The 115,343-nt window shown below is 48.2% G+C and carries 122 protein-coding genes and 1 pseudogene (1 of these 123 running past the window's edge); 23 read left to right on the top strand and 100 right to left on the bottom strand.

Annotated elements, in window-relative coordinates; translation table 11 throughout:
• Positions 1-650: the 3' portion of a nucleotidyltransferase gene (locus tag BBG47_RS02060; RefSeq protein WP_065290310.1), read on the top strand. Its footprint begins 619 nt before the window's first position; 650 of the gene's 1,269 nt are visible here — the last part of the coding sequence; its start codon lies beyond the left edge, outside the window; its stop codon occupies positions 648-650.
• 220 nt (positions 651-870) lie between these two features.
• Here BBG47_RS02060 and BBG47_RS02055 read toward each other — a convergent pair whose 3' ends face one another.
• Positions 871-1,944: a YlbL family protein gene (locus BBG47_RS02055; protein ID WP_065290309.1), complete on the bottom strand. Its 1,074-nt coding sequence runs from the start codon at positions 1,942-1,944 to the stop codon at positions 871-873.
• Between the two features lie 127 nt (positions 1,945-2,071).
• Between BBG47_RS02055 and BBG47_RS02050 the strand changes: the two genes are divergently transcribed.
• Positions 2,072-3,340, top strand: a complete 1,269-nt coding sequence (locus BBG47_RS02050; RefSeq protein ID WP_065290308.1) for a nucleoside recognition domain-containing protein — start codon at positions 2,072-2,074, stop codon at positions 3,338-3,340.
• Between the two features lie 53 nt (positions 3,341-3,393).
• Here BBG47_RS02050 and coaD read toward each other — a convergent pair whose 3' ends face one another.
• From coaD to BBG47_RS29765, 7 genes are all read right to left on the bottom strand, one after another.
• Positions 3,394-3,909, bottom strand: a complete 516-nt coding sequence (gene coaD / locus BBG47_RS02045; RefSeq protein ID WP_065290307.1) for a pantetheine-phosphate adenylyltransferase — start codon at positions 3,907-3,909, stop codon at positions 3,394-3,396.
• A gap of 73 nt (positions 3,910-3,982) precedes the next feature.
• On the bottom strand, positions 3,983-4,573 hold the full coding sequence (gene rsmD, locus BBG47_RS02040) for a 16S rRNA (guanine(966)-N(2))-methyltransferase RsmD (protein ID WP_083189035.1): 591 nt from the start codon (positions 4,571-4,573) through the stop codon (positions 3,983-3,985).
• 238 nt (positions 4,574-4,811) lie between these two features.
• Positions 4,812-5,396, bottom strand: a complete 585-nt coding sequence (locus BBG47_RS02035) for an NAD(P)H-dependent oxidoreductase (protein WP_065290306.1) — start codon at positions 5,394-5,396, stop codon at positions 4,812-4,814.
• A 497-nt stretch (positions 5,397-5,893) separates the two neighbouring features.
• Positions 5,894-6,028, bottom strand: coding sequence for a hypothetical protein (locus BBG47_RS31040; protein WP_260612203.1), 135 nt, complete (start codon positions 6,026-6,028; stop codon positions 5,894-5,896).
• Entirely contained in the window at positions 6,012-6,542 is a 531-nt protein-coding gene (locus BBG47_RS02030) for an accessory gene regulator ArgB-like protein (protein WP_065290305.1), read from the bottom strand. The genes BBG47_RS31040 and BBG47_RS02030 overlap by 17 nt, the downstream gene beginning before the upstream one ends.
• Entirely contained in the window at positions 6,487-7,203 is a 717-nt protein-coding gene (locus BBG47_RS29770) for a hypothetical protein (RefSeq protein WP_065290304.1), read from the bottom strand. The genes BBG47_RS02030 and BBG47_RS29770 overlap by 56 nt, the downstream gene beginning before the upstream one ends.
• A gap of 117 nt (positions 7,204-7,320) precedes the next feature.
• On the bottom strand, positions 7,321-7,488 hold the full coding sequence (locus BBG47_RS29765) for a hypothetical protein (protein ID WP_175400464.1): 168 nt from the start codon (positions 7,486-7,488) through the stop codon (positions 7,321-7,323).
• Positions 7,489-7,685: 197 nt separating this feature from the next.
• Between BBG47_RS29765 and BBG47_RS02020 the strand changes: the two genes are divergently transcribed.
• The gene (locus BBG47_RS02020; protein ID WP_065290303.1) at positions 7,686-8,024 is read left to right on the top strand and encodes a tyrosine-type recombinase/integrase; all 339 of its coding nucleotides are present in this window, start codon (positions 7,686-7,688) and stop codon (positions 8,022-8,024) included.
• Positions 8,025-8,314: 290 nt separating this feature from the next.
• On the opposite strand, the gene BBG47_RS02015 is transcribed toward BBG47_RS02020, so the two are convergent.
• From BBG47_RS02015 to BBG47_RS01950, 14 genes are all read right to left on the bottom strand, one after another.
• A complete protein-coding gene (locus BBG47_RS02015; protein WP_065290302.1) occupies positions 8,315-8,599 on the bottom strand; it encodes a DUF4183 domain-containing protein in 285 nt (94 codons plus the stop codon).
• Positions 8,600-8,767: 168 nt separating this feature from the next.
• Positions 8,768-9,052 carry a DUF4183 domain-containing protein gene (locus BBG47_RS02010; protein ID WP_044357822.1) on the bottom strand — a complete coding sequence of 95 codons (285 nt, stop codon included), beginning with the start codon at positions 9,050-9,052 and terminating at the stop codon, positions 8,768-8,770.
• Positions 9,053-9,411: 359 nt separating this feature from the next.
• A complete protein-coding gene (locus tag BBG47_RS02005) occupies positions 9,412-9,852 on the bottom strand; it encodes a DUF4183 domain-containing protein (RefSeq protein ID WP_065290301.1) in 441 nt (146 codons plus the stop codon).
• Between the two features lie 416 nt (positions 9,853-10,268).
• Positions 10,269-10,739 carry a phage holin family protein gene (locus BBG47_RS02000; protein ID WP_065290300.1) on the bottom strand — a complete coding sequence of 157 codons (471 nt, stop codon included), beginning with the start codon at positions 10,737-10,739 and terminating at the stop codon, positions 10,269-10,271.
• Between the two features lie 291 nt (positions 10,740-11,030).
• Positions 11,031-11,960, bottom strand: a complete 930-nt coding sequence (locus BBG47_RS01995; protein ID WP_065290299.1) for an endonuclease/exonuclease/phosphatase family protein — start codon at positions 11,958-11,960, stop codon at positions 11,031-11,033.
• A 214-nt stretch (positions 11,961-12,174) separates the two neighbouring features.
• Positions 12,175-12,417 (bottom strand): hydrogenase maturation factor, encoded by a 243-nt coding sequence (locus BBG47_RS01990; RefSeq protein ID WP_065290298.1) that lies wholly within the window; start codon positions 12,415-12,417, stop codon positions 12,175-12,177.
• Between the two features lie 94 nt (positions 12,418-12,511).
• The gene (locus BBG47_RS01985) at positions 12,512-13,762 is read right to left on the bottom strand and encodes a cation:proton antiporter (RefSeq protein ID WP_021256619.1); all 1,251 of its coding nucleotides are present in this window, start codon (positions 13,760-13,762) and stop codon (positions 12,512-12,514) included.
• Positions 13,763-13,781: 19 nt separating this feature from the next.
• The gene (locus BBG47_RS01980) at positions 13,782-14,267 is read right to left on the bottom strand and encodes a cation:proton antiporter regulatory subunit (RefSeq protein ID WP_065290344.1); all 486 of its coding nucleotides are present in this window, start codon (positions 14,265-14,267) and stop codon (positions 13,782-13,784) included.
• A gap of 204 nt (positions 14,268-14,471) precedes the next feature.
• Positions 14,472-14,831: a hypothetical protein gene (locus tag BBG47_RS01975; protein WP_065290297.1), complete on the bottom strand. Its 360-nt coding sequence runs from the start codon at positions 14,829-14,831 to the stop codon at positions 14,472-14,474.
• Positions 14,832-14,963: 132 nt separating this feature from the next.
• Positions 14,964-15,212 (bottom strand): DUF3951 domain-containing protein, encoded by a 249-nt coding sequence (locus BBG47_RS01970; protein WP_065290296.1) that lies wholly within the window; start codon positions 15,210-15,212, stop codon positions 14,964-14,966.
• Between the two features lie 90 nt (positions 15,213-15,302).
• Positions 15,303-16,082 (bottom strand): SDR family oxidoreductase, encoded by a 780-nt coding sequence (locus BBG47_RS01965; RefSeq protein ID WP_065290295.1) that lies wholly within the window; start codon positions 16,080-16,082, stop codon positions 15,303-15,305.
• Between the two features lie 418 nt (positions 16,083-16,500).
• Entirely contained in the window at positions 16,501-16,818 is a 318-nt protein-coding gene (locus tag BBG47_RS01960) for a hypothetical protein (RefSeq protein ID WP_065290294.1), read from the bottom strand.
• Between the two features lie 133 nt (positions 16,819-16,951).
• Complete coding sequence (locus tag BBG47_RS01955; protein WP_021256625.1) at positions 16,952-17,743, bottom strand: hypothetical protein; 792 nt, start codon at positions 17,741-17,743, stop codon at positions 16,952-16,954.
• Positions 17,744-17,908: 165 nt separating this feature from the next.
• Positions 17,909-18,550: a YitT family protein gene (locus tag BBG47_RS01950; protein WP_021256626.1), complete on the bottom strand. Its 642-nt coding sequence runs from the start codon at positions 18,548-18,550 to the stop codon at positions 17,909-17,911.
• A gap of 650 nt (positions 18,551-19,200) precedes the next feature.
• Here BBG47_RS01950 and hmpA point away from each other — a divergent pair.
• On the top strand, positions 19,201-20,415 hold the full coding sequence (gene hmpA, locus BBG47_RS01945) for an NO-inducible flavohemoprotein (RefSeq protein ID WP_065290293.1): 1,215 nt from the start codon (positions 19,201-19,203) through the stop codon (positions 20,413-20,415).
• 105 nt (positions 20,416-20,520) lie between these two features.
• Here hmpA and BBG47_RS01940 read toward each other — a convergent pair whose 3' ends face one another.
• The 5 genes from BBG47_RS01940 to BBG47_RS01920 all read right to left on the bottom strand — a co-directional run bounded on the left by BBG47_RS01940 (position 20,521) and on the right by BBG47_RS01920 (position 23,020).
• Positions 20,521-21,090 carry a manganese catalase family protein gene (locus BBG47_RS01940; protein WP_065290292.1) on the bottom strand — a complete coding sequence of 190 codons (570 nt, stop codon included), beginning with the start codon at positions 21,088-21,090 and terminating at the stop codon, positions 20,521-20,523.
• Positions 21,091-21,141: 51 nt separating this feature from the next.
• Complete coding sequence (locus BBG47_RS01935) at positions 21,142-21,411, bottom strand: spore coat protein CotJB (RefSeq protein ID WP_065290343.1); 270 nt, start codon at positions 21,409-21,411, stop codon at positions 21,142-21,144.
• A gap of 2 nt (positions 21,412-21,413) precedes the next feature.
• Entirely contained in the window at positions 21,414-21,731 is a 318-nt protein-coding gene (locus BBG47_RS01930) for a spore coat associated protein CotJA (RefSeq protein WP_083189033.1), read from the bottom strand.
• Positions 21,732-21,928: 197 nt separating this feature from the next.
• A complete protein-coding gene (locus BBG47_RS01925) occupies positions 21,929-22,462 on the bottom strand; it encodes a GNAT family N-acetyltransferase (protein ID WP_368072421.1) in 534 nt (177 codons plus the stop codon).
• A gap of 48 nt (positions 22,463-22,510) precedes the next feature.
• Positions 22,511-23,020 carry a Crp/Fnr family transcriptional regulator gene (locus BBG47_RS01920; RefSeq protein ID WP_065290291.1) on the bottom strand — a complete coding sequence of 170 codons (510 nt, stop codon included), beginning with the start codon at positions 23,018-23,020 and terminating at the stop codon, positions 22,511-22,513.
• A gap of 253 nt (positions 23,021-23,273) precedes the next feature.
• Between BBG47_RS01920 and BBG47_RS01915 the strand changes: the two genes are divergently transcribed.
• On the top strand, positions 23,274-23,711 hold the full coding sequence (locus tag BBG47_RS01915) for a YhjD family protein (protein WP_051613960.1): 438 nt from the start codon (positions 23,274-23,276) through the stop codon (positions 23,709-23,711).
• A gap of 363 nt (positions 23,712-24,074) precedes the next feature.
• Here the strand turns inward: BBG47_RS01915 and BBG47_RS01910 are convergent, their stop codons facing one another.
• The 3 genes from BBG47_RS01910 to BBG47_RS01900 all read right to left on the bottom strand — a co-directional run bounded on the left by BBG47_RS01910 (position 24,075) and on the right by BBG47_RS01900 (position 26,198).
• Entirely contained in the window at positions 24,075-24,578 is a 504-nt protein-coding gene (locus BBG47_RS01910) for a YhjD family protein (RefSeq protein ID WP_065290290.1), read from the bottom strand.
• Complete coding sequence (locus BBG47_RS01905; protein ID WP_021256635.1) at positions 24,575-25,843, bottom strand: DNA polymerase IV; 1,269 nt, start codon at positions 25,841-25,843, stop codon at positions 24,575-24,577. Before BBG47_RS01905 ends, BBG47_RS01910 begins: the two co-directional genes overlap by 4 nt.
• Positions 25,844-26,015: 172 nt before the next feature.
• Positions 26,016-26,198, bottom strand: coding sequence for a Y-family DNA polymerase (locus BBG47_RS01900; protein ID WP_065290289.1), 183 nt, complete (start codon positions 26,196-26,198; stop codon positions 26,016-26,018).
• 312 nt (positions 26,199-26,510) lie between these two features.
• On the opposite strand from BBG47_RS01900, the gene BBG47_RS01895 reads away from it, so the two are divergent.
• Positions 26,511-27,242 carry an SOS response-associated peptidase gene (locus tag BBG47_RS01895; RefSeq protein WP_065290288.1) on the top strand — a complete coding sequence of 244 codons (732 nt, stop codon included), beginning with the start codon at positions 26,511-26,513 and terminating at the stop codon, positions 27,240-27,242.
• An 87-nt stretch (positions 27,243-27,329) separates the two neighbouring features.
• On the opposite strand, the gene BBG47_RS01890 is transcribed toward BBG47_RS01895, so the two are convergent.
• The 8 genes from BBG47_RS01890 to BBG47_RS01855 form a co-directional block, all read right to left on the bottom strand.
• Positions 27,330-27,893 carry a DinB family protein gene (locus tag BBG47_RS01890; RefSeq protein ID WP_083189032.1) on the bottom strand — a complete coding sequence of 188 codons (564 nt, stop codon included), beginning with the start codon at positions 27,891-27,893 and terminating at the stop codon, positions 27,330-27,332.
• 64 nt (positions 27,894-27,957) lie between these two features.
• A complete protein-coding gene (locus tag BBG47_RS01885) occupies positions 27,958-28,896 on the bottom strand; it encodes a helix-turn-helix transcriptional regulator (RefSeq protein WP_065290287.1) in 939 nt (312 codons plus the stop codon).
• Positions 28,897-28,904: 8 nt separating this feature from the next.
• The gene (locus BBG47_RS01880; RefSeq protein ID WP_021256640.1) at positions 28,905-29,297 is read right to left on the bottom strand and encodes a cupredoxin domain-containing protein; all 393 of its coding nucleotides are present in this window, start codon (positions 29,295-29,297) and stop codon (positions 28,905-28,907) included.
• A 329-nt stretch (positions 29,298-29,626) separates the two neighbouring features.
• Positions 29,627-29,914 carry a stage VI sporulation protein F gene (locus BBG47_RS01875; protein ID WP_021256641.1) on the bottom strand — a complete coding sequence of 96 codons (288 nt, stop codon included), beginning with the start codon at positions 29,912-29,914 and terminating at the stop codon, positions 29,627-29,629.
• A 169-nt stretch (positions 29,915-30,083) separates the two neighbouring features.
• The gene (gene recG / locus BBG47_RS01870) at positions 30,084-32,132 is read right to left on the bottom strand and encodes an ATP-dependent DNA helicase RecG (RefSeq protein ID WP_083189031.1); all 2,049 of its coding nucleotides are present in this window, start codon (positions 32,130-32,132) and stop codon (positions 30,084-30,086) included.
• An 18-nt stretch (positions 32,133-32,150) separates the two neighbouring features.
• A complete protein-coding gene (locus BBG47_RS01865; RefSeq protein WP_065290286.1) occupies positions 32,151-33,029 on the bottom strand; it encodes a DegV family protein in 879 nt (292 codons plus the stop codon).
• A 23-nt stretch (positions 33,030-33,052) separates the two neighbouring features.
• On the bottom strand, positions 33,053-34,756 hold the full coding sequence (locus tag BBG47_RS01860) for a DAK2 domain-containing protein (protein ID WP_065290338.1): 1,704 nt from the start codon (positions 34,754-34,756) through the stop codon (positions 33,053-33,055).
• Positions 34,757-34,810: 54 nt separating this feature from the next.
• A complete protein-coding gene (locus BBG47_RS01855; RefSeq protein WP_021256645.1) occupies positions 34,811-35,170 on the bottom strand; it encodes an Asp23/Gls24 family envelope stress response protein in 360 nt (119 codons plus the stop codon).
• Positions 35,171-35,340: 170 nt separating this feature from the next.
• On the opposite strand from BBG47_RS01855, the gene rpmB reads away from it, so the two are divergent.
• Positions 35,341-35,529 (top strand): 50S ribosomal protein L28, encoded by a 189-nt coding sequence (gene rpmB / locus BBG47_RS01850; protein ID WP_005548278.1) that lies wholly within the window; start codon positions 35,341-35,343, stop codon positions 35,527-35,529.
• A gap of 325 nt (positions 35,530-35,854) precedes the next feature.
• Here rpmB and spoVM read toward each other — a convergent pair whose 3' ends face one another.
• From spoVM to BBG47_RS01755, 19 genes and pseudogenes are all read right to left on the bottom strand, one after another.
• Positions 35,855-35,935, bottom strand: a complete 81-nt coding sequence (gene spoVM / locus BBG47_RS01845; protein WP_019424875.1) for a stage V sporulation protein SpoVM — start codon at positions 35,933-35,935, stop codon at positions 35,855-35,857.
• A 167-nt stretch (positions 35,936-36,102) separates the two neighbouring features.
• Entirely contained in the window at positions 36,103-36,498 is a 396-nt protein-coding gene (locus BBG47_RS01840) for a hypothetical protein (RefSeq protein WP_227774553.1), read from the bottom strand.
• Positions 36,452-37,129, bottom strand: a pseudogene (rpe, locus tag BBG47_RS01835) (ribulose-phosphate 3-epimerase). The gene BBG47_RS01840 and the pseudogene rpe overlap by 47 nt, the downstream one beginning before the upstream one ends.
• 1 nt (position 37,130) lies before the next feature.
• The gene (gene rsgA / locus BBG47_RS01830; protein ID WP_065290285.1) at positions 37,131-38,048 is read right to left on the bottom strand and encodes a ribosome small subunit-dependent GTPase A; all 918 of its coding nucleotides are present in this window, start codon (positions 38,046-38,048) and stop codon (positions 37,131-37,133) included.
• A gap of 60 nt (positions 38,049-38,108) precedes the next feature.
• Positions 38,109-40,259, bottom strand: a complete 2,151-nt coding sequence (gene pknB, locus BBG47_RS01825) for a Stk1 family PASTA domain-containing Ser/Thr kinase (protein ID WP_083189030.1) — start codon at positions 40,257-40,259, stop codon at positions 38,109-38,111.
• Positions 40,256-41,029, bottom strand: coding sequence for a Stp1/IreP family PP2C-type Ser/Thr phosphatase (locus tag BBG47_RS01820; RefSeq protein ID WP_065290284.1), 774 nt, complete (start codon positions 41,027-41,029; stop codon positions 40,256-40,258). The genes pknB and BBG47_RS01820 overlap by 4 nt, the downstream gene beginning before the upstream one ends.
• 6 nt (positions 41,030-41,035) lie before the next feature.
• On the bottom strand, positions 41,036-42,088 hold the full coding sequence (gene rlmN, locus BBG47_RS01815) for a dual-specificity RNA methyltransferase RlmN (protein WP_028531234.1): 1,053 nt from the start codon (positions 42,086-42,088) through the stop codon (positions 41,036-41,038).
• Positions 42,089-42,301: 213 nt separating this feature from the next.
• Entirely contained in the window at positions 42,302-43,699 is a 1,398-nt protein-coding gene (rsmB, locus tag BBG47_RS01810; RefSeq protein WP_065290283.1) for a 16S rRNA (cytosine(967)-C(5))-methyltransferase RsmB, read from the bottom strand.
• Entirely contained in the window at positions 43,696-44,646 is a 951-nt protein-coding gene (fmt, locus tag BBG47_RS01805) for a methionyl-tRNA formyltransferase (RefSeq protein WP_065290337.1), read from the bottom strand. Before fmt ends, rsmB begins: the two co-directional genes overlap by 4 nt.
• 3 nt (positions 44,647-44,649) lie before the next feature.
• Entirely contained in the window at positions 44,650-45,126 is a 477-nt protein-coding gene (gene def / locus BBG47_RS01800) for a peptide deformylase (protein ID WP_021256654.1), read from the bottom strand.
• An 88-nt stretch (positions 45,127-45,214) separates the two neighbouring features.
• The gene (gene priA / locus BBG47_RS01795; protein WP_254659726.1) at positions 45,215-47,896 is read right to left on the bottom strand and encodes a primosomal protein N'; all 2,682 of its coding nucleotides are present in this window, start codon (positions 47,894-47,896) and stop codon (positions 45,215-45,217) included.
• On the bottom strand, positions 47,889-49,223 hold the full coding sequence (gene coaBC, locus BBG47_RS01790) for a bifunctional phosphopantothenoylcysteine decarboxylase/phosphopantothenate--cysteine ligase CoaBC (protein WP_065290282.1): 1,335 nt from the start codon (positions 49,221-49,223) through the stop codon (positions 47,889-47,891). Before coaBC ends, priA begins: the two co-directional genes overlap by 8 nt.
• A 290-nt stretch (positions 49,224-49,513) precedes the next feature.
• Complete coding sequence (rpoZ, locus tag BBG47_RS01785) at positions 49,514-49,732, bottom strand: DNA-directed RNA polymerase subunit omega (protein WP_065290281.1); 219 nt, start codon at positions 49,730-49,732, stop codon at positions 49,514-49,516.
• Positions 49,733-49,877: 145 nt separating this feature from the next.
• On the bottom strand, positions 49,878-50,456 hold the full coding sequence (gene gmk / locus BBG47_RS01780) for a guanylate kinase (protein WP_065290335.1): 579 nt from the start codon (positions 50,454-50,456) through the stop codon (positions 49,878-49,880).
• Between the two features lie 13 nt (positions 50,457-50,469).
• Positions 50,470-50,730, bottom strand: a complete 261-nt coding sequence (remA, locus tag BBG47_RS01775) for an extracellular matrix/biofilm regulator RemA (RefSeq protein WP_005548256.1) — start codon at positions 50,728-50,730, stop codon at positions 50,470-50,472.
• A 36-nt stretch (positions 50,731-50,766) separates the two neighbouring features.
• Positions 50,767-51,651, bottom strand: a complete 885-nt coding sequence (locus tag BBG47_RS01770) for a YicC/YloC family endoribonuclease (protein WP_028531238.1) — start codon at positions 51,649-51,651, stop codon at positions 50,767-50,769.
• 32 nt (positions 51,652-51,683) lie between these two features.
• Positions 51,684-53,588, bottom strand: a complete 1,905-nt coding sequence (locus BBG47_RS01765) for a bifunctional homocysteine S-methyltransferase/methylenetetrahydrofolate reductase (protein WP_065290280.1) — start codon at positions 53,586-53,588, stop codon at positions 51,684-51,686.
• A gap of 252 nt (positions 53,589-53,840) precedes the next feature.
• On the bottom strand, positions 53,841-54,671 hold the full coding sequence (dapF, locus tag BBG47_RS01760) for a diaminopimelate epimerase (protein ID WP_065290279.1): 831 nt from the start codon (positions 54,669-54,671) through the stop codon (positions 53,841-53,843).
• Between the two features lie 163 nt (positions 54,672-54,834).
• Positions 54,835-57,669 carry a cation-translocating P-type ATPase gene (locus BBG47_RS01755; protein WP_065290278.1) on the bottom strand — a complete coding sequence of 945 codons (2,835 nt, stop codon included), beginning with the start codon at positions 57,667-57,669 and terminating at the stop codon, positions 54,835-54,837.
• A 330-nt stretch (positions 57,670-57,999) separates the two neighbouring features.
• Here BBG47_RS01755 and BBG47_RS01750 point away from each other — a divergent pair, with 330 nt between their 5' ends.
• Entirely contained in the window at positions 58,000-59,817 is a 1,818-nt protein-coding gene (locus tag BBG47_RS01750; RefSeq protein ID WP_065290277.1) for an Rqc2 family fibronectin-binding protein, read from the top strand.
• A 135-nt stretch (positions 59,818-59,952) separates the two neighbouring features.
• On the opposite strand, the gene BBG47_RS01745 is transcribed toward BBG47_RS01750, so the two are convergent.
• The 9 genes from BBG47_RS01745 to BBG47_RS01705 form a co-directional block, all read right to left on the bottom strand.
• Positions 59,953-60,900 carry a PHP domain-containing protein gene (locus tag BBG47_RS01745; protein ID WP_094183115.1) on the bottom strand — a complete coding sequence of 316 codons (948 nt, stop codon included), beginning with the start codon at positions 60,898-60,900 and terminating at the stop codon, positions 59,953-59,955.
• The gene (locus tag BBG47_RS01740) at positions 60,897-61,811 is read right to left on the bottom strand and encodes a selenium metabolism-associated LysR family transcriptional regulator (RefSeq protein WP_065290275.1); all 915 of its coding nucleotides are present in this window, start codon (positions 61,809-61,811) and stop codon (positions 60,897-60,899) included. The genes BBG47_RS01745 and BBG47_RS01740 overlap by 4 nt, the downstream gene beginning before the upstream one ends.
• A 185-nt stretch (positions 61,812-61,996) precedes the next feature.
• Complete coding sequence (locus BBG47_RS01735; RefSeq protein ID WP_021256666.1) at positions 61,997-62,434, bottom strand: hypothetical protein; 438 nt, start codon at positions 62,432-62,434, stop codon at positions 61,997-61,999.
• 207 nt (positions 62,435-62,641) lie between these two features.
• Positions 62,642-62,905, bottom strand: a complete 264-nt coding sequence (locus BBG47_RS01730) for a YlbG family protein (protein ID WP_021256667.1) — start codon at positions 62,903-62,905, stop codon at positions 62,642-62,644.
• A gap of 30 nt (positions 62,906-62,935) precedes the next feature.
• The gene (locus BBG47_RS01725) at positions 62,936-63,355 is read right to left on the bottom strand and encodes a YlbF/YmcA family competence regulator (protein WP_065290334.1); all 420 of its coding nucleotides are present in this window, start codon (positions 63,353-63,355) and stop codon (positions 62,936-62,938) included.
• 91 nt (positions 63,356-63,446) lie between these two features.
• Positions 63,447-65,426 (bottom strand): helicase-associated domain-containing protein, encoded by a 1,980-nt coding sequence (locus tag BBG47_RS01720; protein ID WP_065290274.1) that lies wholly within the window; start codon positions 65,424-65,426, stop codon positions 63,447-63,449.
• Entirely contained in the window at positions 65,386-67,092 is a 1,707-nt protein-coding gene (locus BBG47_RS01715) for a DNA repair helicase XPB (protein ID WP_065290273.1), read from the bottom strand. Before BBG47_RS01715 ends, BBG47_RS01720 begins: the two co-directional genes overlap by 41 nt.
• A gap of 134 nt (positions 67,093-67,226) precedes the next feature.
• The gene (locus tag BBG47_RS01710; RefSeq protein WP_021256671.1) at positions 67,227-67,652 is read right to left on the bottom strand and encodes a CBS domain-containing protein; all 426 of its coding nucleotides are present in this window, start codon (positions 67,650-67,652) and stop codon (positions 67,227-67,229) included.
• A 217-nt stretch (positions 67,653-67,869) separates the two neighbouring features.
• Positions 67,870-69,060 (bottom strand): M20 metallopeptidase family protein, encoded by a 1,191-nt coding sequence (locus BBG47_RS01705; protein WP_065290272.1) that lies wholly within the window; start codon positions 69,058-69,060, stop codon positions 67,870-67,872.
• A 211-nt stretch (positions 69,061-69,271) separates the two neighbouring features.
• On the opposite strand from BBG47_RS01705, the gene BBG47_RS01700 reads away from it, so the two are divergent.
• Positions 69,272-69,613, top strand: coding sequence for a YugN family protein (locus BBG47_RS01700; RefSeq protein WP_065290271.1), 342 nt, complete (start codon positions 69,272-69,274; stop codon positions 69,611-69,613).
• Positions 69,614-69,647: 34 nt separating this feature from the next.
• Positions 69,648-70,886, top strand: coding sequence for a putative lipid II flippase FtsW (gene ftsW / locus BBG47_RS01695; RefSeq protein WP_065290270.1), 1,239 nt, complete (start codon positions 69,648-69,650; stop codon positions 70,884-70,886).
• A gap of 36 nt (positions 70,887-70,922) precedes the next feature.
• Here ftsW and BBG47_RS01690 read toward each other — a convergent pair whose 3' ends face one another.
• A complete protein-coding gene (locus BBG47_RS01690; protein WP_021256675.1) occupies positions 70,923-71,312 on the bottom strand; it encodes an Asp23/Gls24 family envelope stress response protein in 390 nt (129 codons plus the stop codon).
• A gap of 197 nt (positions 71,313-71,509) precedes the next feature.
• Between BBG47_RS01690 and cax the strand changes: the two genes are divergently transcribed.
• Positions 71,510-72,574: a calcium/proton exchanger gene (gene cax, locus BBG47_RS01685; protein WP_065290269.1), complete on the top strand. Its 1,065-nt coding sequence runs from the start codon at positions 71,510-71,512 to the stop codon at positions 72,572-72,574.
• Positions 72,575-72,717: 143 nt separating this feature from the next.
• On the opposite strand, the gene BBG47_RS01680 is transcribed toward cax, so the two are convergent.
• The 5 genes from BBG47_RS01680 to BBG47_RS01660 form a co-directional block, all read right to left on the bottom strand.
• Positions 72,718-73,008, bottom strand: coding sequence for an Fpa/YlaN family protein (locus BBG47_RS01680; protein ID WP_065290268.1), 291 nt, complete (start codon positions 73,006-73,008; stop codon positions 72,718-72,720).
• A gap of 301 nt (positions 73,009-73,309) precedes the next feature.
• Positions 73,310-73,552 (bottom strand): HPr family phosphocarrier protein, encoded by a 243-nt coding sequence (locus BBG47_RS01675; protein ID WP_021256678.1) that lies wholly within the window; start codon positions 73,550-73,552, stop codon positions 73,310-73,312.
• Between the two features lie 111 nt (positions 73,553-73,663).
• Positions 73,664-74,779 (bottom strand): aminopeptidase, encoded by a 1,116-nt coding sequence (locus BBG47_RS01670; RefSeq protein ID WP_065290267.1) that lies wholly within the window; start codon positions 74,777-74,779, stop codon positions 73,664-73,666.
• A 100-nt stretch (positions 74,780-74,879) separates the two neighbouring features.
• Positions 74,880-75,704, bottom strand: coding sequence for a hypothetical protein (locus BBG47_RS01665; RefSeq protein ID WP_065290266.1), 825 nt, complete (start codon positions 75,702-75,704; stop codon positions 74,880-74,882).
• A 110-nt stretch (positions 75,705-75,814) separates the two neighbouring features.
• Positions 75,815-77,779 carry a GGDEF domain-containing protein gene (locus BBG47_RS01660; protein WP_065290265.1) on the bottom strand — a complete coding sequence of 655 codons (1,965 nt, stop codon included), beginning with the start codon at positions 77,777-77,779 and terminating at the stop codon, positions 75,815-75,817.
• 371 nt (positions 77,780-78,150) lie between these two features.
• On the opposite strand from BBG47_RS01660, the gene rpsD reads away from it, so the two are divergent.
• Together rpsD and BBG47_RS01650 are read left to right on the top strand one after the other, a co-directional pair.
• Complete coding sequence (gene rpsD / locus BBG47_RS01655; protein ID WP_021256682.1) at positions 78,151-78,750, top strand: 30S ribosomal protein S4; 600 nt, start codon at positions 78,151-78,153, stop codon at positions 78,748-78,750.
• 171 nt (positions 78,751-78,921) lie between these two features.
• Entirely contained in the window at positions 78,922-82,068 is a 3,147-nt protein-coding gene (locus BBG47_RS01650) for a penicillin-binding protein 1A (protein WP_065290264.1), read from the top strand.
• 105 nt (positions 82,069-82,173) lie between these two features.
• Here the strand turns inward: BBG47_RS01650 and BBG47_RS01645 are convergent, their stop codons facing one another.
• The 6 genes from BBG47_RS01645 to acsA all read right to left on the bottom strand — a co-directional run bounded on the left by BBG47_RS01645 (position 82,174) and on the right by acsA (position 89,858).
• Positions 82,174-83,013: a PRD domain-containing protein gene (locus BBG47_RS01645; RefSeq protein ID WP_065290263.1), complete on the bottom strand. Its 840-nt coding sequence runs from the start codon at positions 83,011-83,013 to the stop codon at positions 82,174-82,176.
• Positions 83,014-83,072: 59 nt separating this feature from the next.
• A complete protein-coding gene (locus BBG47_RS01640) occupies positions 83,073-84,512 on the bottom strand; it encodes a PTS transporter subunit EIIC (RefSeq protein WP_065290262.1) in 1,440 nt (479 codons plus the stop codon).
• Between the two features lie 42 nt (positions 84,513-84,554).
• Positions 84,555-85,409, bottom strand: a complete 855-nt coding sequence (locus BBG47_RS01635; protein ID WP_065290333.1) for a carbohydrate ABC transporter permease — start codon at positions 85,407-85,409, stop codon at positions 84,555-84,557.
• 40 nt (positions 85,410-85,449) lie between these two features.
• The gene (locus BBG47_RS01630) at positions 85,450-86,397 is read right to left on the bottom strand and encodes a carbohydrate ABC transporter permease (RefSeq protein ID WP_065290332.1); all 948 of its coding nucleotides are present in this window, start codon (positions 86,395-86,397) and stop codon (positions 85,450-85,452) included.
• 110 nt (positions 86,398-86,507) lie between these two features.
• Positions 86,508-87,905, bottom strand: coding sequence for an extracellular solute-binding protein (locus tag BBG47_RS01625; protein ID WP_083189027.1), 1,398 nt, complete (start codon positions 87,903-87,905; stop codon positions 86,508-86,510).
• Positions 87,906-88,133: 228 nt separating this feature from the next.
• Positions 88,134-89,858 carry an acetate--CoA ligase gene (acsA, locus tag BBG47_RS01620; protein ID WP_065290261.1) on the bottom strand — a complete coding sequence of 575 codons (1,725 nt, stop codon included), beginning with the start codon at positions 89,856-89,858 and terminating at the stop codon, positions 88,134-88,136.
• A gap of 252 nt (positions 89,859-90,110) precedes the next feature.
• On the opposite strand from acsA, the gene BBG47_RS01615 reads away from it, so the two are divergent.
• Both BBG47_RS01615 and BBG47_RS01610 read left to right on the top strand, forming a co-directional pair.
• Positions 90,111-90,749, top strand: coding sequence for a GNAT family N-acetyltransferase (locus BBG47_RS01615; protein ID WP_065290260.1), 639 nt, complete (start codon positions 90,111-90,113; stop codon positions 90,747-90,749).
• Positions 90,750-90,773: 24 nt separating this feature from the next.
• Entirely contained in the window at positions 90,774-91,961 is a 1,188-nt protein-coding gene (locus BBG47_RS01610) for an acetoin utilization protein AcuC (protein WP_065290259.1), read from the top strand.
• Positions 91,962-92,043: 82 nt separating this feature from the next.
• Here BBG47_RS01610 and BBG47_RS01605 read toward each other — a convergent pair whose 3' ends face one another.
• The 4 genes from BBG47_RS01605 to BBG47_RS01590 all read right to left on the bottom strand — a co-directional run bounded on the left by BBG47_RS01605 (position 92,044) and on the right by BBG47_RS01590 (position 94,903).
• The gene (locus tag BBG47_RS01605) at positions 92,044-92,763 is read right to left on the bottom strand and encodes a 5'-methylthioadenosine/adenosylhomocysteine nucleosidase (protein ID WP_065290258.1); all 720 of its coding nucleotides are present in this window, start codon (positions 92,761-92,763) and stop codon (positions 92,044-92,046) included.
• 127 nt (positions 92,764-92,890) lie between these two features.
• The gene (gene ccpA / locus BBG47_RS01600) at positions 92,891-93,895 is read right to left on the bottom strand and encodes a catabolite control protein A (protein WP_021256693.1); all 1,005 of its coding nucleotides are present in this window, start codon (positions 93,893-93,895) and stop codon (positions 92,891-92,893) included.
• Positions 93,896-94,018: 123 nt separating this feature from the next.
• Positions 94,019-94,354, bottom strand: a complete 336-nt coding sequence (ytxJ, locus tag BBG47_RS01595) for a bacillithiol system redox-active protein YtxJ (RefSeq protein WP_065290257.1) — start codon at positions 94,352-94,354, stop codon at positions 94,019-94,021.
• A gap of 87 nt (positions 94,355-94,441) precedes the next feature.
• On the bottom strand, positions 94,442-94,903 hold the full coding sequence (locus BBG47_RS01590; RefSeq protein ID WP_065290256.1) for a hypothetical protein: 462 nt from the start codon (positions 94,901-94,903) through the stop codon (positions 94,442-94,444).
• A 446-nt stretch (positions 94,904-95,349) separates the two neighbouring features.
• Between BBG47_RS01590 and BBG47_RS01585 the strand changes: the two genes are divergently transcribed.
• Complete coding sequence (locus BBG47_RS01585) at positions 95,350-95,868, top strand: type 1 glutamine amidotransferase domain-containing protein (RefSeq protein ID WP_065290255.1); 519 nt, start codon at positions 95,350-95,352, stop codon at positions 95,866-95,868.
• 102 nt (positions 95,869-95,970) lie between these two features.
• Here the strand turns inward: BBG47_RS01585 and ptsP are convergent, their stop codons facing one another.
• The 4 genes from ptsP to aroA all read right to left on the bottom strand — a co-directional run bounded on the left by ptsP (position 95,971) and on the right by aroA (position 101,604).
• The gene (gene ptsP / locus BBG47_RS01580; protein WP_065290254.1) at positions 95,971-97,689 is read right to left on the bottom strand and encodes a phosphoenolpyruvate--protein phosphotransferase; all 1,719 of its coding nucleotides are present in this window, start codon (positions 97,687-97,689) and stop codon (positions 95,971-95,973) included.
• Positions 97,686-99,566 carry a glucose PTS transporter subunit IIA gene (locus BBG47_RS01575; protein ID WP_175400463.1) on the bottom strand — a complete coding sequence of 627 codons (1,881 nt, stop codon included), beginning with the start codon at positions 99,564-99,566 and terminating at the stop codon, positions 97,686-97,688. The genes ptsP and BBG47_RS01575 overlap by 4 nt, the downstream gene beginning before the upstream one ends.
• Before the next feature lie 167 nt (positions 99,567-99,733).
• Positions 99,734-100,177 (bottom strand): CoA-binding protein, encoded by a 444-nt coding sequence (locus tag BBG47_RS01570; RefSeq protein WP_065290253.1) that lies wholly within the window; start codon positions 100,175-100,177, stop codon positions 99,734-99,736.
• 116 nt (positions 100,178-100,293) lie between these two features.
• Entirely contained in the window at positions 100,294-101,604 is a 1,311-nt protein-coding gene (aroA, locus tag BBG47_RS01565) for a 3-phosphoshikimate 1-carboxyvinyltransferase (RefSeq protein WP_065290252.1), read from the bottom strand.
• A gap of 81 nt (positions 101,605-101,685) precedes the next feature.
• Here aroA and BBG47_RS01560 point away from each other — a divergent pair, with 81 nt between their 5' ends.
• Positions 101,686-102,003, top strand: coding sequence for a rhodanese-like domain-containing protein (locus BBG47_RS01560; RefSeq protein ID WP_021256701.1), 318 nt, complete (start codon positions 101,686-101,688; stop codon positions 102,001-102,003).
• Between the two features lie 39 nt (positions 102,004-102,042).
• Here the strand turns inward: BBG47_RS01560 and BBG47_RS01555 are convergent, their stop codons facing one another.
• Positions 102,043-102,558 (bottom strand): shikimate kinase, encoded by a 516-nt coding sequence (locus BBG47_RS01555; RefSeq protein ID WP_251482638.1) that lies wholly within the window; start codon positions 102,556-102,558, stop codon positions 102,043-102,045.
• Between the two features lie 227 nt (positions 102,559-102,785).
• Here BBG47_RS01555 and BBG47_RS01550 point away from each other — a divergent pair, with 227 nt between their 5' ends.
• The gene (locus BBG47_RS01550) at positions 102,786-103,103 is read left to right on the top strand and encodes a hypothetical protein (protein WP_021256703.1); all 318 of its coding nucleotides are present in this window, start codon (positions 102,786-102,788) and stop codon (positions 103,101-103,103) included.
• Between the two features lie 72 nt (positions 103,104-103,175).
• On the opposite strand, the gene gndA is transcribed toward BBG47_RS01550, so the two are convergent.
• Together gndA and BBG47_RS01540 are read right to left on the bottom strand one after the other, a co-directional pair.
• Positions 103,176-104,585, bottom strand: a complete 1,410-nt coding sequence (gndA, locus tag BBG47_RS01545) for an NADP-dependent phosphogluconate dehydrogenase (RefSeq protein WP_065290251.1) — start codon at positions 104,583-104,585, stop codon at positions 103,176-103,178.
• A 146-nt stretch (positions 104,586-104,731) separates the two neighbouring features.
• Entirely contained in the window at positions 104,732-105,328 is a 597-nt protein-coding gene (locus BBG47_RS01540) for a hypothetical protein (protein WP_021256705.1), read from the bottom strand.
• 286 nt (positions 105,329-105,614) lie between these two features.
• On the opposite strand from BBG47_RS01540, the gene BBG47_RS01535 reads away from it, so the two are divergent.
• Complete coding sequence (locus BBG47_RS01535) at positions 105,615-106,244, top strand: YktB family protein (RefSeq protein WP_065290250.1); 630 nt, start codon at positions 105,615-105,617, stop codon at positions 106,242-106,244.
• A 111-nt stretch (positions 106,245-106,355) separates the two neighbouring features.
• On the opposite strand, the gene BBG47_RS01530 is transcribed toward BBG47_RS01535, so the two are convergent.
• Positions 106,356-107,534 (bottom strand): MFS transporter, encoded by a 1,179-nt coding sequence (locus BBG47_RS01530; protein ID WP_065290249.1) that lies wholly within the window; start codon positions 107,532-107,534, stop codon positions 106,356-106,358.
• Positions 107,535-107,741: 207 nt separating this feature from the next.
• On the opposite strand from BBG47_RS01530, the gene BBG47_RS01525 reads away from it, so the two are divergent.
• Positions 107,742-109,217 carry an aminotransferase class I/II-fold pyridoxal phosphate-dependent enzyme gene (locus BBG47_RS01525; RefSeq protein ID WP_065290248.1) on the top strand — a complete coding sequence of 492 codons (1,476 nt, stop codon included), beginning with the start codon at positions 107,742-107,744 and terminating at the stop codon, positions 109,215-109,217.
• Between the two features lie 58 nt (positions 109,218-109,275).
• Here BBG47_RS01525 and BBG47_RS01520 read toward each other — a convergent pair whose 3' ends face one another.
• Entirely contained in the window at positions 109,276-109,563 is a 288-nt protein-coding gene (locus tag BBG47_RS01520) for a DUF3055 domain-containing protein (RefSeq protein ID WP_021256709.1), read from the bottom strand.
• Between the two features lie 200 nt (positions 109,564-109,763).
• Here BBG47_RS01520 and BBG47_RS01515 point away from each other — a divergent pair, with 200 nt between their 5' ends.
• Positions 109,764-110,174, top strand: a complete 411-nt coding sequence (locus BBG47_RS01515) for a DUF1885 family protein (protein ID WP_065290247.1) — start codon at positions 109,764-109,766, stop codon at positions 110,172-110,174.
• A 119-nt stretch (positions 110,175-110,293) separates the two neighbouring features.
• On the opposite strand, the gene BBG47_RS01510 is transcribed toward BBG47_RS01515, so the two are convergent.
• The 4 genes from BBG47_RS01510 to BBG47_RS28825 form a co-directional block, all read right to left on the bottom strand.
• Positions 110,294-110,605: a DUF1292 domain-containing protein gene (locus BBG47_RS01510; protein WP_021256711.1), complete on the bottom strand. Its 312-nt coding sequence runs from the start codon at positions 110,603-110,605 to the stop codon at positions 110,294-110,296.
• A 110-nt stretch (positions 110,606-110,715) separates the two neighbouring features.
• Positions 110,716-111,315, bottom strand: coding sequence for a stalk domain-containing protein (locus tag BBG47_RS01505; RefSeq protein ID WP_065290246.1), 600 nt, complete (start codon positions 111,313-111,315; stop codon positions 110,716-110,718).
• Positions 111,316-111,472: 157 nt separating this feature from the next.
• On the bottom strand, positions 111,473-112,018 hold the full coding sequence (locus tag BBG47_RS01500; RefSeq protein WP_065290245.1) for an N-acetylmuramoyl-L-alanine amidase: 546 nt from the start codon (positions 112,016-112,018) through the stop codon (positions 111,473-111,475).
• 147 nt (positions 112,019-112,165) lie between these two features.
• Positions 112,166-112,369 carry a hypothetical protein gene (locus tag BBG47_RS28825; RefSeq protein ID WP_083189036.1) on the bottom strand — a complete coding sequence of 68 codons (204 nt, stop codon included), beginning with the start codon at positions 112,367-112,369 and terminating at the stop codon, positions 112,166-112,168.
• A gap of 161 nt (positions 112,370-112,530) precedes the next feature.
• Here BBG47_RS28825 and BBG47_RS01495 point away from each other — a divergent pair, with 161 nt between their 5' ends.
• Positions 112,531-113,268 (top strand): MBL fold metallo-hydrolase, encoded by a 738-nt coding sequence (locus tag BBG47_RS01495; RefSeq protein ID WP_065290244.1) that lies wholly within the window; start codon positions 112,531-112,533, stop codon positions 113,266-113,268.
• 72 nt (positions 113,269-113,340) lie between these two features.
• Here the strand turns inward: BBG47_RS01495 and BBG47_RS01490 are convergent, their stop codons facing one another.
• Together BBG47_RS01490 and BBG47_RS01485 are read right to left on the bottom strand one after the other, a co-directional pair.
• Positions 113,341-113,574, bottom strand: coding sequence for a DUF3892 domain-containing protein (locus tag BBG47_RS01490; protein ID WP_021256716.1), 234 nt, complete (start codon positions 113,572-113,574; stop codon positions 113,341-113,343).
• 104 nt (positions 113,575-113,678) lie between these two features.
• Positions 113,679-114,122: a GNAT family N-acetyltransferase gene (locus BBG47_RS01485; protein ID WP_065290243.1), complete on the bottom strand. Its 444-nt coding sequence runs from the start codon at positions 114,120-114,122 to the stop codon at positions 113,679-113,681.
• 144 nt (positions 114,123-114,266) lie between these two features.
• On the opposite strand from BBG47_RS01485, the gene BBG47_RS29760 reads away from it, so the two are divergent.
• Positions 114,267-114,431: a hypothetical protein gene (locus tag BBG47_RS29760; protein WP_162833935.1), complete on the top strand. Its 165-nt coding sequence runs from the start codon at positions 114,267-114,269 to the stop codon at positions 114,429-114,431.
• Positions 114,432-114,518: 87 nt separating this feature from the next.
• On the opposite strand, the gene BBG47_RS01480 is transcribed toward BBG47_RS29760, so the two are convergent.
• The 3 genes from BBG47_RS01480 to BBG47_RS30370 form a co-directional block, all read right to left on the bottom strand.
• The gene (locus BBG47_RS01480; protein ID WP_021256718.1) at positions 114,519-114,713 is read right to left on the bottom strand and encodes a hypothetical protein; all 195 of its coding nucleotides are present in this window, start codon (positions 114,711-114,713) and stop codon (positions 114,519-114,521) included.
• Between the two features lie 99 nt (positions 114,714-114,812).
• The gene (locus BBG47_RS29755; protein ID WP_161627341.1) at positions 114,813-114,971 is read right to left on the bottom strand and encodes a hypothetical protein; all 159 of its coding nucleotides are present in this window, start codon (positions 114,969-114,971) and stop codon (positions 114,813-114,815) included.
• A 56-nt stretch (positions 114,972-115,027) separates the two neighbouring features.
• A partial coding sequence (locus tag BBG47_RS30370; RefSeq protein WP_217492493.1) for a hypothetical protein occupies positions 115,028-115,343 on the bottom strand: 316 nt, incomplete at its 5' end.

The following is a 115,343-nucleotide window of genomic DNA, read 5'->3' as shown; positions in this document are numbered from 1 at the left end:
CAGAAGGCTCAATCGCGAGCGCAACCGCCATTAGACGATTATGGACGGAAGAAGGCACTCTCGAGACATGCGCACAATATTTGCCGCCAAGCACACTGCGTATTCTTGAGCAGGAGCATCGCTTCGGCAGAGCACCAATGAGCTGGGATTGTTATACGCGTGAGCTGATATATCGGCTACATCAGTTGTCCCCTGAATCCATTGCGCGTCATCTAGAGGTTACGGAAGGGCTCGAGTACCGGGTGAAACAGGCACTCGGCCAAATGACAGCACAACGCGTGGAATCCCTGCTTGAGCAGCTCAAGACGAAGCGCTATACCCGAACGAAGCTGCAGCGGATGCTCGCGCATATTTTGCTTCACCATGACAAATTCCATTTTGGATCCGATGGCTTGAAGAAAGGGCCCTGGTACATTAGAGTTCTTGGGTTCACGGACACAGGACGCGCCCTGCTGAAGCGAATGAAGCAAAGCGCAGAACTGCCGATTGTGTTAAGCGTGAATCGCGATAACTTCAATCTCGGAGGTTATTGCGGCCTGGAAGCTGATATCCGAGCAACATCGCTGTATGCGAACGCCTTTGGGCGTTGGAATGCTCGTGATGCTTATCGGGACTATTACGAATCACCTCGGCGACATCAATCAAACTGAGGGAAGAATAAGCACAAAAGATCGAGCATGGGAGCATCTCGCCCTCACCTCGATCTTTTGTCCATCTAGCCCTTATTTCATATTAAGAAGATATATCAGCCTGTATTCCCTCATATCTGCATCACGATAGTTGCCCACTCCATGATCAGACAAGCTGTGCTTCATGCTATTAAAGCTCGCCGCTACTTATTCCACGAGCCCTTCGCTTTACTCTATACGTTTACTGAGCAGCCTTCTGCTCGGCGCCAAACTTCTGAATTGCGTTCAGTGCATCGCCCACTGTACGTACCGATACCAGCTTCATTTTCGTATTCATCGTTTCGAGCTTCGCCTTCGCTTCCGCATAATTGCCTTCTGGAGCAAGGAACAGCGCCGCCTTCTCACGATCAGCAGCCACAACCTTAAATTGAATGCCACCAATCACGCCTACATTCCCGCCAGGTTCAATCGTTCCTGTTCCTGCTATCCGATAGCCTTCAGTTAAGTCCCCTGGGGTTAAGCGGTTTATCAGCTCCAAGGTAAACATAAGCCCAGCGGATGGACCGCCAATGTCACTGTCTTTGAAGGTTATGGTTTTTCCTTTATCCTCAGGTATAGCTTCCTTGCGTTGTCCGTACCGAAGACCAAAGCCAACTCGCTTCTCCTCTTTCTTATTCGGATCCGTCAGTTCCACCAATGTCGCCTTTACAAGTTTCTCTTTCTTGTCACGCTCAACCTTGACCTGCACCGTTTCTCCAGCTTTGCGGCCCTTCATAACTGCTTGTAATGCTTCGAAATCATTAACCGGCTTACCATCGACTTCGATGATCCGATCATTGGTCTCGAACTCATTGTGCGCAAGGTTCGGGTAGTTGTAAATAACATACACGCCTTCGGATTTCAATTGGTACGGGATCTTCAACTGGTTATAGGCAGCCAGTACCGCGCCTAGCTGGGAATCACTCATGTTGAACAATTGCTCAGTCACATATTCCTGTTCGCTTCTTCCTTGTAGGGAATCCGCCTTCTTGCCAAACTCGGCATGCGGGTCAAATGATTTCCATAATAGCAATGCAAGGTTCGCATATGTGCGGCGCACCGTGGTAAGCATAAATGTCCCTTCTTCTGTGTCGTCTCCAGCTTGGACACTTACCATTGGCTTCACCTGCTCGGCACTGCCCGGCGTATATATCACATATGGTGTTGGCATATACACCATCACATACAAGAACAAGAGTGCTGCAAAGAACCATTTCCAACTGCCTAATCGCCAACGCTTCGAGCCTTGGCTGTCACGTACTGCTTCTTCTTCCATTATTGCATTCCCTCCTGCTGCTTCCGCTCGCCCCTGCTTCGTTGTACAAACTGGTCTAAAGCCTGTCTTTGGTACGTACATATGTGGAAGTACCCTACTTCCAATACTGTTGCAAGAGGTGAACATCATGTTTTCATTTCGAACGCCGCTATCCCAACACCCGCTAACGACGCTGTTGATGGGAAGTATGGCAGTTCTTCTCGTTATTTGCATTGTATCGTATCCGGATCAAGCATTCCAAGCATCACTTCAAGGCTTGAAAATATGGTGGAACATTATATTCCCGGCATTGCTGCCGTTCTTAGTATTGTCTGAAATGCTCTATGCTTATGGATTCGTCCATGGACTTGGTTCCTTGTTGGACCCCCTTATGCGTTTGTTGTTCCGTCTGCCTGGAGTTGGCGGCTGGGCGTGGGCGGTCGGCTGGACGGCCGGCTATCCAGCAGGAGCCAAGGCTGTTGCCCAACTGCGCAATCAACAGGTTCTATCTCGTCAGGAAGCTGAGCGGCTGCTCTGTCTGTCCCATACGAGCAGTCCCCTTTTTATTATAGCAGTCGTAGGTGTTGGGTTTATGCAGAAGCCTGAGCTTGGGCTAATCATCGCAATTATTCACTGGGCTTCCTCTATCCTAACTACACTTCTAATGCGGTTCATTCACCGCATGCGCCCTGAGTCGCAACCATTACGCACATCTGCTTCACTATCGAAATCTCACCAGAAATTCTACCAACGGATCATTGGGCAGATGGAGGGCGCCCATCGTCAGGATGGCCGTCCCTTCGGCAGAATGCTGGGCGAGTCCGTTACTTCAGCTGTCCAAACCTTAATGATGGTCGGCGGCTATATGATGATATTCTCCGTTATCATTCAAGTGCTGCGCATCGCAATTCCGCAGGAGCTTGGCAAATATATCTTGAACGGATTGCTTGAAGTAAATTTAGCGGCGTATACGCTCGGTTCAGCAGCATTCTCATCTCCTGTATTTCAAGCAGCGCTGCTCAGTTCCGTTATTGCCTGGAGCGGCATCAGTGCTCTTCTTCAAGTTCACAGCATTGTGAAGACGACGGATCTTCGCTTCGGCCATTTTATACTATCCCGTCTGCTTCATGCCTTATGTGCATTTCTGCTCACTTATATGCTATGGTCGCCACTTCATTCCCTGCTCCAATCATCAGATTCAGCAATGTCAGCATTATGTACGCTAGCAACCAACACATCCAATGCCTATGATGCGCCTGTAATCGCGGAATCAAGCAGCCTGCTTCCGTTATTGACTTTCATTAGTCATTTGCCAATATGGGCTCAAGCTTCCATGCTCATTCCCGTAGCCTGTCTATTCCTATTCACTTTATTCGTACTGGCACAAACCGTTGGACGGCTGTTCACCCGAGGCTAAACAAAAAAGTCCATATCGACCGTTGATTCATACTGGCGACATGGACCTGCTGCTTACTTTGAATCTTTGTATTTATCACGCAGTGCCAATTCTACTTCAGGTGCCACCAATTCGCTGACGTCACCATTGAATTTCGCAATTTCCTTGACCATGCTTGAGCTTAGATAGGAATATTTCGGATTCGTCATCATAAAGATCGTCTCTACTCGTGGGTTAAGCTTCTGATTCGTGGAAGCCATCTGCAGCTCATATTCGAAGTCTGTGACAGAGCGAATGCCGCGCACGATCACATGGCCCTGCTTCTGCTCCATATAATTGACCAGCAAATCACGGAAACTGTCAATTTCCACATTCGGGATATGCTGAGTAATCTGCCCAAGAAGCTCCTTCCGTTCCTCAACACTGAACATTGGCTGCTTCGACAAATTGTTCAACACCGCTACGATGAGCTTATCAAATTGCTTAGCCGCTCGTTGTATAATATCAAGATGCCCAAGTGTAACCGGATCGAAGCTTCCCGGATACACCGCAATGCGCGGCTCATGCACTTGCTCTGTATGTTCCGTCATGACAATGGATCCTCCTTATGCCCTACAGCAGATTATTCTTCTGCACGTTTCATTTCCTCATATGGTTATAAGCTTATGCGTTCTGTTCAAGCTCAGCTTCCTTCTCTGTCTGTTCCTTTACCCGATATACCGTAATTCCAATTTCTCCGTACTCTGTTTTCTTCCATACGTAGAGAGGACCGATCTCTTCGGGATATTCATGCTTCGAGTCATGCTCAACGACAATCGTCGCATCCTTCGAGATTAACCCGTCATTCCACATGCCTTCCAGCAGTTCGTCCGCATCCTTCAATCGATATGGCGGATCAAGAAAAATAAGTTCAAAAGAAATATCACGCTTCGCTAATGCCTTAATCGCCCGCTTGGCATCATTGCGGTATACTTCACTCTGCTCCGCGACCCCTGCCGCCTGAACGTTGTGCTTCACAACTTCGACAGCCTTGGGATCCTTGTCCACGAATATCGCTTGTTCCGCACCACGGCTAAGTGCCTCGATGCCAAGTCCGCCTGTTCCTGCGAACAGATCCAGCACACAGCCGCCGTCAAAATACGGCCCGATCATGCTGAACAAGGCTTCCTTGACTTTATCTGTCGTCGGCCGCGTCCCCATGCCGGGTACCGGCTTCAACGAACGACCTCTTGCTGTTCCTGAAATAACTCTCAATTCACTCCACCCATTCTTATGCGCCTCAGCGCAGCTTATCCGTATAATCATGATGGTATGTAACGGTAAACTTCTTGTATTTCGACGTTTATCGTACCACATTTTCTCCTAATTTGAAAAAGGAAAACGTGTCCTCATTCAGACTTAGCTTCTTCATCACACAATCCCTCTATAAAAAGAAAAGCTCCTTATCCGGAAATAGGGTTCCCGATAAGAAGCCTTATCTATCAACATCAACTTATCGATGCAGCTGCTGCAGCAGTTCCTTCACACTAACAAGCATCTGCTTGCGCGCTTCATCGTCAATTGTCGTCACGGATGCAAAGAACCGATGTACAAGCACTTTCATGCCGACAAATTCAAAAATGCCGCTGTCTGTCGTCTTCTGCATGGCCTCATACATGCCGCTCTGCTCATATTGCTCATGTGTGTTGCCATGTGTGGACAAGAGCAGCGCCGACTTCCCTAACAGCAGCTTCTCTATGCCGTCAGCACCATATTTGTAGGCGAAGCCATACGAAAACACACGGTCGATGTACCCCTTCATAATGGCAGGCATACTTGCCCACCAGATTGGATAAATCATGATGATATGATCTGCCCACGTAATATGACCCTGCTCCTCCTCAATATCAGGGGGCAGCTCATGCTGTCCGAATAATTCGAAGTCTTTGGCCGACAGCACCGGATTGAACTCCATTTCATACAAGTTGCGAACCAATGCGGCATGTCCCTGATCCTCCAATTCAGCTTGTACCATTTCCATAATGGCGTGATTGAAGCTGTTCGGATTGGGATGTGCGTATATAATCAGATGCCTCAACTCGATCTCCTCCTACATATATGACCATCACCCCTGCTTATACAGCTGGGCAAGTTCATTTTGGTTATAGGATGTGAGAAAGCGGCATCATTTATCGAGCCCTACAAATTTTTTTCGACATGTATATTTCTGCCCAATCGGGCAATCATTAAAGTATCGACATCATCGAATGTCGTAGACAACCGCGGAGAAGACTTACGTTTCCCCATAAGCTCTTCGTCCGGTTTCTCCTCTCCCATGAGGGTGTCCTAGCAATAGGGCACCCGTTTTAATTTACTCCAAACCCTTATACATAAGATTTCAAACGTTCTTTAGATGTTGTTTTATTCAGCGAGATTATCTTGGTGAGGACTTAATGGGGACTTAGCCAAAAACAGGATACTCTGTCCAAGCAATATCCAACTATGCTCTACACCGTTCACTAATTTCACTGAAGTGATGATACGGTTGCTAAAGCATTATATTGCCGGATATGATGAACTTTTCAAAGTACCATTTTAATTCTCATGCTTTACGTTCTTCAAAGCTGTTGGGAGTTTCTTAGCACCGAAAACGATCTTTGCTTTTTTCGCTTCTTTTTCAGCACTTTTCTCCAATCGTTTCATGAGAAACATTTCAATGTTCTTTTTCATCCTTGACACCTCCTTTCGGTAGTAATGTTAAGGCTTGTACAAAGAGAACAATCGCTATAACACTAGATTGCAGGATTAAGTTACCACTTGCTATCAACATTGCTATGTACTTATACAGTATATCATTTTTCTGGACAGTAAGTTCCTCAAACCAATTTGGGGCTCGAAAATAATAGATACAAACGGATACCAAAGTCAAAACAACAGCAGTCGTTTTCGATAGGAGTATCATAGGCGTTATCACACAAAATAATGAAGATATGATCATACACGCAGTTAGTGAAGAAAAATGTGCCCCTCCAGAAAACCTTCTAATAGCAGCTAATGCCACTAATGCTAGTATAGATTCATATAGATGTCCGAAGATAGTCCCTAAAGTTACTGTAATCAAGATTACTCCATATTTATTTAATTTCATTGCAATTCCATATTCTAAAACCTCTACATCAACATCGCTCTCAGGGTTGTTCTTCTTCAATTTTATTGCAATGTTTCTCGATATCGCTTCTAACACTTTCGTAATCTCCCCGATCCGAGTAATAGTAAGCAATGCCAAAGCTTGCTAATGAAAGTATCATGAGCAATATGTAATTCTGAGACAGGATTATTAATAAAGTCAGGAATATCGTTACTGCCGATATTATTCCCGAAATAACAACAATTCGATGACTATACTCTGAATACTTAATTCTGAATGTATCATGAGGCGGCACGATGATGAATGAAAATCCTCTTCCCGTCATCCATAGGAATAAGGCAATGGCCGCACCAACAACAATAGAACATAATTGAATAGCGTTGACAGGGAACCCCGTATAAACAAATATTACTGATTTATCAGCTATCCCTATGGTGGCCAAACAGTAGTATACAATCATTTGGATCGATATGTATGCCGATAATCCTGATCCGATAATAAATGCTGCATAATGCAGCCTGTATTCCAACACGGAATAGTAAAACATTACAAATATGATATATTGCAAGGGCAAATCCAAAGCAGGTAAATTAATTACAGTCCTCATTAAAAATGAACATATTACTAATGCTACGGATAATACAAGTATTTTATACTTGTACCTTAATAAAGGCTGCTTATATATCTTTAGGATCAAAGCATTAACAACTGCAGCATCGAGGGTACTAAATAATATGTAAGTTAAAGACTGACTCACTTTGCACCACCCTTTATAGTTATATAAGATTATTATAAGACAGTACCTGAGAGTATGGTAATGTTAATTGACATTATGAACTAACAAAAAAAAGCCCTAGATGACCTAGAGCTTAGATCAATCATTTGAAAATGCCAATCCATAAAACTCCCCAAACGCTGTGTAAAACACCGCAATTCCTTTTTCATTCTCCTTTATCATATACACATCTTTTACATCGAGTTCGACATAAGGATCATTCTCGCCGGTCTTTACACCATCTACTGGAATCCCAAGCACCTTCATTTGACCACCCTTCCTTTTTATCCAGTATACCCAATGAAAAACCTACATGAAAGGAATTCGACTAGCTTGGGGATTCACCTAAGTTATTGAACATTTAAAATGTCGTCCACACTCTTGTTGATGTCTTTTTATACTTTCTTTATGTCAGGTAGTATGTGGTAGATAGATTAACATTATGCAAAGCAGAATGGGACAATATGAAAAATGATAATGCTGATATTTGGGAAGGAACTTATGGGGATTTCTTATTTTGCAATAAAATCGGGATCCCGTTCCGTCCCAAATCGCTTACAGAAAAATGGAAGGATTTCAACGGTACAATTCCTAAACTGAAGTTCATACGGTTCCATGACTTCCGTCATACGTCGGTTTCCATATTAATCGGAGAAGGTGCTCATGCTAAAACGATATCTAATCGATTGGGCCATTCTAAAATAGGAACAACCATGGACGTCTATGGGCATATTATCGAATCAGTGGATCGAAAGACAGCTTCCATTTTTGATGATGTATTATTCAGTGGCGATGGGGACTAAACTTGAAATTTGGGGACTAATTGTATTAATCATTACATTTTTTCGTCTTTTTTAATCCATTACCAACAGTGCGTTTCCCTTATTCTATAAGTGTTTATCCTTCATGACCGTTTAATACCGTTTATCCATTTCCACATCTCCCACGAAGGTGTCCTAGCAATAGGCACCCGTATTAATTTGTCAGAAACCCTTATGTATGGAACTTATGATGCGTCTTGAAAAAAAGTTGATCCAAGGCTTGCCTTGGATCAACTTGATATTTAAACACACACACTATTTATATATCGGCATTACGTTACGACAAATTCGACGAGGATTGGGGTAGCAGGGTCAAGCGCATCTCCTCCAGGAATCGTTATCGTTGTTGTCGTTACTGTCGACGTATCTGCTGTCTGGATGGTGCCATTAATATAGAGAATATAATAAGCGAATAAACCTGGGAATGCTGTTGCTGCAGCACCAGCGTCATTCGTGAAAGCTGTTGCGGCAACCGCGAATGTGGCGCCAGTTCCAGTCCCGACTCCAATCGTAGCTGCAAATTTCCGACTTGCTATAAATGGTTGAGTAATAGCCATTATTTTCTCCTCCTTTTCTTAAGGGATGCTATATTAGATGCATGTGGGACAAGTATTGAACCTTGCAGTTGTCTTGAAGAAAAAACACATTTAAAAGCCAACAAAAAACTGCTCTGGAATATAACCAGAACAGTCTATGATCAGCATATGAAAAACAATCGTTCTTGGTTAATTCACAATAAACTCAACGATGAGCGGCGTGGCAGGATCAAGCGCATCTCCTCCAGGGATTGTTATTGATGTTGTCGTAACTATAGACGTATCTCCCATTTGGAGAACCCCATTGATATAAAGGTCATAGTAGGCAAATGAGGCTGGAAATGAAGTTGCTGCAGCACCAGTATCATTTGTAAATGCTGTGGCTGCAATCGTAAACGCAGCACCTGTTCCCGTGCCTGCTCCGATGGTCGAACTGAATTTCCTGCCTGCCAGAAACGGTTTAATAATTGCCATTTATTTCACTCCTCTTTTGGGATACCTTATTTAATGCTGATCCTAGAGGTACTGATTGTGTACATGACATGGTGAACGCTCAGGTTACAACTTAAATCTTTTCCAAAAAAATTAGCATGCTTGCAAAATTTTCGTGTTTGCTTTCCTCCAACAATCTTGGAGAAAGAGAAAGTATACCTTCTTTGGTTAAAGGTCTTTCTCGACTTAAGCTTAAGGTAATATCTATGTATCCTATTTTTTCACCTCCTGTTGTAAGATTGCGGATCGAAATTATATCCCACATACAGGAAACAAGCGACTAATTGGCCCCTCATGATCTGTTCCCCGCTTTCTTAAGTTTGTTCGATCACTAATCCGAATCATCCCATTTCCGCATGAAAAATTCGTATGAACTGAAGCGTTATAGGAACGCCGTCCACTGGCACCTCATCAATGGTTAATGCCCCAGCCGACACCTTGTATACAATAAGCGGCTGAAGAACGCCGTTGATGAACAAGTTCGTGTAGGAAACAGTTGCCGGATCCAGTATGTCCGAGCTTCCGTATTGCGGCAGCGCATTCTCATTCGTGTACGTGGATTTTACCCCGTCGCTTCTTGTAATGAATTGGAACGTTTCTACCTTCAGCACCTTGCCCGTCTCCGGTGGAGCCGGCGGTACCGGTGGAACAGGAAATATTAGCGCGCACCCAGGGGGTGGCCATATGCTTCCAGACGTCAGCCCGCTCGCCTGGGCATATTCGAATTTCAGCTTACTACTCCAAGGTTTCGACGTTATGCGAATCACATTATCACCGTTCATATATCCACCTGTCCCCTTACCCAAATTTATGTCGTGCTTTGATAATGCTTATGATATTCATATCCTTTTAGCCTGCTTAGGGCATATATACATTCCATAATCAAATCCGCAAAAAGAGGCTGCACAAGAGCCAATTAACAATGCTCTGAAACAGCCCTTCGTCATCGTGTTCCGCAATATTCAGCCGAAAAACAAGCAACTTGATAACCATCATCCGGTCTCTGACCGACCTTACCTGAAATTTATGTAGGAGCAACATATTTTCCACAAAGACAGCCTTCCTTCGAGATCATTCACGTTCACGGATAGAATAAGGAGTGCCTCTCATTCCAGCATCAAACATACTAGCTGTCCAAGGCCACTCCTTCCTTCCACCGCCGCATCGCGTTCAAGGCTCGTCCTTTTTGAACAACAGCTTAGATTTGAGGGGAGTTGTCATCTTTCTCCTGCTGGTTGTCTCGCTTATCCCCCTTCTGACTGTCGTCTCCATCGTTACTTTTATCCTTCAATACAAAAATCGCCTTTTTGATTACATTTGGGACCGGTACACCGAGTCGGCCTCCATTCTCAACAATCGACAACACCTCATTAGCCATATAAAAGTATGTTGTCGCATCTCGAATCAGATCTTTGCTATTAAACGTAATATCGATCTGATGAGCGAGCGCAATAATGAAGAAAATGAATACTTTGCGTGCTATCCCGACAAGACCGACCCGACTCAGCAGTTTTCCTTCCACAGCGGAAGCTAACATCCCTGTCACATAATCTAATATTACCATCGTTAACAGAACCTGAACTAACGCAGGCCATCCTCCAAATACAAACGAAAACGTCCCTCCAACAGCTGCAGCACCCGTTTTGAGTAGAAGATTGAATCGGTCCATGCTTGCCCTCCTCTGCAGTCGTATACACTTCGGCCTGTATCTAGCACTTTCAATGCCTCTGCTAGAGTATTGACGAAGCACTCGCAGACCCTGACTATATGATATGCAGCATGCTCGTTGCCCGACAAAGGCAAGCCTCCTAACTCGCTTTCATTGCAACAATGGTCAGGATGATTTTGATTTACTAGATTGAAAGATTTGCACTCAGTCAAACAATGGCCTAACCTTCCCTTCCCCGGCAATTGATCAACAGCAAAATACGGTACCCCACGGAGTACCGTATCCGTATCCCTATTCCTTATTCAATATACCGGCTCGCTCAATTGTCCCTTTACCTTGGACTATCCGTTCATAGCTCACTTGAATGGATGCTCCAATGTCCATCGGAATCCTTGCAGGAATGAGTTCGAAGGTAGAGACAACTGCCCGATGATCAGACGGCCATGGCGTAATCGCAATATCAGTATAGGGACCTCTCTCGCCTACAATACGGCTGTCAATCGTTACTGCAGCTCCTCCTACATACACAAAATCAATGCGATCATGCACCTCATCCAGCGCGATTCGTCCATTTTCCCCAGCTGTCCAGGTTGCAGCAGGCCTCACGAATGGATCAGGGTAAGCATCTCGATAGGAATCTCGCAACTGTAGCTGCTCCAATCGTAAGGACACCGGCCATTCGACAGCTACGCCAAAGTGCATGCTCTTCGCTTCATCTGTCCAATCCAGATGGGAAGGAACATTGAAATCGCCTGTGAGAAACACCGGAACGCCTTGACTTGCCAATTGTCCGAGCAGATGGAACCGACTGTTCATCTCCTGCATATGAATTCGGTTCTCGTTCTCCACCACAACTGCAGCATCCAGCCCATCCCGTATGTCATAGGGCCCATACGGCTCGTGGCACAGGTGAACATTGCTCATGGCAGCCACCTCGTCCGGCGCAACCTCTATCCATATGAACTCCTTATGCGCCGATTGATGAAGTGGATACCGGCTCAAAATACTGTGCCCCTCATCATAGTAATAGTTCAGCTTGTGAGCGAGTGCAGGAAGCTGTCCATCTGCTTCTTGTATGCCGATCACATCCGCTTCTGCGGTTCGAATGGCTTCCGAAACCTGAACAATCGAAGTACTGCCTCTCCAGATATTGAATGTCATTACCTTTAGGTTACGTCCGCTCTCCATTCCTTGAACAAACGAATCCCGCTTGTTCCTCATCACATTACTCCCTCCCCAGCCCAGTAACACAGGTTACGAACTTTCCTAACGTGTAGTTATATGAACCGCTACGGATGAACATGACAAGATGTATCGTTCTATCACTGACATTCTCCATAACGCTCGATTCCCCTTCCTGTCCTCTAAGACAAAAACAAAAGCCGCTGAATGCTCAGCGGCTCAAATTCGTAACCATCATAGATGGAATGTTCCATTACGCATAGGGTTCTGCTAGACAGTACTCGTCCTCCATATGGCGAATCCATTCTTCCAGCTCATCCAGCTGTTCGAAGGTTCGAACCGCAATAGGAGCGCGGTTAGGTATGTCTCGCTGCAAGATGACAGTATCGCCCGCCATCATGCGTTCCCTTGCATGTCTATAGATTGCATCCACCCGTTTCCAATCCTTGTGTTCATAAGCGTTCCCAATCTGCGTGAGATCGATAGTGATATTCATACGCTATCCCTCCCTTGAATGGGTATGCCTTACAATATATAATATAACCTATTTTTCTCAAAACGTACCCAATCTTTAAAGATGAGCCATCCAATTATACACCATCTGAGTTCGTGCTCTGTTCCTTGCCACGAACTCGCTTCTTCCCGAATAGCGATTTACTCCCTTGAATCCCCTTATCGACCAGGTTGTATATGCGCTTGGACTCCTTCGTTAAGAGCGGACCTAAGATCGCCAGCAACAATACATATAGCACGGCAAAAGATTGGACAACCGGTAGCAGCCCTCCAGCCTTGCCGATATTCGCCATAATAATGGAGAACTCTCCTCTTGAGGCCAATGTGAAACCAATGTTAATGGAAGCACGGCTCGATAAGCCTGCTGCGCGACCTGCCAGCATCCCTGCGATGACATTCCCGATTATTGTCAAGATCACGGCGACAATCGCCATACCAACTGCTCCGCCTAATGTCATTGGGTCAATTGTTAAGCCGAAGCTGAAGAAGAACACAGCCCCAAAGAAATCACGGAAGTTAATCACATAATGTTCAATCCGCTTTACATGCTGGGAATCAGCAAGTACAAGTCCTACTAATAGAGCTCCTATCGCCTCTGCCACATGCAGTGTTTCCGAAAATCCAGCTACGAGGAACAGCGTTGCCATCACCAAAATAAGGAACAGTTCTGATGATTTCCCGTTCAAGATTCGATCAATGAACGGCATCGCCTTGCGGCCCAAAATAATGAATAACAAAATGAATACAAGTGCAGATCCCGTTGTCATCAGTACCGTTCCGAGGGATGCGCCCCCGCTAAGTACAAGACCGGATAAAATGGACATATGAATAGCGATGAATAAATCGTCAAACATAATCATGCCCATAATCACTTCAGTTTCCGGATTCGCCGTCCGTTTTAAATCGACCAATACTTTCGCTACTATCGCGGTTGATGAACTTGTCATAATCCCGCAAATGACTAGTGTCTCCGCAAGTGGCATTCCCATCAGCCAACCTATCAACAAGCCGGAGACGAAGTTAATCGCAATATAGGAAATTCCTCCAACCACGATGGATTTCCCTGATTTGAGCAAGCGTCCTACGGAGAATTCCAGCCCCAAGTAGAACAACAGGAACAGTACCCCAATACGCCCCATAAAATCAATAAAGACTGAACTCTCAATGAAACGGAAGTCAAATATCCAAAAGTGCGGCGCGTGCGGCCCTACCGCCATCCCGATCAGAATATAGAAAGGAATGACAGAGAAGCGAAGCTTCGTTGCAATAACGCCCACTAGTCCAATTAAAGCAATAGCTAATCCAACCTCGAAAATAATCGTATCCATAGTTCACCCCGTTTTCTGCTTATTCGCTTCCACTTAACAGCCAAGGCTTAAGCAGCTTAATATGTTGTCTTTCCCCTGCAACGACAAGCGTTGTATGAGCAGATAACACGACATCAGGTCCTGGATTGATTATTTTCTTGTCCTTTTCAAGAATCGCTATAATCGTTGCCCCTGTCGTTTCGCGTACTTTAATTTCTCCGATGCTCTTGCCAACGCAGGCTGCATGAGGCTCCACCTTGTACCATTCAATCATGAGGTCATCCAAGGCAACATTGACCGTCTCGAGTGCCTTCGGCTTATAGATAAGCCCACCAACGATAGCAGCAACTGCGCGCGCCTCATCATCATCCAATGTCACCATCGAAATACTCTCTTCTTGATCCTGCTGATCAAAATGATACATCTCCCGACGTCCATCATCATGTACTATGATGACCAATTGATCTCCATTGCGAGCTTCCAACTGATATTTACGACCGATTCCTGGCAATTCTGTTTCTTTCATATTCAAATGAAATCCCTCCAACCGTCCATAGGTTTATTTTTCCTCACATTGTGAAATAAGGAACTTTATATACATGTCAAACACATCTCTTATGCAGCACAAAATAATCCATGTAGATAGCGATTTTTAATGCCATAGAGAACATCTTGCACTGCTATTCCTTATTCAATTTCAAGTACAGTCTTGTGAATGAATGTAAGAGATTTACACTACGAACGTAGAGGTGAATTTGATAGGCATGAGAAATAAACGCTTCCGTATAACGAAGAAACAGCTGTGGAGAAACCTAATAACAGGGGGCATACTAAAGGTGAATTCCTTGAAGAAGAGAATAAACATCACTACAATCTTCTTCACAAATAGCTGCTTCATGGCAGAGGCATGCCGTGAAACTGGTATAAACTGCTGCTCATGGAAGGACTTCGCCAGCTTGGAGGGATTGTTCCAGTTGACGCGATCTTCTTCGACCATAAACGTGGAAAATACCGAACACAAAAGCAGGAGGGCAACACACACAACACCAAGTATGCTGTTTTTCTCCCACTGCACACTCAATCTTGTCATATCGCACCCCCTGTCGTTAGTTAATCGTACATTTTTTTATTAGAAATAAGGTTATCATGCAGATCAGTAGCAAGCAAGAAAGATCGAACATCCATTCTCTGGATGAACGCGATTCCGCTCAACTGCAATGGTTCACTTCGACTCTCCAGTTGACATTGCGCCAGATGATTGTGGATCCTTATCATCACCATGACCGGCCTGTTCCTCATGATCTTCCTTCTCTTCATGAAATTCCACGCTCGATTGCGCTGTAATATAATCGAAGGGCGTATAATGAACCTCGACCGGCTCCCGCCTCACGAATTGCTTGTAACCAACCCATCCTACGATCATCATCAGAAATAAACTAAACATGCCAATCATGACTGTGAAATAGATCATTGCATCCTCCTCAGTCGCAGAAATGAGCGTTACTAGATACTACGTAGTACAAGTGGAAACGTTTCATTTTTTTCAGAATCATTCATTCGTCTAATTACGGAAGCCCCCATCTGAATGGATAATTTGCCCCGTAATCCATTCTGCTTCGTCACTCACCAGGAATGACACTAAGCGCGCTGCATCCTCTGGCGTACCAATGCGCCCTGTTGGGAACTTCGGTCTTAAGAAGTCCTGCACGAACGCTTCCATCCCGGAATCGGTCGGACCAGGATCGATCGCATTCACCGTAATTCGATGAGAGGCCAGTTCAGCAGCTAACGAAGTAGTGAAGGCAGATATTGCCCCCTTCGAAGCAGCGTAGGCCAAGTTGCCAGGCTGCGGTTCCTTGTCCTGCCCGGACACGAAGTTCACGATTCTGCCGCCTACTTCCGCAGCCTCAAGCCGCTTCGCGAATTCCACTGATAACATCATCGTTCCTCTTACGTTCACGATACAATGATGATCGATAATCTGTGCCGTCACATGGTGACGGTCGACCTCTACACAATGTGTAGCATTGTTAATGAGGATCGTCGGTCTGCCTAGGCGATTCTCGACTTCATCCAGCAGCCGAACAGCAGCATTGGCATCGAAGTAATCGAGCTCCATATGCCCCACCCGAACCCCGTACTCCCTAAGCTCCTGTGCAAATTGCTCTGGCCAGCCGCCGTTCGCGTCCTCATAGCCGGTCGCCTTATCGTAGTGGCACAAGTGTGTAAAGAGCACATCGACGCCTTTCGCTGCAAGCTCTCTGCAAATAGCTGCACCAATTCCTTTGGAGCGGCTTGCTCCAGTTACAATTGCAATATTACGTCTATTCTCGTTGTACATATTTATCGTCTCCTTATGGGTAAGGAACGGCAATCGCAAGCTTATCGGAGATGCCAATGTACCAAAAAAAGCAGACACCCATGGCGTCTGCTTGGTCAGTTCATAACACTTAACCTTGCGTTCCTTGTAATGGGTATAAATAGACACACCTATCCCGTCATCGAATCTCGTTCGGAATGGTACGATCTATTCAGTTACGGCTCCATTACAAAGTCCACATTTTAAATATGAATCCCCTCTCATACATCTCCTATGCTATTGTATCCCTACATTCGTAATATATCAAGGTTTTCTCGCCATCACCCTCCGCGGGCTGCACGTACCATGCTTGGGATCAACACTGTCTAAAAAAGAAGCCCGGCAGTATGCCGAGCTCCCTTCTCGTGCTTTGTGTCATTACATCCTGCGCCATTTTCAACTAGCGAACCAATCGCAGCCATACAATATCTCTTCCTTCATTGACCCCAATGCGCACGTTTACTCCAGGATGAATACTCCGGAACTCCTCACCTTGAAGATCAGTGGATCCAGTCAAGCGGAATACTTCCTCACGATCCCGCGAATGAATCGTAAGCCGCTCTGCCTCTATTGCCTTGACACTGCCTTCATATTCTTGCACGACTACAGCCGCCTTGCCTGGCTCGATCATCGTGGAATTCACGAAGCCAATCGTAAATGCAGCGGTTCCACCAATAAGTACGATTACAGTTAGGACAATCCACATCCATTTTTTCATACGCAATTCCCCTTCTGACTGACTCGATGCACATAACCGCCTTTGCTCCATCAGCGTTTGCCTTCATTATAACATAGGCACCCATGTACCTCACCTTATCAATGACAATGGTGCTTATACTGAGTTCCCAATGTTATCCTTGGGCAGAGTCAATCTGAGCAGGTTCGCCAAGCTCTAATACCGCCTGCTGCTCGGCAAGAATTCCTGTCATAATCGCTGCATACAATTCACCGATGACCGCACTGGATTCATTGAACGGCTCCAAGCCATCCATCGTCAATACACCGTACGTTCCAAGTGAAATGCAAATCAATGAGCGGTAGGGACTCTTCGATTCTTGATTGCGTTCCCAATCCTCGTCTTTCAGTACATCTGCACATTGGACAGTAACCTGCTTACGGAAGGAACGTCCCGCTACAGAGCGATCAATATGAAGATGGCGCTGTCCAACATAATGGTTCGGGAAGCCAACCGAAGCAAGCTGTAGAATTAGTATTGGCTCCTCATACTTCCAAATGCCGCAGCGATGATGACCGCCTGGAGCGCACTTCATATCTACAGCGAGCATATCCAACATCCGCTGCAGCAGGAAGTTCGATTCGTGAAGAACAGCATACGGGTCTGCCATTCCCCGCAACCCATTAAGCGCATCAGCGAACGGCTTCATATTGCGCAGCGCGGACAGCATTTGAGAAGATGCGTGCTCCGTGAGGCCTCCTGTCACTTGCAAATTGTCCACTTTATCCTGCAGCAGCTTCATTCGATCCTCCCGATTGAGCACCTCATGAATAACTTCGGTAAACTTCTTGTTAATATAGAGTGTCTTAATGAAATAAAACACCAATCCTGCCGCAATCACAACAGCAAAGAGCTGATATGACCATGCCGGCAGCTTGTCAAGCATCGCTTTAATGATCGCTTCCATATCGTCCCTCCTTTCTTACCTGTCCTTGGATCAAGAATATGACGGGAAATGAGCGAACATGCATTCTGCCTTTGATTTTTTTCGAATATAACAAGAAAGAACCGTTCAGTCCTCCCTGATCAGGAAGCAACCGAACGGTTCTCTGTATCCCAAACTCGTGCTTGATTATCCGTGTTGATGCCCAACTGCTGGTCGTACCGGGATGGAACGACTGCGTGTCGTGCCAATCTGTACCGTCCACGTAATTACCTTGCCTGCTATGCTGACAGCTAGTATCGTATACAGCGTGTCGACAAGCGGCAGGAAGAATAAGGACAGCAGCAATACCGCTATATCAAAAATAATAAATACTGTACCTATGCTTAAGTTCATCTTACGGCTCATAAATAATGCCAGAATGTCATCACCGCCTGAAGCGCCTCCATGACGCAGCACGAGACCTGCTCCAAGTCCTGTCAACAATCCAGATAGAACAGCTGCAAGCACCATATTACCGCCTAGATTCATATTCCATGGCGAAAAGCGCTCGCACATCTCGTACGTTAACGAGAACACTCCTGTTGCAATTGCCGTATTCATAATGAATGTCCGCCCTTTCAAAAACCAGGCAGCAATAAATACCGGAACATCCATGCATAACACGGTCAGCGCCGGCGACCAATTAAACGTATACTTGCCAAGCAGCGCTAAACCAACAAACCCGCCTTCAGCCAAATGATTCTGAAAATTAATGTGATAATAACTGAAAGCCAACAACATTGATCCTACCATCATCCAAAAAATCTTACGTAATTGTTCGTTCCCCATCTTCGTAACCTCTCGTTTCGTAATGTAGCCCTTCGACTAACCGAGAGGAGACGGATAGGGGTTCCTATCCTTCGAACCATCATAATTCACGCATCCTTCTCGTGTCAGTCTCCGTCATAGCGACAATTGACAAATCAACGAGAAGAAGCTAGATGTAAGAAAGATCATAACGTTTCCAGACTGTCCTTTGGGGTTTCATCCTTCGGGGACGCATTGGTATCCTGATCCTTTCTTGTTTTGTCTTTTGTATTGCTTTACTGATTGTATTATACCATAATGTATATTCCCTCTAAACCAATCCCATTCTGCAAATATCGCTGTCGTTCGGATTTATTTGCAATGAACTGCTCCGAGCTTGGCATAGTCCTAGTTAAGATCGATATCCTCCCTGATTTCCTCCGAATTACTCACAAATTGGACACTTTTACATTTCATTTTTCAATTTTGTCCTATTCGTTGTTGCGTTCCTCTTCTGTTACTCCTCTATTTTTTCATCATGTTCATAAAGCTATCATATTTAGTGTGCGCGAGATCACATTGTGACGAATATCACATCTATAAAATAGCAGCTTAAACACTGTGATGCCGCATGCATTCGTTCATAATCTACTGCGCATCATATGATCGTCATTAATAAGGAGGAAACTCTTATGTTACAACCTCGCACGATTGAAATTGTGAAATCTACAGTTCCTGTATTAGCTGAACACGGTCCTCAAATTACAACACGCTTCTATCAGCTCATGTTCAGCAATCATCCAGAGCTGCTTAATGTATTCAACCATGCCAATCAACGACATGGCAAACAGCAGATGGCGCTTGCCAATGCGGTCTATGCCGCTGCAGCGAATATTGACCGATTGGAGACAATCTTGCCAGTCGTACGCCAAATTGCCCAGAAGCACCGGGCACTTAACATCAAGCCAGAGCACTATCCGATTGTCGGCAAGCATCTTCTGCTTGCTATCAAGGATGTACTAGGCGAAGCTGCTACTGATGACATTATTGAAGCCTGGGCAGAAGCATATGGCGTTATTGCCGACGTATTTATTCAGGTAGAGGCAGAAATGTACCAGGAAGCCGAACAGCAAATAGGCGGCTGGTCAGATGTGCGACGCTTCCTCGTTGTCCGCAAAGTGGAGGAAAGCGACATGATCACCTCCTTCTACTTGAAGCCTGAGGATGGACAGCCAATCTCCTCCTTCCTTCCTGGCCAATATTTAACGGTTCGGGTTCAGCCGGAGGGACATGAAAATACCCATTATCGCCATTACAGCTTGTCCCAAGCCCCTCAATCCGATACTTACCGCATTAGCGTAAAGCGCGAGAGCGGCAGCGAACATGCACCTGCCGGCATCGTCTCCACCTATCTGCATGACGAGGTGCAAGCAGGTGATGTCATCGAAGCGACTGCACCTGCTGGCGACTTCACATTGAAGCCAGGTACGGCCCCAATTGTGCTGATTGGCGGCGGTGTTGGGCAGACACCTCTTCTCAGCATGCTGCACACGCTGGCGGCAGCAGAACCGAAGCGGGATGTCTATTCGATTCATGCTTCGCGCAATCAAGCGGCGCATGCTTTTGGTCAAGAAATGAATGATCTAGCCGCTCAGCACAGCCATATCCACACTTTCTTCTGTTATGAGAAAGGCAGCGAGGCAGAAGCTTCTGTTCACACCGGCTTCGTGGACGCGCAGTGGCTTAGCTCCATCGTTCCCGCTTCCGTATGGGAGGATGCAGACATTTACTTCTGCGGCCCAGAACCATTCATGAAGGCCATCTACCGAGCAGTGAAGCAGCTTGGGGGTTCTCCTGAGCGTATTCACTACGAATACTTTGGCCCAGCAGGTTCCTTAGAAGTTTAGACCGCAATGACGACAGAAGGGACACTTCTTGCGCTCAGCAAGGGTGTCCCTTCTTCATGTTCGTTATCCGAATCTCTCAACATTCTCTATATACAACTGCGGGAATTAGAATACTTTTTTCAGTTCCCGCTCTTCCTTCAAAATCTCGACAGCCTCCCGGAAGCGCAAGGAGTGCACGACTTCCCTCTCACGCAGGAACTTCAATCCATCCTGCAAGTCGACATCATCCGTCATGTCGATTAACCATTGATACGTAGCACGCGCCTTCTCTTCTGCCGCAATATCCTCATACAGATCCGCGATCGGGTCGCCCTTGGCCTGTATGTAGGTCGCCGTCCATGGATCACCAGCCGCATTGCTGTAGAACAGCGCTTTCTCATGCGCTACAAAATGTGGCCCCAGCCCTGCATCCTCCAGTTGCCGCGGTGTTGCATCCTTCGTCATCTTATATACCATCGTGGCGATCATTTCGAGGTGAGCAAATTCCTCGGTCCCAATATCCGTCAACAACCCAATTACTTTATCTGGTATCGTATACCGTTGGTTCAAGTAGCGCAGCGCCGCTGCCAGCTCTCCATCCGCTCCCCCATATTGCTCCATCAACAGCTTCGCCATGCGAGGATCACACTTGCTAACACGCACTGGATACTGCAGCTTCTTCTCATAGAGCCACAATTCCGCGTCCCCTCCTGTCCATCAAGTTATTTGCCGCCTGACGACACACTGCTAAATCTGCCATGGCCAAGGCGTGGTAGCCCATGTAAATGGACAGCCCGAATAAGAATGGCCGAAGTTCATAAGCGGGCCATACTGCTCTTGGAACTGATGGGCAACCTTCATTCGCTCACTGACGTAGTAATTGAACTGCTGAATCGCCTGCAGATCTCCAGGATGAGTGTCCAAGTACAGATTCAGCTCCAATAATACGAAGTCGATTACTTGCAGCTGTTCCAAGCTTCTGCGGTATTCCTCGGTTTGATAAGGATGTACACTCATCGTCAAGCTTCTTCCTCCCCTCGCTGGTTTCTGCGGGAATGGTACGGGCTGTATAGGGCAGGCCATAAGGTTCCACAGCGTAGTGCCTGCGCAGGTGGGAACTGTGGGAGATTAGGCGGCTGGAACGTGATGAATTGGTTGATGGGTACAACAAAGACGGAATAAGGCAGTGGCGGACAGGGGTCACACGGACTTCGGAACGGGAAATATACACGCTCCTGCGGCACAGCCTGTTCCGTCGGACAACAGCCGCTTCTCTCTTGCTGTCCAACCGGAGGCAGATCTTCTGAAGCTAAATTTCGCTGTAATTCGTGTTCCATGACACTCTTTACGCCTCCTTGCATTCATGTTCGCATTTACTCGATCTCTTACTTGTATGTGAGAGTAGGAATGTCCCATGTACATAATTTAAGCCAAGATGTGACAGATCTGATTTTCTGTACACCTTGGCTTTATTGGCGCTATAGGATTGAATGTCAAATAATAAAGAACGAGTATTGAGCTCCGTTTCTGTCGCTTACGATACGATCTCTCTGTTGGTGATGCCGTATATCGCTTGCTGTTCGCCAAATCTTTGCACCGTATCCCGGAAGCTCATGCCGATTCGTTCCAAGAGCCTGCATGAGGCCTTGTTCGCAGCTTGTGTTTCGGCGATCACTTCAGGCAATCCTAGTTCGCGAAATGCGTAATCAATCACTGCTGTAACTGTCTCTGCCGCATATCCAGAGCCCCACCATTCAGGCAGCAGCTCATAAGATACCTCCGTACTGACGCCATCATGGTGCGTATCTAGAGAAATCAACCCGATAAACGCATTCATTTGCTTTTCTCTAATGATCCAGAACGAGGCTCCTTCCTGAGAAGCAAGCATTCTGCGGAAGCTGCCTGTAATCGCCTCTTCCTCTGTCCATGCCCCGCCCAGATATTTGCGTACCTCCTCGTTCACATACAGCCGTCTTACGTTATCATAGTCACTTGCTTGCAGCTTGGTAAGTGTACAACGTTTCGTCTCAAGCAACATATAGCCCTCCGATATGATTACAGGATTCAAAATGATCCTTCTATTAAAGCACACTTGGGTGGCATTTGAAATCCCATCCTATATCTGACCCTGACGAAGAAGCCGATTTACCGTTTCCCGCCGCACACCAATAAATTGGCCGATTTCTTCTTGTGTCAATAATTCGGTAATAGGCATCGTATCCGCATAGCTTCTCAGCCATGCTGACAACAGCTCTAGTCGTTCACTCGGTGTCCCGATAGTCAAATGATCAATGCGCTGCTGCATGAAACGCAGCTTATCTTGAAGCAGCTTCGCAACATCAAACGCCTTGTCCGGCTGCTGCCGCAAGCCTTCATACCACTCCTCAGCCGGAATCCGTTCCACGACCGTCTTAACCATCGCGATCGCTGTTCCGTGACATTCCTTCGGCGTGATTAAGGAATGATGCGGGACGATTTCGCCCGTGTATACGAGGTTGAACAAAATAATATTGCCGTTCTCATGCAAGCGTGTAACCTTGCACAGCCCGCTTATAATGCGGTACAAATACGTTCCTGGATCTCCTTGTCGAAATAAAACTTCTCCCCGATGCAGTGTCATAATCATTTTTGCTGCCCCCCTAATTGCCGTTCCGTCTATGAATGCTGCCGCATTCGCACATATGTTGTACCTATTGTACCGATTTCTCCCCCTTTTGACCACGTTTGGTTGTTGAAATACGAATGTTTGTTCGGTATTATGGATATAATGAGAACAAGAGTTCTCTATCTGCTCTTTTTAAATAGATATCTCATGCCTCACACGACATGAGGCCATGCATATGGCATACACGCGATATATACAAGGAGGAAGAACGCGCATGGGTACACCATTCGCATCGAACGGCTCTCCCCCCCACAACGGAGAAGATGCCTACATTGTCAAGCAATATATTATTCAAACGCTAATCTTGGATGTGCTGGAACGCGACATTGAACGGATTGGAGCCTCTAATTTGAAGATGGCCGACATCTACACACAATGTCTAAGACAAGCACAAGATAATGTTTCTCTCGATTTGTACCGCCTGCGCAAACAGTTTCGCAACCGCGGCATTAAAGTGTATGAGGAGGAACGGCTTGAACATGGGATTCGTGTCCAATACGTATGCCGAGGCTATCAACATTCGTTCTACATGCTGCGCGGCTTGATTCGTGCAGAGGTGAAGAACCGCATGCAGGCTTACTTGAACATTGCCGCCTCCCAAGCTTCGAATCCAGACACAAGTATGGGTAGTCCCCTTACTCGGCACCAATAGGTTTACAGCCCATATTCACCGCTGCTCATCTTATCCACTTCCTCAGAACAATGCCCCTTGGCAAGGACGGAGCAGCCGCTCTTCTGATGCTTACTAAGGGGCATTTCTGATCACGTGCTTTCCCAGCATCGTCAATGAGACAGCCCGCAGAATTCACTGCATCCTCGAACTTTCGATTGTTGGAGTCTATCCCCTATTAACGCTGTGGATGAATACACAATGGAAAAGATAAAAACCTGTTGAGGATTTCTCAACAGGCTAACCAGTCCCGAGTTGGGGAAATTGGCATTCTTCGTTATGGCTTTGTCAGGCTTAGAAGTCAAATTAGGCTCAGGTGCTCTCTTTCTTCTTCTCTTGACTCGATTAATAACGCGGCTCTATTTCAACTAAGTTGCTTAATTTAGTGGTAAGTCTGTCCGTGTATCGAGCTAACCTTCTGCTTATCTCCATCTTCATGTACTCTTTCGTTATATGAAAGCTATCCTCATAGCCATGGTACGCATAGTGTAATATCATTGTACTATCATGCTTCTCTTCATCTACAATACGAATTTCTTTTCTCAACATCTCCTGTCTTCTTTTGGACAGGTCGGTAGAGATATCATTTGCAAGGATTTGAGCAGCCTTGGTATACAGAGATTTCAATGTCTCAGAGGATCCCTTCATTTCGTGAATTTTCTTAGTTACCATCGTACACATCACCGAAAGTAGAACATAATCGCGCATTAATTCAATATCTTCCCTCTTTGGCTGGTTTAACTCCCCGCTTGACGTATCACTATGCCTTCTCAACAGAGCCTCCCGATGTTGCGGTAACATCATCCGGCTGGACTCCCAAAGACCATTCTTCTCGAGCTTTTTACTCATTTATAATGCCCCCCGATTTTCAGGGATCTCTCTACCGCTTGACCTGCATAGGTAAGAGAAGAAGCTCTGATAATTGCCGCATTGCCATATCGATCCTTAATCATATCCGTCACCTTATCCAGCGCTCTAGCTCTGACTTGATCTTCAAAGAGCGTTAGTTGATACTGCTGGTCATCTTCCAATGTGCTTAGCATAACACCTACACGACGTACAGGCATTCGATCCCAATATTGATAAAAAATTCGCTTGACCATATCAAATACTTTATTTGTATGATTCGTCGGATCCGGCATTTTCATTTGGCGTGAGAATCCTGTGGGCGCTTCATACGGGCTGCACATGCAGCTTACGGTTACGACCCAGCCCATATACCCTTTTATCCGACAATCTCGGCAGACTTCCTCCGTCAACTCCAACAGGATGGTATCGATCTCCGTAGAATGCACATAATCTCTGGGCAGGGTCATCATGTGACCAATCGATTTGGGAGGTGTTTGAAATGTACCCGGTGTTACCGGACTATCATCCAAGCCGTTCGCAGTTCGCCACATCACCTCGGCATGAATATCCGACTGTTTGCCGAAACGGGCTCGAAATTTATTTTTGAGCTGAGGCAATGGAGTTCTCGCAATATCCCCAATCGTAACGATCCCTAGTTTCGCAAAATGCTTGCACATTCGAGATCCAACACCGAACATTTTATGAACGGGCTCTTTCCACAGCATGGTGGGAACGTCGGATGGATGCAAAGTAAAAATACCGCTTTTATTTTTTTTGGCCCAAATATCCGTTGCCGTCTTAGCCAATATTTTATTGGTACCGATGCCAATTCGAATCCGCACCCCTGTCTGGAGCATTACTCGTTTCTGGATTTCCTTCGCAATGGTGATTGGATCACCAAAAATGGATTGACTGGCTGTCACATCCAAAAATTGTTCGTCAATACTAAACACTTCAACTAAATCCGTAAACTCTTCATAAATCTGAGTAATCATCAATGAAACATCGATATAATGCTGCATACGAGGACGCATAATGATGAGATCGGGGCATTTCTTGAGTGCTTCACCCAACCGTTCGGCTGATGTCACACCAAAACTTTTAGCGATCGGGCACGCGGCCAGAATAATCCCTGAACGACGTGTAGGGTCACCAGCTACTGCTACTGCTTTATTTTGATATTCTGGATGGTCTGCTTTTTCTACACTTGCATAGAAGCTTTCGCAATCGGCCAAAAATATAACCCTTTCCCTTTTCTGACTCACATTAAGCCCTCCAATATTTATAAATCATATTACATACACAATCGTAAAATGAGAACGTATATTCTCATTATATTCCGAACGTACATTCGTTATGCAAGTAATAGGCTGCCCGTCACATCCAAATGCTGTTCATCCATACGAAGCTGAACAATAATAAGGTCTGGGCATTTCCCTATGGCTTCGCCAAAGCTGCTCTCCTGTTGTGAGGCCATACTTCTTGGCTATTGGATAAGCCTACAGTACGATGCCCGAAACAACGAGCAGGATCGCCCGCTACAATTAACGGACGATCCTTATATTCAGGGTGTGCATCCTTCTCCACACTCGCATAGAACGATTGACAATCTGCCAACATAATAACTCGTTCTCATGATTTATTCGGTTTGCCATCCATACACCCTTCACCCCACTGAGAACGTTTGTTCTTATATACTCAGAATACCGAACGTACATTCTCTTTTCAACAGGGAGATTTTGAAAATTCGGATCGAATGGCGTCGAGCAGGTGAGGATCTACTGCGGATTGCGTATAAATCCAAATTCACGCTGAATGTATGTAAAGTTTAAGTCGTTGCATGTGACTGAGGGATCACCTCACGGGAAGAAAGAGAATGTGGTATGATGGGGTCACCATAGGATAGAACGGACAAGAGAGGAGAAACGTAACGTGTGTGGCCGATATACATTAACCGTGACCATTGAACAGCTAATGGCGCATTATCTGCTTGATTCAGGAGCCCTCGTACCCTTCCATGAGCCGCGCTACAATATTGCGCCGAGCCAGCAAGTACCTGCCCTGATTCACGATGGAACGAAGCTGCGGCTTGGACCGCTTAAGTGGGGCCTCATTCCAGCTTGGGCGAAGGACGAGAAGTTCGCTGCACGAACAATTAATGCACGCGCCGAAACCGTTCGGGACAAGCCCGCCTTCCGCCTCCCATTCCAGCGGAAGCGGTGTGTTATACCAGCAGACAGCTTCTATGAATGGAAACGCAATCCAGATGGAACGAAGCAGCCTATGCGTATTAGACGCGCTGATGGTGGTATTTTCAATATGGCAGGATTATATGACACATGGGTCAAACCCAATGGGGAGAAAATCAGCACCTGTACGATCATCACGACGACTCCGAACGAGCTGATGGAGCCGATTCATGATCGAATGCCGGTTATTTTACCAGAGGATCAGCTGTCATTCTGGCTTGATCGCCGAATGACCGACACCGGGAAGCTTCAATCCGTTCTCCTTCCCTATCCGTCTAAGCTAATGGAGGCCTATCCAGTCAGCGCTAAGGTGGGGAATACACGAGTGGACGATCCCTCCTGTATCGAGCAGATAAGCGAGCAGCACCAAGAGGAGACACCAGACAGCGTCCCCCCTACCTTATTTACGCTATAAACCTATCGCTAGCATATAGCAGTATCACGCCATGCTCCTTCATCTCGCAATCGCGCACCTTAGAGCATCCGATACTCCGATGCTAATTCAATACGAGGCTGATGGAGTTCCCCGGAGAAATTCCGCCAGGCGTCCCCGCTGCAGAGCATGGTGACGGAAGTGCATATCCACAAGCAAGTACCATTCCATCGCACTCAAGTAGCCGAAGCCTGGATGCATCGTTCTATGATGCTCTGGAATCGAGGCAATAACAGGTTCAAGCTCGTTCATGCGTCGCAGTACTGCCTGCATGCCTTCTACAACCTCCTCCTTGCTGGCAGGCTGAGGTGGCGTATATTCTGGAGAGGCTGGCACCTTCACACGAATAGGAGGAATGCTCCCAGCCGCAAAGGCCATACTGCCCTGATGCGTCTTCTCCAACTGGTCATTGCCAGCTGCATCTACAGTCATGTCGCGGCACACTTCCACCTGACGGAGATGCATAAAGAGCGCAGAGCGGATCAAATGCATATAGACCTGCCCGAGAGACCACTCCTCCTCGCTTGGCTTACGTGTAATCTCCTCCATACTATAAAGATCAAGCTCCTGTACAACCTGCTTCACTGATTCCTCCAGGCTTAACAGTGACTGATGTGGGGTCATATTTGTCATTAGTAAAAGCTCCCTTCGAACGAATATACCCCTACTATACGCGAACGCTACTGACAACAGTATGTCAGTAGCGATTTAGCTGCTGCAATATTTTTTCTGCCTCAAAGCGGACAAGGGCTCTAAGCGACTCCGGTTCCAATACAACCGCTGCCGAACCCCACCCTAGAATCCAACCAAGCACATCTTCAGGTTGTCTCACTCGCAATGTCACAAGTGCCCCTTCTGGATGTTCCTCCATGGTATCGATAAAGAAATATCCCTGCTCCTTCACACGCTCAGCGGCAGCGGCGTGCAGAAGTACACGTACAAGGAGCTGGCGATCATCTGTCGGCTGATAAGACTGTAGGGAGAAGTCGGGCGGACGAGTGAATGATTCATCCAGCAGTTCTAAATCCTGTATGCGACTAAGTCGGAAATGTCTAAGTCCCTGTCTAAGATGACAATAAGCCACCATCGACCATGTTCCTTTGATATGCACAATCCCGTAGGGATCTACCTTGCGAACATGTTCTCTACGGCCATCGTCCCCTTGAACAGGCTTCACATAGCGGAAGCGCACACTTCGCTCCTCCATTACAGCACGCCGCAGCAGAGCAAGTCCTTCTGCATGCGCAGAATGGGCAATGAGCTTCAAGGAAGAGCGCATCCGTTCCGTATCCTGCCGTACCGATTGTGGCATGACTGATTCAAGCTTGCGCCGAACGGCCTGTATCGTATCTTCATGAGCTCTTCCGAACTGCTGCTCCATATAATCTACGCCAAGCAAAATCGCCTCTGCTTCCTCCGCTGTAAAATGAACAGGCGGCAGAAAATAGCCATCCATGAGCGAGTATCCTTGGCCGGGAGCTCCGATAATCGCAACCCCTGCTTCACAGAGCGCCTGAATATCGCGATAGATTGTACGGACACTCGTCTCGAATACAGATGCCAGATCCTCTGCACGCAGCGTACCTCTGCGCTGCAGCTCCAGTACAATCGCCATCATGCGATCCGTCTTATTCATCGCTAGCTTTACTCTTCAACAACAAGCTCGCCCTTCATCCCATCATGGCCAGAACCGCACATGATCGAACAATGGAACTCAAATGTACCCGCCTTATCTGCTGTGAACTCGGCAGTTGCTCCATCTTCCTGCAGTTCTACGTTGTAGTCCTCCAGCTTCAAACCGTGCAGACCCTGCTTATTGCTCAGCGTCAGCTTCACCTTATCGCCCTTCTTCACCTTAATGGTTCCAGGTTCGAATTTATAATTTGTTGCCTTAATGGTTACCGCACCTGTCCCTTCAGAGGAAGTAGCCGTCCCCTCCAACTCTTTGGCGGAATCTTTCGCCGAACCGCAGCCAGCAAGAGATACAGCCAGCAGCATGGCAGCTAATGCAGCTGCGCCTATTTTCATCTTCTTCATGTCATTCGCCTCCACATAATTGATTAAGAAATGTCAATCATCTACAAACGTTATACCCCTATATAAGCATATTTTGCATGTACGGATCGCAAAAATATCGAAGTGTGCCGAATTCGTCACCATTGCAAGGCCATTTCGTGAGCAATGTACTCGATGATCATCATTCTCTACTATTTAGAATCCTCTCTAGACCTATATTGTGCTGCAATGAAGCCAAACCATATTAACCAGCATAAATCCGGCATAACGCACAAGAAGCCCAGTCCTCCTAAGAGAACTGAGCTTCTGCGTATAACTATAGAACCAAGGCTTCAAGAAAAGGACGTGTATCAGCGGAACATCCCCCATAGCTTCAATAAATGGAACGTATTGTTCGGATCGATCTTCTGCGCAATGATAAAATCAGCGAACTGATCCTCCTGCTGACTCGTTAGCGGCTCATTAAGCACCTTCGCGATTTGCTTCATCAAGCGCTTAATTGTCGCGCGATTTTGCAAATCTGCCTTACTTAATCCTTCGACAAGCTTTTTCACACGATCTTTCGTCACCGGATTTTTCAATTTCAGCTTTATTCGCTCCACCAGCTGTGGGCTAATGCCGTATTTTACATAACTCATGCGGGCAGCACCTCCAGAACATATCCTGCAAATCCATGCAAGTTCAAAAAGGTTGGTTATCAAAATCATGCGTTTTGAACAACCTCTAAACGGAATACTGTTCCAATATATGCTTGCCCGCTTGTCTACTATCCGCCCGTTTTCATTCTATCCGCACTACTACCATCGACTAATCGAGAAGCTCCCCTTGGAATAGCTGCTCCTGCTGGGCAGCATCGCGGAGCGGAGCGTATTCAAGCGATGTCCAATACGCCTCAGATCGGATAAGCTCTGCTGCATCATCCCGCGCCTGTTCCAGCACAGCGAAGTCGCTCGACATATCCGCGACCTTGAAGTCTGGCATCCCGCTCTGCTTCGTTCCGAAGAAGTCGCCAGGACCGCGCAGCTCCAGATCGCGCTCTGACAATTCGAAGCCATCGTCTGTTTCCGTCATAATGCGCATACGTTCTTGCCCAACCTCCGACTTCGGATCCGCAATGAGTACGCAATAAGACTGATGCTCGCCGCGTCCGACACGTCCACGCAGCTGATGAAGCTGAGACAAGCCGAAGCGCTCTGCATCCATCACGATCATGAGCGTCGAGTTCGGTACATCAACACCAACCTCGATTACAGTCGTCGATACAAGTACATGAGTTTCTCCTGTACTGAATGTGCGCATGACCTCGTCTTTCTCCGATGGCGTCATGCGGCCATGCAGCAAGCCAACATGCAAATCCGGAAAGGCCTGCTGCATTTGCACATGCACATCAATCGCATTTTGCACATCCAGCTTGTCCGACTCTTCAATAAGTGGACAAATAATATAGGCTTGGCGACCAGCGGATACCTCACGACGGATGAAGCCAAGCACTCGATCCATCATGTCATGCTTCACCCAGTATGACTTAATGGCTTTGCGTCCTGCAGGACGTTCACGGATTGAGGATACATCCATATCGCCAAATGCCGTAATCGCCAGCGTGCGCGGAATTGGCGTCGCCGTCATCAGAAGCACATCTGGATTCATTCCCTTGCGCCGTAATATACTCCGCTGATTGACACCGAACCGATGCTGCTCATCTGTTACGACAAGGCCGAGCTTCCGATAATGAACATCATCCTGGATAAGCGCATGCGTCCCAACCAAGATATCGATCATGCCCATCTGCAAGGAAGCAAGCAGATCCTTCCGTTTCCGTCCAGTCAAGCTGCCGGTTAACAGCCCAACCTCAATGCCATGCGGTTCGAACAGTTTCGTTAGCGAACGCATATGCTGCTCCGCTAATATTTCTGTAGGCACCATGAGCGCTCCCTGATAGCCTGCACGTACGGTAGCGTACAGGGCAACAGCGGCAACAACCGTCTTACCAGAACCAACATCACCCTGAAGCAGACGGTTCATGCAGGTGTTGGCCCGCATATCACGTAAAATATCGGTTATAGCCTTCTTCTGACCATCTGTAAGCTCGAAGGGAAGACTGCGGACGAACTCGCGAATTGTCGCATTATCCACCTCATGTGCAACGCCGTCGGCGCGCTCGCGAGTCACTGCACGGAATACATGCAGCTTCAACTGGAATAGCAGCAGCTCCTCGTAGACCATTCGTCTTCGTGCTTGCTTGCCTTCCTCCGCATCTTGCGGCATATGCATCGCTCGTACTGCCAGCTTGCGCGGCATCAGTCGATAGCGCCGCATCAATTCCGGGGGCATTAGCTCAGGAATTGCTTCTCCGAACTGTTGGAGCGCTTGGGTGATCGTCTTGCGCATCCATGTCTGCGTAATCTTGCTACCAACCGAATAGACCGGCTGCAAGGTATTCTTACGCCCTCCCCCACGGTCAGAGAATTCGGATGTCGACACCGTCATTTGCAGCCGGCGTTGATCCCACTTCCCTGTCAATACAATCTCCCGGCCTTGTGTCAGCTGCTCGCGCAAGTAATGGCGGTTGAACCAGGTGGCCGTAATGAGCCAATCTTCTACCATCACCTTGCAGGACAAGCGAGACTTGCCCCCAAATCGCTGAAGGACAGGAGCACTCATCACCCGTCCCTCAACAGTTACTTTCTCTCCATCCTTCAGTTCGCTAAGCGGACGAAGATGAAAATCATCATAACGATATGGAAAATAATCAAGCAAATCAGCAACGGTAGAGATGCCAAAGGCGTGAAGCTCTTGTTGTTTCGAAGCGCTCACGCCTTTGATCATCGTAACCGGACATTGTTTAAGTTCAATCATAATTGCACCACACTTACCCTATTGCATAGATTCGGCAGTATCCGTATCAGCGCGCCACATGAACACAGCGCCTACGCCTGTTCCGACGTGGGTGCCGATAACGGCTCCGATGGCCGTATATGACAAGGAGCGAATATCAAACCGCTCCTTAATCGCTTCCATTAGTTCATCTGTTGCAGATTGGTCACTCGTGTAGCCCATCACGACATGAACCGGATGGCCTCCGTGATCCCGCTCCAGCAGTTCAACGATGCGTGCAACAGCACGCTTATGACCGCGAACCTTGTCCACTGCACATACTTCACCTGCACGATCTACAGACAAGATAGGCTTAATGTTTAGCAGAGCACCGAACATAGCAGCAGCTTTGCCGATACGTCCGCCTTTATGCAAAAATTCCAATGAATCCACTAAAAAGTATAAAGAGCGCTCCGCTTGATAACGATCAATCATGGACAGTATCTCGTCCTTGGATTGACCTGCTTCCGCCATGCGGGCCGCCTCAACGACAATCAATCCAAATCCATAAGAGGCTGACATCGAATCAATAATTGTAATATCCGCCTCATCCTCGATCATACTCTTGGCGAGAACCGCAGATTGATACGTTCCGCTGAGCGCTGCGGACAAATGTATCGAAATAACTTGGGTGTCTGATTCTGTAGTCAAACGCTTATATACATCCAAAAACTCAACTGGCGAAGGCTGAGATGTTGTAGGAAGCTTGTCAGCCTGCACCAGCTTCTCATAGAACTGTTCCGCGGTAATCGTTACAGAATCTTTGAACATATCCTGACCGAAATGCACCTTGAGCGGAACCATCTCGATTCCGTAGCGTTCACGCACATCCTGCGGAATATCCGCTGTACTGTCCGTTACGATACGAATATGACTCATACAGAATCCCCCTCCACATTGTCCTACTCTACGGAGATGATATAGGAATAGATCGGTTGACCGCCTTGATGCACTTCTACTTCAGCGTTCGGATATTGCTCGCTGAGCCATGCAACAATCGCTTCCGTATCCTCGTCCTTCGCTTCTTCTCCTGTAAGAAGCGTCACGACTTCCCCATTGTTCTCCAACATCTTCGTCATCAGCTGCTGCAGCGTATCCGCAACCGATTCCGTCGTCGTTACGATCTTCCCGTTTACAATACCCATATAATGTCCGGCCTTAATTTCCAGACCATCCAACGTCGTATCACGCACCGCGTACGTCACTTGACCAGACGTAATATGAGCGATAGCGTCCTCCATCGCACAGCGGTTCACTTCCAAGCTCTCGTCTTCTTGGAAGGCGAATGCCGCTGCAATCCCTTGTGGAATTGTCTTGCTGACAAGTACTGTTACATCACGTTCCACGATTTCTGCAGCCTGCTTCGCAGCCATCACGATGTTAGAGTTGTTCGGCAAGATGAAGATATGCTGTGCCGAGATCGACTCAATAGCGTCGATGAAATCTTGTGTACTTGGGTTCATCGTTTGTCCACCAGAAAGCACAACGTCTACGCCCAAGCTGCTGAAAATATCCCGGATGCCATCGCCCATTGCTACAGCGATAAAGCCATAAGGTGCAAGTTCTTCAGCTGGCGGCTCTACCAAAGTGGATTCTACAGCTACTTCCTGTACAGGAATTTCTGCGAATAATTCAGGCATAGCAGACACATCGCCGTGTTCGCCATGAATGATCTCACGGTGCTGCTCGCGCATATTCAAGATGTGCATTTGCGTCAGCTCTCCATACTCCATGGCCAGATCGAATACTTCACCTGGCTTGCGGGAATGAACGTGAACCTTAATGATCTCATCATCTGGAATCACAATGATCGAATCCCCATTTTTGGCAAGCGCTTTCCTGAAATTGTCTTCATCGAACGGCTTAGATACTCCGCGCGTACGATCAATGAAAAATTCCATATCATACAAGAACTCAATATCTTCCGTATGCAGCTTCGCTTGAGCAGAAGCATTCACATGCGGAGTCGCTGCTCCGGATGGTGTATGAACGGCTGCAGACGCAGTCGACTCATGGAAAGAACCATCTGCGGATTCCAGAACAGCCAAGAAACCTTCATAAATATATACGAGGCCTTGTCCACCGGAGTCTACAACGCCTACTTGCTTGAGCACGGGCAGCATATCCGGCGTCTTCGCCAATGCTTCCTTGGACTTTGCTAATACCTCACGCATAAACTCCGTCAAATCCGGAGTACGACGAGCAATTTGAACAGCGTACTTGGCTGTTTCCTTCGCAACTGTCAAAATCGTCCCTTCAACCGGCTTGACGACAGCCTTATAAGCGGTATCAACACCACTCTGCATCGCATGGGCGAACTGAACCGAGTTCACCTCATCCAAACCAGCAACACCACGGCTAAAGCCGCGGAACAATTGAGACAAAATAACACCCGAGTTACCCCGGGCTCCCATTAGTAATCCTTTGGACAAAACTTCTGCCGACTTGGCGATGGATGCAGACATCTTCGCTTTCAGTTCAGTAACGCCTGCTGTCATCGTCAAATTCATATTCGTTCCCGTATCCCCATCAGGTACCGGGAAGACATTTAATGAATTGACATGCTCTGCGTGGCGATTCAGACTGTCCGCACCACTTAGCACCATATTGGCAAATTGTGTTCCATTTAAAGAACGTATATTCAACGAATATTCCCCTTCCTAGCTTAATACGCGTACGTCTTGGACAAAGATGTTGACTTGCTCGACTGACAGGCCAGCTACATCATTCAATACATATTTCACTTTCTGTTGAATGTTGTGCGCCACTTCGGATATTTTCGTTCCGTAGCTAACAATAATATATAAATCGATATGTAGCGCATCTTGCTCCCGGCGCACTTCGACACCACGCGTCAGATTTTCGCGACCAAGCAGCTCAGCAATGCCGTCCTTCAACTGCTTGCGCGAGGCCATGCCCACAAGTCCATAACATTCCATTGCCGCTGATCCGGCGATGACTGCTACGACCCCTTCGGAAATATTCACAGCTCCGAGATTGGTATCCAATTGAATGGCCATGGTTGTTCCACCCCTTTTTGTGAGTATTATGGACTAATCAACATTGTACTATAATAGAAAACAGAAATAAACAAAGTTTTTGATTCAGTTGACGAGGCTTTTTCATATATGATATCATATTTGAGTATTTAATTGTATGAGGGTTGTTTTGGGATAAGGAGGTGTAAGGCATGGCTCGCAAATGTTATGTAACGGGGAAGAAACCTGGATCCGGTAATCACGTGTCGCACGCGAATAACAAAAACCGCCGCACTTGGGGCGTTAACGTTCAGAAGGTTCGCATCTTGGTAGATGGCAAACCTAAACGCGTCTACGTGAGCACACGCGCTTTGAAAGCAGGTAAAGTGACTCGCGTCTAATCCCATGTAAGATATACAAAAAGCACCTTGACGCGATCAGGTGCTTTTTTTCATATCGGGATGAACTCCTCATTGACATCGTTCAATGGGGAGTCTTTTTTGATTTGTCCTTATTTTACATGAAATGACATGAATTTTATGCCATCTCGCAGGAAACGGTCGGACCTCCGAACGGGACGGAACAACCGTTTCTGCTGCATGCCGGAACCCACTATCGATCATATATGTGCTGAGCCTGTTGCTCCGTTCCCGCTGCCCTTCATATACGAATACGTTCGGGTGGTGGATGATGGATACGGATTCAGCATCATGGCCGCCAGGAACGTCAGTTTTTTTGAAACGTATTTAAGATGGCCTTGACGAAACCTCCCAAGAACTTAGGCAGCTTAAACGTATAGAACTTCATACTCCACCCTCCTCGTCATCTCATCTACCCTACACTTCTATTCGCCGACATGTCCGAAAGACCCGTCATGATAAGAAAAAAGGTTACATGAGATCTGTGCTCATGTAACCACTATATGCCGACCCCACAAGCTCTATGCATGGAGAGCAAGCCCGATTCTGAAGGATTCAGGCAGCAGGCGTAGGCAATTGCTTCAAATATGTGACAACTGACATCATGAATAAAAAGATGAAGTAAAACAATACGGACAAGGATACAAACCAGATCCGAATGCTCTTGGTCTGATACCGCTTGAAGAACTTGTATCCAAGAAACAAAGCCCCCACCGAGCATACCAAGTTAATCGGAAAGGTCAAAAATGCATACAATCCTATTAGTGATCCGCACACAAAGCTGTACAGCGTCAGCATTAGCGCTGTTACCCACATGCTTTTCTCCCCTTTGCCACTCAGCAGCATCACGCGCGTTCTCCCACACGCATATCCCATGATGCCGCTGCGCAATCTAGTTGCCGTGTCACCCTCTTCTTGCTGCTTCGCGAAGCACACGAATCGCTTCTGCACGATCCGGTGCCCCATACACCGCGCTGCCTGCCACGAGTACATCCGCTCCCGCTTCTGTAACGAGGCCAGATGTTGCTGCCGATATTCCTCCATCCACTTCAATATGGACGTCCTGTCTGCCAAGTTCGTTCAGCATTGTACGCAGACGCTTGATTTTATCCGTCATCGAAGAAATGAATTTCTGTCCGCCGAACCCTGGATTGACCGTCATGATGAGGAACAAATCCACATCACCGAGCAGCTCCTCAACAGCCGACAGCGAGGTGCCAGGATTCAACGCGACGCCTGCCTTGGCACCACATTCCTTAATTTGATGCACCACACGATGCAGGTGCGGGCAAGCTTCCGCATGTACGGTGATGACATCGGCTCCTGCCTTAGCAAAGTCAGGAACGTACTTCTCCGGCTCCACAATCATGAGGTGAGCGTCCAATGTCAGCTCCGTATGCGGACGGATAGCATCTACAATGAGCGGACCAAACGTCAAGTTCGGAACGAAGCGGCCATCCATCGCATCGATGTGGATTCAGTCGGCGCCACCTCGCTCTACGTCACGAATATCCTCCGCAAGCTTCGCAAAGTCAGCGGACAAAATGGAAGGGGCAATTCGGATGTCGTTCTGCTGTGTCATGTTAGTACCTCCGTTTTTTCTCTTTCATTTCCTCAAAAAATAGCACATAGTGCTCATAGCGGGATTTCGCAATATCGCCTTGCTCCAAAGCCATCTTTACCTGACAACCGGGTTCATGAATATGCGTACAGCCACGGAATTTGCAGCCGTCTGCATATGCTCTGAACTCGCGGAAACAGTCTCCAAGCTGATCAACGCCCAGTTCCAAGAAATCCAGCTGGCTGAATCCCGGAGTATCCGCAATATAGCCGCCACGGGGCAATGCAAGCAGCTCCACATGACGTGTCGTATGCTTGCCTCGACCGAGACGATGGCTGATCTGGTTCGTCTCCAGCGATACGCCGGGCAGCATCGCATTAAGTAGCGATGACTTGCCGACACCAGACTGACCCGCAAATACACTGATGTCTTGATTCAACTTGCTCTCCACTTCACTATAGCCATACCCGCCTCGGGCACTGGTAGAAATAACGTCGTAACCGACATTGGAATACAGACGAATTGTCTCTTCCATCTCCTGACGTGCAGCCGACTGCTCTGTCTCTGGCAACCCTTCGATGATGTCGCACTTCGTCAACACGATAACCGCATCAAGTCCCGCGTGCTCGATATGTACAAGGAACTTGTCCAGCAATTGGCGGTTCAATACGGGTTCAGCTACCGAGAAGACAAGCGCTGCCAGCCCCACATTCGCAATTGGCGGACGAATCAGCTCTGTCTTCCGCTTCTCAATCTGATCTACCGTACCTTCTCCATTATCCGTCATAGAGAAGATGACGCGATCCCCGACAAGCGGGGACACGCCTTTCTTCTTGAAAATGCCGCGGGCACGGCACTGAACGACCTCTTCATCTGTAGACTCATCGGGCCGAACATAATAGAAGCCGCTCAGCGCCTTTACAATTAAACCTTCTGGCATATATGCTCCTCCAAGCTCTTCACGTTCCTGCTATTCATTGCACGGCAGCGAGGCCAACTATTAGTTCCCAGTTTCCTCACCGCCTGCCCCTGCCTCTCCGTTCTGTCCATCTGTTCCATCCGCAGGAGGAGTGACCCCTTCGCCATTGCCTTGGCCGCCTCCCTGTTCTGGAGTGCCTCCTGGCGGTGTAGTAGCCGGAATATCAGGAGGTGGTGGGATGTGTACCGTTCCCTGCTTCGCATCGGTATAAGAGACAGGATAAGCATCTACGAATTTGCCGTCACGCTCAAAGGACACAGCTCCATCCTTATTTGGTGCAAGAATAAGCTCCACATTGAACGTTTTGGCCGTCGAAATGGTCTCTGTTCCCCATTCCCTCTTCTCGCCGCGGGCATCCGTATAATAGATCCGAATCTTGCTCGACTTGCCTTCCACTTCCGGATACACCGTTAACGGGAACGTATATCGCAATGCCTCAGGCGGATAGCCTGAGCTAATGTAGATACGAACTTCCGCACCCTTCGTCACCGGATCATTTGCCTCGTACGGCTGCTGCTTAATTACCTTGCCTTGTTCTTCATAACTCGGCTCTTCCACAACCCCGTCCCTAGCCAGCTTCAGTCCACTCGATTCAATCGCGGCAATGGCCGCTTCCTTGGTCATGCCTTTCAAGTTCGGCATGCCGAACGATTCCTTGCCCTTGCTGACCATAAGCTGAATCGTTGTCTTCTTCGGATCGACCTCCGTATTCGGGCTAGGAGACATGCTGACGACCAGACCTTCTTCCAACTCATCATCATAGACGAGCTTCTTCTCAATCTGTGAATTGTCGAAGCCTAGATCTAACAGCTGCTGTACGACATTGTCGACCGACTTCCCCTTGTAATCAGCAAGCTTCACAAGCGGGGTGCCTTTGCTCACATATAAGCGAATGGTCGAGCCTTCCTTCACCATCGATCCAGGGGGCTTGCTCTGGTCGAAGATTTTCCCCGCCTCGAAGCCTTCCTTATATTCCTCAATTACAGGATCCTCAATCTCAATCTTGAGAGCGCCCAGTTCCTTCTGGGCCTCTTGTAACGTCATGTTGATCAGTTTCGGAACTTCAACATCCTTCACAACAAGCACACTCTTCACGTAATACACTACACCGATTAAAATCGCTAGGAATACAACTGTCACACTTGCCCAAATCGCAGGCTTTACCCAAGACTTGCGCTTGCTTGCTCCAGCTGCAGCAGATGATGCCGAGCGCTCAGGAGGCTTTCCCGTCCTTCCCTGAGGGCTAGCTGCATGATCTGACGTCGTGGAGCGAATTGCAGGCATCACCCGCGTTTCTTGATCGTCATCATAGACAGGCCGCGGCTTGAATGTAATTTTGGACTCATGCAGACGTTCAGGCAGCAAGCATGTCTCCAGATCACGCATCATCTCGGCTGCGGATTGATATCGTTCAGCAGGATTTTTGCGCATCGATTTCAGAATGACGTTCTCCACGCTCTGAGGAATATGCGGATTAACCACTCTTGGTTCATCGAACGGCTCCTGCAGATGCTTCAGCGCCACGCTGATCGGGCTCTCCCCGAGGAACGGAAGCTTGCCGGTAAGCATCTGATATAACACAATCCCCAGCGAGTATAAGTCAGACTTCTCTCCTGTCGACACGCCCTTCGCGTGTTCTGGAGAAAAATAATGAACCGAGCCGACCACAGATCCAGTCTGTGTGATCGTCGACGAAGTAACCGCGCGTGCAATCCCGAAGTCTGTCACCTTGACGCGGCCGTTCCGGCCAATTAAGATGTTATGCGGTTTAATGTCGCGGTGAATAATATGATTCTGATGGGCATGATCAAGCGCGTCACAGATTTGCGTAGTGATTCGCACCGACTCGTCAACCTGCAGGGGAGCCCTCTCCAGAATAATCTCGTTCAGATTATGCCCTTCCACATACTCCATAACGATAAAGTGAGTATCTTCTTCCTGTCCAACATCATAAATGCTGACTACATTTGGATGAGACAACGATGCAGCAGACTGCGCCTCCCGGCGGAATCGGCGAATAAACTCTTCATCATGAACGAACTGCTGGCGCAATACTTTGACTGCTACATAGCGGTTCAGCAAATTGTCAAGCGCCTTGTACACAAGCGCCATGCCGCCTCCACCAATCCGCGTAATGATTTCATAGCGACCAGACAGTATGGTGCCAATCATGAGCTACCCCCCTCTTCCACAACGCTGTTCTCCAAACGATCCAGAAGGACAATCGTGATGTTGTCATCCCCCCCGGCATCAAGCGCTTGTCCGAGCAGACGATCCGCCTTGACAGGCAGCGGGAGCGAAGGATCAATGACAACTCCCCATATTTGTTCAGCATTCAGCATATTCGTCAATCCATCACTGCATAGAAGCAGCACATCTCCAACACGAATTTCAACAGACAGCAGATCCACTTCCACCTGCTCGTCCGTTCCGAGCGCACGAATAAGTACATTGCGCCGCGGATGACGCTCTGCCTCCTGTGGTTCGATCTGACCGCGCTTCACCAGCTCATTGACTAGTGTATGATCATCCGTCAGCTGCTTGATTCCACTGCGATTAATCACATAGGCTCTACTGTCGCCGATATACCCGATAAATCCTTTCCAATCGGATTTATCGAAGAGGGCCGCGACAATTGTCGTTCCCATGTGATGATACTTCTCATCTTGAGAGGCAATATGAAAAATCGTTTGGTTCGCTCGGATAATCGCCTGTTCAAGCGCACTGCCCAGCATCTCCTGATCCAAATCACCTGGCAATGCTGACAATTCAGATATAACCGTCTCGACAGCAAGTCGGCTTGCAATATCTCCCGCCTGATGTCCACCCATTCCATCGGCTACGATAGCTGCGTAATAGCCGTTCGACAACTCGGACAGGAAAGCACGGTCTTCATTGACCGCACGGACGCGTCCTACATCAGAACGTTGTACAGCTCTCATTTTCGATCACCTCGCATTAGACTCCATATGCTTCGCTCGCAATTGTCCACACGCTGCAGCAATGTCATGCCCCTGCTCCCGACGTATCGTCGAATTAATACCTCGATCCTGAAGCGCACGGTGGAATGCAAAAATATCGTTGCGAGGGGTACGTACATAATTCCGCTCCGGTACATAGTTGACCGGAATCAAGTTGACATGTGCGAGCATTTCCATACGTTTCAATACATCTGCAAGTTCTTCCGCATGCTCAACCTTATCGTTCACACCGCCAATAAGGGCGTATTCGAAGGTTATACGGCGTCCAGTCTTCACTTGATAATGCTTGAGCGCCTTCATCACTTCCTCGAATGGGAATCTGCGGTTAACGGGCATAAGCTTCGAACGCAGAGCATCATTCGGCGCATGAATTGAAATCGCCAAGTTGATTTGCGTATTCTCGTCAGCAAATTTGTAAATGCTTGGCACAATGCCGCTCGTTGATACCGTAATATGACGTTGTCCGATGTGCAGCCCCTTCTCATGGATCATAATGCGCAGAAACGCCATCGTCGCATCATAATTTTCAAACGGCTCTCCCGTTCCCATAATAACGATGCTGCTCACGCGCTCTTCGGATTCGTCCAGAATTTTCTGCGCAGCGACGACTTGGGCTACAATCTCGCCCGCTGTCAGGTTCCGCTTCAACCCGCCAAGCGTAGAGGCACAGAAGGTACAGCCTACACGGCATCCGACTTGGGTCGTTACACAGATGCTGTTCCCATAACTATGCTTCATAATGACAGTCTCAATCGCATGATCATCGTGTAGTCCGAATAGGAATTTATACGTTCCATCCTGCGATTTCATGTGTGTAATTTCTTTCAGTGTTACAAATTGGAAGCTGTTCTCCAACTTCTCACGAAGCGACTTGGACAAGTTTGACATCCCTTGGAAGTCATCCACACGCTTCACGTATAGCCAATCAAAAATTTGCCCGGCACGGAATGCCGGCTCTCCTTGCTCCTTCAACCATTCTTGAAGCTGTTCAAATGTTAGATCGTATATAAATGGTTTCATTCGTTTGTTCAACCTCTACCTTTCCTCAATCATGCAGTTCGATTTATTTTACCACAAATGGGCGAAATGCTAAAAGCGCGTGTTGCAAGCAGCAGATCTTCCCTGCTTGAAAAAGAAAGCCGCAACGTTCAAGAAGCCTCGTCTTGAGCGTTGCGGCGTATGCTTCACACCCTATGCAGGTATCAACATCATGCGATTCGCACGATGATATGCTTACTTGCGCTTCTTCAGGCAAGCGATGAAGAAGCCATCCGATTCCGCATCATGCGGCAGTACCTGCAGCATGCCTTCCGGGCTCCGCTTCAGTGCCGCGGCGAGGGGCTCCGCTGGAAGAGCCGCCTTCCACGTATCATCCAGTTCCCAACCTTCCTCAGCAGCGTATGCTAGGAAGCGGCGAACCACATCCTCATTTTCCGCACGCTCAACCGTACAAGTTGAATAGACGAGGCGTCCGCCTGGGCGAACCAATTGAGCTGCCTGATCAAGCAGCTCAGTTTGAAGGGAAGCAATAGATGCTACGTCCTCAGGACGCTTGGCCCACTTAATGTCCGGCTTGCGTCGAATGACACCGAAGCCTGTGCACGGTGCATCGAGCAGCACTGCATCAAAGCTGCCAGAAGGCAGTTCGCGGCTTAGTGTGGACGCATCCACATTCATCATCGCTACTGATGTCAAGCCAAGACGTTCAGCCTGATCTGCGATGAGCGCCACCTTATGAGCATGAACATCATTAGCCACTACCTCACCCGTATTGCCCATTCGCTCCGCAATATGTGTCGTCTTGCCTCCAGGAGCTGCACAGCAGTCCAGCACTCGCATGCCAGCCTCAGGACGAAGCGCCTCAACGACGAGCATGGAGCTCTCATCCTGCACAGACAGTTCGCCATTGCGATACCACTTGCTTAACGCCAGATTCCCTGCGCCCTCAGCTACGATTCCATCTTTGGAGAGTGAAGAAGGCATTGCATTCAAGCCTTCCTCCTTCATATCGGCAAGCAGCTTCTCACGATTCGTTCGCAGCGCATTTACACGTACGCTACCGTGCGGAGGACGATTGTTCGCCTCACACATCGCTGCTGTGTCTGCTTCCCCGTAAGCATCGACCCAGTCGGAGACAAGCCAAGCCGGATGCGAATGCTCCCATACAATTCGTGAGACCGGATCTGAACCAGCAGGAGTATCCCATAAATTCGGCTCGCGCATAATCGCTCGCAGCACTCCATTAGCGAAGCCGCCCATGGACTGTCCACCGCGTCGCTTCGCAATCGTAACCGCTTCATTGATGGCGGCATGGGCAGGAATGCGATCCAGATAATGCAGCTGATAGGCTGTCATGCGCAGCAGATTGCGCATCCACGGCTTAAGCTTGAACAAACCACGCTGCACCTTCTGCTCCAGCACACCATCAATCGTATTCAATCGCTGAATCGTTCCGTATACAAGTTCTGTCGCCAGACCTGCGTCAACTCGCGGTAAATTCGCTCCTTGGAGTGCCTGGTTCAATTGCAAATTGCTGTAGGAGTGCTCCTTCTCCACTTGAACAAGTACCTCGAGCGCAACATCGCGTGCTGTCTTGCGCTTCTTCGCGCCTCCCGAATGCTGCTCGCTCACTTCAGCACCGTCCCTTGCATCATCTTGCCGCCGCGAACGAATTCGCTAGCAGCCATTGCCTTCTTGCCAGCAGGCTGAACCTCGGTCAGCCACAATGTGCCTGCACCTGTCTGAACCTCAATGCCGCGTGGGCTAAGTGTCAACACAGTTCCCGGCTCCTGCGATCCCTTGGATGCATCAGCCTCTGCCTTGCTCGGCGCCTCACAAGCCCACACCTTGAATACCTCATCGTTCCACAACGTAAATCCGCCAGAGAACGGTACAAGGCCGCGAACCTGATTGAAAATCTCACGCGCAGAGTGTGACCAATCGATCTTCTCATCCTCGCGCTTCAAGTTAGGGGCGTAAGTTGCTTCCTCATGAGGCTGCGGTATCGCCTGGATACGACCTGCGATTAGATCCGGCAGCGTATCGATCAGAAGCTGTGCTCCTGCAGCGCTTAACTTCTGGAACATCGTGCCGGCATTATCCTCATCCGTAATCGGCACTTCAATCGGTCTGATCATATCGCCTGTATCCATGCCTTCCGCCATATACATAATCGTTACACCAGTCACCGGCTCGCCATTCATGATAGAACGCTGAATTGGCGCACCTCCACGGTACTTCGGCAGAAGTGAACCGTGTACATTAATACAGCCGAGACGCGGAATATCAAGCACAGACTTCGGCAGAATCTGTCCATAAGCTGCAGTAACAATAAGATCCGGCTCCAAAGCGCGAATATCCTCTATCGTGGTAGAGGTACGAAGCTTCTCCGGCTGCCATACAGGAATCCCATGCTCCAGCGCAGCAGCCTTCACTGGTGTAGGCGTCAGCACACGTTTACGCCCTACCGGACGATCCGGCTGAGTGACCACCGCTGCAACTTCGTACCCTTCTTTTAACAAATTCTCCAAGCAAGGAACCGCGAACTCAGGCGTCCCCATAAATACAATCTTCGTCATCATTTATTCCCTGCCTTCGCGGGGCACCTCATATACCCGTTCTGCAATTTCGGTGAACAATACACCGTTCAAATGGTCGATCTCATGCTGGAATGCACGAGCCAAGAAATCTTCAGCTTCGACCGTAATTTCACGGCCATTGCGGTCAAGCCCTTTTACCGTGATTTTCTGATGGCGGAGTACGTCCCCATTGATTCCTGGAATGCTCAAGCAGCCTTCTGGTCCAAGCTGTTCTCCTTCCGCAGACAGGATAACAGGGTTCACCATCTCGATCAATCCATGCTCATCGCCGACATCTACAACAATGACACGCTTCAAGATACCGATCTGCGGTGCAGCAAGTCCGACACCTTCAGCATGGTACATCGTATCTGCCATATCTGTCAGCAGCTTCTGAATATTCGGCGTAATCTTAGGAACTTCCTTTGCTATTTGATGCAAAACCTCATCTGGTTCGTGTACAATAATTCGTAATGCCATCGGGCACACCTTCCTTTTTGAATCGTTTATTTATAGTTTATTCACCATATACGCTGATGACGAATGCTCCAGTGCTTTATATTCATCTCTACATCATCATTTGCGGGTCGATATCTACATTGAACCATACATCCTGTTCTTTGGATACCATGTCGAACTCCTTCATCGCATCTGCCATCAAAGAGGACAAATCAACATTTCCTCTGCTCTTGATAATGCATTGGAACCGGTAGCGGTTCTTAATTCGCGGAATTGGAGAAGCAACTGGCCCCAAAATTTCAACCGCATTGGCTGCTTCGTTCAGCCCATGAAGCCATCCTCGCTGCTCAGCCAGCTCCTTCAGCCGCAGGGCAGCGTTCTCTGCGACACGCACGAGCAGCGGCAGCTGTTCATGTGTCATAGAGAGCAAGGCCAATCGACAAAAAGGCGGAACCATCTGCTGCATTCTATGCCTTAGCTCATCTGAGGCGAAAGCCGAGTAATCATGCTGGGCAGCATGGGTAATGGAGTAATGTTCCGGCGCATAGGTCTGCACAATTACTTCGCCTGGCAGCTGATGTCTGCCTGCACGGCCTGCGACCTGCGTAAGAAGCTGGAATGTCTTCTCCGCCGCTCGGAAGTCCGGCATGTGCAGCGCAGAATCCGCAGCGATAACACCTACCAATGTCACATAAGGGAAATCAAGTCCCTTCGCGACCATCTGCGTCCCCAGCAGTACATCTGCCTTGCGTTCACCGAACTGGGCAAGCAGACGTTCATGCGATCCCTTCTCCGTCGTCGTGTCCACGTCCATCCGAATGACACGTATGCCCGGAAAACGCTTGGCTAGCTGCTCTTCAACACGCTGTGTCCCTGTGCCAAAGTAGCGTATATGCTCGCTTTCGCATGAGGGACAGACGACTGGTGCCCGTTCCGCGTACCCACAATAATGACAGCGCATATGCCCAGACTTCATATGATAAGTCAGAGAAATATCACATTCAGGACATTGGGCAACATACCCACACGTCCGGCACATCACGAATGTGGAGTAACCACGCCGATTCAACAGCAGAACTGTCTGCTCTCCCCGTTCGATCCGCTCCTCCAGCGCCTTCTCCAGCGGAGCGCTGAACATCGAGCGATTGCCTATCTTCAGTTGCTCACGCATATCCACAATCGTCACGGGAGGAAGCGCTCTGCCGCCAACGCGAGTCGGCATGGCCAGCGGAGCCAAATCCCAAGCAGGCGGCTCCAGCCCTGACGGCGGAGCTTCATATCCATGAAGCTTGGCCGCGTAATACGTCTCCATAGAGGGCGTCGCTGATCCAAGCACAACAACGGCGTCATGCAGTCTAGCTCGCTCTACGGCCACATCGCGGGCATGATACTTCGGTGTCTCTTCCTGCTTATAAGAGGTTTCATGTTCTTCATCCATAATGATAAGACCGATATGCTCAAATGGAGCAAATATGGCAGAACGCGCTCCAATCGCAACCTGAACGCGCCGCTCTCGTATTTTCCTCCACTCATCGTAACGCTCCCCTTGGGACAGGCGACTGTGCATAACAGCCACCTTTGAGCCGAATCGTCCCTTGAACCGCTCTACCATTTGAGGGGTCAGTGATATTTCCGGTACCAGCACGATCGCTTGTCTGCCGGAACGGAGACAGCGGTCGATTGCCTGCAAGTATACTTCTGTCTTGCCGCTTCCGGTCACACCGTGGAGAAGAAATGATTGCGCAGAGCCCTCATCCAGCATTTCGGTAATTCGGCTTAGAACGCTCTGCTGCTCTTCTGTTAGAGGCAGCGGCTGAGTCGGCTTGAAGCGCCGGTCGGCGTATGGATCACGCATAACCTCAACCTCGTCGACGACGACCAATCCTTTGCCTTCCAAGGCTTTCACCGCAGAAGCATTGAGCGAGCGAAGCGGAAGTTCCCCGCCGAATTCAAGAAGCTGCCGAAGCAATTCCTGCTGACGGCGAGCGCGAGCGCCAATCTCCACCGCTGCTTGCTCAGCCTGATCCGGTTCCACAGCAAGGCGAACACGCTTCAGCTTCTTCACGCCGATACGATCTTTAATTCGCTCCGTCTCCACGAGCCACCCGTGCTGCATCGCCTCTTTGATTAGGGCGGCTCCGGCTGGGAATGCCTGCAGCAGCTTATCGGCAGCGATTGGCTCGTTCCGTTCTACATAAGCAAGCAGTTCAGCGGTGAGGCTGTCCGCAAGCAGTTTATGCGGCATAAGCTCAAGTTGATCGGGAAGCTGTGAGTCCACAATTGAAGGATCGTCAGCCTTCATCTGCTCTTCATGAAGGCGTGTGTGATGCATATACAACACCGCATCTTCCCCAAGTTGAACGGCCTTCTCCCGTTTGCCCTTCATTGCGCCAGGAATCATAACCTGCAGCGCTGCCGTCAAAGTACATACATAGCGGTCACTCATCCACTTCGCAAGCTGCACCAAATCAGGACGCAGAGGAGGGACAATGTCGAGCAGCTGCTGGATGGGCTTCAATCTAGACTTCGGCACATCCGTCGTATCTGACAGTCCGATGACGAATCCTTGTACGGTTCTCCCGCCAAAAGGAACCCCAACTCTGCTGCCAATTTCGAGCCATGCCTCCATATCCTGCGGCACTGCATAATCAAATGGGCGATTCGTTGCCTTGCTAGATACATCAACAATGACCTGAGCCACATTGCAGCGAGTTCCTTCATCCAAGACTGTGGCCCCCACCGCATGGAACAAAGGCTCATGTGCAGGCATCCAGTCATGTTCACTACTCAATCGGATGCACCTCTTCAGCGCCTGCCAGCACCCGGGTCGGATCCTTCATTCTCGATGCAGCCAACTGCAATATACGCTTCGCAACCCCGCTTTTCGCCATAAGCGGAATTCGTTCTACAAGACCTTCCGCGTCATAAATCGATACCTCATTGTTATCAGATCCAAATCCACCTTCTGATCGCGATACATCATTCGCAACGATGAGATCAAGCCGTTTGCGGCGCAGCTTATCTGCCGCGTATTGATCAACATGCTCCGTCTCTGCGGCAAAGCCAACGAGGAATTGCTTCGACTTTTGGCGCCCAAGCTCTTCTAAAATATCCGGGTTCCGTTCCAACTCAATGATGAGACGTTCCCCAGTCTTTTTCAACTTTTGAGGTGCCCGTGCGACCGGACGATAGTCCGCAACTGCTGCTGTCTTCACAACCAGATCAATCTCTGGATAGCGGCTCATGACTTCCTCGTACATATCCTGTGTGGATTCCACGCGGACAATCGTTACCCCTTCTGGCGGGCATACTTGCGTTTGTCCTGCTACTACGACCACCTGAGCCCCCATATTTCGCGCCGCCTCTGCGATAGCAAATCCCATCTTGCCTGAGGAATCATTCGTTATATAGCGAACGGGGTCAATGCGTTCAACAGTTCCACCTGCTGTGACAAGTACCGTTTTGCCATATAGAAGCAGTTCTTCTTGTGCAGCAGCTTCTGGCGGTACGCCAGAGCCATTCGCCTTGACGCTTGTCATCACATTGCTCGGCCCGAATCTCTCAGGCAGCTTGTTGGAAGCCATCCACTGTTTGAGCTGCTCGATGATATGCTCGGGCTCTGCCATTCTTCCCTTGCCTGTATAACCGCAGGCGAGGAGGCCCTCTTCTGGCTCTATGAAGTGGACTCCACGCTCGCGCAGCATCCCCATGTTATGCTGAACTGCAGGATGGACATACATATGTACATTCATCGCTGGCGCAACAATGACAGGAGCCGTCGTTGCAAGCACCGTTGTCGTCAGCATATCATCCGCAAGCCCGTGTGCCATCTTCCCAATTACATTCGCTGTTGCAGGTGCTACCAGAATCAGATCAGCCCGATCCGCCAAGTCAATATGAGAGACGACAGATGCATCCCTCTCGTCAAACGTATCTGTATATACGAGATGACGAGATAGCGTTTGGAAAGTCAACTCGGTAATGAATTCCGTTGCCGATTTCGTCATAATAACGTGAACCTCTGCACCTTCCTGCTTCAGCTTGCTGCACAAGGCAGCAGCTTTATAAGCGGCAATGCCTCCAGTAACTCCGAGCACTATCGTTTTCCCTTGCAACATTGTATCCCGCCTTTCCGTTCAGCCTACATGCCGACATCCCCTTAGCCGCTAGCGATTCATGACCATACTGCATGGCGATTAATCGGCCCAATATGCCGCCGAACGTATCATTTTTTAGGAATTATTGCTATTACAGTACTTCCTTGTTCCTTCTTCTTGAAAAAAATAACAACCTTGCGGTTGTTATCCTTTTTCAAACTTGTATGAACTTCCGTCCTGCTATGCGCCACTGGTCAACTCGTGCCTCATTCTCTGACCAAGAGCCTTCCAGCTCGCATTTGCAGTTGTGTTTATTCACCTGGTTGAAGCTGACTGTGGTCTTGCTCTGTGTGAATGTAATCGCCATAAATTTCTTCCAAAGCCACGCCCACTTGTTTATGGGATTTTGGGTTTTTCAATTCCGTACGACCGCCCTCACGCAATTGGCGCGCACGGCGTGAAGCTGCAACTACCAAAGAATATTTACTGTCAACCTTTTTCATCAATTCATCAATGGAAGGATAAAGCATGGTTCAGCACTCCTTTTTTCGTATCCTCGCTTCTGACGCAGACGCCCAGCAGACAATATATGCCGTTTATCTACGTTGTAGAAGCCGCTCTCTTCTAACAACCGTGACAAGGCACACTTCCAATGAAAGTGCGCCTTGCTGCAGCTTATTCTTGAGACCCAATCTTACAATGTTCGGCAATGATGATGCTCTCTATACGCTTGCACGCAAGATCAATCTCGTCGTTAACGACCGCGTAATCATAGTTCTCCATTAACGCAATCTCTTCAACGGCTACATTCATCCGGGAATCGATTACGTGCTCCTGCTCTGTACCGCGACCACGAATGCGATCCTTCAGCTCGTCGAGCGACGGCGGGAGCAAGAAGATGAAAATTCCGTTCGGGAATTTCTCCTTCACCTTCATTGCACCCTGCACTTCGATTTCCAAAATAACATCACGGCCTTCAGCCAACGTCTGTTCAACGAAGTCACATGGTGTTCCGTAATAGTTACCTACGTATTCCGCATATTCAAGCAAACGATCTTCCTCGATCATCTGCATGAATTCCTCGCGTGATTTGAAGAAATAATTCACACCGTCTACTTCGCCGGCACGCGGCTCGCGTGTCGTTGCAGACACGGAATAAGTAAGATCGTTGGTTTTCTTCAGTAAAGCTTTGCATACTGTGCCCTTACCGACGCCAGATGGGCCGGACAGCACAATCAATAACCCCTTCTTCATCTTCGTCTCCATCTTATTCGTCGTTGTCGTCATCCTTTGTAGATAGACGGTGAGCTACCGTTTCAGGCTGCACAGCGGACAAAATGACATGGTCGCTGTCCGTAATAATTACGGCACGCGTGCGTCGGCCGTATGTAGCGTCAATCAGCATATGACGGTCTCGAGCCTCTTGAATGATTCGTTTAATTGGAGCCGATTCCGGGCTCACAATCGAAATGATCCGGTTGGCAGATACGATATTACCAAATCCGATATTGATTAGCTTAATCGCCATTACAGGTCCTCCCTCTACTTTCGAGCGCTCCACAATTTATTCAATATTCGCTGCTTGTTCGCGAATTTTCTCCAGCTCCGCTTTCATTTCAACGACGCGGTTCGTTATTTCCAAATGATTCGCCTTGGAGCCGATGGTGTTCGTTTCGCGGTTCATTTCTTGTACAAGAAAATCAAGCTTGCGTCCTATCGCTTCATTACTTTCGAGCAGTCGTCTGAACTGTTCGAAATGGCTCTTCAGCCGCGTCAGTTCTTCATCAATGTTGGAGCGTTCCGCAAACAGTGCCACTTCCAGTGCAAGCTTATGCTCGTCCATTGGAAAACTGGCATCCAACAGTTGTTCGATACGTTGATTCAGTTTCGCTCGATAATCGGTCACAACGACCGGAGCCCATTCTGTGAGTTCCGAATGGAGCAATTCCAACCGGCTCAGTCGTTCCGCCAAATCTCGGTTGAGGTGGCTGCCTTCCATGGCGCGCATCCTGCACAATCCATCCATTGCTTCCAGCAATCCCGATTCCAGAGAAGCAGCAAGCTCCTCCTCCGACCAAGAGGTTAACTCTCTAACCGTGAACAAATCAGGAAGCGAGAGCAAGTCGGTAACCGACAAATCTCCCGCTACACCATACTCACTTTGAACTTTCGCAGAAGCTTGAAGATACGCTTCGAGCGTTTGCCGATTCAATTCCACAACCGACTTGACCTCGCCGTTCCGCTCCTTATTCATAAACACATCGATTCGGCCGCGACTAACCTTCTGCTGAACGATGCGCCGAAGACGATCCTCATAGCATGTCCATTCTCTCGGCAAGCGAAGCACAGCTTCGCAGTAACGATGGTTAACAGACTTCGCTTCAATCGTTATCTTGTACCCGCCAATCTCGCGGGTAGACTGACCGTAACCAGTCATACTATAGACCACGGGCACCACATCCATTACCCTATTTTAATTGATTATGTCAGACGATACAAGGGGTCTGCCTGGCGTTCCGCTTTTTCCCATACATACTGGGTCAATTCGGCTGTCATTTCATAGAACATGAACGGCGTCATGAAGTAGATGCCCTTAAAATGGGTAAGCGCGACATCCAGCAGTTCCTTCGCGATGGCGACCCCTTCCTTGCGCCCAGCTTCCCCTTCTAATCCGTTCATTCTACTACGTACTTCATCGGACAGTTCGATACCGGGTACCTCATTGTGGAGATATTCAGCATTGCGTCCGCTCGCAAGCGGCATAATCCCGATAAAGACTGGTACATTAAGATGTTTCGTACCTTCTGCTATCCGTACAATTAACTCTTTATCATAGACGGGCTGCGTCATAATGTAATCCGCACCGGCCTCGATTTTCCGTTCCAAACGCGCAATCGCTTTATCCAGATGCTTCACATTCGGATTAAATGCGCCGCCAACGACGAACTTCGCCTTCTGCTTGAGCGGCTTGCCTGAGAATGCGAGACCACTATTCAACTGCTTAATCATCCGAATGATCTCGAAAGAGGTCATGTCGTATACCGAGCTCGAGTCAGGAAGATCACCGAATCGGGCCGGATCTCCCGTTACAGCGAGCACATGGTCAATGCCAAGTGCATGAAGGCCCATCATGTGGGACTGAGTTCCTATCAGATTGCGATCTCGGCATGCAATATGGACAAGCGGGCGAATGCCGACTTTATCAAGTGCCATGTAACCAAGAGCCAAGTTGCTCATTCTGGTAACGGCAAGCGAATTATCTGCCAACGTCAGGGCGTCAACCCCCGCCTCCTTCAATACCTGCGCACCCTTCATGAACTTCGATACATCCAGATCACGAGGCGGATCCAGCTCTACGATGACTGTATGACGTGATCGCACCATATCGACTATTGATTCCTCAGCATCGTGTCCATGATCACAGCCGTCATAGCAAGCAGCACCGTCATGCCAAAGCATAGATTCTGATTCCTCTTCAATAATGATGCTTTCCACAGGCTGCACAGGGAGCTCAGGAACTTCTACATCCCGGAGTGCTTCTACGATCGCCGCAACATGTTCAGGTGTCGTTCCGCAGCAGCCGCCGACAATCCGAGCACCCATCTGCACGAATTTAACCGCGCTTTGCGCCATATATTCTGCGGATGCAACGAAGTTGTAGCGTCCATCGACATAATCAGGCAGACCTGCATTGGGGAATGCAGACAACGGCAGGTCGATACGCCCTTGAACACCCTCAAGCGCACGCAGCACGCCATTCGGACCCATATGGCAGTTCAATCCTACTACATCCGCTCCATCGTCACGCAAGACGCGGAATGCTTCCAGCAAGCTCTTGCCATCCTTCGTTCTCCGAGATTCCTCCACGGCGAATTGACAGATTACAGGAACATCTTGATCCAGTTCACGCACCACTTGCAAGGCAAGACGCATTTCTTCCAGATCGTAGAAGGTCTCAAACATAATGCCGTCAACGCCTTCTTCCAGCATGGCCGACATCTGTTCATGATAATCTCGAATGACTTGGTTGGTATGAACATTCTCACGTTTACCTGCTCGAATAGAACCCAGCGCACCTATCACATAAGCTTGATTTCCTGCTGCTTCACGGGCAAGGCGGACAGCCGCTCTATTAATATCCTTAACGAGATGCTCTTTGCCATGTCTGTAGAGCTTCTCCCGATTCGCAGTGAATGTATTCGTCTCTAGCAGACCCGCACCTGCATCCACATACTGCTTATGGATATTGCGGATTACATCTGGGTCGGTAACATTCAGTATTTCATACGAGATACCAACAGGATACCCAAGTTGATACAAATACGTCCCCATTGCACCATCGCCAATTATGATTTGCTCGTGCAGTGCTTCCCGAAAGTTCTTCATCCTGTCTCGCACCCCAATCTCCCATCGTTGGTGAATCCTCTGTATATAGTAGTAACTTGCTTAGTAAACATTCTATCAAGAAACCGCGGTTCATCAAGTAAAATCGCCCATTTTGTTCGTCTTTTTTTGAAAATCTCATAGAATTTCCACCAAAATACTGTGTTATACGTACATCACAGCATAAAAAAGAGGCCAGCTGCATCGACTACAGCGACCCCTCATGTTCTCAACTCATCCAGTTTATTAAGTTCCTTACTCCCATACTCCATCAAATACAAATGTTGCAGGCCCTGTCATGTAAACATGATTATCCGCAGCATTCCATTCAATAAATAAGTCTCCTCCTGCAAGCGATACGGTTGCCGCTCTGTCCGTCAACCCATTAAGCACACTCGATACGAGCGTCGCGCAAGCGCCTGTTCCACATGCAAGAGTAGCCCCTGCTCCCCGCTCCCATACTCGCATCGTGACATGATCGCGTGTATGAATAGAGACAAACTCTACATTGATGTTCCGCGGAAAATAAGAGTGACTCTCCAACAGCGGCCCCCATCCATGGATATCGAACGTTGCTGCATCATCCACATAGATGACACAGTGTGGATTACCCATAGATACTGCCGTAAACGTAAATGCGTGGCCGCCTGCTTCAATTGGCTGGTCAATGACAGCAGGCTTATCAAATACCGTCGGTACCTGCAGCCCTTCAAGCACTGGCTCTCCCATATCTACACGCACAGCATGGACGCATCCGTCCTCACGAATGATCTGAACATGCTGCACACCAGCCTGAGTCTCGATCGTAAGCTCATCTCGCTTCACATATCCATGCTCCACGACATAGGTCGAGACACATCGAATCGCATTACCGCACTGTTCAGCTTCTGACCCATCCGAATTAATAATTCGCATTCTCACATCAGCAGATTCAGAAGGCAATATATATACAAGACCGTCAGCACCAATACCGAAATGGCGATTACAGACTGCAACCGCCAACTCAGATACGTTAGCTGGAAGCTCCTGCTCTCCATAAACAATAACGAAGTCATTGCCGAGTCCATGCATCTTTGTAAATTTCATCGCAATCAACCTTTCATACGGCAAACTCAGTTTGCATTATTGACCACATTCGAGTCATTCATAACAACTCAAATTTTACCGAATAAAGGCTTGTTAATCTATAAACCTAGCGGATCAATATTTGCACTTTTCGCATAAATATATTCTTCAACATTTACCAACTTCAAGCCGCTCTTCGATTGGAGGTATAGGCGGGATTCGCCCCACTTGGCCGTCCCGACTTCTTGCCGGACAAGACTGATCCGATCCCCATCAAGAAGGTTGGAATGCCAGCCATGACAAATGTAATCGCCCAATCTCTGAAGTTGAGCGGAACCGTCTTGAATATTGGCTGCAACGGCTCGATATAGAGCACACCAAGCAGAAGCACAACCGAGGAGGCAACTGCCAGCACCAAGTAGCGGTTCTGCAAGAAATTCCGATGGAAAATCGAACGAGAGCTTCGGCAATCAAACACATGAATAAGCTGGGCTAGTACGAGTGTCGCAAATGCGACGGATTGAGCTTTCGTAAGCTGTGCAGCACTGTCTGGATCCGTACTCCATGTAAGCCAAAATGCGATTAGCGTACAAACCCCAATCAAGATGCCTCGGCTAATAATTTTCCAACCCAATCTCCGTGAGAAGATACTTTCCTTTGCAGACCGCGGCCGATGCTCCATTAAATCCTTCTCAGGCTGATCGACGCCGAGCGCCATTGCAGGCAGCCCGTCAGTCACCAGATTCACCCATAAAATTTGTATCGGTACAAGCGGCAAGGGAAGTCCTAGAATCATGGCAAGAAACATGACTAATATTTCCCCTACGTTCGAAGCTAGTAAGTATCGTATAAATTTGCGAATATTCTCGTAAATGCCGCGTCCTTCCTCAATGGCCGCTACGATCGTTGCAAAATTATCATCGCTCAGGATGAGCGACGAGGCTTCTTTGGTTACATCGGTACCTGTTTTCCCCATCGCAATGCCGATATCTGCAGCCTTAATGGCAGGAGCATCATTGACACCGTCCCCTGTCATCGCCACAACATGACCCCTGCGCTGTAATGCCTTAACGATTCTCAGCTTATGCTCTGGCGAAACCCTCGCATATACATAGGCATTGTCCACGACCTTATCCAGCGCATCATCATCCATCATAGCAAGCTGCACTCCGCTCATCGTTAATCCGCCGCGCGGGATGATGCCGAGCTGATTGGCGATCGCTTCTGCAGTCAATTGATGATCACCCGTAATCATTACCGTCTTAATTCCAGCACGTCTGCAGATAGCAATGGCTTCTCTTGCCTCGCGGCGCGGCGGATCAATCATACCCGCTAATCCTGCGAACACGAGCTGGGATTCCACTGCAGATTCATTCTCCGCATCTTCACTGGGTTTCATTTCACGATAGGCAAGCCCCAGTACACGGAGCGCCTGCTTCGCCATAGCTTCGTTCGCTGCTAATGCCTTCTGCTTCAATGTCGCCGTGAATGGAACGACCTTGCCATCCCACAGTGCATAGCTGCACCGTTCAAGCAGCACATCAGGCGCACCCTTCACCAAAGCGAGACGACCACCCTGATGCTTCACAATGACAGACATCCGCTTGCGATCCGAGTCAAAGGAAATTTCTCCAACGCGTTCATACACGGCGGACAATGACTGCGGCGTCATCCCTAACTTCGCAGCCAGTACAACCAGTGCTCCTTCTGTTGGATCACCCTTAATGTCCCAGATCGGCCTCAGCTCTTCCTTTTCTTTGCCCGCAGCTTGCTTACCGTTCTTCCCCTTTTTACGTTCAGACGGAGCGGCTTGTTGTTCGGTCGGATAAGATTCGATAAGGGTGGCATTATTGCACAATGCACTGATCTGCAGCACTCGGCGCAGAGACTGATCGTGCTTCAAATCCAACTGCTTGCCTAGTTCTGTAATTTGTCCAGTCGGCTCAAATCCTTCCCCGCTAACTTCAAGTGAACGACCACCTGTCCATATGCGGGTTACCGTCATCTTATTCTGCGTAAGTGTTCCTGTTTTGTCCGAGCATATGACAGAGGCGCACCCTAACGTCTCCACTGACGGCAGCTTGCGAACGATAGCCTTGCGCTTAATCATGCGCTGAACGCCCAGGGCCAGCGCAATCGTAACGATCGCTGGCAATCCTTCGGGAATTGCAGCAACAGCCAAGCTGACACCCGCCAAAAACATCGTCATCGCGGGTTGTCCATGCATAATACCAGCAGCCACAACCACTACCGTCACCAGAAGGGCGACGATAATTAGAATTTTGCCTAGTTGCTCAAGCCGATGCTGCAGCGGAGTATCCATCGATTCGGTGTTTTCGATTAGATCGGCGATTTTCCCCATCTCGGTGTCCATACCTGTTCGGATAACAACGCCTTTGCCGGAGCCGCGGGTAACCATCGTGCCCATGAATCCGATATTTTTCATATCTCCTAATGGGATATCTTCCTTATCTATCGGCTTGGCATGCTTGCCAACAGGTACCGACTCTCCGGTCAAGGCAGATTCCTCAGCATACAAGCTGTTCGTCTCAAACCAACGGATGTCGGCAGGCACACGATCTCCACTCTCCAGAAGCACGATGTCCCCGGGTACAAGCTCACTCGCGGGCACACTGCGCACTTGCTTGTTGCGAAGCACATTGGCCGTAGGCGCAGACATCTGCTTTAATGCATGAAGCGATCGTTCCGCTCTAAACTCTTGAATGAAACCGAGTACAGCATTCAGTGAAATAATCGCAATAATCGTTATGGCATCAAGATACTCTCCGAGTATCCCAGATACGAGCGTAGCACCGGCAAGAACCAGTACCATGAAATCTTTAAATTGGTTTAAAAACAAGGTGATCGGCGAGATGCGCGCTCCTTCAGACAGCTCATTATGCCCGAAACGCGTTTGGCGAGACGCCGCTTCTTCATCAGAGAGCCCTTCTTCCCTGTGGACTCCCAGCGCTTGAAGCAATTGCTCCGAAGATGCCTGGTGCCACTTCATTTGATCCATGGTTCGTACCCCTTTCCATTCCCGTTATTGTTCCGTATGATAGCCTTGCAAAAGTGTCCAAGCAGACAGCCTCTACGCTATAGGTATTCGGACGAGTCCAAAAATATCCCAACGATCCAAGAGACACTTAAGTTTTCATTAAAAATATGGCATGATAGGAGATACAGCATATTGACGTCCGTCATATGCGCTTTTGTTCACAAATGAAGGATGATCAGTTCCCGCTACTAGAACGAAGCACGGTATATGTAGAGCATATGCTCAGATATACCGCTTGCTGCGGCAGGCTTGCCGAGGAATTGAATTTCGATAGACAGGAGTTAGTTCATAATGTCATTAGATGGAATTGTAACCCGTGCCCTCGTCGATGAACTGCAACAGACGGTAGGCGCTCGCATTCTTAAATTATATCAACCTACCGAACACGACTTGATTCTGCATATCCGAACGGGAGGCAAAAATCGCAAACTGCTGCTCTCCGCCAACCCAACGTATCCGCGCATTCATTTTACAGAGCATTCGTACATGAACCCGCCGGAACCGCCAATGTTCTGCATGCTCATGCGCAAACATTGCGAGGGCGGCGTTATTGAGAAGATCGAGCAGATTGGCCGGGAACGTATTGTACATATTACCGTTCGTTCGCGGGATGAGCTTGGAGATGAATCACTGAAGAAGATCATCATTGAGCTTACAGGCAGACACAGTAACATTATCATTGTTGAACCGTCATCATTCACCATTATTGACGGCATTCATCATGTCACTCCTGCCATCAGCAGCTTCCGCATCGTCATGCCTGGATTCACATATACGGCACCGCCTGAACAGCACAAACTGGATCCGCTGAGCGTGGAACCCGCTACCTTCCTATCCATGTTTGTGGAGCAGGCGGAAGAGTCAGCGGAACAACCGGAACAACGCATCGACTCCAAATTTTTGTCCAAATGGCTTGTCCAGCACTTCTCGGGTGTGAGCCCACGATTGGCCGATGAGATCGTATGGCGTACAGGATTGTACGCTGTACCAACCGCCACGGAATCCACCGAGGAGACGCGTACACCGGAAACATTAGCCCAGCACCTGAGCGAAGCCTTTCTCCAAGCAATGGACGATGTCGCTAATCAGCGGTACAAGCCTACCCTGCTTGCAGATGAACGCGGTAAAACGTATTTTTCAGCGCTGAATATTACCCATATTCACGGGGAAGCTCGATACTTCGATACAATGAGTGACTGTATGGAGCACTTTTATGGGGACAAGGCCGAGCGCGACATGATTAAGCAGCGTGTTGGCGATTTGTTCCGCTTCCTGCAACAGGAGCATACGAAGAATGCGAAGAAACTCGACAAATTAGAGGAAACGCTCAATGAAGCACAGGATGCGGATCGATTACGCATTATGGGTGAGCTGTTATTTGCATCCCTGCATATGATTACGAAGGGAGATAGAGATATCACACTCATCAATTATTACGATGAGAACGGTGCGTCCATGACGATACCGCTTGATCCGCTGCTCACTCCTTCAGACAATGCACAGCGTTATTTCAAAAAATATAATAAAGCTAAAAACAGCATCGCCGTCGTCCAAGAACAAATGTCTGCTGCCAAAGAGGAAAATCGCTATTTTGAAACGCTTATGCAGCAGTTGGAGGATGCAACGGTGCAAGATGCACAGGAAATTCGAGAGGAGCTTGTTGGCCAAGGCTACTTGCGTGACCGGGGCCGCAAGGACAAGCGGAAGAAGAAGGATGGACGTCCAACCATCTATTGCTACACGTCATCGGAAGACATTCCAATCTACGTAGGCAAAAATAATTTGCAAAATGAATATGTAACCAATCGCCTCGGCAAGCCGAACGATACTTGGCTGCACACCAAGGATATCCCTGGATCACATGTTGTCATACGCAGCGAACAGTTCGGAGATGCGACATTAGAGGAAGCAGCCCAGCTTGCCGCTTATTTCAGTCAGGCGAAGCATTCCAGCCAGGTGCCTGTTGACTATACACTTATCCGCCATGTGCGGAAGCCTAACGGAGCCAAACCTGGGTTCGTCATCTACGAACGTCAGAAAACGTTGTTCATTACCCCTGATGCAAAACGCATTGAGGGCATGAGCCTGACCGTGAAGCAGGGCGGCTAACCGCAGTCTTGCACAGTATGGCCAACCCGCTCGCATACGAAGAAGACCTGCTAATCAGCAGGTCTTCTTCTCTATTCGTTCATGTTGATCCTGTTAAGGAGTATCCCGATTTGCTAGGTCTTAGTTCATTTTCATTTAGCTTCTTTGCTTCGCTTGATATTGCTCTGACCGCTCTTGAAGCTGCTGAACCATTTGCTCATGAACCCTACGTCCGCCCAAAGCCCCATGGAATACATCCCCCTTGCGCGCACCGTGGAAGTCAGAGCCTGCCGTTTGCAGCAAGTCTCTTGCACTTGCCATCTCGCTATAACGCTTCGCGTCCTCTTCCGAATGATCCGAATGCCATACCTCTATGCCATCCCATGGCGCCGCATCCAGCAACTGAATGACCAGATAATCACGATGGTAGATGCCCGGATGTGCCATAACTGCAGCACCGCCCGCTTCATGAATCCACCGCACTGCCTCTTGTGGCCGTATGCGCGGCGGGTTCACATAAGCCTTGCCGCCAGCACCCAAATACTCATCGAAAGCCTCCTTCATATTACGAACAATGCCTCGGCGAACCAAGGCATCCGCGATATGGGGACGTCCTACCGTCTCGCCTGGAGACAGCGGCCGCCCAAGCTCGGACACCACTTCCTCCATCGTCAGTGGAATTCCCAGCTCCGTCAGCTTCGCTACAAGCATTTCATTGCGGCGATCCCGCACAGCTCTCAAATCAGCCAACCGCTCCAGCAATCCCGCATCCTCAATATCTAAGAAATAACCGAGCACATGAATATCAATTCCTTCTTCCACCGTACTGATCTCAACCCCCGGTACGATGTGAATGCCATACTGTGCGCCGGCCTCAATCGCTTCAGGCACACCAAGCACCGTGTCATGATCGGTAATCGCCAGAGCCCTCAGACCCGCTAAATGGGCGAGCCGCACATTATAGGCAGGCGATGTCATCCCATCTGAAGCTATCGTATGGGTATGCAGATCCGCCCCGCCTGGCTCAACACTAGAACCGCCCATTCCTTTTCTTGCAAACAACATCGTCTCATCCACTTGAATGTCATCCTCATGCTTATTCATCGTAATAGCTCCTTATCATGTCGATTGCGAAGCATCGTCAGCAGTGCAGTCGCAGGCAGCGACAGCAGATCCGCTTGGGCATGAACCGCATAAAATTGCCGCTTCATGCTCACCTGCTGAATACGAACAGTCTTCAGCAGCCCGAGCGCTTCTTCATGCCGTACAACATACGGCGACAGCATCGTTACGCCAATTCCTGCCTCTACAGCAGATTTCACCGCTCCCGTGCTTCCTAGCTCCATCACAACATGTAGCTTCTCGGGGTCAACTCCCTGCTGGCGAAGCGCTTCCTCCATCACAATGCGCGTACCCGATCCCATTTCCCGCAGCACAAATGGATAAGACAGCACGTTCTCAAGCTTCACTTCACTAACCGCTGCCAGCGAGTGATCCCGCGGCACAACCAGCAGCAGCTCATCCTCCATAATCGGCTCGACATGAATATCATTATCCGCTACCGGAGCTTCCACGAGCCCGAGATGCAGCTGTTGACTGCGAATCCCCTCTACAATTTGCGAGCTGTTCATCACACGCATATGGATGTCCAAATGCGGGTGCAGCTTGGCAAAATGACCGAGGATCGGCGGCAACATATATTCACCAATGGTCAAACTCGCTGCAAGCACAAGCTTGCCATGCAAGTCGAGTGTATAATTTGACATTATTTCCTCTGTTTCGCGAACAAGCTCCATACAACGCTGTGCATAAGGGAACAGCTTATGGCCCGCCTCAGACAATTGCAGCTTCTTCGTAGAACGGTGCAGCAGCTTCGTTCCGAAATACTCTTCCAATGCCTGAATCTGCATCGTTACCGCCGGCTGGGTCATATGCAGCGCTTGCGCAGCAGCCGAGAAACTTCCTCTTGTTGCGACGTTATAGAAAATATGCAGCTGATGAAAATTCAACCCCATACGCCTTTCCCCTCTTTCCTAACTCTTCTGCTCTATTATAGCGTAAATCCGTAAGATCAATAAGACTTCTCCTCCCACTGATATCATTGCCGCACCAACTCAGCTCGATGCTGTTGCCAAATCAAAAAAACCAATCAGATGATCTGATTGGCCTATTATATATGCGATGCAACCCGGGGAAGCATTCATCTATGTTTGCGGCTATTCTTCACCAACGTCATGCGCCGCGAATGCCGCAGCCATGAATAATATGTCTTCAAATCACGCAGTTCCATCGTCTCCGACATCTTGCCAAGAAAGGTAACGATGATCATCTTAGACAATGGATCGCCTGCCAAATCGAACTCCGTGTCCGACTCCACGAACTCAGCTACCACAACCAAATCATCATCGATCAAGAACACATCCTGCTCATTGCGATAGTAAGAGATGATCCGGTTCTGCTTCAAGCTGTCCCATATGAACGCTGCTATAGACTCAATATCCGCCTCTTCCTTCGCGATACGATCATTCCAGCGAGCCCGTGCATGATTCGTAATGACAACATTGGCTACTTTCTTATCGCCTAACAACACATAGAAAGGTTCATAGGTGCTCCATCGATTCATTACTTTGTCTCTCATTGGCTTCACCACTCTCCACCATGTTAGGTCTTTATATCTATGTATATATACCCAATATATTACATGATGCGCCAACTGTTCACAAGTTCAGGACAGAACTTTTTCCCTCATTTTAGGAAATCTTTAACATAAAATCGGAAATTACAAAAAAATAGCAGCCCCCTCCAAATAGAATGGAGAGTTCTGCTATTCTGCTCTAATCTGATTTTACATACCATAAAAACGAGTTTTGTCTGGAACATCCTTACTGTATTCCGTTTTAATCTCATTTCGATACGAGCGCTCAATCTTCTTCACGTAATTCAAGCGTTTCACATTTTTGACCGTCTCTTCTGCCTTCTCCGCATTTACATAAAGAACAGCATACTGCATCTTCTTCGATACATAGTGAAGCGTTCCGTATTTATCCAAGTTGCGCGCAGCCTTCACATCGTTTACCCAAATGATATACCCCGTCCGTTCAGGAATCATAACTCTCCTCGCTTTCCCCTAGCCGAGCTGCTATGAACAACTGCTGCAGCCGCCGCTGCAACCTCCGCTCCCACATCCACCTTTCGGTTGTGGATCATTGCTCGGCACCTTGATCGTCTCAGATACTGCAAGAGCAATTGTTTCTGACAAGTTGTGCAGCAGCTTATCGACTGCTTCCTCAGCTTGCTTGAATTGAAATACTTCTTCTATAGACTCCAGCTCATGCTGTACAGCGAGCACTTCATCCTTCGCCTTATGATAATCGGGATGGAAGTGACCAAATCGCTCCGCTTCTTCAAACCTTTCCTTCTTACGGGCAAATTCGCGTAAGAGCTGCTTAACCTGCTCATTGCCTTCCATGCGTTCTTTCCACATCACATAATCGGCAACCTCTATTGACTGGTTGATCATGTCGCCTAATTCATATGCATTGGTGAGCAGAACGGCCATATCGGCAACATCTTGCTTTTCTTCTATTGGCACGTTATCACGCTCAATTCTTTTGAAAGTATTGCGATTGAGGGCATACAGCAGTCCAACCCTACAGCAGCCCCTCCGGTACGATCAAGCGAACCTTGTCCCACTTCTCAGGAGACAGGTTGACAGGCTTGTCGCTCGACAGGCACGGCAATACGTAAGCTGTTACCGCCCAGCTCTTGTCATCGGACACCTTCGAGGTTAGCGGCACAATCACGTGCGATCGCCCCTCTTCCTCGACTTCAAGCTGTGTCTGATGCCGAATGGCCGCCATCACCATATCACGCTTCGTTGAAGTATGATAGGGCCGCAATGCCTTCGTCCATTGGCTGGAAATGTCGTCGTAGCTATTCTCATCAACATCCTGCGCCATCGAACCGGTATCCATTTCATAATACTGCAATGAGGATGGACTGTAAACTGGCCCTTCATGATCTGCTTCCAGTTCCTCTTGTTCGCGTACCACATCCTGCCACAGACATGGCATGCGCATCCGCTCTTCTCCACCCCAGCGCTGCAAGGGCGGCAGCTCGAAGCGAGTCAGCTGATTGGATACTTCATCAACATGTTCCCGATCGACAATATAATCGAGGGCACCTGCGGGAATAAGCCATCTCTTGAGCGGCTCAGAGCTGTCCATTGCGGACTGTACAGCCTGGGCTGTATCCGCATCTGTACAACGAAGCAGAATGACTTCTGCGAACTGAACTCTCCCGTATTGACGGCCCCACATTTCGATTGCATCGCGTACATTCTCCGGTACTCCCGTCAGCGAGCATCTCTCTAGAAACGACAGAACCGACTGAACCGAGCGGCCATGCTCCAATCCGTTCTCGAACGAATCACGAGTCAAGCGATACGTATCCATCTGATCGGACTTCCACAGTTCGGCAAAGACCTCCAATTCGAAACGAATGAGAAATGAGGTGTGAGGCGGCACCATAATCTCAAAATCGGGCTGGACGAATAGAACGCGTTGTTGTACTCCTTCTTCCTGTTGTATGCTGCGGAACATCCAGCATCCATCCGACGTACCAACATCGCACAACCCTAAGGAGTGGGCTGTTCTCAGCCAGTCCCGAATCTGCTCCCGCACCGCCTCATATGTATGTTCATCATCTTCGAGCCACCCAAGATGCCGACAAGCGTTCACAATGCTCTCTTCTGAGCTCCACTTGCGCAAACTTCCATAATAAAGTGCGGAGTAAGCAATATGTCTTGCCAACGCCTCATTAGGCAAATAGTGCTCAATCACAACTTCGGCTATAGCTCGAAGTGCTTCGTGCGAAGGCAAGCTGAACCACCACTTCAACTGTTCAATCTGCACCACATAGCTAGTTGGGTCTTTACGCAGCAGCCCAAGCCGGAGAGCCATATCCAGCACGATGGCTACATGAATAGGCAACGACTCTGCAAACGGAATTTTGATGTTCCAAAATGCAAGTGCTTGTCCATCCAAACGAAGCAAGGAATCAAGCCGCGTGATCGCTCTCTTATGCAGGTTCCCCTTAGCCGTAAGCGGAAGGCCTTCATTCATGGCGTATACGAGCATTTGGAACAAATCAGTCAGCATCCCCTTGGAAGCTTCTACCGAGATTACACCGCCTCCAGAGAGAGGATGAAGCGAATACAGGAATGCATCTCCCATTTCCGCTCCTTCCGGTACGCAATCATACTTCGAGAACGCATCGTCTAGACGCATTGCAAGCAAATGCACGTATATGTCCTTCGGAATGAACAAAAGCCGCTCTCCCCAGGATGTTCGGACACTTGCCAACAGACCTGACTTCAACAACGATCCGCAAGCAGCACGCAGCATCGCCCCTGTTGCCTGAGGGCCATGCCATTTGCGCAGGGAATCCAATGCGAAAGGGAGAGTAGCAGATCGATCGAGCATGACATCGTACGAGACTCTATGCTCCTCAGACAGTGCTGCATATGCCTCGGCAATCCGGTCAGGATTATCGTTGAATGTTCTCCACTGCTGGCTGCGTGGATGCTCCTTATCCTGTTCCGTTCGCTTCCATAGTTGATACGTATTCATGGCTGCCCTCCTGTTGCTCAATTGCATATTGGTACCCCTGTTCCACGAGGAACCGCTGTCGCTTCAAGGCGTAATCCCGCTCCTTCGTATCTTCGCTCACAACTGAATAGAAGCTTGCTTGTCTCCCATCCGCCTTGGGACGAAGCAGTCTACCTAACCGCTGGGCCTCCTCCTGCCTTGATCCGAAGCTTCCAGACACTTGTATCGCTACCGTAGCATCCGGCAAATCCACAGCAAAGTTAGCAACCTTGGAGACAATCAACACTTGTATCGCTCCTTGCTTGAACTGCGTATACAACTGCTCCCGCTCCTCTTGCGGCGTCTTCCCAGTCAATACAGGGGCATTCAGTGACTGCGATAACCGATCCAACTGCTGCAAATATTGCCCGATAACCAAAGTTGGAACACCGGGATGGCGCTGAAGGAGGCGCTTTACAGCCTCTATCTTCAATTCATTTTCTCCCGCGATTCTTGCCTTGTCTCGCTCGCCGGCTTGAAGGTAGTGCCGTCTGCCAGCCTCTGATAAGGGCACACGAACCTCTACACAATCCACCTCGGCAATCCAACCATCCTGCTCCAGCTCCTTCCAAGGGAGCTCATACCGCTTCGGACCAATCAAGGAAAATACATCCCGTTCGCATCCATCCTCACGGACGAGTGTAGCTGTCAAACCAAGCCGTCTAGTTGCCTGTAAATCTGCCGTTGTGCGAAATACAGGAGCCGGAAGCAAATGCACTTCGTCATAAATGATAAGCCCCCAATCCCGCTCATGAAATAAGTGCATATGCTGGCACTCCCCATCCTTGTCTTGACGGTAAGTCATCATTTGGTAGGTAGATATCGTTACCGGCCGTACCTGCTTCGTTCTGCCCGTATATTCGCCAATCTGTTCATCTAACAGGGTCGTTCGCGCCAGTATTTCCCGCTTCCACTGCTTCACTGAAGTTGTATTCGATGTGAGAATCAAAGTCTCGCTTTGCAGTTCAGTCATAGCCGTAATCCCAACGATTGTCTTGCCCGCCCCGCATGGCAGTACAATGACGCCATCTCCCGCAGCACGTTCTTCACTGCCGATAAAAGCCCGTACAGCTTCCCGCTGATAATCCCGTACTCGGAAGCCCCCTTCATCTCGAAACCGGAAATCTAGCGGCTCCCCATCTCTGAATCCAACCCGGTCCACAACCGGATACCCCGCGTTAGCAAGTGCCCGCTTCAAGCGTCCACGATGCTTCGCTAATATAGCCACACAGCCATCCTGCGGCTTCCCTGTGAACAATCTGCCGACCTCTCGATCTGACAACATGCGCTCTAACACTTTCGCATCCTTAGCATGCAAGGTAATGCTGGATTCTTTTTCTTCCCCATTCAGGACGAATAAGCCATACCGCCCCATCCACATCGCGATCTCTTGCTTGGCCTTAACAGGAACAGGGTAGGTTGCATGAGCATCCAGCACCGAGCAGACCATCTCCGCAGTCTTGCCGCTTGCCGCAGCATTCCATAGCGTAATTGGAGTCATTCGAAAGGTATGCAGCCCGTGCGGATTCTTCACCAACTCGGCAAATCCTAACAGAGCTCGGCGTACAACTGAATAGCCATCGGACTGCGCATTAACCAGTATCGTCATGTCCTGCTGAACTGCGAGCGTAAACATCTCTTTCGTCATTTGCCGCACCTCCCTTCGCTTGTTGATTTTTATCTATATAAGAATCCCCGAACTGCCCTTAACACTAAATGCAAAAAAGTCCATCCCTCCTCATAACAGAAGACGAGATGAACTGTACATGTTACATGTCTTGCCTAATGTGTGTAAGGCGATTCAGAAATCTCGCTGAGCGCCTGGCCTGCTTCATCCGCAAATGGCGTCCGTTTCGCTAAGTCGCCGATGGACACGACCCCTACGAGCTTGCCGTTCTTCACGACAGGAAGACGTCTAACTTGCTCTTCAGCCATCAATGCAGCTGCGTCGTCAATCGTCGTATCCGGTGATATGCTAACGATCTCTTCTGTCATAATATGCGAAATCCGTGTGGAACCAGGGTGCTTGGCTGCAATGCCGCGAAGCACCAAATCACGATCCGTTACAGCCCCAACGAGTCGTTCTCCGTCAACTATCGGAATAAATCCCGTATCGTATTGCTTCATCTTGACGGCTGCCTCGTAGATGTTATCCAATACTGTACATGATGCACAGTTTGTCGTCATTACCTCTTGTACCGTTGACATCAGCATCCTCCTATTCAGGCATAGGTTGCCCTAATTGGAGGAGATTATCCAAGGTTATCAACCATTCTCCCAGCATAGTGCGCTCTAATGCTCAGCCACGTATGTAATTGCCGAACACGTATGTAATACTGAATAAGAGGTTAGCTGGCTCAAATTTATTCTCATCCAATGGAGTCTGTTACGTATTCTATACTACTATATCACAGGCAGCCAATGGCTACTTCTTCTCGGCCAATGCATCCATAGCTAATCCGATCAACATCTGACCAGCGGGCAACATGGCAGACTCGTCGAAGTCGAACTTCGGATGATGGTGTGGATAACGAGCGTAGTCCTCGTTTCCAGCACCGACAAGTACGAAGCAGCCTTGAATCTGCTTCACGTAATAGGCAAAATCTTCGGCTGGCATCATCATCTCTGCTTCCCGAACGCAATCCTGCCCCACCACTTCTGCTGCAATGCGGAAGACACGCTCAGCTTCGCTGTTGTCATTCACGAGTGCCGGATAGCCAACTCGAAATTCTAAGTCATATTCAGCTTCGTGCATTGCACAAGTCAGATCTACGATACGCTCGAAGCGCTGACGAAGCAGCTGGCGGACATCCGGATCAAACGAGCGTAATGTCCCCTTCAATTCCGCACGTTCTGCAATCACATTTTGGGTCGTACCCGCCTGTATGGAGCCAATGGATAGTACCGCAGGCTGAAGCGGCGATACGTTGCGGCTAACGATGGATTGCAGCTGCTGCACAAGCGAGGCTCCGATTAATACAGCATCTGTGCACAGATGCGGCATTCCTCCATGCCCGCCCTTCCCTGCAATCGTCAAGCGGAAGTCATCCACAGCCGCCATCATCGGCCCTTGACGCGTAGCTATGATGCCTGTGGGGATCGGTGTCCACAGATGAACGCCGTATATCCGATCTACACCTTCCAGCGCGCCATCACGGATCATAGCCTGAGCGCCGCCAGGGCTTACCTCTTCCGCAGGCTGGAACAGCAATCGTATTTCTCCTGACCAATGGCTTCGATGCTCTGACAGCACCTTAGCTACCGACAGCAGCGTAGCCGTATGTCCATCATGACCACATGCATGCATCACGCCGGCAACCTGTGAACGGTATTCACACTGCTTCTCATCTTGAATCGGAAGCGCATCTATATCTGCACGCAGGGCAACAACTGCACCATCACCATTGCGAATGCGGCCTACCACTCCGTTGCCGCCAATGCCGGTTTCAACCTCAATTCCAAAGGAGCGCAACTGTTCCGCTACAAATGCGGCTGTCTTCGATTCTTCATAGGACAGTTCCGGATTCTGATGCAAGTAACGTCGCCATGCAATCATCTGGTCAAACTGCGCTGACAAAGCTTCCTTCCATAAGGACGATGCCTGAGACACACTCATCCTTCTCTCCCCCTACGTTTCCATTTTCATAATTGTACCATAACATGCATTCTTTCGTAGACATCTTTGCATGATTCTGCCTGAAATATGGAGCCATATCCGCTCCTGCTAGAGGTGTCTTGCGCAAGCGTAGGAAACATACTATCATGGTAGAGAGTAAAGATGGTTGTACTTACAAGGTAGACGAGAACTCGAAGGAGGAAAGTGGTACATGATAATCGAAAATTCTGGCCTGATCGGGCTTGAATCCGACCTTGCTTATCTTGATGAAGCAATGGAGAAGCTCGGTTTCTTTCGCGGCCAATGGGAGTATTACCGTGCTACATACGACTTGAAGCTGGAAACAGGCAGCGAAGACTATTATTTGCGTATTAACACACGGGTGAAGGAAGGCAAGCTGGAGAAGCCAGATGCGATTCTGGCAATCGAAGCGGTCTACATGGGACGTGCGTCTTTCCCGCACGGATTGGATTATGAAACACCCATTCCGCAAGCACAGCTCAACACTGCTACCCAACGCCTGCATCAATTGAAGGAAGCGCTTAGCGCGTAGTGGTTCTCATTTGAGTAGAACAACATATAAACCCATGAAACGAGATACCCCGTCTCCACCAGCCAAAGGCACGCCGGATTTCACCTTGCTCGTGCTTACGTTATTGCTAGTTGGATTCGGTGTCGTCATGGTATATAGTGCGAGTTCTAGTCTGGCTGCCGTTTCTGCTTTATACAACCATGATGCACTTTACTTCGGCAAGCGTCAGCTCATGTGGGCTGGACTTGGATTCATCGCAATGCTCATTGCAATGAATATCCCGTACAGGATGTATAAAAAGTTATTTATCCCTTTATTTATTGCTACGATTATAATGCTAATGCTCGTCCCGTATATAGGTAAGGATGTGAACGGAGCACGCAGCTGGTTTGGCGTCGGTTCAATCGGGATACAGCCTACAGAACTGGCTAAGATATCAATTGTTCTGTACCTAGCCGCCTTAATTACCAAGAAGGGCGAGAAATTTCGAGATTTCAAAAAAGGACTCTTTCCTGTTATGATTATCGTCGGCTTCGTTGTCGGCCTGATCATGCTGCAGCCTGACTTTGGGTCTGCCATGATTCTAGCCTTCTGTGCCGGTGTTATCGTCATTGCAGGCGGAGCCAACCTGAAGCACATCATGAATTGCCTGTTGGTAGGACTGACAGGTGTGATTGTCGTTCTAGGATTGCATTTTTTGTTATCGCCTGGGAAGCTGACGGACGGATATCAATTCGCCCGCATCCAGTCCTGGCTCGATCCCTTTCACGATTCGCAGAATACCAGTTATAATCTCCTGCAATCGTTGAAGGCGATCGCTCATGGCGGATGGACTGGCGCTGGGTTCGGTCAGAGCATCCAGAAGCTGCTCTATCTGCCCTACCCGTATAATGACTTCATCTTCGCTATCATCGCCGAGGAATGGGGCTTTATCGGAACAAGCATATTCCTGATCGTTTATTTGATGTTCATCTGGCGCGGCATCATGATCGCTCTCCGGTGTCCAGATACGTACGGGACACTTGTTAGTGTTGGCATCGTTGGGATTATCGCCGTTCAAGCCTTCATTAACATCGGAGGCGTAACGAGAACGATCCCGATAACCGGTGTCACGCTTCCACTCATCAGTTATGGCGGTTCCTCGCTGCTCATTACGATGGCGAGTATCGGCATATTGCTCAGTGTGTCACGCGAGGCGAATCGGATGAATCATGATAAGAAGCCAATTGGGAGCTTGCCGAATTCCCGCGAGCGAACAACCAAAAAAGACTACCGGCCTCTTAGGTCCGTGTAGTCTTTTTTTTCGTGGTGTGCATGCAAGCATAAGTGCCTATTTACTGATTCGCTGGATCTCTTCCAGTTCCTCATCTTTAAATGCGACGCCCTCAACCTTAACATTAATTTCAACGACGCCTAGTCCGGTCATATTCTGAACCGCTTCGCGGACGTTTAATTGCAACTGGCGGCACACTTCCTGAATTGGCATGCCATACATGACAATCACTCGTAGATCTATAGCGGCTTCCACTTGGCCTACCTCTACAGATACACCCTTTTGTACATTCTTGCCGCTCAATCGCTTCGCCCAGCCTTCGGACAGTCCGCCTGACATAGCAGCAATACCTGGAGTTTCAAGCGCAGCAAGACCAGCGATTGTGGCGACGACATCGTCGGATATCCGAATGTTACCTTCCTGCGTGTTCAATTGTTCCTCAGCCATCGTCATCCTCCTTTCTGTCTCCCCTATATTGTAGTCGATTTTTGAACATGAAAGCAAACAGTGAATTCAACTCGAATCAGATTCAATTCACAGCGACGATATGGATCAATTGGCATAGTTTACAAACGAAAATCAGTTCGCTATATTAAATATCAGATGTTTTGCCCCATACCTTATGAACGTTAGGAGTGATCGGTTTGCGCAACCGATTGTTTTTTGCGCTTTTGTGCACCACATTCGTCCTTAGCGGGGTAGGTCATTACCTTCACTGGAATATGACATTGCAATTCGTCATCTCCGCAGTCTCGATTATTTTCGTCGCCGGCTTTCTTGGACGGGCCACAGAGAGTGTATCCCACTACGCAGGCCAGCGGCTCGGTGGCTTCCTTAACGCGACCTTCGGCAATGCAGCTGAGCTCATCATCGCAATCTTCCTTGTTCGGGAAGGATTGTTCGACATGGTCAAGGCCAGCTTGACTGGTGCGATTATCGGCAACTTACTGCTTGTATTGGGGCTTAGCTTATTTGTAGGGGGCTTAAAATACAAGGTGCAGCGGTTCAACATCGAGCTTGCAGGCATGAACGGTTCTCTGATGCTGCTTGCTGTGATTGCCTTATTCGTGCCTGCCGCATTTTTCACCACTCATTCGATTAGTGCAGAAGGCACGAAGACGCTCAGTCTCATTGTTGCTGGCGTATTGATCGCTGCTTACTTGCTCTGGCTCGTGTTCTCTATGATTACCCATAAGGACCTGCTTGCCGATGAATCAGCGGTTGGCGAGGAACAGGCAGAAGAAGAGCCAGCTTGGTCAAAATCAAAGTCTATCGCATTCCTGCTCCTAGCTACGGTTATGGTCGCATTCGTGAGTGAATGGCTGGTTGGCACCCTTGATTCGTTCACCGCACAATTCGGCTTATCCGAACTGTTCGTGGGCGCATTCGTTATTGCAATCGTCGGTAACGCCGCAGAGCATAGCGCAGCTGTAATGATGGCGATGAAGAATAAGATCGGGGCTGCTGTCGAGATTGCAATTGGCAGCAGCTTGCAAATTGCTCTGTTCGTAGCACCGGTACTCGTGTTTGTCAGTGCACTCTTCGGGCAAACGATGGACATCGTATTTACAACCATTGAAATGGTGGCCATTGCGGTCTCTGTCTTTATCGCGAAGTCGATTTCTCAGGATGGACGTACAAATTGGTACGAAGGACTGCTGCTGCTCGCTGTGTATATTATTCTTGGCGTATCTTTTTACCTCGTATAGGCGTTCTGATTCATGATTCGTGTATGGAAACAGCTTACCGCTGTCCCTTTCCTTCGATTTGCCAACAAAAAACAAAAAGCTTGGGACTTGTCCCAAGCTTTCTTTGTATTCAGTCGTTTACGCACTGAGCAATTTCATTCATCTTATTTCTCTTCTTTGTTCAATGCTTCATACAGTACAGCAAGATTCCGCTCTAATCTGCTGACCAGCATACGTCCGACAGTCTCTTCTACCAATCCCGCTCTAACTGCAAAATCCACCTGTCTAGAAAAACCATACATTTGCGTATCTAGCACTTCCTCATAGAGAGGGCAGTAACGCGTCGCCAAGTTCTCCATTTGAACTTGAATGAGTTTCTCTATTTGATGCGCATCATCTTCAAGCAGAGCGAGCGCTTTATCATTGATCTGTTGTACCACATCCGACGAAGACATGCCTGATTTCCCCCCTATGACTCGAAGTCACGTTTGTTCTATTTCTAATATTAGACGATCATGACCTGTAACACAAGATGCACCGCGAACTTCTGTATGACAATGCGCACTTTTCCACCTGCAATTCCCTGTACCAAAGTGAAGCGACGCCTTGCATGGTCAGCATAATTGCCCTCTCATAGAGAAAAACTTGAGAGAGCAAAAAAGTAACAGCGTATCTCAATAATAAGCAGAAAGTGCTTGTCCAAAAGAAAGAAGAGCCGAGACAATACGTCCCGACCCCCCCAATTCTCGATCCGAATTATTCGGCTACAACAGTTACATTCAGACCATGCTTCTCGAATACTTCAGACATAGCTACTTTCGCTTCGTCTACATCCGGTCCATGAACATGCAGTTCATACGCTTGATTGCCAACGAGTGTCGTGAACAAACCAAGAATACTTTTTACGTCAATGTATTTGTTGTCGGCTTGTAACACAATCGAAGATCTGAATTTGTTCGCTGTTTGCGAGATTTCCACAATTGCCGTGTTATTAGACATTGAAATCCCTCCGTCTCAGTAAATCACATCTAATTTATACGCTTCCATCATACCGTGAATAAGAGGCTGGGCGCAAGGTGAAATCCATCAGATGAAGCAGGCAAATATAGACTACTTCAAATGTTCAGGGTTCAAGCATTCCAGCTCTGGAATAACAAAGCGGCCGTCTTTGCGAAGAAGCACATCGTCAAAGTACATTTCGCCGCCCCCGTACTCTGGACGCTGGATCAGAACCAGGTCCCAGTGGATGGATGAGCGATTGCCGTTATCAGCAGTATCGTAGGCTTGCCCCGGTGTGAAATGAATGCTGCCTGCAATCTTCTCATCGAACAGAATGTCCTTCATCGGGTGTAAAATATACGGATTGACGCCAATTGCAAATTCACCGATGTGGCGAGCCCCTTCATCCGAATCCAAGATTTCGTTCAAGCGATCTGTATCATTGCTTGTTGCCTCCACAATTTTACCGTTCTCAAAACGGAATTTCACATTCTCGAATGTGAACCCGTTATAGATGGACGGTGTGTTGTAGGACAAAGTGCCATTCACCGAATCACGCACTGGAGCCGTGTACACTTCTCCGTCTGGAATGTTCCGTTGTCCGGAGCATTTGACAGAACCAATGTTCTTGATGGAGAAGCTGAGATCTGTTCCTGGTCCGACCAAGCGCACCTTGTCTGTACGATCCATCAAGTTTTTCAAGGAATCCATCGCAGCATCCATCTTGGAGTAGTCCAAGTTGCAAACATTGAAGTAGAAGTCCTCAAATGCTTCTGTCGACGTGTTCGCCAGCTGAGCCATGGAGGCATTCGGATAGCGAAGCACAACCCATTTCGTACGTTTAACGCGTTCTTCCATATGTACTGGATGGGAATAGATTGATTCGTACAACGCCATCTTATCTTTTGGCACATCGGCCAATTCGTTTGCATTCTCACCAGCACGGATTCCAATGTACCCCTGCATATTCTGCATCCGAAGCAGATCATACTCTTTCCATGTCTCCATCTGCTCTTTGGTTGCATTCATGAGAAGCGAACGCAGTACAGAACGATCCGTCAGCTGTACAAATGGACGACCGCCGCGCTTCGCAATCTCATCCACTATACACTTAACCAATTCACGCTCAGATCCAATCATCTCTACAAGGATATTTTCCCCTGGCTGTACATCGACTGAGTATCCAACCAAGTTTTTCGCAAGCTGTTCTATTCTTGGGTCCTTCATCCTATGGTTCCTCCTCGATCGGTTAACATGAACTTACGATTATCATTGTATCACGATGATCATGCAGAGTCAGCGTGTTCCTGCACGGTACAGCAGACTTCTACTCATATATGAATTGAGACTGCGTGTGAACCAATTCTTCTCTCGGTTCCCCTTGCTCCTTATAGGATGACGTTATCCAACCTTCGACATAGGCAGGGAGTGAGTCTCGCTTATTCACCCACACGACATACTTCGCCTGCACCGCTGCATCCTCCAGTCTTGCATGGAGCTCCTTGCGGCCTTGGGCAGCAAGAGCTGCTAACTCCTTCTGAAGCTTTTGCTCATCAGCCTGCGACATACTGCCCTTCATTTGCTGCAGCTGCACGTTCGGTGTAATCAGCCGTTCGTAATCTTCAAGCAATTGTTTGGTATACATGCGCTTTGCCTGATCTGCACCGATTACGATTTGCAATGGAATCAGGTCTGCCCGCTGCTTCGCATCGATGCTCATTACACGCATTTGGTTGGGCAACCCAGCATGCGTCTGAACAACTGGATCAGAATCCGTCAGCAGCTTCACCCGCTTCGCCCCATCGATTCGAAGCTCTTCCAATTGTCGCAGAGGATTCCATCTGCCCTCGGTCGTTGTCTGCTCCGCTTGAGGACTGATTCGCATATGGGTGCCCTTATGCTGTTGAATTTCCCCCTCGTATCGCAGCTGCTTGGCTAGCAGTTTATCTTTGCCTGTTCGGATTTCGGCCATGCCCTGAAAGCGGAACTGATCCTTGCCTGCCATTCCATTGAGCGCTCTATCGAGCAATGCATCAGGAGGAGTATGGTCGGCAATCGAACATCCATGAGCAATAAGCGCAACAAGCAGCAAAGTTGCCGTCCATACGACACGGCGCCGCTTCTCCCGTAATGTTGATCGTGCTATGGTCATTAAGTCACCTCCACTGTAAATGAACGAAAAAAAGAGGTCGGAATTTGCATTCCTGCCTCTTTTAGCGTGTCACGTCTGTTTTGGAATTATGCGGCGCATCAAAATGATGCTTACTGCTCCTTCTTGCTCATTTGAATCTGATTGCGGCCGCCATGCTTCGCTTCATATAAGGCGACATCCGCACGGTAGAACAGGGATTCAACACTGATCTTCTCATCCTGCCAGTTCCAGTCCGCGATGCCGCATGAGACTGTTACCCGCGGGTCTGTCTCGTTCGCAACCCGGGCTCGTATGCGTTCAGCCACCCGTAGTGTTTGGGGCAGGGTCAACTGTGGCAAATAAATCGCAAGCTCTTCACCGCCCCAACGAGCTGCAATATCAGTCTCCCGAATTGAAGTACGAATAATCCGGCTGACTTGGTTCAAGATTTTATCGCCAATTTGATGGCCATACGAGTCGTTAATCTGTTTAAAGTAATCGATATCCGCTACGATCAATGAACCGCAAAAGTCGTCTTTTTGCAGCCGATCAATCTGCTTATCCAAATAATGCCGAGCATAGAGACCAGTCAGCTGATCTTTGTTGGCAAGATGCTTCACCCTAGCATGCAAGGTGGCGTTGGCAATCGCAAGGCCGATATGAGTGGCAAGCATTTGTAACAGTTTCAAATTCTCATACGTAAAGAACTGTGGCCGCTTGTCTGCCAGCACGACAATTCCAACCAGCTCACCTCCGCCAAATAACGGTGCAGCAATCACAGAGCGCAGTCCAAGCTTCTCGAAGAAGTGCATGGATGTAGGGCTCTGTTCCTTGCTGTCTGAGACGATAATTGGTTCGCGCAATGAGATCATATAGCCGAACAATCCCTCATCCGCTGGCATATGGGCGCCATCAAATTCTTCGAGGTTGCAGGATACAACCTCAAAGCGGTTCTTCTCAGCATTGAGCTGCAGCAGTACACAGAACTCAGCCCCGAATACTCGGAGCAATTCGTGCGTCGCATCCCGGAATACGTCCCGTAACCTCAAGCTCTGATTAATTCGTTTCGTCAAGTCATTAATGAAGCGAAGCTCTTGAATGACCTCATTGGCCTGTTCATGAAGGCGCGCATTTTCAAATGCCGTACCTGCTGTCTCGACCACGAGTTGAATGAGCTGTACGTCAGAAGGATCTGGTTCCTCGTATGGGAAGCAGACTTTCAGTACGCCGTACGAGCCCTGCTTGCCGCAAAGCGCAAAAGCAACTTCGGTGTGACCCTCTTGCGTCCGGCCGTAGCATAGCTCTCCCTTCATAAATGCCTGCATGACAATCGGATCGCCCCAAGACTTGAACACGAGTGTCTTCACCTTCGGGTTCACACTATGATGATCCTGTGATAGATACACTTCAATGCTCGATTCCGGCACAAGCCGCTCTACACTTTCCATTATTTGCGTAAGCACCGCATCAACATCAATTCGATCATGCATGTGACGCACCACATTATATAGAACATCTCTGCGTTTGTATTCTCGTTCAACAATGCGCTGAGTGTACATAAGTTCCTTAATAAATGTATATTCGAATGCAAGGTAGAACTGCGAGCGAAGCGCGTGTGTCCACGCCTCCAGCGCTGTCATGGCTCCACTCGACATAGCTGCCGACAACTTGTAAGCAACGGCTGCGAATACATTTTGCCCCTCGCGTGTCTGCAGCGGGCAGATAACCAACTGTCCATTGTCTATAGCTGCTGTTGTCTTGGTTCGTTCTTGCAAGCATTCATTCAACGCTATACTTATCCTGCTATCCGCATGCAGTGACTCATCCCCTGCCAACCATCCTCCAGCATAATCGTAAATCGCACTGCTTCCAATTATAGAAATCGCTTCATACGGCATATCCTTCAGCCATGCGCGATATGCGGATTGCAATTGCGAGGCAATATAAGGGAAATCATGCGTCGTCACGTCACGCTGAAGCAGCCATCCTTCTAATGCCAATTCTTCGTCGACAGGGGCAGGATCTTGGCAATCCTCTGTCTCTGTCTTTATGGGTTCAAATTCAGTTGTGTATTGTGGAAGTTGACGTTCCGTCATCCTCTTCTCCTTCATTTTCGAAAGGTTGTTCAATTTCTATCATACATGATTTTGCAATTAAAATGTACTATATCCCGAAAACCAATTCTATTTTTTTGGTCCATTTGAACCATGCCAAAAGATCTAACTAGAAATCAGATTGTAACTCAATTTGATTATATAGCTTGACAGGAGCGTACTCTATCTTATAATATTATGTGATGTATATGGGCGAAACTGTTGTGTCACCCTCACGATAATCATCACCAACTAGGCAGCGGCTGAAAACCTGAGTCGGAGCTGACCGAATTATCGGAAAGCATAGGATGATTTCGACGCAATGACACCCCACAATCTAACGATAATTTTGATTGAGAAGGAGTCAATATAACATGGCACGTTACACAGGTCCTAAATTTAAATTGAGCCGTCGTCTTGGAATTTCCTTGAGCGGTACAGGTAAAGAATTGAAGCGCGCGTATCCTCCAGGACAACATGGTCCAGGACAACGCAAAAAATTGAGCGGCTACGGCGTTCAATTGCAAGAAAAACAAAAATTGCGCCACATGTACGGTTTGGGCGAGAAGCAATTCCGCACACTGTTCAACCGCGCATCCAAATTGCCAGGTATCGCTGGTGAGAACTTCATGTTCTTGCTCGAAAGCCGCTTGGACAACTTGGTATACCGTCTTGGCTTTTCCAACTCCCGTGCAGGTGCTCGCCAATTGGTAGCACACGGTCACGTGACTGTAAACGGCAAGAAAGTAGACATCGCGTCTTACCTCGTATCTCCTGGTGATGTAATCGGCTTGCGCGAAAGAAGCCGTAACTTGAAAGTGATCAAGGAAGCTCTTGAAGGCCGTCATCACTTGGCAGGATACATGGAGTTCAACGAAGCTGCTATGGAAGGTAAATTCGTACGTTTGCCTGAGCGCGGCGAGTTGTCCCAAGACATCGATGAAAAGCAAATCGTCGAGTTCTACAGCCGATAAGATTCGCTCTATCGCATAGAAGCGACACCACAATCGCCTTCCCTAGCGGGAGGCGATTTTTTTATTTTTCCTGCTATATTATCATCAGGAAATGCGATAACGGACGCTCTTTTTCCTCTCACTTTTATGGTATAATGGAAAGCGCTGCAATTACTAAGGAGGAAATAATGCATGGTTGAGGAGAAAGTGACGGAAAGCGGCAAAAGACCAGCACGCAAGAGGTCGATTGGCCGCACGATATGGTCCGTTATGAAGTGGCTCATGCTGTTCGGCCTGCTATGCGGCTTATTTGCTGGTGGCGCTGGTCTCGGTTATGTAACGTCCTTAGTCAAGGACGAACCGGTTCGCCCACGAGAAATGATTCAGCAGAAGATTCAGGAGAATGCCATAACCGGATTCGCTTTTTTTAATGACGGCAATCCGATCGGACAGCTTCGAACCGAAGAGGATCGTCGTCCCGTCTCATTAAAAGATATCCCCCAATCCGTCATTGATGCCCTTGTTGCGATTGAAGACAATCGATTCTATGAGCATATGGGCGTTGATATTCGCGGACTGTCTCGGGCTGTTGTACAGAAAGTAATGAATCAATCTGTGCAGACAGGTGGCAGTACGCTTACTCAGCAATTGGCAAGACGTGTATTTTTGAATTTGGATCGTACCGACAGTCGTAAAGCGAAGGAAATACTGCTCTCCATGCGTATGGAGCGTGTATTGTCCAAAGATGAAATTATTGTTGCATACTTGAATAAGGTTCCTTTCGGCAACGGTTCAACAGGCTACAACTTATACGGAATTAAAGCAGCAGCAAAAGGTATTTTTAATATTGATAATCTGAGCAAGTTGAACATCGCCCAATCAGCGTATCTTGCAGGCCTTCCACAGCTTCCATCCGCTTACTCGGCCTTTACCGGTAAAGGTGAAGTCAATGAAAAAGGGATTGCACGCGCAATTGAACGGCAAAAGCTTGTTCTCAAGCGAATGCTTGAAGAAAATAAAATTACGATGCAGCAATATAATGAAGCGCTGGCGTTTGATATTCGCAAATCAATTGCCCAGCCTCGGGAGAAGGCATACGCTACATATCCATATCTGATGATGGAAACAGAACGTGCCGCAGCAGAAGTACTCGTACTTCAGCAGAATCCTGGACTTACGAAGGCAGACTTGCGCAAGCGCGAGAACAACGATATGCTGCAGTCGGCACGCGAGCAGCTGCTTCGCGGCGGTTATCTCGTGTATACCACCATTGATAAGAAAATATATGATGCAATGAAGCGAGTCTCTGCTAATCCTGATAACTTCTCCCCTGACAGCAAGACGAAGGGTGTTGAACAGGTAGCATCGCTGATGGTCGACCATAGAACAGGTGCCATTCTTGGCATGATCGAAGGTCGCGACTTCAAGATCGAGCAGATGAACTTCGCCACGCAGATGCTGAAGCAGCCTGGCTCGACAATGAAACCGCTCGCAGCTTACTTGCCGGCACTGGATCAAGGGTTAATTCAACCCGCATCCATATTGGACGATGCTCCAATTGTACTCAAGGATGGCTCCAAGGGTTACCATATTCCAGGCAACGCGAACGGACGCTATCAAGGTCTTGTTACTGCTCGGAGCGCATTAAGTCAATCGCTCAACTTGCCGGCGCTCAAGATCTATATTGAGAAGCTCGGTGTGAAGAAGGCGCTGGACTTCGTACAGAAGCTCGGCATCACGACCATTCAGCCTGAAGATTATTACGCGCAGACTGGAGTCATCGGCGGCTTGCGGTATGGAGTAACGGTTGAAGAAATTACGAACGCGTTCGGAGCAATTGCCAATCAGGGCGTATTCAACGATGCGTACTTAATTAGCAAGATTGTAGATTCCAATGGCAATATCGTGTATCAACACAAGGAAGATCCGCAAGCAGTTGTCTCGAAGCAAAGCGCATACCTGATGACTGATATGATGAAATCCGTCATTACGGATTCCAGAGGTACCGGGCGCCGCGTGAGAGGCGAATTTGATCTCTACGGGAAAGTTGAGGTTGCGGCCAAGACCGGATCAACCCAGAACTATGCGGATACGTGGTTCATCGGCTCGACACCAGATGTCACGATGGGTGTATGGGTCGGTTACGACAAGCCGATTCATGTACTGAACCGCGACGCTCGTTCACGCTCAACAGAGATCTGGTCGAAGGTGATGAATGAGGTGAACAAGGCCAAGCCTAATTTGCTCCACACGAAGGAGTTCACACGTCCTGACGGTATCGTGAGCATGACTGTGTCTGGTTATAGCGGCAAGCTTCCGAATGAGTTAACGAGACTCGGCGGCAAATTCGTCACGGATATTTTTAACCGTAAATATGTGCCGAAAACCGAGGAAGACGCGCTTGTTCACATGAAGTACATCACCTATGACGGCGTCAACTATATTCCACAGGACAGCACTCCTGCCGATATGATCGGTGAGAAAGTAGTGCTGAAACGCGAGAAGCCGATTCAAGTGCTCGTGGAGGAATTGAAGAAAGCGCTGGGGCATCTCTCATCCAGCAGCAATCGACGCTCTTTTTCGGATTACTTGCCAGAAGATGCTAACAACGACGCGCCTGCGAAGGTCGATCCGCGCAAGGATGACGGCAAGGCACCTTCTGCACCACGGAGCGTTCGAATCGCTGCCTTGAAGAGCGATGCCGTTCGCATCACCTTCTCGCGCAATCCAGAATCCGATGTTGTAGGATACCGTCTGTATCGATCAATGGGCGGCGGCGCTTACCAACAACAGAGCGGAACCGTTCTGACCGGAGAAGAGACGAGATTCACTGGCTATGTATCAGGCAACAAGCAGTACAACTTCTATGTAACAGCTGTCGACGTGGGCGGTCATGAATCGATCCCATCGGAGATTGTACAGTGGGGCTCTAATGGTTCAGGAGCTGGCACAGAGGTAACGCCTACGCCGGGTTCCAATGATCCAACAGAATCAGGGAGCAGCAATTCAGGTAGAGAGGAGAGCAGTCATGAAGTCGACAACGGCAGCCGACAGGAACCGCAACGGGCTGCTGCTCAAGTACCTGATGCACCAAATGGACTGAAGACGGCACTAACGGACATGGGCGTGCGTCTCTCTTGGAAAGCTGCGTCCAACAATCCAAGTGAATATTATATCTATTATAGTGCGAGCCAGAACGGCTCTTACGAACGCATCGGCTCGTCAACGTCAACGGACTTTGAGTTGATTACCTTGACACCAGGCGGATGGTATTACGTGACTGCTACAAATAGTGCAGGAGAATCTACTTCCTCTCCTGCCGTCCAGGTCAATAACTGAGCAATTTACACAGAAGGGGGTGTCCCAAAAGTCTAAAAAGACTTGGGACGCCCCCCTTTTTTTCATTCTGTATGTTCTTGTCATCGCTGCAAGTAAAATCACATTTCATATACTTACATTTTTCCGTTGAACAAGCCGTTCCAAATGCATTGTAAGAAATCCGATTTCTTCGGGTGGAACCGTCTTCTCCAGCCCTTCTGCAATCCAACCTGCTAATAACACAGCCTTCTCGTAGGCTTCTTCATACTCTTCACGAATCTGAACGAGAAGCGGATTATTTAGTGTCTTCCCTGCCCGTACCCGATCTATGAGTCCCTTCAGATGTCCGATGAACAGGACTGTAGAAAGTGATTCGTCAAAGTCTATCCCAATATTCTTTCCTTCCTCCAGTACCCTCGATATCATCTTCAATTCTGCAACTGACTTATTGCCCTTACCGCCCCTTCGTGCACCGTGGAAATGCATAGCCAAAAAGGCAACCTCATCTTGAGGCAAGTTCACTTTCAGCTGATCATTCAAATAGTCAATCGCTCGTTCTGCCACTCGGTATTCATCTCGATACAAGTGCTGAATTTCGAACATAAACGGGTTGCTGATGACAAGCCCGCGCTTGCAGCGTTCAATCGCTAAATTAATATGATCAACGAGTGCAGAGTGGATCGTCTCCGAGAAATCCCCTTCTAAATGCCCCTGAGCGAAAGCGATGACCTCTTCGACTACACCAATAATCTTGAAATCAACTGCATGCAGAATATGCTCGTAATGCTCCAGCACATCCGTTGTGTGCAGCAAAAATTCCTGTTTAATATCAGATGCATCTACCTCCATCCCAGGCTTTTTTTGAAAGCCTATCCCTTTGCCAAAGGCAATGGAGTTCTTCCCATTGGATAGTTTGGCCATTACCACATTATGCGACAGGACATGAACAACCTTTCGTTCAATCATCCGCTCTCCCCTTCCAAGAATCGAACTGCCCAGCTGATGGATAACTGAGAATGTGCCCGCTAACCGTTAATAAATGCCGATACACTTAATCTTCGCTCAATCTTCTCTCGCAGCAGCTCCGAATCCGTCCCCATCACAATATGAATGTGACCCTTGGCTACACGCATCATTCCATATGCACCAAGACACATAATTCCTACTTCATCTACCTTGGATTCATCTTCAAGCCACAGCCGTAGTCGAGTAATGCACGCATCAACAGAGCGAATATTTCCCATTCCTCCTACATAGCTAAGCAATCGTTCCAATAGAGCATCTGCATCATGTTGTGTTCTAGCAGTCGGGCTCGGGCTTATTGCCCCGCTCGCCCGTTCCTCCTCTCGTCCAGATGCGTGGACATGAAACATCCGGATCGCGATAGTCGCAGTCGCATAATACAATCCAAAATAGAGGATGCCAAGCAGCAGTAAGAGCAATGCATCCTTTACGCTTGTCCACGATATGAACATATCGATAAAGCCCGCTGAAAATCCAAATCCTGCTCGTATGCTCATGAGATCTGCAAGCATGAGCGCTAAACCAGTGTACAACGCATGTATCCCGTAGAGGACAGGCGCCGTCAGCATAAGCGTAAATTCAAGCGGTTCCGTAATTCCGGTCAGGAAGCTTGTAAGCGAAGCTGTTAGCATTATCGAAGCGATGCGCTTGCGTTCCTGCGCTTGAGATGAGCGGACGATTGCGAGTGCGTAAGCCGGCAATCCAAACATCATAACAGGGAAAAAACCTGCCATAAAGGTTCCCGCCGTAGGATCGCCAGCATGGAACCGCCACAAATCCCCTCGTACTATCGTCCCTGCATCTGTTACATATTCTCCAATTTGAAACCATGCAATATTGTTCAGTATATGATGCAATCCTGTAGGTATGAGCAATCGGTTCAACAAGCCATACAAGCCCGCTCCCCAGCCTTTCGCGGTCATGATACTGGTACCTGCATCACGAATAGCCTCTTGAATCGCGGGCCAAATAAGTCCGGCTCCAACTCCTACAATTACCATAACCAGTGAAGAGATGATTGGAATGAAGCGCTTGCCCCCGAAGAAGCCGAGTGCTGCCGGCAGCCGAATGCCATGATAGCGCTTATACAATATTGCCACAATTGCTCCGCACAGCATCCCGCCAAGCACTCCCGTATCGAGGGCAATTTCATTCTCGAAATGCTTCATGACATTGGTAAATACGAAGTATCCAACAGCAGCAGCCAAGGCGGCAACCCCTTGGCCTGAAGTTAATCCGATCGCTACCCCAACCGCAAAAAATAACGGCATATGATCAAAAATGGCGTTCCCGCCTAATTTACATACACTTGCTGCTGCGTCCACCCACGGAATACTGGATTTGATATCTCCAATCCGCACTAATATTGATGCTGCGGGAAGCACTGCAATGGGAATCATCAGCGATCGGCCAATTTGCTGCATATACGTCATCATTTTCATTTCGCAACACCGCTCCCCTTACCTAGCTGCTAGGATGCTGCATTATTTTATCGCTCCGGCCATCATGCCGCTTGTAATCTGCTTCTGGAAGATCATATATAAAATCAGCACAGGGATGATTGAGAGCAGCAATCCCGCGAATAACGGCCCCCATTCTGTCCGATACTGCATCTCTGCCTGCATGATTGCGATGCCGACAGGAATTGTATACTTCTCAGGATCGTTCACCAGCACTGTACCAATAATATATTCGTTCCAAATGTTCAATACGTTCATCATGCCGACAGAGATGAGTCCAGGCTTGGCAAGTGGAAGCATAATACGGAAGAAGACCCCATAGTGCGAGCTTCCATCGATGGAAGCCGCCTCATCCAATTCCTTAGGCATTGAACGAAAAAACCCGACGAGTACAAATACACCAAAAGGCAAATTAGTCACCGTATAAACAAGAATCAGTCCAAGGAGAGAATTATCTAGATGCAGATTGGAAAGTAGAAAAAACAGCGGTATCAATCCAAGAATAAGAGGAATCATCATACTGGACAAATATAGATTATACAGTGCCATGCTGCCGCGAAACGGAAATCTAGCGATAATATATGATGTCGTTGAAGAAAGCAGTAAAGCCAACACTGTGCTTACAACCGTAACAATTAACGAGTTCATGAAGTACGTTCCTAGGTGATAGTTGTTCCATACTGTTGTAAAATTAGCCCATTCAAACGGCCACTCCGGCAAGCTCCATGGCGCATTTAGCAGGAACTGCTGATTCGTCTTGAACGAGCCAAGGATGGACCACAGCAGCGGATAAATGACGAGTACCGTCCATATCCCTAGTAATGCATACATCAAAGCTCTAACCATCATATAAGAACGCTTACGAGGATATTGCTGCATGGATTCCATAGGCCGCCCTCTCCTTTTCCAGTCGAAATAGTTAAGCCATTTCAATTGCATCTCTGCGCAATAGCCGCTGAAGCGCCAACGTCGTAATGAGCGACAGAATTAGAATAAGTACGCCTATCGCAGAAGCATAGCCGAAATGGAATTGGCGGAATCCCATCTGATACAAGTACGAGCCCATGACCTGTGTCGCATTATCCGGGCCACCTTCGGTCATCATCCATACGATGACAAATGATCCATTTAACGTCGTCATCACAACCCATAAAATCGATACTTTAATTTGTTCCCACGTAAGCGGCATCGTAATGCGCCAGAACTGCTGCCATTCCTGAGCGCCATCGATGCTGGCCGCCTCATATAAATCCTTCGGAATGTTCAAGATTCCTGCGATAACTAGAATCATAACGAATCCTACACCCGCCCATATTGCAGGAGGAAGCAGCATCCACATCGCAAGATTTGAGTCTCCAAGCCATGGCGTCTGAACCTTATCTGCCGTGAACAATGACAAAAATGAATTCAAGAATCCGATGCTTGGGTTGTATATATAATTCCATAACACTCCAATGACAACGACAGACAGAATATTCGGGATAAAGAACACCGAGCGGAAAAACCCGCTCCCACGGATCCGAAAGCGAGTCATCAGCACCGCGAATAAGACCCCCAGCCCAACAATGCCAACTACTTTCCAGAATACGAAGAAATAGTCATTCAGAATAGCCTTCCCGATAATCGGATCATTCGCTAATTCGCGATAATTATCAATACCGATTAGGTTCTTCGTCTCCGATCCTCCCGACCAATCTGTGAAGCTGAAATATAGCCCGTGAAAAATCGGATATATCATAAATAAACAGAAAAATAACAACGTAGGTACGGTAAATACGAACATGAAGATCTGGCGCTTACACTTCCATGAAAGGCCGACCCGTCCGCTCACATCCCCCTTAACAGGAGTCTTTTGTGCAGGCACCATCTTGTTCAACCAGCCCCCTCCTTATCGCTCTCCATTCATCAATTTGTCAATGCGGATTAGGATGCATACGTCTGTTCACGCATGCATCCCTCTCTTAACCGCTGTACACTTTACTTCCTTGCCTTCGCAGCAGCCTTCTCCATACGCTCCATCCATTCATCTGGAGTAATGCTGCCCATCATAAGCGCGAGTGTGGAGTCTGATCGCACCTTATCCACATCCGCATTCAATTCAATGTAAGGGGCGACAATGGTATTGTCTGAGCTATAAAATTTCATAGCTGTCTTGGACAGCCCACTCGCATTGGATTTTTCCAAATCCGCTTTCAAGTTGCCCAGTGCGCCTGTCTCTTCCGCCCATGTAATGGCGGATTGCTTCGTGAACAAAAATTCAAGGAATGCTTTAGCGGCTGCTGGATTTTTCGCCTTCTTCGCTATGCCAACCGTAGCCGTAAATGGAATGGCTACAAATTTTCCGCCCGGCTTTTGAGTAATAGATGGAATGAAACCGAATTCAAAACCTTGCGGAACATCTTTCTTCATTTCATTTTCGAGCCAGAGTCCATTCGGGATAAACGCATTTTTATGTTGCAAGAATAGCATTTGCGAATCGATATGGTTAATTGGGGCTGAAGCAGGATCAATGAGACCTGCATCACGCATTTGCACCATTTGCTCCAATGCCTTCTTCACAGGCTCGCTCTTGAATACGCCTTCCTTCAAAGCGAACATGTCCAGCAGAATCGAAGTATCGTTGTTGTTGTTCACGACGAATGCGGAATCCATCACACCACTTTGGAAATAGTATGGATACTTGCCTGTAAATATAAATGGTGCGTTGACCTTGCCAGACTCCTTGATTTTCTTCGCTTCGCTCATAAAAGTGTCGAAATCCTTCGGTTCCGCCCAGCCATTGTCTGCAAAGAATTTCTTATCGTAGAAAATTCCCCAGGAACCGAAAACAAATGGAATCGTATACGTTTTGCCGCTGTAATCGATTGGCTTCAGCAGCAGCTCATCTGAAATTTTGTTGCCGTCTGCGTTCTTGGCCTCTTTAAAGTAATCAGTCAAATCCATCAGTTGATCATCTTGCACCATTTGGGTTGCATTTGAGCCCGCACCGTCAATGTAGACGAAGTCAGGAGGATTGCCTTGAATCCAGCGTGGCTTCATCTGATCATTGATTTTCGGGCCTGCTGACTCTTTCACATTTACATTTGGGTACTTCTTCTGAAACTCAGCGATAATCTTCTTCCAGCCCTGATCCCCATATCCGCCGACGAAATACTGAATTTCAAAATCACCGGACACCTCACCGCCAGATGAATCTGTCTTGCCAGCATCGCTGTTGTTGTTTTGTGCTTGCTCCGTTGTCTTTCCACTGCTGCCGTTATTCGATTCCCCATTCTTCTGACTGCCCGAGCTGCAACCTGCTGCCGTCATTAAGACAAGTGCACTAATGATAAGCAGCAGTAAGGACCTGCCCCACTTGTGATGCATTCCGTTCATGGATATACCCCTCTCCGTCAACATGGATTGAATTCGCGATAACGGTGCAACGACAAAAAAAGGCATACGTTAAGAAGGCAGTCACATAGCGACTGAACTTCCATAACGAATGCCCTTGCGGTAACATGTTATGTCCATTCTATTGTACTTGTCGTTTCGCGTTGCAGATTCGCTTCGCTATTGGGATAATATCCCACGATTATGGATTTGTCAACAAGATTTCAGGGATTAGTCCTCGATCGTTGATAAATCACCTGTTGGCAGGTTCAGTTCCCAAGCCTTAAGCACACGCCGCATGATCTTGCCTGAGCGTGTCTTCGGCAATTTATCCTTGAACTCAATCTCGCGAGGAGACGCATGTGCAGACAATCCTTCCTTAACGAACCGCGCTATATCCGCCTTCAATTCGTCTGACGGCGTATAGCCTTCCCGCAAAGAAATGAAAGCCTTTATAATCTCACCGCGCATTGGATCAGGCTTGCCGATAACACCTGCTTCAGCAACTGCCGGATGCTCTACCAGCTTGCTCTCTACCTCGAAAGGCCCAACGCGCTCACCTGAAGTATTAATGACATCGTCAATACGGCCTTGGAACCAGAAGTAGCCCTCATCATCCATATAGGCAGAATCACCTGACACATACCAACCAGTCAGACGGAAGTATTCCTCATACTTGGCAGGGTTGTTCCACACCTTGCGCATCATCGAAGGCCACGGCGTACGAATTGCCAAGTTCCCCATACGGAACGGAGGCAGCACGTTGCCTTGATCATCAATAATTGCGGCTTCTATACCTGGAACAGGGCGGCCCATGGAACCAGGCTTAATGGCCATTGCTGGGTAATTGCAAATCAGCTGCCCGCCTGTCTCTGTCATCCACCAAGTATCATGAATCCGATGATTGTATACTTTCATTCCCCAGCGAACAACTTCTGGATTAAGTGGTTCACCGACGGACAAGACGTGGCGCAAGCTCGATAAATTAAAGTTCGCAATCACGTCATCTCCAGCACCCATCAACATGCGGAATGCAGTCGGAGCGCTGTACCATACCGATACCTTATATTTCTCAATCGTCGCATACCAGTCTTGTGGACTGAAGCGTCCGCCGCGAATAACGTTCGTAGCCCCATGCAGCCATGGTGCGAAAATTCCATACGAAGTCCCCGTTACCCAGCCCGGATCTGCCGTACACCAATATACGTCGTCTTCTTTCAAATCTAGTACAACATTGCCAGTATGATAATGTTGCAACATAGCATTGTGAACATGGAATACACCCTTCGGCTTCCCTGTCGAACCAGATGTATAGTGAATAAGGAGTCCATCCTCGCGCTGCAGCCATTCGATTTCAGCTTCCTCGGAAGCTGTAGACATTTCTGCATGAAAATCCACTATACCTTCTTCTTGTTCTACGCCCTCGCCAACAAGAACGATATTCTTCAATGCTGGCAGCTCGGAGCGAGGAACACGATGAACGAGCGATGGCGTCGTCACGATCGCAACCGCCCCGCTGTCCTCCAGACGATCCCGAACCGCTGTCTCCATAAATGCTTCGAACAGCGGACCTACGACCGCACCGACCTTCAATGAGCCCAGCAAGCTGACGTACAATTCAGGCGTACGCGGCATGAAGATGAAGATACGATCTCCCTTCTGAATGCCAAGCTTGCGCAGCACGTTCGCGAACTGATTCGTCTTGCGGCTCAAGTCAGCAAACGTATACGACTCATCACGCGCAGCATCGCTATAATAGAGCGCTACCTTATCACCACGCCCGTTCGCAACATGCCGATCAATCGCTTCATAAGCCATATTCACTTTACCTGTCTCATACCATGAAAATTGCTTCTCTACGTCTTCCCATTTGAAATCGGCCGACCATTGTTCATAGTTACTCATGTTCGGATTGCTTGCTATAGCAGCAATAATTTCTCCCTGCACGTTACCCATATTGTTCCATCCTCCTATGTCTTTCTCATTCTTTATTCATGCTTCACTATTCACGCCTAAGCGCAATAAATCGCTTTCATGAAGAACTGTACTAAAGGACGATGATGCAGTTCGTGGTGTCAAGGGAAAAAATCATGAACTTTAAGGCAAAATCATTATAGCATACGTTTTCTTTTTCGCCTATTCTTTTCCTTTTCAAATCAACCTTTTTTTGCTATAACGGAATGGAAGAGACGAAAGGAGCTGCTCGGTGTGGAACATCCGAAGAGATACTACGCTCATGTTATTCCTCATACGGAACGAGAACGAGTTGTCGTCGTCGAAGGCCCCGTACGTTCCGATATTCTTCGCACCTTGACTATGCACACCGATCTGAAGGCATTCCGCAGGCCAGCAGAACAGCAACAAGCACTTATCGAAATCGCGGATTTGTCGGAAGGACGAATTATTATTGCTAGGGAAGGCTCTACCATCGTCGGATATGTCACCTTCCATTACCCCGATGAACTAGAGCGCTGGTCAGACGGAGGAATGGATGATCTCATTGAGCTTGGCGCCATCGAGGTAGCCAAGGATTATCGCTCGCTGGGCCTTGGCAGAAGCATGGTGTCGACGGCTTTTGAAGATGAACAGATGGAGCGCTATATTGTATTTACGACTGAATATTATTGGCATTGGGATTTAGACGGCACTCGGATGAACGTATGGGACTATCGTAAGATGATGGAGAAATTGATGGAATCCGTAGGCATGATCTGGTATGCAACGGATGATCCTGAAATTTGTTCCCACCCTGCCAACTGCCTTATGGTCCGCATCGGCAAGGACGTCCCGTTAGCGTCAGAAGAGCAATTCGATCGCGTCCGATTCCGCCAGCGGTTCATGTACTAGTATTGTAGGAGAGGGATGTTGGACATGTCAGGTAAGGCCCTATACTTCATGCATGAGGAAGCCCTCCGTTATCGATTTAATGCGGATCACCCATTCGATCAGCAGCGGCTTGCCATGACGCATGACCTGCTAGAGTACGCCGAAGCAATAGATGAAGGCGCTGTCATTCGCCTTCAGACGCAAGCCTCTGATACCGAACGCTGGCTGCCCCTCATTCATCGCGCTGACTATATCGACGCAGTGAAGCATCTCAGCGATCCAAATCCATCAACCGAATGGGTCGCCCGTGCTGCACAATACGGTCTGCATACCGAGGATACCCCTTACTTCACAGGGATGCATACAGCGGCATGTGCGATAGTTGCCGGCTCCATCGCTGCATGCGAGGCAGTCATGTCAGGAAAATCACAGCATGCCCTGCATTTAGGCGGCGGCCTTCATCATGCGTTCGGCGATAAGGGAGCGGGCTTCTGCGTCTATAATGATGCAGCTGTTGCGATTGCATGGCTGCAGCAAACGTACCAAGCACGTGTCCTCTATGTGGATACCGATGTCCATCACGGGGATGGCGTTCAATGGTGCTTCTATACGAACCCGGATGTGTTCACTTATTCCATCCACGAGACAGGGAAGTTTCTGTTCCCTGGCACCGGATTCGTTCATGAACGTGGCGGTGGCGAAGGGTTCGGCGCGTGTGTCAATGTTCCGCTGGAGCCGTATACGGAGGATGAATCTTGGCTGGAATGCTTCACTGAAACCGTGCAAAGTGCGGCAGCGGCATTCAAGCCAGACATTATTATCAGCCAGCATGGCTGTGATGCTCATGCACTCGATCCATTATCTCATATGCACTGCAGTACCCGTATCTACAGTGAAATGCCGCGTATCATTCATCGGCTTGCTCATCAATACTGCGATGGCAAGTGGGTTGCCGTTGGCGGCGGCGGCTATGACATCTGGCGTGTCGTACCGCGGGCTTGGAGCATGCTATGGCTGGAGATGAGTGAGCATCCACTGGCTCATTCGTTACAGAACCACCCCCAGCAGCCATTGCCCCAGCAGTGGTTAGCGAAGTGGTCGATGCAATCGCCTGTGCCTCTCCCGCATACCTGGCACGATGATGCCACAGAGTGGGCGCCAATGCCGAGGCGCAGCATTATCGAAGATCGTAATGCACGTGCCAAAGAGCTCGCACTTGAATATATCCGATAGAACGAGCAGCGGCGCAGGCAGGTCCGATGTATGGGACTGCTTGCGCCGCTCTATTTATCTGTTGGAGGCTATGATTTCGCAATTAGACCGTGAGTCCTTGCAGCATGCTGTCTACAATTTGATGGGAACGATGCGACGCTTCCACCGTGAATTCAGCAAAGTTCACATGAGCAGAGCCGTCTGCCTTATCCGACATTGAGCGGATAACGACGAACGGAATCTGATTAATAAAGCATGCTTGCGCTACAGCAGCCCCCTCCATCTCTGTGCAAGCCGATCCGGCAAACGTCTCATGCAGTTGACGCACTTTGTCCCGATCTGCAACAAATTGATCGCCTGATAGCACGACACCTTTGCGATAACGGCCTGGAACAAGCTGTTCACACGCGCGTTCTGCCAGTTCAATAAGACCCGTATCCGCCATAAACTGCGAAGTCTCTTGAAATGGAATGATCCCTGGAGCAAAGCCTAACGCTGTGACATCCATATCGTGATGCATGCACGATGTCGAGATGACAATATCACCAATGTTCAGCTCTGGATGAACCGCACCTGCTACACCCGTGAATATCACCTTCGATACATGGAAGCGGTCAATGAGCACCTGCGTGGTGACAGCAGCATTCACCTTGCCGACTCCAGACTTGCAGATCACGATATGCTTGCCGTGAAGTGAGCCTTTGTAATAACGCAATCCCGCTACATCTACTTGCTCTACAGGCTGAGCTGCCTGAAGCAGCAATTCGATTTCCTCATCCATCGCCCCAATTATACCAATAACCGCTTCATGCGCATTTGTCATCGAGACCTACCTCCTGTATGTATATCATCTTCATAATCATACAAAAGGCCCCAATACATGGGGCCTTGCGTATATACCAACATGGTATCTTTATTGATTCACATGCACCATGCACCAACCGATAACCCTATACTTCACTTACAGACAAACGAAGTATTGTCTCATGCGGCAAAATAACACGTGAATGTTCTACATTTTCCTTCTTCATCAGCTTCGTCAGCAAGCGCATCGCAACCGCACCAATGTCATACATTGGCTGAGCTACTGTTGTCAATTGCGGACGAACCATAGACGCCATACGGATATTATCAACACTGATGACAGAGAAGTCATCTGGCACCTTCAAGCCAGCATCTTGAATGCAGTGGATTGCACCGATAGCCATCTCATCCGTTGCGGCAAAGATTGCCGTCGGACGCTTCTTCAAGCCGAGGAAGTACTTCATCGCCTCTACGCCGGACTCATAGCGGTAGTTGCCGATTCGAACCAAGTCCTCCTTGTATTCGATGCCCGCGCCTTCCAATGCACGCTTATATCCTTGGAAACGAGCAAACCCGTTCGCAGGATCTTGAAGCGTACCGCTGATCATCGCAATATCGCGATGTCCATGGCGAATAAGCGTATTTACGGCATCAAATGCTGCTGCCTCGTGATCGATATCAACCGATGGGATAATGCCATGCTCATCTGTAGTTGCACAGAGAACAATCGGCACCGAAGCGGTACGGAATGCTTGAACATGATCCTCCGTAACAACTCCGCCCATGAACAACAGTCCGTCCACCTGCTTCTCCAGCAGTGTATTAATAACCCGAATTTCTTTCTCCTTCTTCTTGTCCGCATTGCACAGGATGATATTGTAATGATACATATTGGCAATATCTTCAATACCGCGCGCTACTTCGGCAAAGATAGAATTCGAAATATCAGGAATGACAACCCCAACGGTTGTCGTCTTCTTACTCGCAAGTCCGCGTGCAACTGCATTCGGGCGATAACCTAAACGTTCAATCGCTTCGTATACCTTCTTACGCGTTTGCGGCTTCACGTTCGGGTTGTTATTGACAACCCGGGAAACGGTGGCCATCGAGACGCCCGCTTCTCTTGCTACATCATAAATAGTTACCGTCACGATCCTTCTCTCCAATTAACGATAAATTTGTTGCGACCATTGATATTATGTTAATGATACGCTATTTTCAGAAAATTCGCAATGTCACGAGCAAATCAGCTACCATTTGTCATTATTTACCGTTTATAGCCCAAGGACGCTCTCCAGCTTGTCGTATCGTATCGCATGATGCGATTCATTCCATGCTGGCTCCCCATCCCGCAATACGATGACCTGAGGGGATTCGTGCTGAATGCCGAGCATATCCGCACACGCGAGCGAGACATCACGATTTTCCACAACCAGTATTCGGCCTATAGCAATCCCTTGCGGCTCGAAATCCTCAGCTACCTTCACCATCTCTTCATCCGCATGTGCGCTAATTGGACAGCGTGTGCTGTGCTTGAATAGAATAACTGTCTGCTCCTTCGACCGTTCAATTAGTGATTCCAATGCTTCCATCGTCGTAACTGCTTCCATCGTAGTGCCTCCTATGCTTCAATATATATTGCTGTCATGTATGAGAAGATCATTCATATTCAAAGCAATGATCTATGAAAATGCGCTTTAACTTATTTTAACCCGATATGACTCAAAACTAAAACCGGAAATCTGTTTTAATCTACATTGCAGCTCATCCATCCATAACGTGTCATTGCATGTTCGAGCAAATAAATACAAATCAAGCAATTGATTGACACGCTCTGCAATGCGGCATTCCAATCGAGACAGCATATCATCGCTTTCTTCTTCATCCAGCAAGGATACGATGACACTGGCCAGCTCATTCTGCTCATCAAAGGACACATGCAGAGGAGCTTCCCCAAGTGCAAGTGGATTCTCAGCAATCATATTCATGCGGCTGTGTATGAGAGCGGCTACATCTTTTTTGACAAAAGTAAGCAGTTCCGAACGCCCACAACTCACACAAGTCACCACCGGAACGCGGTGGATATGAATTGTACGCGCATGTACAACGGTACGAACGGTAATATCCATGTAATGATCACAAATGCATCTTGTATACATATCATTCACCCCTGAACATACAAGGTAGTCTTACTATATCTCTAGATGAACCTTATGGCTTCTTGCTGAAAATTTGTGCAGATTTCTGTATTTCGATTTTGGGTTATCCTAATATTCGACTACGCTCCACAATCTCCTTCCATGCGTGGATATGTATTTTTTTACACTTTTAACAGCGGGCAGATTGTCGTTTTTCTTTTTTTCAATGAGGAATATCACGTTGCCAAGACAAATCAACATGCCCATGTATGCTTTTTGCAGGCAATATGGTTAAATAATAGATGGACAACACGCGATATCCTGTTGTCTATGATCGTAGGTCATAATGGAAAAAGAGACAATGGACATTGTATGGGAAAAATCCCAATTCTCTGAGAGAACTGCAAGAAATAGGAGAGGCTCCGTGAGAAGCTCTGCTATAACCATACGAAGGAGGGACAACATTCATGCGTTTAAGTGGCAAGCGAATTGTTGCATTTGTAGATGAAGAATTTGAAGATTTAGAATTGTGGTATCCGGTACACCGTGTGCGCGAAGAAGGCGCTGAAGTGCATCTGGTAGGGCTAGAGCGCGGCAAGACCTATATCGGCAAATATGGTGTTCCTGCAACATCAGACTATACTTATGCAGAAATTGATACAACTCAATATGATGGCGTACTCGTCCCTGGCGGATGGGCACCGGATAAGATCCGTCGTTACGCTGACGCCCTTCGCATAGTGAAGGAAATGGATGCAGCCGGCAAACCTGTCGGACAAATCTGTCACGCTGGCTGGGTGCTTATCTCTGCAAAAATCTTGAACGGTCGCACAGTGACATCAACACCGGGAATTCGCGACGATATGGAAAATGCAGGCGCCACATGGCTTGACGAAGAAGTTGTCGTAGACGGCAACCTCGTATCTGCACGAAGACCGCCTGACTTGCCTGCCTACGGCAAAGCTTTCTGCGACAAGCTTGCATAGAAATAAATGGATATCCCGCTTCATGCGAAAAAGGCATGCCTTAGTTTCGGTACTAAGGCATGCCTTTTTGTATATGGTATTTCTCCTTGAAAGGATCTCCTATTAACGCTGTTCAATCACCATCTCAATCTCTTCTTTCGTTCCGGACTCGAACACACTATCTGCAATACGCTTGCACTGCTCCACCGTCGAACGGCGAACTGCCGCCTTCACGCGTGGAATGGAGCGTGAGGACATACTTAGTTTATTCACGCCAAGTGCAAGCCAAATCGGAACCGCCCGCGGATCCCCTGCCATTTCACCGCATACACCGACCATAATGCCTGCCTGCTTCGCCGCCTGAACCGTATAACGAATCAAGCGCAGCACCGCTGGATGGAAAGGATCATACATATGGGCAATCTGCTCGTTCATCCGATCCACGGCTAGTGTATACTGAACCAAGTCATTCGTTCCGATACTGAAGAAGTCAACTTCCTTCGCCAGCTGATCGGCAATCATCGCAGCGGCAGGAACCTCAATCATAATGCCTACCGGCAGCCCTTCATTGAATGGAAGTCCTTCTTCCCGCAGCTCTGCCTTGGCCTGTTCCAATATGGACTTAGCCGCTTGCACCTCATTCACCGATGTAATCATCGGGAACATGACCATAATCGGGCCGTGTGCGCTTGCCCGCAAGATCGCCCGCAGCTGCGTCTTGAACAGATCCTGCCGATCGAGACAAATGCGAATCGCCCGATACCCAAGGAATGGATTATCCTCTTCCGGCAGATTCAAATAATCCATTGGTTTGTCTCCGCCTACATCCAATGTGCGGATAATCACCGAATTGTCCTTACAATGCTCTGCCGCCTCCAGATATACCGTAAACTGCTCCGCTTCTGAAGGCGGATACGAACGATCCATGTACATGAACTCGGTACGGAAGAGACCAACCCCCTCCGCTCCATTCTGATCGGCAATATTCAGCTCACGTGTGGAGCTGATATTCGCCCCCAGCTGAACAACGAAGTCATCGAGTGTGACAGCTGGCAGGGATACAATCTTCTGCAGCTCGTCTGCTTCCTGTACATAGGCATCACGCCGCGCTTCATAGCAAGTGATCACATCTTGCGGCGGAGCAATATGTACGATGCCATATTCCCCATCGACAATGACGGTATCCCCGGTCTGAATCGGCTTCGCAACTTTCCCTTCCAGTCCAAGCACAAGCGGAATGCCCAGCGCTCTAGCCATAATGGCCGAATGCGAGGTTTTCCCGCCTTGAAGCATCACAATGCCAAGCACATTCTTCGGATTTAAATGAACCAACTGTGACGGAGACAGCTCCTTCGCAACAAGAATATACGGCTGTGTGTCCGTCGGAAGTGTAATTTCCGGTGCACCCAGCAAATGCTTGAGCAGTCGGTTGCCGACATCCTTGATATCCAACGCCCGCTCCTTCATATATTCATCATCGAGCAGATCGAACATCGTTACGAAATGATCGATCGCTTCCTTGACCGCAACCTCGGCAGCTTTATACTGCCGCTGAATGATCCCTTGAATCTCATTCATGAAGATCGGATCTTCCAGAATGGCCAGGTGCGCATCAAAGATGCTGGATTCTTCACTGCCAACCATTTCTTTAATTTCACTCTTAATAAATTCTATCTCATGCTTCGAGGAGCGGATTCCGTCATACAATCGTTCGAATTCACGCGCTAAGTCGGCTGGATCCATCTTTTCCTCAGGAACATCCCACTCCCAAGTCGGCAATACGAATGCCTTGCCTATGGCAATGCCTGCGGATGCACCGATACCTTGGACTTTCTGTGTCATCGGCTTGCACCTCCAACCGCATGTTCATGCATAATGACTGACATGACTGAAGTCTGTCCCTTCCGAACAGGCGCATATGGCGCTATACTCCATGAAGCGACAGTGTCTGAGTTCGTAATCACCATCGGTGTCGCGAGCGATTTGCAGCGCTTCTTCACTTCCGGCAAATCAAATTTAATGAGCAGCTGTCCCGGTTTCACTTCATCACCTTCCTGTACTACTGCTTGAAAACCGGCGCCATTCAATGATGACGTCTCAATTCCAATATGTAACAACACTTCTAACCCTTCCGGCGTTTCAATGCCGATCGCATGCATCGTAGGGTAAATGTGGCGGATGCGTCCGCGCACAGGCGATACAAGCTCTCCCTTATCCGGATAAAAAGCTACGCCATGGCCAACGAGCTTCTTGGCAAATATCGTATCCGGCACTTCTTCGATTGGTATCATCCGCCCCTGTACGGGTGCCACGAACCAGATTTGATTCGGATCACGCTGCAGGCGCTTCGCCATTTCGTCCTTAATCAGCTCCGAGTAGGTTCCAAATACGACTTGAATATGCCCGCCCCCAAGACGAATGACCCCTGCTGCACCGATTACACGAAGCGCGTGACGATCTACCAACTTATCGTTCTTAACCCTTAATCTCAATCTCGTAATACAAGCCTGCAGATCAATGATGTTATCTTTACCCCCAAGCGCTCGAATAATAAGCGGCACCCTCGGCAGCAAATCTCCTGCCATATCATCAAGCAATGAACCGTCAACTCTGCCTGGCGTCGGAATTTGGAATCGCTGAATGGCAAAGCGGAACACCACATAATAAATGAATCCGAATGCGATTCCAATCGGGATAATCCACAGCGCCTTCGTTGCTTGGTGGAAGTTAATCACATAATCAATCGCTCCTGCTGAGAAGGAGAAGCCGTGTCTCACACCAATCTCAGCGGTCAGCCACATCGCAGCTCCGGTTAACAGCGCGTGGACAACGAATAGATATGGCGCTGCGAACAAAAAGGCAAACTCAATCGGCTCGGTAATCCCGGTCAACAATGACACACAGGCAGCCGTAAAGTAGGTTTTGCGCACCTTCGGGCGCAAGTCCTCTCGTGATTCATGCACGATGGCCAGTGCGACTGCCGGAAGTGCAAACATCATAATGGGATACATGCCTGCCATATAGATGCCAGCATTCGGATCTCCAGCGAAAAACCGCGGCAAATCTCCAGTGAAGGTCATTCCTTCACTATTCGTATAGGAGCCGATTTGGAACCAGTATACGTTATTAAGCAGATGATGCAATCCAAATGCCACTAACACCCGATGCAGAACCCCGTATAGAAATACCCCGAATCCTCCCATCGCAAGCAGCTCCTGGCCAAGAAACATGACCCCTTGCTGTAAAATCGGCGAGAACAGCTTCATCAGCCAGGAAAGCAGGATTGAAGCCATAATCGTAATCGCAATGACGAATCTCGGGCCGCCAAAAAATTGTAAATATTCTGGCATTTTTATGTTTTTGAACCGTTCATGCAAGAAGCCTGCCATTACCCCAAACAGGATGCCGTTGAGGATCGTTGGCTCGAATGTAGCTTGCCATTGGACGAGCAGCTGCCTGAAAATAAACATACCAAGCAGGGACGATAGTGCAGCTACACCGGCATTATTGGACAGTCCAAGTGCAACCCCGACTGCGAAAATATAAGGAAGAACAGCAAACACCGTCTTCCCTGTCAGTTCAAATAGTACCGCAGTATCCGTCAAACCTGCGCTGTGAAGCAAATTGCCGATTGCTATTGCAAGCGCGGCGGCGGGGAGTGCGATTAGCGGCTGCATGAGCGCACGCGACAATTGCTGCAATCGCCCTAATTGATTCAATGCACATCCTCCCTTCTACCAAGAATGGTAAGGGCATCACGCTTTGTTGTCAAAGCATTTTACAGCCGCGTCCCTCTCTCGTAGCCACTTCTATCTCCTATCACACGAAAAACCGGACCCCATCATCGCAGCAGCAACTAGGAATGCCCGGCTTTCGTCTTTACACTTTATGTGGAAGCAGACTCACCCTTGCCATGCGGCAATAAAATCGAGTCCAGTACCTTAATGCACAAATCCATCACGACAGTCATTCCGTGCTCTTCTGCAATGGCAGCCGCCTCTTCACTAACGATCCCCTGCTGCAGCCAAATTGCCCCTGCCTTAACAGCCGCAGCTTCACGAGCAATATCCGCACAGTATTCACTGCGTCGGAACACATTAACAATGTCGATATGATCCGGTACATCACGCAGCGAAGCATAGCATTGTTCTCCAAGGATGCTCTCCGCCTTCGGATTGACCGGAATGATGCGATATCCCTTGCGCTGCATCGCCTCCGCCACCATATAGGACACGCGAGTCGGATCGTCTGACAGTCCGACGACTGCAATGTTTGTGCTGCTTCGCAGCAGCCCCTTGATCGCCTCTTGCGATGGATGCTGATAACTCATCGTAACAACTCCCTTCCAATGGACAGCATACTGCTGGTTTATCAATCATTGTGTATCATACATTACATATCATGCAATACATTATGCTGTACATGTCAAGCAAAACGCATCATGCATTAAGCATTTTCTTCGACCCATTCTACTTGCGCTCCCAGCGCACGCAGGTGATCGAAATACTGCGGATACGACTTGGCAACATGGTGAGCATCCTTAATTCGAATCGGCTGCTCTGCGCGCAAGCCAACTACCGTCAATGCCATAATAACACGATGATCATAATGAGCGTTAATTTCTACGCCTCCTGTAACGCCTTCTGGGAGTCCATGAACAATAATCTCCGCTTGACGCTCCTCCACATTCGCTCCAGCCTTGCGAAGTTCAGTGAGATAATCGGTAATCCGATCACATTCTTTGTAGCGCAAATTCTCTACATTATAGAAGCGGGATGTACCTTCTGCGAACACCGCAGCAGCCACCATAGCGAGGACTGCATCCGTTGCCACGTCACCATCAATCTCAACGGCCTTCAGCTTGCGATTCCCTTGGACTCGAACAACGGAATGCTCATGCTGAAGTGGAACTTCCATCATGCGCAGCACATCGACAATGGCTCGCTCTCCTTGCTTGCTGTCCTCAGTCAATCCGCGAATGATCACATCAGAATCAACGACGGCCGCTGCAGCGAGAACCGCTGCAGAGCCCGGATAGTCGCCCTGCACCGTATAGGTCTTCGCTTCATATTGTTGGTTGCCGGCAATCTTGAAATACATCAGATCTTCTCTCGCCTCGATCCGAATGCCCGCTTCCGCAAGTACTTCAAGCGTCTGTCCAACGACAACCTTCGATTTCAAATCATCTACCACTTCAATTTCACTGTCTTCCTCCAGCAACGGAGCCAAGAACAACAGCGAGCTTAAATACTGCGAACTCACATTGCCGGATACCTTGATTTTGCCTCCACGTGGCTTCCCACCGCGGATCGTAATCGGAAGTTTGCCTTCCCGATGCTCAATCGCTACGCCCATTTGTTCAAGTGCAGTAATCAAGTCGTCGTGTGGACGCTTCCCTAAGGAATCCGGGTACGTATTAACAAACTTCACTTCCTCCAGCAGAGAGGCTGTGCCCATCAAGAAGCGCAATACCGCTCCTGCATTCCCTACATTCAGCTCATTGGAAGCATTACTTAATGTTGGATGCTTACCGAAGCCGGTAATGATAATCTTCTCTTCGTCCTCAACCAGCTGGGCACCCAAATCACGGAGGCAGCGGCGCATCGCATCGCTGTCTTCACTGTGAGCTGGATAATAAATCGTGCTTGTCCCCTCTGCCAGTGCAGCTGCAAGAAGATAGCGTGTCGTATAGTTTTTCGAGGATAAGGCCTGAATATCTCCTTGCAGTTTTGGTGTTGATCGAACGATTACGTCCATGCGCTTCCACTCCTTTATCTTTCAACGTATAATAACTCTTATCTCGAATGAATTCCAGATAAGAAAGGATGCCTAATCGTTATGAATCCAATTGCTCAAATTGATGTGGCTGTGTTGAAACAACGCCTAGAACGCGGCGAAGCACTAAATTTAATAGATGTACGGGAAGATGAGGAAGTCGCTCACGGAATGATTCCCGGTGCCAAGCATATCCCCATGAATGAAATCCCAGATCGTCTCGACGAAATCGAGCGGACGGAAGAAATCATTTTCATTTGTCGAAGCGGATATCGCAGCGAACGAGTATGCGAATACTTGCAGCATATCGGCTTGGAGGGCTGTGTCAATATGGAAGGCGGAATGCTCGCCTGGAGTCAATTGGAGCACACCTCTAAATAACGCCTCAAATAATCTGCACGCCCCTCCTGCTAGGGGCTTTTATTCACAATTGCCTTCGACCAGCTTACAAATGCGAGCAGCCAATTGCACAGCTGTCTCATGGTCGGTCAGAACTGTTGTATGTGCAAAATCATACAGTCCCTCGCGCTGCTGCATGAGCTTTGACACCCGTTCTTCCACATCGCCTTGAAGCAGCGGACGATTGCGATCCCGCTTCACACGCGACAGTATCGTCTCCTTGCTTGCTGCTAAATGCACGATGAAGCCTCCATTTCGCATCAGCTCTCGATTGCTCTCCTGGAGGACAATGCCACCACCCGTTGCAATGACATGCCTTGTCGGACTGTTCAATATTCCAGCTAGAACATGACTTTCTTGTTCTCGAAAATAAGCTTCTCCATCAGAGGCAAAGATATCAGGAATCGTACGGCCCTCTAGCGCGACCACAGCAGTATCCAAGTCTGCAAAGCTGCAGCCCAGCTTCTTGGCAACTTCTTGCCCAACCGTCGATTTCCCGGTGCCCATAAATCCGATTAAAATAATATGCTGCATCATTTCCAGCCTCGCTTCTCTAAGTCAAATGGCTCATCGTGAACGAGTAGGTCAGATGATGACCAATATGACGGTAAACTTCCCACATGATACCACACGTTTCTTTTATTCGACAATGGTGATAGGTATAAAATGAAGAAGTTCAACATAAAGATGAATAATAGCCCTGCCATCGTCAATGAAATCAAGAAATCGTCTAGTGCCATTTTTTATGTAGGAGTGAATGAGACATGCCCCAATTGCCTGTCCCAGAACCGCATCCATCCAAATCGACCATTCAGCGCTCCACATCTGTTCGCCTGGCTCGTATTATGGATTCGAATCACCCATTGTGCAGGGAAGACATCGTATGGGCGCTGAATGTAATTAAGCAGCAGCTCACAGATTATCCTGACAAGTGGGCTATGCTTGAGCCGAATCAATTGGTTCGCCGCTTCCATAGCTATGCCGAAATCTCTTCTCTGCTCGTGTACAGCAGCAGTTATGGACAAGAATCGGATCGGATTCGCAAATATTTGGCTGAACTTGTATCCGGTTTATATGAATGAATGCGAATAATCAACCGTACGCAAAAACAACGCCGAGTCCTAAGCAGGCTCGGCGTTGTTTTTTGATCTCTATTATGACATCCAGTTGTAATGGAATGTTCCTTCTTTGTCTACACGCTTGAATGTATGCGCACCGAAGTAGTCGCGTTGTGCTTGCAGCAAGTTCGCTGGCAAGCGCTCTGTGCGATAGCTGTCGAAGTAAGCAAGTGCACTTGCGAATCCTGGAACAGGAACGCCGTATGCAACCGCAGTGCTGATGACTTCGCGCCAAGCGTCTTGGTACGTTTCCACGATATTTTGGAAATATGGATCAAGCAGCAAATTCTTCAGCTCTGGTTCGCGGTCGTAAGCTTCTTTGATGTTCTGCAAGAAGCGGGAACGGATAATGCAGCCGCCGCGGAAGATCATTGCGATCTCACCATAGCGAAGGTTCCAGTCGAACTCTTCGGAAGCTGCACGCATTTGTGCGAAGCCTTGCGCGTAAGATACGATCTTGGACGCGTACAAAGCCTTGCGGATGCTCTCGATGAATGCCTCCTTGTCTCCAGTGAATGCAGGGGTCTTCGGCCCTTTCAACACTTTGCTCGCTACAACGCGCTCGTCCTTCAATGCGGACAAAAAGCGGGAGAATACGGATTCCGTAATCATGGACAATGGCACGCCAAGATCAAGCGCGCTTTGGCTTGTCCATTTACCCGTACCTTTTTGACCGGCAGAGTCAAGAATGACGTCAACCATTGGCTTGCCTGTTTCTTCATCGTACTTGGAGAAGATATCTGTTGTAATTTCAATCAGATAGCTGTCAAGCTCGCCTTTGTTCCATTCGCCGAAGATGGAGTGAAGCTCTTTAGCACTTACACCCAGTACATTCGTAAGCAAATGATAAGCTTCACAAATCAATTGCATGTCGCCATACTCGATGCCGTTGTGAACCATCTTAACATAGTGGCCAGCACCGTCCGGCCCAATATATGTACAGCAAGGGTCGCCGCCTACTTTTGCTGAAATGCTTGTCAAAATTGGCTCAACCAAGCGATAAGCGCTTTCTTGGCCGCCAGGCATGATTGCAGGGCCTTTCAATGCGCCCTCTTCACCGCCGGATACGCCTGTTCCGATGAAGCGGAAGCCCTTCTCTTCCAAGTACTTGCTGCGACGCTGTGTATCAGGGAAATGAGCGTTACCGCCATCAATAATAATATCGCCTTGATCCAAGTGTGGAAGCAACTGCTCAATCGTTGCATCTGTAGCTTGTCCAGCTTGTACCATAATCAAAATTTTACGTGGTGCTTCAAGAGATTGTACGAATTCCTCAATGGAATATGTACCAGTCAGGTTCTTGCCTACTGCTTCGGCAATGAGTGCATCTGTCTTCTCGCGGGAACGGTTGTATACCGATACTGTGAAGCCGCGGCTCTCGATGTTAAGCGCCAGGTTCTTACCCATTACGGCAAGGCCAATGACACCGATTTGATTGTTAGCCATATGGTTGTTCCACCCTTTATCCATAAATTTATATAGTTTGCATTACGCTTATTGTACAGCACAGCAAAACACCCTGCAACCATCTCGCCCTTGCAATTCATCCATACATTTGGCGGATGGGAGGGTGATTAAACCATGAATAACAATTACCATTCCAGCTGAATCATCTCGGAGCGAAGCTCATTCAGCTTCTCTTTGCATCTCTCTATAACAGCTATTTTTTGCTCATTCATTGCCTCAAACAGCTCCGCGAGCACATAATCCATTTCGAGCCGCAGCACACGCATACGCTGCTCTGCCCGATTGGATAAGAATGCCTGCATCATCTCCTCAGTAGTTACAATAGGCCTCTTCTGATACAATACGCGCTGCTTCGGCCCTATGACCTCAACCAGACGAATTCGTTCGCCGAACAAAATATTCTCGATAAAAATCTGTCTATCTTTGAACCGTTTGACGACCGCATGCCCGCGTGAATCGCCGATCAGTTTTTCCATAAAGTCAGCCAGCTTCTCGTCCCGAATCGTATAGTCGCCGACAATTTTGTAGCGCTGCTCCATACGTTGGAACCGAAGTTTGACCAACTTCCTTCCTGTTCGGATAGATACGATAAATAGCGATTCATTTTCACTCCAATACAAGGAATAACCTTCTTGTATAAGATCACGGATGAGGTTCTGGATTTGCCGACGGTCAAAGCGTAGCTCCAGGTTGCAGTATTCCACCTCGTCGCTGCGATTCACGGCAATCCCTCCTTACCTTGTCGTATACTCCATCATATGATTCATCAACTTGGATTATTGACTGGATTTCCAAACAAGAGGCTTGTTCCACCAAAATATAATAATTATAATTTGATAAACATTCTCAATATATTATGATATACTGAGTGGGTGACTGCTTGTTCGACACAGGCAACATGCACGGATTACTTGATGTTTAAATTCCCGAGCGAGTAAGTAAGTGAGTTTCGATAGCTTCTGTACCAGCTCGTGTATAGATGACAACAGCTTAGAAAGGAAGAGATGAATGACGTTTTCTGGATTTTCTCCTTCAGATTTTGAAACCTTTACAATTGAGGGGCTTGATGCCCGTATGGAGGCCATTCGTGATCGTATTCAACCGAAATTCCGCACCATTGGAGAACAGCTAATTAGTGATGTAGCGATGCACAGCGGAACTGAAATGTTCCTCCATATTGCGAAGCATGCTCGTCGTACGGTTAATCCGCCGAAGGATACATGGCTTGCCATTGGGCCGAACAAACGCGGATACAAATCCCTTCCCCATTTCCAGGTTGGCTTGTTCGATGATCATGTCTTTATTTGGCTGGCTTTCATTTATGAGGTGGCGAACAAGCGCAACATTGCACAGGCGATGCTTGATGACCAAAAACAACTTAGAAGCATCATCCCTAATAATTATGTATTGTCCATGGATCATATGAAGAAAGACGCCGACCAAATCGGAGATCTGAGTGAGACGGAGATGGCTGACAAGCTTACCCGCTTCCGGGATATCAAGTCGGCAGAATGGCTGGTTGGACGCCACGTTCCGATGAATGATCCACTGCTGCAGAACGGTGAGGCCTTTATGGAGCTTGCTAGGCAGACGTTCACGACGTTAATGCCACTGTACCGGTTGGCTGTCGAGGCTTAATTAACGTCATACTAGGTCATACAACGTCATATAGCGACACTCAACAAAAAACTGCGCTCAGCGATTACGTAACCAGCAATCGCCAAGCGCAGTTTTTGCACATGTTCTTGTTTATGCAGTTGTGTTCGCGGCCGTCTGATTTCGATCCAGCACAGCAAAGCGGATGAGAAGCCAAATCGCAGCAACACATAAGACTGCTCCGATTATGTAAGGAAGATTCATGTTCCATCCGAACAGCCCCGTGGCAAGCAGCGGCCCTGTAATACGGCCAAAGCTGTCCATCGAAGAATTCAAACCTGAAGCAACACCCTGGCTAACCGTCGTTTTCTGTGTGATCAATGAAGTTACACACGGGCGGATCAAGGCATTGCCGATACCGAACACGCATAAGTAAATGGTTGCGTCGACAACACTTGAGGACAACAAGAGCAGCAAAAATCCTACAGCAGATATAATCAGACCTACCGCAATCGCCTTCTTCTCTCCTCCACTCTTGATGTAGCGTCTTACAACCCCACCTTGAACAAGCGCACCTGAAAGGCCACAGAAGAAGAACATGTATCCGATCTGCTCCTCTGTAATTCCTGGGATTCTAGCTGCTTCAAAATACAATAGCGTCGCTTCCAATCCTGCCAGCGTAAAGGTAACAAAGAAGGACAATACATACAAATACTTCATTCGTCCCGTAAAGGCTGTCCAGCGTGAAGGAGCCGATTCGCGGCTTCCCTTGCGCTCCTCAGGAGTCAGCGATTCCTTAAGTAATACGAAGCCTAGCACGCATGTGATAAATGTCAATGCTGAAGCTGCGAAAAAGGGCGTATTATAACCGTATCTGCTTAAAATACCGCCAAAGGCTGGCCCAAATGTAAAACCTAGCCCAATCGACATTCCAACAAAGGCCATACCCTTCGTGCGTTGCTCAGGTGTCGTGATATCGGCGACGTAGGCAACAATAACTGAAGCTACAGCACCAGAGAAGATGCCTCCCAATGCGCGGGAAACATACATCATCCAAAGCTCACCGTTCGCTAATCCGAACAGCAGATAACTTATACTGAACCCGAGAGTCCCGATAAGGATGATGGGACGCCGACCAACCTTCTCCGACAATGCTCCCCATATTGGAGACACCACGAACGCAATTAATGAATAGATCGAGAGCATAAGCCCCAAATGAAATTCATTGGCGCCTGCATTCGTTATCATTCGAGGCAGAACCGGAATCACGATACCGAAGCCAATGAACACCATCATCAGCATGAACATGACAACGGACATTTTCTTTTTCATGACAATTCCCTCCGATATGTACATCCTATCACACCATACCTTGAAACGAAAATGAATAAAGTGCGAATACTTATTCATGCTCCCCCCTTACTATAGAGGAAAAAGATCTTGCATTCCGGGTCGTTTTTGTTAAACTAAACCTTGTTTGCGCAGGACACGCCATGCGCAGCTTAGTAGATTGCCAACATGAAAGGTTGTGATACGGCGATGAACCATCATCGGACGCCCTTATTTACCGCACTTACGGAACATGCCTCCAATAATCCGGTGCAGTTCCACATTCCAGGTCATAAAAAAGGCGCAGGGACAGATGCAGAATTCCGAAGCTTTATCGGAGATCAGGCGCTCTCTATAGATCTGATTAACATTGCTCCGCTTGATGACTTGCACCAGCCTACTAGCGTCATCGCCGAGGCGCAGCAACTTGCTGCTGACGCACTAGGTGCCGATTATACGCTCTTCAGCGTACAAGGCACAAGCAGCGCAATCATGACAATGATTATGTCCGTATGCTCTCCAGGAGATAAAATTCTGGTTCCACGCAATGTTCATAAATCGATCATGTCCGCCATTATTTTCGCCGGTGCAAAGCCTGTATTCGTCTCGCCAGCGCGCGATGCGAATTTAGGAATCGATCACGGCATCACAACCAGCTCGGTACGCAGAGCCTTGGAGAAACACCCAGATACGAAAGCAGTGCTCGTCATTAATCCAACGTACTTTGGGATTTGCGCGAACTTGAAGGAGATTGTCGACTTAGCACATTCTTACGATATTCCTGTACTTGTTGATGAAGCACATGGTGTTCTTATTCATTTCCACGAAAAGCTGCCGATGTCAGCCATGCAGGCCGGTGCCGATATGGCTGCGACAAGTGTGCATAAGCTGGGCGGTTCACTAACCCAGAGTTCTGTGCTTAATGTAAATACGAAAAATGGACTCGTGAATCATCAGCGTGTACAAACCATATTCAGCATGCTGACAACGACTTCCACTTCCTATATATTGCTGGCATCTTTGGATACATCCCGTCGCAACTTGGCTCTTAACGGTCATGAAATGGCGGAACATACCATTGAACTGGCCGAATTTGCCCGTCAGCAAATTAATGAAATTCCTAGCCTGTACTGTTTTGGCGAAGAGATTCTCGGCGGAGAAGCGACTTACAGCTATGATCCGACGAAACTGACCATTCATGTCCGCCATTTGGGGATAACCGGTTATGAAACGGAGAACTGGCTGCGGGAGCACTACAACATCGAAGTCGAACTGAGCGATATGTACAATATTCTCTGTCTCGTCACGCCGGGCGACTCCAAGGAGACGATCAACATTCTGCTCCGCGCATTGCGCGACTTGTCCAGTCTTCACCATGAACGCAATGAAGTACAGGAGCTCGTCGTCAAAATTCCGGAGATTCCGCAGTTGTCCCTCATTCCGCGCGATGCCTTCTATGCGGATACTGAGGTCATACCTTTTAAGGAGTCTGCAGGACGAATTATTGCAGAATTTATATACGTTTATCCGCCTGGCATTCCGATCTTGCTTCCAGGCGAAGTCATCTCGCAAGAAAACATCAATTATATTCGTGATCACGTCGATATTGGGCTTCCGGTTAAGGGACCAGAAGATCGCAATATTGAATTTGTTAAGGTTATTCGTGAGGAACGCGCGATCTTCTAATGCACAATACAGGGTGCCCCATATCGGGGCACCCTGTATTCATTCTCTGCAGGATCATTCAGTATTGATCCTGTACCTCGAGTGGATGTATTCGCGTAAGCAACAGCTGCGCTGCTTCACTTGCCGCCTCAGCATGAGGCAAATTGAATTTGACTTGGAGAATTTCTGGACGCAAATCGTCGGCACATAATAATGTCGAACGACCAGTCTGCATACATACAACTAATGTCTTGCCGATAAAATGATCGGAATAAATGAGTGCGAAATCATAACGAATCTGTTCTGTGGCCCAACCGACAAAGGTAACATTTGCTTGCTCCGAAACTTCATACAAATGGTCAAACATCGCACACCTCCTCGGGATATCCTTTTCCAAGAACACAAACCATTTAATGGTTATACGATCGAGTATAACATAAATCGCGTTCCTAGAACAAGATTCGAACTTCATTTCCATGTAAATATTGCCATCACATTCAGTCAAATGGTATGATGTAAGCGATTCGTGCCATAAGTAGAAGATGTCCCAAGGGGAGGATAGATTCGATGAGTCAAAGCGCATTCATTACGTTTGTCGATGGTTCGGAGGTTGCGTCCATTACATTAGATGAATTGAAGGGCCAACTTCTCCATTACCGGGAACAAACCCAATTAACCGGAGAACAATTAGGCTGGGATTATGCCGAGGCTGCCTTTCCATATACAATTGAAACAAAGCCCGGGCAAGAGCAGGAATGGTTCTATTTAAAAGGTTCCAATCCATTATATCGACATATCGTATTTGGTGTTGGTGAGAAAGAGGATTCCCGCCGCTACGTGCAAATGGTTCTGCCTGACGATGCCACTCACGGAGACAAGGCCAAAGGGAACGAGTTGTGCAAATATTTGGCGAAAAAGTGGAAAGCGGAACTTACGCTGTTCAACGGTAGAATTATGTATTACAATCCACGCAAATAAGAGCATCTATAAGAATATCCCAATTGATCCGCTCCGAACGGAATCATGCTCTAAAAAAGAACAAGCCCCGGAATTCTCCGGAGCTTGTTCCATACCTGTATATTGGCAGAGCGAATGAATTACTCGCCTTGCTCAGCTACCAATTCGTTGTATGCTTGCTGTACGCGTTCCCACTCAGCGTCATCTTCGATAGGAAGCATTGCCATTTCTTCGCCTTGCTCTTCCAGACGTACGATAATGCCGTCCGCTTCTGGATCGTTGCGTTGGAGAAGAAGTGCATATAGCTGCTCGTCGACGTTGAACGTCTCGACCATCGTCATGTCGATTTCGTTGCCGTCTTCGTCTACCATTGTAATAATCAATTCATGATCGTGATCGTGGTCGTGATCATGATCGTGTCCACATCCGCAATCATGGTTATGTTCGCTCATGAGTAAATCTCCTTTATGTTCAGGTAGTGGTTATACTCACGTATCGTACCACTTTCTGCGAAAGAGGTCAACGAACGCCTACTCGCTTCAGTATGTATAATAACCAAAAGCTAAGGTTTAGATATTGCAGGCAACTTTTTCTGAGATATAAGGGTGAATTCACCATTCTTCTGTCTCAAATAACAAGAGATCATATAGTCGCCCTTGGCCTTGAAATCATACTTATGCTCATTCGTACGGAACCAGAAATTATCTTCATTTGTTGGAACACTCGATTCCTGAAGCTCCGTTGTCTTCCCTTTCGGATCTGTGATCGTAATCTTGATCGCATCAACTGTCGACTGCAAACTGTCGACTTGGACGAATACTGTAAAGGAGGTCTTCCCCGTCTCGACTTTGCCAAATGTTTTATTGTCCTTGAACAGCAGCAAGTCCACATTAGGCTTGTCAATTACAACCTTCTTATTGGCATCATCCCAGAATATAAATGCCTGAAGTGCTTCTTGTATTTGTCGTACAGACAAATAAGCACGTCCATCTATCATATACCCGCCTTCATTTACCGCATTCCCATTCAGAACAACATCAATCTTCTCAGCCACTGGAGCGGCTTGCGCAGAACTAGGTGCGACATCTGTCTGTGCCGATGCATACGCTCCACCCACAATAGAACCAAGCAGAACGAATGCTGCAAGTCTCCTGCATTTCATCTCGTTACCCCCAAATTTCTTTGTTGTAAAGTTATACTCCAATCATGCTTTAGAGTTGCGCCTAATTCGCAAATAACTCTCATGTGCATTCATACTATCATGAACAAAGCCATGAACTATTTCGCCTGCAAAAACTTGTGGTATGCCAGCAATGCTCTCACCCTTCCTTCATATGCCGCAAATCCTCATATAACCGGCTCCATGGAAAGTTAGGGCCTGGACAGTTCGCTTTTCTTATGGCATCGATCTGAAAATGTCCCAACACATGTTCATAATCCAAGGAGATCCAATGTCCCCACTTCTCCATTACATATCGTTGTATATAACGATGCAAACGAAGACATGCCTGATACTGTTCGTCTGTCAGCAGCCCGTCCATTCCTTCATGCTCGATTGATACCGCATATCGATTAGGATTCATTCCTTTTTCACGTACAACAAAAGCAGGCGCTAAGGCAATTCGTTCTCCTTCTAGTCCTTGTGATAATGCCATTCGCTCAATGGATACATATTGATGAATTGTCCCATTCTTGGACACTGCAAAATGAGCTGAAGAAATCTTGTTGTCAGGACATGTGTACCATGCATCTAGACTCGTTAAGCTCTGAGCAGAAATATGATTCACAATAATTGCAGGGATCTCCCCCTTGCGATCACTCGAATTGGTATGCTCATTTCCCTTCCATACAATCTCCAACTGCATCACGATCCCCCCATTGTTCAATAGGTAAGACGATTGTAGGTGATTCGCGCGATCCGGAAATCCATTATGTCCCGGGAAATGATTGGGTGTGCAACAGACATGTTATCACCCCGGGAACATGTACCCTATTGTGTAGGGTAGGGACAATTAGCGGCCCAGTTTGGTCCGGGTTAATATACAGGGAACGCCATTTCCAACTGCGCCTGGCTGAGACATCCGCTCCACATAATCCATCCCGCGCGTGCAGGGTGTCTTACACACTTCACACCGATCTGAAGTTACTATTTTCATCGTGAACTGTTCACGACCAGATTGTAAACTCGTCTTCTTTTTGCCCTTCCCCTTCGTCATGCCCTTCACCCGCTTCATGTGCATTTCACGTTGCCTGCCGCTTCCGGCCGAACCTGATTATTGCACATTATGCAGATTGCGCTGCCTTGCTTGTGCATTTATCCCAGACATGGTACAGTATAGGCGTAATTCTAGCCTTGTCAGCCAATAGGAGGATGAAGATGAACCTTCACATACAAATGTTAGGGACAGGCAGTGCATTTGCCAAATCATACTTCAATAACAACGGATTACTTTACTCTGGTGGATTCACACTGCTCATCGACTGTGGAATTACGGCACCGATGGCTCTACACCATTTGAATAAGTCATTCTCTGACATCGATGGTGTTCTTATCTCTCATATTCATGCTGATCATGTTGGGGGATTAGAAGAATTGGCCTTCCAGATGAAGTTCAAATATGGACGTAAGCCAAAACTGTACATAGCTTCTCCACTCGTATCCGTATTATGGGAGCATACATTGAAGGGTGGACTAACCCAGGAGGGAATAAGCTGCTTAGAGGATGTATTCGATGTACATGCAATTGAGCCAGGGCAGCCCTATGACATTGCAGCGGGTCTTACCGTCGAATTATTAGAGACTCCACATATTGAAGGCAAGCGCAGCTTCTCTCTTCTTATCAACAATCATTTTTTCTACAGCGCTGATATGCAGTTCCAGCCGGAACTGCTTCACCGCTTAGTTGAACAGCGTGGAGTAACCACCATCTTCCATGACTGTCAATTAGGCGGGAATGGAGAGGTTCATGCGACATTGGCAGAGCTCTTGACGCTTCCAGATACACTGCAGAAGCTTACCTTCCTCATGCACTATGGAGATGAACGGCCGCAGTACGAAGGGCATACTGGCGCCATGTCCTTTGTCGATCAACACCAGCTCTATACAATCGAATAATACACCAAAGAGCACTTTACAACGACCCAATTTGGCCGCTGCAAGTGCTCTTTCGTTATGTCTTCTATACCGTTATTGGAAAGTCGGCAAATTATCCAGATTGTTGCTTGGATCACCATCAGCATCTCCACGAAGATAAGTACCGCCGTCTCTTCCCTTGAAGGCATTCACACCCGCAATTTCTCCATTTTGCACGGCTTGAAGAGCCTGCTCGTAATTTAAGATTCGGCCTGTATTCGTTTGGAACGCCGTTAGATCCCCGTCCCCATTCTTCTGAACAGCTACAATGGATTCTCGCTGTGACATGCGAACATCATCCTCCTAACTATATATATCCTACATTAGATGCGTTTGTTAGGTAGAGTGTCCATAACCCACAACTTTTATGAACCGAAAATCGGTACAACGAATTACAGCTTCTTCTCCATGCGAATATGAGGAATACCCGCATCCAAGAATGACTCCTCTGACACTGTCTCATACCCTAAAGAATGATAGAACCCTTCCGCTTGGCACTGACCGTCCAGCACGCATTTCTCCACACCGTGTTTCCGGGCGATTTGCTCCAGACCTACCATTAAAACTCTTCCAATCCCTTTCCCGCGGAATGGCTTTCTTACTGCAATACGCTGCATCTTAGCAGTGAATTCATCCAACAGCTTCACTCGTCCTGTTGCAGCGTACTGTCCGTCTGACATCAGCAGGACGTGAAAGGCCGGAGCATCCAAGTTATCGTACTCGTCACATTCTTCTTCTTCCGGTACATGTTGCTCAGCAACGAATACTTCCTTTCGTATCGCAATACACTCGTCCAATTGTTCCTGTGTCTTAACCTCAATGATTTCAGCAGCCACTCCCGATCACCTCCGAATGAAATGTTGCAACAGCGATTATGTATAATATCTTAGCTGCTGCAAACGAATTTATATTATACAAAAAAATGAATTTCATGTATAGTTGCAATAACGGACACGCTTACATTAGCAAGGGGGTACACGATGGATCCGATACTGGCTACAGTAATCGCAGTTGTTGTCATGGTAGTAGGCATGGTGCTTCTGCTTCTCTACGTGACGAAGAAAGCCTACGCACGTAAATGGGATGCAGAAGAGCCTATAGACAGCACAGCTAGGCAGCCCAATCATTCATCCAACACAGATTAATGAAGCATAATGAACACATTTATGAAGAAAACAGCCCTGGAGATCCTTAGGATCTCTAGGGCTGTCGGCCACTTGTATGGTTATACTCTAGGGCTCATACACTTCCTCAATAATTGGCTTACCATACACATCCTCATAGATCGGTATCTTCTTCTCTACAGGATCAATCCCAGGATAGAAGCGACTTGCGTCGACAGCGTTCATACTAAGCCCAACAAGCAGGACGCCCGTGATGATTCCGGCCAACATTACCACGCCTATTACGTTCCATCGTCTACGCATGCTGCTACCCCCGCAAACAACACTAATAACTTCACGATATAGCCCCTATTCTCACCGTAAAGTTAATCCCTTAAACATCTCATGCCCTTGCTCATGACTTCATTCCTTCTTGCTGGTATCCTCTTCAACTGAGCGAAGCCATACAAATTGCTCATCATGCTTTGTACTATCAAAGATGAGAAGCTTGGATAAAAACCAACAGACAACCGCTACGATCCCGAACACACCGATTATCCATACACTCAATTCGGCTCCCATAACCCAACCTCCTCCGCTTGTCCCCATTCAATAGCGAAACATTCGTTATACCTTCACTATATGAAAGCAGTTGCAAGTTTAGTTCTTGCAATTACGAACAAAATAAAAAAGCATCCATCACCCGTTAGATACGAATGAGAGATGCTTGGTCTTGTAATAATATATATTTCGAGGCACACACACTCGCTTCCCCTGCAAAGTATCATCTGTCGCATCACTTTCATTGAGCAAAGAAGATTCTGCTGCAGGTTTGCACTGTTCAAAGGAATAGAAATAGAAAAAGCCTTGAGAATCAAGGCTTTTGATGTTAAAAGTATGGTGATCTGTAGTGGGCTCGAACCACTGACCCCCACCCTGTCAAGATGGTGCTCT

This window comes from Paenibacillus sp. KS1, from assembly GCF_001680695.1.
In the GTDB taxonomy this organism is placed as follows: domain Bacteria; phylum Bacillota; class Bacilli; order Paenibacillales; family Paenibacillaceae; genus Paenibacillus_B; species Paenibacillus_B suaedae.
This window is presented reverse-complemented; position numbering and strand designations above follow the sequence as displayed.

What these genes read in the sequence shown, in the direction of transcription:
- BBG47_RS01745 (WP_094183115.1), bottom strand. Translation starts at nt 60,900, where the DNA reads ATGAATAAGCATGAGGATGACATTCAAGTGGATGAGACGATGTTGTTT.
- BBG47_RS02010 (WP_044357822.1), bottom strand. Translation starts at nt 9,052, where the DNA reads ATGGCAATTATTAAACCGTTTCTGGCAGGCAGGAAATTCAGTTCGACC.
- BBG47_RS01640 (WP_065290262.1), bottom strand. Translation starts at nt 84,512, where the DNA reads ATGAAAATGATGACGTATATGCAGCAAATTGGCCGATCGCTGATGATT.
- BBG47_RS01720 (WP_065290274.1), bottom strand. Translation starts at nt 65,426, where the DNA reads ATGAATACGTATCAACTATGGAAGCGAACGGAACAGGATAAGGAGCAT.
- aroA (WP_065290252.1), bottom strand. Translation starts at nt 101,604, where the DNA reads ATGGACGTAATCGTTCGATCAACACCAAAACTGCAAGGAGATATTCAG.
- BBG47_RS01920 (WP_065290291.1), bottom strand. Translation starts at nt 23,020, where the DNA reads ATGATTATGACACTGCATCGGGGAGAAGTTTTATTTCGACAAGGAGAT.
- BBG47_RS01890 (WP_083189032.1), bottom strand. Translation starts at nt 27,893, where the DNA reads ATGACAAATATGACCCCACATCAGTCACTGTTAAGCCTGGAGGAATCA.
- BBG47_RS28825 (WP_083189036.1), bottom strand. Translation starts at nt 112,369, where the DNA reads ATGACGAAGGGGAAGGGCAAAAAGAAGACGAGTTTACAATCTGGTCGT.
- recG (WP_083189031.1), bottom strand. Translation starts at nt 32,132, where the DNA reads ATGATTGAACTTAAACAATGTCCGGTTACGATGATCAAAGGCGTGAGC.
- BBG47_RS01650 (WP_065290264.1), top strand. Translation starts at nt 78,922, where the DNA reads ATGGTTGAGGAGAAAGTGACGGAAAGCGGCAAAAGACCAGCACGCAAG.
- BBG47_RS29755 (WP_161627341.1), bottom strand. Translation starts at nt 114,971, where the DNA reads ATGGGAGCCGAATTGAGTGTATGGATAATCGGTGTGTTCGGGATCGTA.
- BBG47_RS01510 (WP_021256711.1), bottom strand. Translation starts at nt 110,605, where the DNA reads ATGAGCGAACATAACCATGATTGCGGATGTGGACACGATCATGATCAC.
- BBG47_RS01885 (WP_065290287.1), bottom strand. Translation starts at nt 28,896, where the DNA reads ATGAATAAGACGGATCGCATGATGGCGATTGTACTGGAGCTGCAGCGC.
- BBG47_RS01630 (WP_065290332.1), bottom strand. Translation starts at nt 86,397, where the DNA reads ATGGTGCCTGCACAAAAGACTCCTGTTAAGGGGGATGTGAGCGGACGG.
- BBG47_RS01855 (WP_021256645.1), bottom strand. Translation starts at nt 35,170, where the DNA reads ATGGCCATTCAATTGGATACCAATCTCGGAGCTGTGAATATTTCCGAA.
- BBG47_RS01875 (WP_021256641.1), bottom strand. Translation starts at nt 29,914, where the DNA reads ATGAGTTATGTAAAATACGGCATTAGCCCACAGCTGGTGGAGCGAATA.
- BBG47_RS01730 (WP_021256667.1), bottom strand. Translation starts at nt 62,905, where the DNA reads ATGATTCCTGAACGGACGGGGTATATCATTTGGGTAAACGATGTGAAG.
- pknB (WP_083189030.1), bottom strand. Translation starts at nt 40,259, where the DNA reads ATGATTGGCACCATACTGTCTGGTCGCTATGAAATCATTACGCGGATT.
- coaD (WP_065290307.1), bottom strand. Translation starts at nt 3,909, where the DNA reads ATGACGGAACATACAGAGCAAGTGCATGAGCCGCGCATTGCGGTGTAT.
- dapF (WP_065290279.1), bottom strand. Translation starts at nt 54,671, where the DNA reads ATGAAATTTACAAAGATGCATGGACTCGGCAATGACTTCGTTATTGTT.
- fmt (WP_065290337.1), bottom strand. Translation starts at nt 44,646, where the DNA reads ATGACGAAGATTGTATTTATGGGGACGCCTGAGTTCGCGGTTCCTTGC.
- BBG47_RS01500 (WP_065290245.1), bottom strand. Translation starts at nt 112,018, where the DNA reads ATGCAGTTGGAGATTGTATGGAAGGGAAATGAGCATACCAATTCGAGT.
- gmk (WP_065290335.1), bottom strand. Translation starts at nt 50,456, where the DNA reads ATGAAGAAGGGGTTATTGATTGTGCTGTCCGGCCCATCTGGCGTCGGT.
- BBG47_RS01690 (WP_021256675.1), bottom strand. Translation starts at nt 71,312, where the DNA reads ATGGCTGAGGAACAATTGAACACGCAGGAAGGTAACATTCGGATATCC.
- BBG47_RS01995 (WP_065290299.1), bottom strand. Translation starts at nt 11,960, where the DNA reads ATGAGGAACAAGCGGGATTCGTTTGTTCAAGGAATGGAGAGCGGACGT.
- BBG47_RS02005 (WP_065290301.1), bottom strand. Translation starts at nt 9,852, where the DNA reads ATGAACGGTGATAATGTGATTCGCATAACGTCGAAACCTTGGAGTAGT.
- BBG47_RS29765 (WP_175400464.1), bottom strand. Translation starts at nt 7,488, where the DNA reads ATGAAGGTGCTTGGGATTCCAGTAGATGGTGTAAAGACCGGCGAGAAT.
- BBG47_RS01740 (WP_065290275.1), bottom strand. Translation starts at nt 61,811, where the DNA reads ATGGGGTTGAATTTTCATCAGCTGCATATTTTCTATAACGTCGCAACA.
- BBG47_RS01735 (WP_021256666.1), bottom strand. Translation starts at nt 62,434, where the DNA reads ATGAGAGACAAAGTAATGAATCGATGGAGCACCTATGAACCTTTCTAT.
- BBG47_RS01935 (WP_065290343.1), bottom strand. Translation starts at nt 21,411, where the DNA reads ATGAGTGTACATCCTTATCAAACCGAGGAATACCGCAGAAGCTTGGAA.
- BBG47_RS01955 (WP_021256625.1), bottom strand. Translation starts at nt 17,743, where the DNA reads ATGGAAGCGATCATTAAAGCGATGCTTGACAAGCTGCCGGCATGGTCA.
- BBG47_RS01980 (WP_065290344.1), bottom strand. Translation starts at nt 14,267, where the DNA reads ATGAAAGAAACAGAATTGCCAGGAATCGGTCGTAAATATCAGTTGGAA.
- BBG47_RS01555 (WP_251482638.1), bottom strand. Translation starts at nt 102,558, where the DNA reads ATGATGCAGCATATTATTTTAATCGGATTTATGGGCACCGGGAAATCG.
- BBG47_RS01670 (WP_065290267.1), bottom strand. Translation starts at nt 74,779, where the DNA reads ATGAAGGACCCAAGAATAGAACAGCTTGCGAAAAACTTGGTTGGATAC.
- BBG47_RS01975 (WP_065290297.1), bottom strand. Translation starts at nt 14,831, where the DNA reads ATGACAAGATTGAGTGTGCAGTGGGAGAAAAACAGCATACTTGGTGTT.
- BBG47_RS01665 (WP_065290266.1), bottom strand. Translation starts at nt 75,704, where the DNA reads ATGACCATAGCACGATCAACATTACGGGAGAAGCGGCGCCGTGTCGTA.
- BBG47_RS01660 (WP_065290265.1), bottom strand. Translation starts at nt 77,779, where the DNA reads ATGACGGAACGTCAACTTCCACAATACACAACTGAATTTGAACCCATA.
- BBG47_RS01590 (WP_065290256.1), bottom strand. Translation starts at nt 94,903, where the DNA reads ATGTATACAAGATGCATTTGTGATCATTACATGGATATTACCGTTCGT.
- ftsW (WP_065290270.1), top strand. Translation starts at nt 69,648, where the DNA reads ATGAAACGAGATACCCCGTCTCCACCAGCCAAAGGCACGCCGGATTTC.
- BBG47_RS02020 (WP_065290303.1), top strand. Translation starts at nt 7,686, where the DNA reads ATGAAAAATGATAATGCTGATATTTGGGAAGGAACTTATGGGGATTTC.
- BBG47_RS02050 (WP_065290308.1), top strand. Translation starts at nt 2,072, where the DNA reads ATGTTTTCATTTCGAACGCCGCTATCCCAACACCCGCTAACGACGCTG.
- BBG47_RS01820 (WP_065290284.1), bottom strand. Translation starts at nt 41,029, where the DNA reads ATGAGAGCTGTACAACGTTCTGATGTAGGACGCGTCCGTGCGGTCAAT.
- BBG47_RS01950 (WP_021256626.1), bottom strand. Translation starts at nt 18,550, where the DNA reads ATGGGGAACGAACAATTACGTAAGATTTTTTGGATGATGGTAGGATCA.
- rpoZ (WP_065290281.1), bottom strand. Translation starts at nt 49,732, where the DNA reads ATGCTTTATCCTTCCATTGATGAATTGATGAAAAAGGTTGACAGTAAA.
- BBG47_RS01700 (WP_065290271.1), top strand. Translation starts at nt 69,272, where the DNA reads ATGATAATCGAAAATTCTGGCCTGATCGGGCTTGAATCCGACCTTGCT.
- ytxJ (WP_065290257.1), bottom strand. Translation starts at nt 94,354, where the DNA reads ATGGAAGCAGTTACGACGATGGAAGCATTGGAATCACTAATTGAACGG.
- BBG47_RS01710 (WP_021256671.1), bottom strand. Translation starts at nt 67,652, where the DNA reads ATGTCAACGGTACAAGAGGTAATGACGACAAACTGTGCATCATGTACA.
- BBG47_RS01915 (WP_051613960.1), top strand. Translation starts at nt 23,274, where the DNA reads ATGGGTACACCATTCGCATCGAACGGCTCTCCCCCCCACAACGGAGAA.
- BBG47_RS01985 (WP_021256619.1), bottom strand. Translation starts at nt 13,762, where the DNA reads ATGGATACGATTATTTTCGAGGTTGGATTAGCTATTGCTTTAATTGGA.
- BBG47_RS01910 (WP_065290290.1), bottom strand. Translation starts at nt 24,578, where the DNA reads ATGAGTAAAAAGCTCGAGAAGAATGGTCTTTGGGAGTCCAGCCGGATG.
- BBG47_RS01880 (WP_021256640.1), bottom strand. Translation starts at nt 29,297, where the DNA reads ATGAAGAAGATGAAAATAGGCGCAGCTGCATTAGCTGCCATGCTGCTG.
- BBG47_RS01495 (WP_065290244.1), top strand. Translation starts at nt 112,531, where the DNA reads ATGAACCTTCACATACAAATGTTAGGGACAGGCAGTGCATTTGCCAAA.
- spoVM (WP_019424875.1), bottom strand. Translation starts at nt 35,935, where the DNA reads ATGAAGTTCTATACGTTTAAGCTGCCTAAGTTCTTGGGAGGTTTCGTC.
- BBG47_RS01725 (WP_065290334.1), bottom strand. Translation starts at nt 63,355, where the DNA reads ATGGCCGTTCTGCTCACCAATGCATATGAATTAGGCGACATGATCAAC.
- BBG47_RS01675 (WP_021256678.1), bottom strand. Translation starts at nt 73,552, where the DNA reads ATGTCTAATAACACGGCAATTGTGGAAATCTCGCAAACAGCGAACAAA.
- BBG47_RS01585 (WP_065290255.1), top strand. Translation starts at nt 95,350, where the DNA reads ATGCGTTTAAGTGGCAAGCGAATTGTTGCATTTGTAGATGAAGAATTT.
- BBG47_RS01530 (WP_065290249.1), bottom strand. Translation starts at nt 107,534, where the DNA reads ATGAAAAAGAAAATGTCCGTTGTCATGTTCATGCTGATGATGGTGTTC.
- BBG47_RS01635 (WP_065290333.1), bottom strand. Translation starts at nt 85,409, where the DNA reads ATGCAGCAATATCCTCGTAAGCGTTCTTATATGATGGTTAGAGCTTTG.
- BBG47_RS01520 (WP_021256709.1), bottom strand. Translation starts at nt 109,563, where the DNA reads ATGTTTGACCATTTGTATGAAGTTTCGGAGCAAGCAAATGTTACCTTT.
- BBG47_RS01765 (WP_065290280.1), bottom strand. Translation starts at nt 53,588, where the DNA reads ATGAAGAACTTTCGGGAAGCACTGCACGAGCAAATCATAATTGGCGAT.
- coaBC (WP_065290282.1), bottom strand. Translation starts at nt 49,223, where the DNA reads ATGTTGCAAGGGAAAACGATAGTGCTCGGAGTTACTGGAGGCATTGCC.
- BBG47_RS01550 (WP_021256703.1), top strand. Translation starts at nt 102,786, where the DNA reads ATGCCCCAATTGCCTGTCCCAGAACCGCATCCATCCAAATCGACCATT.
- BBG47_RS01705 (WP_065290272.1), bottom strand. Translation starts at nt 69,060, where the DNA reads ATGAGTGTGTCTCAGGCATCGTCCTTATGGAAGGAAGCTTTGTCAGCG.
- BBG47_RS01990 (WP_065290298.1), bottom strand. Translation starts at nt 12,417, where the DNA reads ATGAATATCACTATCGATCTCACGCAGATTGGGAACGCTTATGAACAC.
- BBG47_RS01505 (WP_065290246.1), bottom strand. Translation starts at nt 111,315, where the DNA reads ATGAAATGCAGGAGACTTGCAGCATTCGTTCTGCTTGGTTCTATTGTG.
- BBG47_RS01970 (WP_065290296.1), bottom strand. Translation starts at nt 15,212, where the DNA reads ATGATCTATTTCACAGTCATGATTGGCATGTTTAGTTTATTTCTGATG.
- BBG47_RS01965 (WP_065290295.1), bottom strand. Translation starts at nt 16,082, where the DNA reads ATGTACAACGAGAATAGACGTAATATTGCAATTGTAACTGGAGCAAGC.
- rsgA (WP_065290285.1), bottom strand. Translation starts at nt 38,048, where the DNA reads ATGCCAGAAGGTTTAATTGTAAAGGCGCTGAGCGGCTTCTATTATGTT.
- rlmN (WP_028531234.1), bottom strand. Translation starts at nt 42,088, where the DNA reads ATGAAACCATTTATATACGATCTAACATTTGAACAGCTTCAAGAATGG.
- BBG47_RS01560 (WP_021256701.1), top strand. Translation starts at nt 101,686, where the DNA reads ATGAATCCAATTGCTCAAATTGATGTGGCTGTGTTGAAACAACGCCTA.
- BBG47_RS01605 (WP_065290258.1), bottom strand. Translation starts at nt 92,763, where the DNA reads ATGACAAATGCGCATGAAGCGGTTATTGGTATAATTGGGGCGATGGAT.
- BBG47_RS02015 (WP_065290302.1), bottom strand. Translation starts at nt 8,599, where the DNA reads ATGGCTATTACTCAACCATTTATAGCAAGTCGGAAATTTGCAGCTACG.
- BBG47_RS01610 (WP_065290259.1), top strand. Translation starts at nt 90,774, where the DNA reads ATGTCAGGTAAGGCCCTATACTTCATGCATGAGGAAGCCCTCCGTTAT.
- BBG47_RS01570 (WP_065290253.1), bottom strand. Translation starts at nt 100,177, where the DNA reads ATGAGTTATCAGCATCCATCGCAAGAGGCGATCAAGGGGCTGCTGCGA.
- BBG47_RS01900 (WP_065290289.1), bottom strand. Translation starts at nt 26,198, where the DNA reads ATGTTGGCAGATTGTCAATCGTTCTATGCGAGTGTGGAGAAGGATGCA.
- rpmB (WP_005548278.1), top strand. Translation starts at nt 35,341, where the DNA reads ATGGCTCGCAAATGTTATGTAACGGGGAAGAAACCTGGATCCGGTAAT.
- acsA (WP_065290261.1), bottom strand. Translation starts at nt 89,858, where the DNA reads ATGGGTAACGTGCAGGGAGAAATTATTGCTGCTATAGCAAGCAATCCG.
- remA (WP_005548256.1), bottom strand. Translation starts at nt 50,730, where the DNA reads ATGGCGATTAAGCTAATCAATATCGGATTTGGTAATATCGTATCTGCC.
- BBG47_RS01860 (WP_065290338.1), bottom strand. Translation starts at nt 34,756, where the DNA reads ATGGTGCTAAGTGGTGCGGACAGTCTGAATCGCCACGCAGAGCATGTC.
- BBG47_RS01480 (WP_021256718.1), bottom strand. Translation starts at nt 114,713, where the DNA reads ATGCGTAGACGATGGAACGTAATAGGCGTGGTAATGTTGGCCGGAATC.
- BBG47_RS01865 (WP_065290286.1), bottom strand. Translation starts at nt 33,029, where the DNA reads ATGAGTCATATTCGTATCGTAACGGACAGTACAGCGGATATTCCGCAG.
- BBG47_RS01750 (WP_065290277.1), top strand. Translation starts at nt 58,000, where the DNA reads ATGTCATTAGATGGAATTGTAACCCGTGCCCTCGTCGATGAACTGCAA.
- BBG47_RS01755 (WP_065290278.1), bottom strand. Translation starts at nt 57,669, where the DNA reads ATGGATCAAATGAAGTGGCACCAGGCATCTTCGGAGCAATTGCTTCAA.
- BBG47_RS01680 (WP_065290268.1), bottom strand. Translation starts at nt 73,008, where the DNA reads ATGTCTTCGTCGGATGTGGTACAACAGATCAATGATAAAGCGCTCGCT.
- def (WP_021256654.1), bottom strand. Translation starts at nt 45,126, where the DNA reads ATGGCATTACGAATTATTGTACACGAACCAGATGAGGTTTTGCATCAA.
- BBG47_RS29760 (WP_162833935.1), top strand. Translation starts at nt 114,267, where the DNA reads ATGGATCCGATACTGGCTACAGTAATCGCAGTTGTTGTCATGGTAGTA.
- BBG47_RS02055 (WP_065290309.1), bottom strand. Translation starts at nt 1,944, where the DNA reads ATGGAAGAAGAAGCAGTACGTGACAGCCAAGGCTCGAAGCGTTGGCGA.
- ptsP (WP_065290254.1), bottom strand. Translation starts at nt 97,689, where the DNA reads ATGACACAGAAAGTCCAAGGTATCGGTGCATCCGCAGGCATTGCCATA.
- BBG47_RS01960 (WP_065290294.1), bottom strand. Translation starts at nt 16,818, where the DNA reads ATGAAAAAATGGATGTGGATTGTCCTAACTGTAATCGTACTTATTGGT.
- BBG47_RS02000 (WP_065290300.1), bottom strand. Translation starts at nt 10,739, where the DNA reads ATGGACCGATTCAATCTTCTACTCAAAACGGGTGCTGCAGCTGTTGGA.
- BBG47_RS01625 (WP_083189027.1), bottom strand. Translation starts at nt 87,905, where the DNA reads ATGAACGGAATGCATCACAAGTGGGGCAGGTCCTTACTGCTGCTTATC.
- hmpA (WP_065290293.1), top strand. Translation starts at nt 19,201, where the DNA reads ATGTTACAACCTCGCACGATTGAAATTGTGAAATCTACAGTTCCTGTA.
- BBG47_RS01525 (WP_065290248.1), top strand. Translation starts at nt 107,742, where the DNA reads ATGAACCATCATCGGACGCCCTTATTTACCGCACTTACGGAACATGCC.
- rpsD (WP_021256682.1), top strand. Translation starts at nt 78,151, where the DNA reads ATGGCACGTTACACAGGTCCTAAATTTAAATTGAGCCGTCGTCTTGGA.
- BBG47_RS01645 (WP_065290263.1), bottom strand. Translation starts at nt 83,013, where the DNA reads ATGATTGAACGAAAGGTTGTTCATGTCCTGTCGCATAATGTGGTAATG.
- BBG47_RS01515 (WP_065290247.1), top strand. Translation starts at nt 109,764, where the DNA reads ATGAGTCAAAGCGCATTCATTACGTTTGTCGATGGTTCGGAGGTTGCG.
- BBG47_RS31040 (WP_260612203.1), bottom strand. Translation starts at nt 6,028, where the DNA reads ATGAAAAAGAACATTGAAATGTTTCTCATGAAACGATTGGAGAAAAGT.
- BBG47_RS01715 (WP_065290273.1), bottom strand. Translation starts at nt 67,092, where the DNA reads ATGACGAAAGAGATGTTTACGCTCGCAGTTCAGCAGGACATGACGATA.
- BBG47_RS01490 (WP_021256716.1), bottom strand. Translation starts at nt 113,574, where the DNA reads ATGTCACAGCGAGAATCCATTGTAGCTGTTCAGAAGAATGGGGACGGG.
- gndA (WP_065290251.1), bottom strand. Translation starts at nt 104,585, where the DNA reads ATGGCTAACAATCAAATCGGTGTCATTGGCCTTGCCGTAATGGGTAAG.
- BBG47_RS01930 (WP_083189033.1), bottom strand. Translation starts at nt 21,731, where the DNA reads ATGGAACACGAATTACAGCGAAATTTAGCTTCAGAAGATCTGCCTCCG.
- BBG47_RS01535 (WP_065290250.1), top strand. Translation starts at nt 105,615, where the DNA reads ATGACGTTTTCTGGATTTTCTCCTTCAGATTTTGAAACCTTTACAATT.